Raw genomic sequence first — 115,343 nt, forward strand, 5'->3', positions numbered from 1 at the left:
CGGGGGGCGCGGTCCCGGCGCGCCCCCCGCGGGGCGGGCCCCCCCGGGGGGGGGGCCCCCCCCCCCCCCGGGCCCCCCCCCCCCCCCGCCGCGGCCCCCCCGCCGGGGGGGGGGGGGGGGCGGACGGAGGTGCCTGAGGCGTCTCACACCGTCATCGGCTTACAGACCCTTGAGCAGGCTCCCCATCTCCGGACCCAGGTCGGAGCCGTTGAAGGAGCCGACGTTGGCGTCACGGCCGGCGTTGATGATGTCGTAGCCGGCGACCTGGTTGCGGTCACCGACGATCACCGTGCCGTGGTTGCCGCCCATCACGTTCTCGTCGTGCTTGCTGTGCTCACCGCGCCCGCCCTCGTCGTCCCGGCCGTTCTCTTCCCGGCCGTTGTCGTCCCCGTGGTGGTGGTGGTGATGCCGGTCGCACTTGTCGCCGTGGTCGCGGTCGTCGTCCCGGTCGCACTTGCGCCCGTGGTGGTGGTGCTCGTCGTGCGAGCCGTTGAAGGAGCCGACGTTGGCGTCGCAGCCGGCGTTGATGATGTCGTCACCGGCGACCTGGTTCTCGTCGCCGACGATCACCGTGCCGTGGTTGCCACCGGAGAAGGACTGGGCCGAGGCGACGGTGGGCACGGCGGCGATGCCTGCGGCGGTGGCCAGGACCAGCGCCCACTTGATGCGGTGGAGCATGGGTGATTCCTCCAAAACTAGATGGGAACAATGCCTTTGAAATGCCCATGAACCGGGCACCGAGGCAGTACGCTCATTAGGACATCGGGACAGTGAGGTCCGCATGCAGGTGCGGCGGGGACCTTCCGCCAGTTGGCGGCGTGCCGGTCACGGGTTCGAAGGCCACTGGAATTCGAAAACCAGTGGGACAAGGCCGCGAGGTGCCGCTCCGGCGACCCGCCGCCGCTCGCTCCACATCGCCCGTGTGAGTGAGGACCGGCACGGCGCAACGGTCCGCCGAACCGTGCTCGGGCACCATCGTGAAGCCGAGCTGTGGCGGCCGTTAAGAATTCCTCGATGGACCGCACCCCCTCCAACCAGGCAGATTGCTCCCGGGCCCGGCGCGGAATGGCGCCGCGACCGGGCCCCTGAACCCCTCCCGTCCCGCCGCCCACTCAGGAGCCGCAGCCATGAAGGCACTCGTCAAGAAGCACGCCGAGCCCGGGCTGTGGCTGAGCGAGGTCCCGGAGCCGACCATCGGCCCCGACGAGGTGCTGATCAAGGTGCTGCGGACCGGCATCTGCGGGACCGACCTGCACATCCGCAAGTGGGACGGCTGGGCGCAGCAGACCATCAGAACGCCGATGACGATCGGTCACGAGTTCGTCGGCGAGGTCGTGGAGATCGGCTCGTCGGTCGCCGAGGTCAACGTGGGCGACCTGGTCAGCGGCGAGGGCCACCTGGTCTGCGGGAAGTGCCGCAACTGCCTGGCCGGCCGGCGCCACCTGTGCCGCAACACCGTGGGGCTGGGCGTCAACCGGGACGGCGCGTTCGCCGAGTACGTCTCGCTGCCGGCCTCCAACGTCTGGGTGCACCGGGTGCCGGTCGACCTGGACGTGGCCGCGATCTTCGACCCGTTCGGCAACGCCGTGCACACCGCGCTCTCCTTCCCGCTGGTCGGCGAGGACGTGCTGGTCACCGGCGCCGGCCCGATCGGCATCATGGCGGCGGCGGTCGCCAAGCACGCCGGTGCCCGGCACGTGATGATCACCGACGTCAGCCCGTACCGCCTGGACCTGGCCCGCAAGGTCGGCGTCTCGCTGGCCCTGGACGTCTCCCAGCACACCATCGAGGAGGGCCAGCAGAAGCTCGGCCTGCGCGAGGGCTTCGACGTCGGCCTGGAGATGTCCGGCCGCCCCGAGGCGCTGCGCTCGATGATCGACAACCTCACCCACGGCGGCAAGATCGCGATGCTCGGCCTGCCCGCCGAGGAGTTCGCGATCAACTGGGCCAAGGTGGTCACCTCGATGATCACCATCAAGGGCATCTACGGCCGTGAGATGTTCGAGACCTGGTACGCGATGTCGGTGCTGCTGGAGGGCGGCCTCGACCTCTCCCCGGTGATCACCGGCCGCTACCCGGCCGAGGAGTTCGAGGCCGCGTTCGACGAGGCGGCCGGCGGCCGCTGCGGCAAGATCATCCTCGACTGGTCGAACGTCTGACCCTTCTGCCCCAACTGCCGCACCAGGTACCGCTTTAGGAGAGCTGTGTTCAACTCTGTGCGCGACGACATCCAGGCCACCCTCGACGAGATCACCGAGGCCGGCCTGTTCAAGCCCGAGCGCGTGATCGGCACCCCGCAGAACGCCGAGGTCACCGTGACCTCCGGCGGCCGCCCGGGAGAGGTGCTGAACTTCTGCGCCAACAACTACCTGGGCCTGGCCGACCACCCCGAGGTGATCGCCGCCGCCAAGGAGGCGCTGGACCGCTGGGGCTACGGGATGGCGTCGGTGCGCTTCATCTGCGGCACCCAGGACGTGCACAAGGAGCTGGAGCGGCGGCTGTCGGCCTTCCTCGGCCAGGAGGACACCATCCTCTACTCCTCCTGCTTCGACGCCAACGGCGGCGTCTTCGAGACCCTGCTCGACGAGCGTGACGCGGTGATCTCCGACGCGCTCAACCACGCGAGCATCATCGACGGCATCCGGCTCAGCAAGGCCAAGCGCAAGCGCTACGCCAACCGCGACCTGGCCGAGCTGGAGCAGTGCCTCAAGGAGACCCAGGACGCCCGCCGCCGCCTGATCGTCACCGACGGCGTCTTCTCGATGGACGGCTACCTGGCGCCGCTGGCCGAGATCTGCGACCTGGCCGACCGCTACGACGCCATGGTCATGGTGGACGACTCGCACGCCGTCGGCTTCGTCGGCCCGAACGGCCGCGGCACCCCGGAGCTGCACGGGGTGATGGACCGGGTCGACATCATCACCGGCACCCTCGGCAAGGCGCTCGGCGGGGCCTCCGGCGGCTATGTCGCCGCCCGCCGGGAGATCGTGGCGCTGCTGCGCCAGCGGTCCCGTCCGTACCTGTTCTCCAACTCGCTGGCCCCGGTGATCGCCGCCGCCTCGCTCAAGGTCCTCGACCTGCTGGAGACCTCGCACGAGCTGCGCGAGCGCCTGGCCGCCAACACCGAGCTGTTCCGCACCAAGATGACCGAGGCCGGCTTCGAGGTCCTGCCCGGCGAGCACGCCATCGCCCCGGTGATGATCGGTGACGCGGCCAGGGCCGGCCGGCTGGCCGAACTGCTGCTGGAGCGCGGTGTCTACGTGATCGGGTTCTCCTACCCGGTGGTCCCGCACGGCCAGGCCCGGATCCGGGTCCAGCTGTCCGCCGCGCACTCCACCGAGGACGTCGAGCGGGCCATCGCGGCCTTCGTCGACGCCCGGGCGGCGCTGGACGCCTGAGCCCGTCGGTCGGGGCGGGGCCCGTCTGCTGCCGCGGCTGAGCGCATGAGCTGAGTGCGGTCGACGGGACCCTGTCAAGTCTGTCGTCGGAACTGGTCACACTTCCTGGCAGAATTGACCGGGTGATCGACGCCAGACGCCTGCGGACCTTGCGTGCCGTGGCGGACCACCGAACGGTGACCGCCGCGGCCGCAGCGCTGTACCTCACCCCCTCCGCCGTCTCCCAGCAACTGGCCGCGTTGGAACAGGAGACCGGGCACGCACTGCTGGCCCGGGACGGGCGCGGGGTCCGGCTGACGGCGGCCGGCGAGATCCTGGTGGGCCACGCGGATGCCGTGCTGGCCCAGCTGGAGCGGGCCGAAGCCGATCTGGCCGCCTACGCGTCCGGCGCCCAGGGCGAGGTCACGGTGGCCTCCTTCGCCACCGGCATCTCCATGGTGCTGGCCCCCGCGGTCGCCGCCCTGGTGGACACCGCCCCCGGGGTCCGGCTCAAGGTGCTGGACGCCGAGGGGGACGCCAGCCTGCCGATGCTGCTGGACGGGCAGGCCGACCTCGCCGTCGCCGTCGAGTACCGGGGCGCGCCGCGCGCCGACGACCAGCGGCTGGCCCGGTTCCCGCTCTATGCCGAGCCGTTCGAGGCGGTGCTGCCGCTGGAGCACCGGCTGGCCGCCGGGTCGGGCCCGATACCGATGGCTGAGCTGGCCGCCGAGACGTGGATCGGCCCCTACCCGGGCAATCCCTGCCATGACGTGGTGCTGCTGGCCTGTGAGCACGCCGGCTTCGCGCCCCGCCTGGTGCACTCCTCCGACGACTTCCGCGCGGTGATCGCGCTCGCCTCGGCCGGCGCCGGGGTGGCGCTGGTGCCGCGTTCGGCGCTGCGCGGGGTCGAGCTCGACCAGGTGGCGGTGCGGGCCGTGGACAGTGCCCTGGCCACTCGCAAGGTCTTCGCCGCCGTCCGGGGCGGCGCCGAGAAGCACCCCCTGATCCGGCCGGTGCTGCGCGCGCTGGAGACCGTGGCGGCGGGGCTGGGCTGAGCGGCTGGGCTGAGCGGCTGTGGCGAACGGCTGGGTGAGCCGCCGGGCTGAACCGTTGGCTGAACCGTTGGGCTGAGCTGCCGCGTTGAACCGCCGGGTTGAGGCGAACGCACAAATGGCCTGTTTCCGAGCGTGAACACCTCATAAATCTCGCGTATGCGGCCTTCCATCGGGACAGGGATCTGAGGCAGCGTCAACCAGACGCTGATCCCACTGATCCGGAGGAGTCCCGTGCGCAAGAAGCTGCTCGTCTCGGCCGCCGCAGCGGCCACCCTGCTGCTGGCCGTCCCCGCCTCCGCCGCCACCCCGACGCCCGGGGCACCCGGGGCGGGCGACCCGTACTACCCGACCTACGGGGACGGCGGCTACCGGGTGTCGCACTACGACCTGCGGCTGAAGTACCAGCCCGCCACCGACCAGTTGGAGGGCACGGCGACGCTGCTGGCCACCGCGACCCAGGACCTCTCCAGCTTCGACCTGGACTTCGCGCTGAACGTCAACTCGGTGCTGGTCAACGGCCATCCGGCGAAGTTCTCGGTGGTCGGGGTGCAGAAGCTGCAGGTCACCCCCGACACGCCACTGGCCGACGGCAGCCAGGCGACCATCGTGGTGCAGTACTCCGGTGTGCCGTCCACGGTCTCCACCTACGGTTTCGACGCCTGGCAGCGCACCCCCGACGGCGCCGTGATCGCCGACGAGCCGGAGGCCGCGTGGTGGTGGTTCCCCAGCAACGACCACCCGTCGGACAAGGCCACCTTCGACGTCTCCGTGCTGGTCCCCGACGGCACCCAGGCGATCAGCAACGGCGTGCTCACCTCGACGAGTTCGCAGCTCGGCTGGACGCGCTACAACTGGCGCGAGAACAAGCCGCAGGCGACCTACCTGGCGACCCTGGCGATCGGCAAGTTCGACATCACCACCGGCACCAGCCCCAGCGGCATCCCGGTCATCAACGCCTACAGCCCGGACCTCGGCGACAACGCGGACGCGGCGCGCGCCAGCGTCGAGCGCACCGGGGAACTGGTCGACTGGCTGAGCGGGTACTTCGGCCCCTACCCGTTCAGCACGGTCGGTGGCTACGTGCCCAACGTGCCCACCCACTACGCCCTGGAGACCCAGACCCGGGTGTTCTACAGCCCCCGGCAGTTCGCCAACGGCGCCAACCCCTCCGTCGTCGTCCACGAGTTGACGCACCAGTGGTACGGCGACAGCGTCTCGCTGGAGCGCTGGAGCGACATCTGGCTCAACGAGGGCTTCGCCACCTACGCCCAGTGGCTCTGGTCGGAGCACGAGGACGAGGGCACCACGCAGCAACTCGCCGACTACGTCTACAGTTCGCACCCGGCCGACGACCCGTTCTGGACCGTCAAGCCCGGCGACCCGGGCGCGGCCAACCAGTTCGCCGACGCGGTCTACGACCGGGGCGCCCTGGCCATCCAGGTGCTGCGCAACACGATCGGGGACGACGCCTTCTTCAAGCTGCTCAAGGCGTGGCCCACCGAGCACCGGTACGGCAACGGGACCATCGCCGACTTCCAGGCGCTGGCCGAGCGGATCTCCGGCAAGCAGCTCGGCGACCTGTTCCACACCTGGCTCTACACCGCCACCAAGCCGGCCCAGCCGACCGCCGGCCAGGCGCACCTGGCCACCGCCGCCGCACCGGCGGCCCAGCCCCGCTCGTGGGCGCAGATCAAGGCCGCTCAGCAGCACTGATCCCGTCGCGACGCGAGCACTGATCCGTCGCGACGTGAGCGGTGCTCCCGTTTCAACGCGAGCCGTGCTCCCGTCTCGACGCGCCGGGCGGCTCCGAGTTCACCGACTCGGGGTCGCCCGGCGGCGTTCGGGCTTGCTCGGTCCGCCGTACGCCTGGCGGAAGGCCTCCCGCACCGCGAGGCGTCCGGCCCGGTGGAACGCCCCGGCGTGCGAGTCGACGTCATGGACGACGGTGCGGCGCACCACGACGGCCACCGCCACCACCAGGCCGCCGCCGCTCGCCAACCCGGCCAACTCGGCCAACTCCTCGCGCATTCCGGCGGCCAGGGCAGCGTGATAGGCGGCCAGCTCGCGCGGGCCGGGATCGTTGACCACGGTGGCCTCGGGGTCGACCTCGAAGGCGAAGCCGTCCTCCCAGGGCTCGAAGTCCACCGTGACGTCCGCGAAGTCGGACGGGCAGCTGGCCTGGCGCACGAAGCGCGCCCGCAAGCCCCGGATCGGCCGTGGCGGAAAGGTGCGCGGCTCGGTGTTCACGACTGCCTGTCGAGCAGCCCGGTGGCCAACTCCCGCAGGGTGTCGGCGAGTCGCCGGCCCTCGCCCCGCTCCAGCAGGCACAGCACGGGGTCGCTCTGCAGCGCGCCGAGGAGCAGGTGGGCGACCAAGTCGGCGTCCAGGTCGGGGCGTTGCTCGGCGATCAGGGCGCTGAGGTGGGTGTGCCACTCCTGGTAGACCGGGTGCGCGCCGCGCGGCTGGTCGTCGTGCGCGTGCGGGGTGGTGGTGACGGCGTGGCCGAGGGCGGCCAGCAGGCTCTTGTTGCGGGCGACCATGTCGACCACGGCGTCCAGGAAGGCGAGTACGCGTTCGCGGCTCGGCGCGCCGGGACCCAGCGGCGGCGGCCCGGTGCGCACGGCCTCGCCCAGGTCGAGCGCTCGCTCCTGCATCAGGGCGAGCATCAGGCCCATCCGGCTGCCGAAGCGGTGGAAGACGGTCCCCTTGCCCACCCCCGCGGCGGCCGCGATCCGCTCCATCGAGACCTGCTCGGGTGGTTGGGAGGCGAGCAGTTCCTCGGTCGCCCGCAGGATCGCGCGCCGGTTCCGGGTCGCGTCGGCGCGTTCGCGTCTGCCTTCCGTCATGGTCTGCCCACTCCTGTTCATGTCGTACCCCATGGACAACTGGACCGGCGGTCCAGTACGGTCCCTGATGAAAGCTGACCGCCGGTCCAGTTTAACGGCCGGTGCGTTCACCGCATCAAGGAGGCATCATGCGACGCGTTCGCTACTACCAGTACGGCGGCCCCGAGGTTCTGACCCTGGAGGAGGTCGACACCCCCGTCCCCGGTCCGGGGCAGGTGCTGCTGCGCACCGAGGCGATCGGGGCCAACTTCGTCGACACCAAGTTCCGTCGGGGAGCCGGCTCCATCTTCAACCGGCCGCTGCCGGGCATCCTCACCGGCGACGTGGTCGGTACCGTCGAGGCTGTCGGCCCCGGCGTGGCAGGCGAGTTGACCGGGCAGCGGGTCGCCACGCTGGCCGAGGACGCGTTCGCCGACTACGTGGTCGCCGACGCCGCCTGGCTGGCACCCGTCCCGGACGGCGTCGACCTCGGCACGGCCACCACCCTGCCGATGGCAGCCCCGCTGGCGCTGCGGACGCTGCGCCTCGGCCGAGTCGCCCCCGGCGAGACCGTTCTGGTGCACGCCGCCGCCGGCGGAATCGGCCACCTGGCCGTGCAGTTGGCCAAGCTGCTCGGCGCCGGCACGGTCATCGCCACCGCCGGATCGGCGGCCAAGCTGGAGTTCACCCGCGAGCTCGGCGCGGACGTCGCCGTCGACTACAGCGACGCCGACTGGCCCGAGCACGTCCGCAAGGCCGCACCGAACGGCGTGGACGTGGTCCTGGACTCGGTCGGCGGGCAGATCCTGCAGCAGAGCTTCGAGGTGCTGGCCCCGCTCGGCCGGGTCGTCGTCTTCGGCGCCGCCAGCGGTGAGTTGAACGCCGTGCCGGTCACCCAGCTGTTCGGCCTCAAGCAGGTCGTCGGCTACTCCCTGCTGGGCTGGCGGGCGGCCCGGCCGGACCTGGCCCGGCAGGACATGGAGGAGGCCGCCGCGTACTTCGCCGACGGCCGCCTGCGCACCGCCGTCCATGCTCAACTCCCGCTCGGCGATGCGGTCACCGCGCACCGGATCCTGGAGGAGCGCTCCCATCTCGGCCGTATTCTGCTGCTGCCCTGAGCGAATGGGGCTTTGATGGTGGCCATGACCGATCGTGACCACCTCCGAACCCTGTTCCGGTTCTTCGCCCGCACGCAGTGCCAAGGCCGTTCACCGCTCTACGCGTTGCTCAGCGAGACCGTGGCGGCGGACGACGCATTGCTCGGGCTGCTGCTGGCCACCCCGGCCTCGCAGCGCCGCCCGAGCCTGCTGTTCGCCGCCGTGAACCACCTGCTGCGCGACCGCACCGGGCACCAACTGGCCGCCTACTACCCGATTCACGGCGGGGAGCGGCCCGTGGACGAGCAGGCTCCGGCCGCGTTCCGGGCCTTCTGCGCCGAACATCCGGACGAGCTGGCCGAGTTGTTGGCTACTCGGAACACCCAGACCAACGAGATCCGGCGGTGTTTCGCGCTGCGTCTGGGGCTGCGCCGGATCGCGGCGCACTGGCCAGGGCCGCTGACGTTGCTGGAAGTCGGCACCAGCGCCGGGCTGAACCTGCACTTCGACCGCTACGGCTACCGGCTCGGGGAGCAGTCGGCGGACTCCGGTGGCGGTGCGCCGCTGACGCTGTCCACCACCGTGCGCGGCGGCGGCCCGGCGGATCAACTGCTGGGCGAGACACCGGTGGTGGCGCATCGGATCGGCGCGGATCTGGAGCCGGTGGACCTGGCCGCCGACCCGGCTGCCGGGCCGTGGCTGGAGGCGTTCATCTGGCCCGAGCAGGTCCGGGAGTTGGCCACCTTGCGGGCGGCGATCGAGCTGGCGCGGCGTGAACCGCACCCGCTGGTTCGCGCCGACGCCGTGCGGGACACCGCGCGGCTGATCGCCGAAATGCCAGGCGAGCAGCCGGTCGTGGTCTTCACCGCCTCGCTGCTCAGCTATCTCGACGCGCCGGCCCGGGAGCGGTTCACCGCCCAGTTGTCGGCGGCGGCCCGCACCCGCAAGGTGGCGTGGCTGTTCACCGAGGCCCCGGGCCTGGTCGCGCGCACCGATGTGGCTGCGGCCGCGCTGGCCGGGCCGCTGCGCGACACCGGCGAGGTGTATGCGGTCGGGATCAGCCTGCGCGGCGGGGCGGAGCGGCGGGACGAGGTGCTGGCGCTGGCCGATCCGTATCTCGAATGGATCGCGCCGGCCCAGGGCGAGGCGGACGACTTCTCCTGGGCGGCTACCGAGGGCTTGTTCCGGCCAGCGGGCAAGTGACGGTAGCCGCCCAGGAGTTGGCCGATCAGGCGCTGGGGCTGTCGGTCGCTCCCGCCGAGGGCGAGCCGGACGGACGGGCCGGCAGCAGCGGGGCGCAGGTCTTGTAGGCGGCGGCGGTGTTGGGGTCGGCGGTGTTGAGGGCCCGCAGGCCGCCGCTGGTCGGCAGCGTCACGCCGTGGTCCTTGAGGCAGCTGGTGAAGGCCTGCATCGCCGAGCTGTTGAGGCCGCCGCCGTTGCCGCGTCCGCCACCGCCGCCCTGCGGGCGAAGCGAGGCGCAAGCCTGCATCGCGGCCTGCCGGGCCGGGTCGGGCGAGCCGCCGCCACCCCACGGTCCGCCGCCGCCGTTGCCGCCGCCGCCCGGGGCGCCGCTCGGGTGGCCGCTCGGACGGCCGGTGGGCAGCGTCACGCCGTGGTCCTTCAGGCAGGCCATGTAGGCGGCACGTCCGGCCGCACCGCTACCGGAGGCGCTGGCGGACGGCGAGTTCGAGGCCGACGCGGCGTTGGTGTTGGAGCTGCTGGAGGAGCAGCCGGTGAGCAGCAGGCCGGCGGCGAGCAGTGCGGCGGCCCCGACGGTGCGGATGGTGGTCCGGGACAAGGCCGGTGCCTCCTGGTCTTCGATGAGCTGTTTCGGTATGGCGCTTCGTGTCGTGCTTCGATGCAGCGCCTCGGTACGGCGCAGCAGTGGTGCAGAGGAGTCGGCGCAGAAGCTTTGGTGCCGCTGACGCGGCGGGCGGTAGCGCCGGCGACGTCACCGACTGTTGCGCACCGTGGTTGGGAAACCCTGGGTCCGGCTGGGAGTTCCCGCTGTGGAGCTGGCAGCTCGACGGCCATGGCTGTCTGATATGTGGCGATCCGCCGAGGTATCGCCCGGAGTGGGTCGCAGCCGACTCCCAGCTACTTCCGAGTGCGGCAAAAGACGGGCATTGCCTCATGGGGTTATATCGTCGTACCCCCACTGCGGGGTACAACTGTGGCATCGGTCCCAACGAGGCCTTTGGAGGCATCAGCCATGCCCAAGATCAACGTGTACCTGCCCGATGAGCTCGCCGAGGCCGTCCGGGCGGCGGGCCTGTCGGTCTCGCCGATCTGCCAGCGCGCCCTGGAGCACGCCGTCCGCCAGGCGAACGCGATCCAGGCGGCCGTCACCCAGGACCTGGACGGTGGCGAGCCCGCGCTGGCCCGGTTCACCGACCGGGCCCGCAACGCGGTGCGCCTCGCCATCGAGCAGGCCCGCGAGGCGGGGGAGCCGAACGTCTCCACCGCCCGCCTGCTCGCCGGCCTGCTCGCCGAGGGCGGCAACCTGGCGCTCCAGGTGCTCGGCGCGCTGGAGATCGCCCCCGAGCAGCTCACCGCGGCGCTGGCGGGCGCCTCGTCCGCTGAGCCGGGGCAGGGCCCGGACAGCGCACTGCGGTTCAGCGGCCCGGCCGCCCGGGTGCTGGAGCTCACCGTGGCCGAGGTCGGCATGCTGGGCCACAACTACGTGGGCTGCGAACACCTGCTGCTCGGCCTGGTCGCCGAGCCCGACGGCGCCGGGGGCGAGGTGCTGCGGGCGGCCGGCGCGGAGCCCAAGCTGACCCGCCGCGCGGTGGCCGCAGCCCTGGTCGGCTACAACTACCTGCGCGCCGGCCAGGGCACCACGCCCCCCTCGGCCGGCCAGCTCACCTCGCTGCTCCAGCAGCAGCTGCAGCAGCAACTCCAGCCGCTGGTCGCGCGGATCGAGAGCCTGGAAGCCCGGCTGGGCGACTCAGCCGACCGATAAGGCTGTTGGCCCCTCCCCGGTTGACTGGAACAATCCAGTCAACCGGGGGAGGGGTCATGGGGGAGATGTTCGCTTGTGCGGGATGCGACTGCCCGCTGACCGTCCCGTTGTCGCAGGTCGCGCTCCCGGTACTGGCTCACCAGTCGTACGGCCGCGAGCGGTGGCTCCCACCGCTGATGGCAGCCGGGACGTATGCCGTGGACTCGGAGCCATGGGGGCCGCCCGGGCGGCCGTGGCGCGAACTCGGAGAGGGCGAGGCGGTGGCCCGGGGGCTGTTCGCGCCGGTCCACTTCCTGTCGGAAGGGGCGCGGGGAACGTTCGTGATGGCCCCGGGTGACGCCTGCAACACGGTGCTGACCCCGGAGTCGAGCCGCTCCGCGTGCTGCGGGGTCGACGGCGGCGAGGGGCCCAATCTGCGGTGCGCAATCTGCGGTGCGCCGGTCGGGACCCGCATTGATGACTGCGACCGCTGGCAGGAGGTTCGGCTGACACGGGAGGCGGTGCGCCGCATCCCGGTCGACGGCCCCGCCGACCGGGCGCTCGACTGGGAGGCGCTGGTCCAGGAGACGAACCGCACCCCGCCCATCGCACCCGGCGGATTCTGGGACTCCCACTGGGAGGCGGCGGCCGGGGAGGCATTGGCCCACCTGGTGGCGGCCTCGGGAGGCGAAGCCGTGGCCGTACCTGACGGGCTGATCGCGGAGATGTTCCGGCGACCGCTCGGCAGACTGCTTCCGGCGCCACCCGCGAAGACCCTGGCCCTGGCCGGTCCGGGTCTGCCGGTCCGGGATCCGGTCCCCGACCTGCTACTGGTGCCGCGACACCCGCAGACGGGGAACGTGTGGCAGCCGCCCGGCGGTACGGCCACCGTGCCGCTGTCCGCCGACGTATGGACTCACCTGGCCTTCCACAACGACCGGTTGCTGATTCCCGTGACCGGCCGACTGCCCGAGCTCGTGCTCCGCGACGAACCGCTGCCACTGCGTCCCCGGCAGCTGTTCGAGCCGGACCGCGGCGTGTTCCTGTACACCCTGGCCCGACTCCCCGCCGTCCGTGAGCCCTGGCTACGCCGGATCTACGACCGCGTGGGTGGCTCAGGCCCGTACCCCGGCCGGTTCTAGGGCCGGCGAGTGCGAGCGCAGATTCGGCGACAGTCACCCACCGAGTGATGATCCGCCATGCGCCGCATCACTCCACCTCCGTCGCCTCCTCCTCGTCGGCGTGGGCGTAGAGCTTCAGAACCGGAACACCCACCTTGTGGCGTGCCCGGCTCGCCCAGTCCCGGTGGAAGAACTCCTCCACCAGGTGCGGGGCCACCAGCACGATCACCTCATCGGCATGCGTCTGATCGACCACCGACCGCAGCAGATCCAGTGGATGGTCATCGACGATCTGGCCAACGGCCTCACAGCCCGCCGCTCGCAGAGCCCCGAGTGAGTGCTCCAGCGCGGCAGCAGCAGGCCTGAGGGCTGCCTCGCCCTCGGGCTCATCGCCCTCGTGCACCGCCTCCTCGAGCTCGCCGAGCGCGACATCGTCGATCGCGCGAAGAAGCCGGTCCTCCTTGCCGCGTGGCTGCATCAGGACGACGAAGGACATGTCGTCGTCGTGCAGGGTCGTGACGAAGTCGACGTCTGTCGCAGACAGCGGCTGCTCGACCATCAGGACGCTCGTGAACACCGTGGGCCTTCCCCTCGCCGCATCCCCGACGGATGCGGACAGCGCGTAACGATAGTGCCACGGCACGCTGTCCATGATGACAAAAACAAGCATGCGTGATTGCTTTTTTTGTGATCTTGACCCACCATCATGTGCGTCCCGTGTGCCGCGCCAGAGAGGCTGCCCACGCATGCTCAACCCCGTATCCGGGTCCACCGTCACGCCGCTGAGGATCGGCAACGCCTCCGGCTTCTACGGGGACCGGTTCGCCGCCTTCCGGGAGATGCTCACCGGGGGGCCGCTGGATGTGCTCACCGGGGACTACCTGGCCGAGCTCACCATGCTGATCCTGGCTCGGGAGCGGCTCAAGGACCCCGAACTCGGGTACGCCAAGGGGTTTCTGCGCCAGCTGGAGGAGTGCCTCGGGTTGGCGCACGACCGGGGCGTGCGGATCGTGGTCAACGCCGGGGGGCTCAACCCCGCGCGCCTCGCCGTGAAAATCGGTGAACTGGCGCAGCGTCAGGGCCTCGACCTCAAGGTGGGACATGTCACCGGTGACGATCTGCTGCCCAGGGCCGCCGAGTTCACCGATCCGGCCGGACTGCTCGCCGCCAACGCCTACCTGGGTGCCTTCGGCATCGCCGACTGCCTGACCGCCGGCGCCGATCTGGTGGTGACCGGTCGGGTCACCGACGCCGCCCTGGTGGTCGGCCCGGCGGCTGCGCACTTCGGTTGGAGCCGCACCGACTTCGACGCGCTGGCCGGCGCCGTGGTGGCCGGCCATGTGCTGGAGTGCGGTGCCCAGGCCACCGGCGGCAACTACGCCTTCTTCACCGAGTACGACACCCGCCACCCCGGCTTCCCGCTCGCCGAACTGCACGCCGACGGCAGCAGCGTGATCACCAAGCATCCGGGCACCGGCGGCGCGGTCACCGTGGGCACGGTCACCGCCCAACTGCTGTACGAGACCGGCGGTCCCCGCTACCTGGGCCCGGATGTCACCGCCCGGCTGGACACCGTCCGGCTGGAGCAGCAGGGCCCGGACCGGGTGCGGATCAGCGCAGTGCGCGGCGAGGCCCCGCCGGCCACCCTCAAGGTGGGCCTCAACCGGCTCGGCGGCTGGCGCAACGAGGTGGTGTTCGTCCTCACCGGCCTGGACATCGAGGCCAAGGCCGCGCTGATCCGCGACCAGTTGGACCCGGTGCTGGGGGACGGGCCGGCCGAGGTCCGTTGGACGCTGGCCCGCACCGACCAGCCGGACGGCGCGACCGAGCAGCAGGCCAGCGCACTCCTGCAACTGACGGTGCGGGACGCCGACCAGGCCAAGGTCGGCCGTGCGGTGAGCTCGGCCGCCGTGGAGCTCGGCCTGGCCGGCTACCCGGGGTTCCATCTCACCGCGCCACCCGGGCCCGGCGCGCCGTACGGGGTGTTCAGCAGCGCCTTCGTGGCGCAGGACGAGGTGCCGCACTGGGCGGTGCGACCGGACGGCACCCGCCAGGCCGTCACCCCCGCGCCGGTCACTCTCGAACCCTCGCCCAAGGCTGCCGAACCCAAGGCTGCGGAACCCAAGGCCGCTGAACCCGAGGCCGCTGAACTCGAGGCCGCCGAACCGGAGGTCGCCGAGCCCCAGACCGCCGAGTCCGAGGCCACCGCACCCGAGACCTTCGCACCGCCCACCGGCCCGACCCGCCGGGCCCCGCTCGGCCTGATCGCGGGCGCCCGCAGCGGCGACAAGGGCGGCGACGCCAACCTCGGCGTCTGGGTCCGCAGCGACGCCGCCTGGCCCTGGCTGACCGCCACCCTGACGGTGGACCGGCTTCGCCAACTGCTGCCGGAGACCGCCGAACTGACCATCACCCGCCATCTGCTGCCCAACCTGAGGGCCGTGAACTTCGTGATCGAGGGACTGCTGGGCGAGGGAGTCGCCGCCCAGGCCCGGTTCGATCCGCAGGCCAAGGCCCTGGGGGAGTGGCTGCGTTCCCGTCACGTCGAGATCCCGGAGAGCCTGCTGTGACCCGACCGGCGCCCACCGAAGGGCTGGTGACCGCATGACCGTGCTGGCCAGTCGGCTCGATCCGACCGGGGCGGACTACCACGCCCACCGCACCGCGATGCTCGCCAAACTCGCCGACCTGGACGCCGAACACGCCAAGGCGCTGGCCGGCGGCGGCCCCAAGTACGTCGAACGCCACCGGAAGCGCGGCAAGTTGCCGGCCCGGGAGCGGATCGAGCTGCTGCTCGACGAGGACTCGCCGTTCCTGGAGCTCTCCCCGCTGGCGGCCTGGGGGAGTGAATTCCCGGTCGGCGCCGGCCTGGTGACCGGCATCGGCACGGTGGCCGGCACCGAGTGCCTGATCACCGCCAACGACCCGACGGTGCGCGGCGGCGCCAGCAATCCGTGGACGCTGCGCAAGTCGCTGCGGGCCAACGAGATCGCGATGCGCAACCGGCTGCCGGTGATCAGCCTGGTGGAGTCCGGCGGGGCCGATCTGCCCAGCCAGAAGGATATCTTCATCCCGGGCGGGGCACTCTTCCGTGACCTCACCCGGCTCTCCGCGGCCGGGATCCCCACCATCGCGGTGGTGTTCGGCAACTCCACCGCCGGCGGCGCCTATGTGCCGGGCATGTCCGACCACACCGTGCTGGTCAAGGAGCGGGCCAAGGTCTTCCTGGGCGGTCCGCCGCTGGTGAAGATGGCCACCGGCGAGGAGAGCGACGACGAGTCGCTGGGCGGCGCCGAGATGCACGCCCGAGTCTCGGGCCTGGCCGACTACTTCGCGGTGGACGAGCCCGACGCGATCCGCCAGGCCCGCCGGATCGTGCACCGGTTGCACTGGCGCAAGGCCGGGCCCGGCCTCGACCCGGCCGCCGCCCCGCCGCGCTACGACGAGGAGGAACTGCTCGGCATCGTCCCCGGCGACCTCAAGGTGCCGTTCGATCCGCGCGAGGTGATCGCCAGGATCGTGGACGACTCGGACTTCGACGAGTTCAAGCCGCGGTACGGCGGCAGCCTGGCCACCGGGTGGGCCACCATGTTCGGCTACCCGGTGGGCATCCTGGCCAACGCGCAGGGCGTGCTGTTCAGCGAGGAGTCCCAAAAGGCCGCGCAGTTCATCCAGTTGGCCAACCAGCGGGACATCCCGCTGGTCTTCCTGCACAACACCACCGGCTACATGGTCGGCAAGGAGTACGAGCAGGGCGGGATCATCAAGCACGGCGCGATGATGATCAACGCGGTCTCCAACAGCACCGTCCCGCATCTGTCGGTGCTGATCGGCGCCTCCTACGGGGCCGGGCACTACGGCATGTGCGGGCGGGCCTATGAGCCGCGCTTCCTGTTCGCCTGGCCCAGCGCCAAGTCGGCGGTGATGGGACCGCAGCAACTCGCGGGCGTGCTCTCGATCGTGGCCCGCCAGTCGGCCGCCGCCAAGGGCCGGCCGTACGACGAGGAGGCGGACGCGGCGATCCGCGCGGCGGTGGAGCAGCAGATCGAGGCCGAGTCGCTGCCCGCCTTCCTCTCCGGCCGCCTCTACGACGACGGGGTGATCGACCCGCGCGACACCCGGACCGTGCTGGGCCTGTGCCTCTCCGCGATCCACAGCGCCCCCGTCCAAGGGGCGCGCGGCTACGGCGTTTTCCGAATGTGACCAATGTGAGGAACCGTCAGATCATGATCTCCAGCCTGCTGGTCGCCAATCGGGGCGAGATCGCCCGGCGGATCTTCCGCACCTGCCGCGACCTCGGCATCGCCACCGTGGCGGTGTACTCCGACCCGGATGCCGACGCCCCGCACGTCCGCGAGGCCGACAGCGCCGTCCGGTTGCCCGGGGCCGCGCCCGGCGACACCTACCTCCGGGCCGACCTGCTGGTGGCGGCGGCGCTCGCGGCCGGCGCCGACGCCGTCCACCCCGGCTATGGATTCCTCTCCGAGGACCCGGAGTTCGCCCGCGCCGTCCAGGCGGCCGGCCTGACCTGGATCGGGCCCAGTCCCGAGGCGATCGCCGCGATGGGCTCCAAGACCGCCGCCAAGCGGCTGATGGCGGCAGCAGGGGTGCCGGTGCTGGCGCCCGTCGACCCGGCCGCCGCCACCGAGGCGGACCTGCCGCTGCTGGTCAAGGCAGCCGCCGGCGGCGGGGGTCGCGGCATGCGGATCGTCAGCGAGCTGGCCAACTTGACCGACCAGTTGACGATGGCGCAGGCCGAGGCCGCCGCAGCCTTCGGGAGCGGCGAGGTCTTCCTGGAGCCCTATCTGCCGACCGGCCGCCATATCGAGGTGCAACTGCTCGCCGATACCCACGGCACCGTCTGGGCGCTCGGTGAGCGCGACTGCTCCCTGCAGCGGCGGCACCAGAAGGTGATCGAGGAGACCCCGGCCCCCGGCCTGGATGCCGAGCTGCGCGCCGAGTTGGCCGAGGCCGCCACCGCCGCCGCCCGAGCGATCGGCTACACCGGCGCCGGGACCGCCGAGTTCCTGCTGGCCCCCGACGGCCGGTTCTTCTTCCTGGAGATGAACACCCGGCTCCAGGTCGAGCACCCGGTCACCGAGGCGGTCACCGGAGTCGACCTGGTCGCCCTGCAACTCGCCGTCGCCGAAGGCGAGCCACTGTCCGAGCAGGCCCCCGAGCCGCACGGCCACGCCATCGAGGCCCGCCTCTACGCCGAGGACCCGGCCGCAGGCTGGCAGCCGCAGAGCGGCACCCTGCACCGCTTCGACCTGCCGGCCGGCGACGGGCTGCGGGTGGACTCCGGTGTGGTGGACGGTAGTACCGTGTCCATCCACTACGACCCGATGCTGGCCAAGGTGATCGCCTGGGCCCCGACCCGGGCCGCCGCCGCCCGCAAGCTGTCCGGCGCACTGGCCCGGGCCCGGATCCACGGCCTGGGCACCAACCGTGACCTGCTGGTCCGAGCGCTTCGCCACCCCGCCTTCATGGCCGGGCGGGTGGACACCGCCTTCCTCGCCGAGCACGCGGCCGACCTGCTGCCCGCCACCGACAAGGGTGCCCTGCCACTGGCCGCGCTCGCCGCCGCCCTGGCCGACGCCGCCGGCCGCCGCGGCGCACTGCCCAGCGGCTGGCGCAATCTGCCCTCGCAGCCCCAGGTCAAGCGCTACCGCACCGGCGACGGCGAGGAGTTGACGGTCCGCTACCGCATGGCCCGGGCCGGCCTCCAAGCCGAGGACCACCCCGGTGTGCGGCTGCTGGCGGCCGCGCCGGACCGGGTGGTGCTGGAGCTGGACGGGGTCAGCCGCACCATCGAGGTGGCCGTCCACGGCACCGAGGTGCACCTGGACACCCCGGGCCGGTCCTTGGTGCTGACCGCGCTGCCGCGCTTCCCGGAGCCGGTCGACCAGCAGCTGCCCGGCGCCCTGCTGGCCCCGATGCCGGGAACGGTGATCCGCCTGGGCGCCACCGTCGGCGATCAGGTGACGGCCGGTCAGCCGCTGCTCTGGCTGGAGGCGATGAAGATGGAGCACCAGGTCGTGGCACCGGTCGACGGCCTGCTCACCGAACTGCGCGCCGCCCGCGGCCAGCAGGTCGAACCCGGCGCCCTGCTGGCCGTGGTGGCCCCCGCCGAGTCGTAACCATCGCCGCCGAGCCCGAGTTGGACCAGTTGAGCCACCACGAACCGCTGACCGAACAGGAGTCCCCGTGATGACCAGCACCGAGAGCCCGCTGATCGAAACCCCCGAACGGATCGCGCTGCGCAAGGCGGTCGGCGATCTGGGCCGCCGCTTCGGCGCGAGCTACTTCCAGGCCAAGGCCCGCGCCGGCGAGCAGACCGACGAACTCTGGCGCGAGGCCGGCAAGCTGGGCTTCCTCGGCGTCAACCTGCCGGAGGAGTACGGCGGCGGCGGCGCCGGCGTCTACGAACTGTCGATCGTGCTGGAGGAGTTGGGCACGGTCGGCTGCCCGCTGCTGATGCTGGTGGTCACCCCGGCGATCTGCGGCACCATCATCGCCCGGTTCGGCACCGAGGAGCAGAAGCGCGCCTGGCTGCCCTCGCTGGCCGACGGCAGCCGCCGGATGGCCTTCGCCATCACCGAGCCGGACGCCGGCTCCAACTCGCACCGGCTCAGCACCGTGGCCAAGCGGGACGGCGAAGACTGGGTGCTGAACGGCCGCAAGGTCTTCATCTCCGGCCTCGACGGCGCCGACGCGGTGCTGGTGGTCGGGCGCACCGCGGACGCGCGCACCGGCAAGCTCAAGCCGGCCCTGTTCATCACGCCGCTGGACACCCCTGGTTTCGAGTACCGGCCGATCCCGATGGAACTCGTCTCGCCCGAGCGCCAGTTCCAGGTCTTCCTGGACGATGTCCGGCTGCCCGCCGACGCGCTGGTGGGCGACGAGAACGCCGGCCTGCTGCAGCTGTTCGCCGGGCTCAACCCGGAGCGCATCATGACCGCCGCGTTCTCCCTCGGCGTGGCCCGGCAGGCGCTCAACACCGCCGTCGAGTACGCCAAGACCCGTACCGTCTGGGACGCCCCGATCGGCTCCCACCAGGGCTTGGCGCACCCGCTCGCCCAGTGCCACATCGAGGTCGAGCTGGCCCGGCTGATGATGCGCAAGGCCGCCCACCTCTATGACGCGGGCGACGACCTGGCCGCCGGGGAGGCCGCCAACATGGCCAAGTACGCCTCCGGCGAGGCCGCCACCCGGTCCGTCGACCAGGCCGTGCAGACCCTGGGCGGCAACGGGCTGACCCAGGAGTACGGCCTGGCCGCCCTGTTGAGCGCCACCCGGGTCGGCCGGGTGGCCCCGGTCAGCCGTGAGATGATCCTCAACTACGTCGCCCAGCACTCCCTCGGGCTGCCCCGGTCCTACTGAGGGTGAAGGCGCGTGTGGGCGCCGGGCACCGGGGTAGCAGCACCTTCGGCAACCGGCGCCACCGCGGTGCGCGTCAGATCCGGATACCCAGTAGCAGGAGTGGCGATGGCTTTTCGCAGCGAGTTCCCCGATGTCCCCCTGGTCGAACTGCCGCTCCATGAGGCGGTACTGGGCGGCGCCGACCGGTTCGGTGAGGCACCCGCGCTGATCGACGGCGTCACCGGCGAGAGCCTGAGCTACGCCCAACTGGCCGACGCCGTCGAGCGGGTGGCCGCCGGACTGGCCGCGGCCGGGGTGGCGGCGGGGGACGTCGTGGCGCTGCACAGCCCCAACTCGATCGCCTACCCGGTCGCGGTCTACGCCGTCAGCCGGGTCGGCGCCGTGCTCACCACCGTCTCCTCACTGGCCACCCCGGGCGAGTTGGCCGACCAGCTGCGGGACAGCCGCGCCCAGTGGATCACCACGGCCGAGGTGCTGCTGCCGGTCTCACTGGCCGCCACCGCCGACGGCGGTCCGAAGGTGCGCGAGATCCTCCTGCTCGACCTGGCCGCCGGCGCACCCGGGGCCGGCCACCGCACCCTCGGCGACCTGCCCGCCACCACCCCGGCCCCGGTGCCGGCCATCGACCCGGCCACCGACCTGGCCGCGCTGCCCTACTCCAGCGGCACCACCGGCCTGCCCAAGGGCGTGATGCTCACTCACCAGTCGATCGCCACCAACCTGAGCCAGGTGGACGCAGTGCGCCCGGTCCACCCCGGCGAGCGGATGCTCGCCGTCCTGCCGTACTTCCACATCTACGGTCTGACGATGCTGATGCACCGCCCGCTGCGGGCCGGCGGCACCGTGATCGTGCTGCCCCGGTTCGACCTGGAGCAGTTCCTGACCGCGATCCAGCAGTACCAGGTGGAGGGCCTGCTGGTGGCGCCGCCGGTGGTGCTGGCGCTGGCCAAGCACCCGCTGGTGGACCGGTACGACCTCTCCTCGCTGCGCTACGTGCTCAGCGCCGCCGCCCCGCTGGACGCCGAGCTGGCCGCCGTCGCCGCGGCCCGGCTGAAGCTCCCGGCCATCCAGCAGGGCTACGGCATGACCGAGCTGTCACCCGCCAGCCATGTCGACCTGCTCGACGACCCGAACCGCGCGCCCGGCGGGGTCGGCAAGCTGATCGCCGGCACCGAGCTGCGGGTGATCAGCACCGACGGCCTGGAGACCGACGCCGGCTTCGGGGTGTCCGGCGAGATCCTGATCCGCGGACCGCAGGTGATGAAGGGCTACCTCGGCCGCCCCACCGACACCTCCGCGATGATCGACGCGGACGGCTGGCTGCACACCGGCGACATCGGCTACCAGGACGAGAACGGCTATCTGCATGTCATCGATCGGGTGAAGGAGCTGATCAAGTACAAGGGCTACCAGGTCGCCCCGGCCGAGCTGGAGGCCCTGCTGCTGACCCACCCGCAGATCGTGGACGCCGCCGTGGTCGGCGTCACCGACGTGGAGGGCACCGAGCGCCCCAAGGCCTTCGTGGTGCGGGCGGCGGGCAGCAGCCTCACCGAGGCGGAGGTGATCGCCTACGTGGCCGACCGGGTCGCCCCGTACAAGAAGGTCCGTTTCGTCGACTTCCTGAGCGCGGTGCCCAAGTCCGCCAGTGGCAAGATCCTCCGCCGTGAGCTGCGCGGGCGCTAGCCGCCCCAAGGCGCACCCCGGCCACCGTCTGCAAAGATGCGGTGGCCGGGCCCCGTCACCCGTGCCGCCGTTGGACCACCGAAGGACCTCACCGTCATGAGCACCGCCGCCCGCACCCCCCAGCAGGACCGCAGCCGCGCCACTCGCCAGCGGCTCCTGGAGGCCGCCGTCGACTGCCTGGCCGAGCTCGGCTGGAACGGCAGCACGGTCACCGTGGTGGCCGAACGCGCCGGCGTCACCCGGGGTGCCGCCCAGCACCACTTCCCGACCCGGGAGGACCTCTTCACCGCCGCCGTCGAACACGTGGCAGCCGAGCGGCTGGCCGCCCTGCGCGCCGACACCGGGGAGCTGCCGCCGCTCGGTCCGGCCCGCACCGAGGCGGTGGTGGAGTTGATCATCCGCCTCTACACCGGCCCGCTGTTCCGTGCCGCCCTGCACCTGTGGGTGGCCGCCGCCACCGAGGAGCCGCTGCGGGCCCGGATCATCGCCCTGGAGAACCGGGTCGGCCGCGAGTCCCACCGGGCCGCCCTGGAGTTCCTCGGCCTCGACGAGGGCACCCCGGGTGTCCGCGAGACCGTGCAGGCCACCCTCGACCTGGCCCGCGGCCTGGGCCTGGCCAACCTGCTCACCGACGACTCCCAGCGCCGGTCCGGGGTGGTCAGGCAGTGGTCGGCGATGCTCCAGGCAGCCGTGGACGGCGCGGCCGCCGCACCGGTGGAGCAGAACTGACCCGAGGTCACCACCGGTCGCCGCCGCGCCCAGCACCAGGCAACCTGGAAGCGAGCCGACCGAAGCCGAGCCGCCGGGTGGTTGCCGATGGACACACCAGCACCGCACATCGACCCCGCCCGCCTGAACGGCCACCGCCTGGTCCCACTCGCCACCGCCCTGCTCGACGCCGACGGCGTGGTGCTGCACTGGAGCGAGGACGCCGAACGGCTGCTCGGCTGGTCGGCGGACGAGATCGTCGGGCAGCGCGCGGCCCCGCTGCTCACCACCGAGCGGCAGCGCGGCGCGGCGATGGGGCTCTACGAGCGGGTGCTCGGCGGCCGCCGCTGGTCCGGGGTCTTCCCGGTCCGTCACAAGGACGGCCATGAAGTCCGGCTGGAGCTGCGCACCTACGGCATCAGCGGCCCGGGCGGCCGCCCGCTGGTGCTGGCCACCGGCACCGACGTGCAAGCCGTCCAGCAGGTCGAGGCCAACCTCGCCGTGCTCGACGGCTTCTTCACCCAGTCCCCGATCGGCCTGGCCGTCTACGACACCGAGTTGCGCTTCGTCCGGCTCAACGAAGCGCTCGCCCGGTTCAATGGCCTGCCGGTCGCCGACCACCTCGGCCACCGGATCAACGCCGTACTGCCCGGCATCAACGCCACCGAGATCGAGGCCGTGATGCGCCACGTGCTGCTCACCGGCGAGCCGGTGCTGGACGCCCGCTCGCACGGCCGCACCCCGGGCGACCCCGGCCACGAGCACGCCTGGTCGGCCTCCTACTTCCGGCTCGCCGACCCGGCCGGGCGGGTGCTCGGCGTCAGCTCCTCGATCATCGACGTCACCGGGAGGTTCCAGGCCGAGGCCCGCGCCGCCCGGGCCCAGGAGCGGCTCACCCTGCTTGCCCAGGCCAACGCCCGGATCGGCACCACGCTGGACATGCAGCGGACCGCCGAAGAGCTGATCGCCGCCGTCGTTCCGCGGTTCGCCGACTTCGCCACCGTCGACCTGCTCGACCCGATCCTGCAGGGCGAGGAACCCGGCGTGCTGGCGCCCGACCAGGGCGTGCTGCTGCGCGCGGTGGCGGCCGGGGAGGCGTTCGAGGACGCCCTCACCACCGCCGCCGACGCGATCGGCGAGACCACCGCCTACGAATCCAGCCGGGTGTACACCAAGAGCCTGCGCAGCGGCCGCACGCTGTACGTCCCCCACATGGACGAGGCCAAGCTGCGGACCATCGCGGCCCGCCAGGAGCGGGTCGAACCCGCGCTCGCCGCCGGCTTGCACTCCTACCTGCTGGTGCCGCTGCTGGCCCGCGGCATGGTGCTCGGCGGTGCCGAGTTCGTCCGCACCCGCAACCCGGAGCCGTTCGGCGAGGCCGATGTGGCGCTGGCCGAGGAACTGGTCGCCCGCACCGCCGTGAGCATCGACAACGCCCGGCTCTACCGGCGGGAACGGGACACCGCGCTCACCCTGCAGCGCAGTCTGCTGCCGCAGGAGGTCCACCGCACGCTCGGCCTGGAGATCGCCTACCGCTACCTGCCGAGCAGCGTGGTCAGCGAGGTCGGCGGTGACTGGTTCGACGTGGTGCCGCTCTCCTGCGGGCGGGTCGCGCTGGTGGTCGGCGACGTGATGGGCCACGGCATCCGGGCCGCCGCCACCATGGGCCAGCTGCGCACCGTCGCCCGCACCCTGGCCACCCTGGACATGCCGCCCGCCCAGGTGCTGGCCCGGCTGGACGAGACCGCCAACGGGATCGGCGAGGGCCAGTTCGCCACCTGCGTCTGCGCGGTCTACGACCCGGTGGACCGCGGCTGCACGGTGGCCAGCGCCGGGCACCTGCCGCCGGTGGTGATGGGCCCCTCGGGCGAGGCCCGGGTGCTGGACACCCCGCCCGGGGTGCCGCTCGGGGTCGGCGGCGCGGTCTTCGAGAACACCGAGTTCAGCCTGCCCGAGGGCGGCATCCTGACCCTCTACACCGACGGCCTGGTGGAACGCCGAGGCGCCGACATCGACGAGGGCATCGACCAGCTGTGCGCCACCCTGGCTGCGCGCGGCCGCACCCTGGAGGCGCACAGCGACGCGGTCATCTCGGCACTGGTCCGCGACGGCAGCGAGGACGACGTGGCGATGATCATGGCACGGGCGCTGCCGGTGCCCCGGGACCGGATCGCCACCCTGCCGCTGACCGGCGAGGGCCCGATCCCGGCCGCGGCCCGCCGGTTCACCCGTGGCGCGCTGACCGCCTGGGGCCTGATCTCGCTGGCCGACTTCGCCGAGCTGCTGGTCAGCGAGCTGGTCACCAACGCCCTGGTGCACGGTGGCGAGCCGCTGCGGCTGCGGCTCTTCCGGGACCGCACGCTCACCCTGGAGGTCGGCGACACCGGGCGCCAGCAGCCCCGGCTGCGCCCGGCCGGCTCGGAGGACGAGGGCGGGCGGGGGATGTACCTGGTGAACGAGCTGGCCCACCGCTGGGGCAGCCGGCCGACCAAGGACGGCAAGGTGGTCTGGGCAGAGCTGGAGCTGCCGTTCGGCAGCTGATCCCCCGCCCAGGGCGGCCCCGGTCAGCTCTGGTTGTAGAACCCGGTGTCGTCCAGCGGCCGGTCGATCACCATCACCTCGACCTCCGGCGGGGTGAGCAGGAAGACCCGGCGGGCGATCCGCTCGATCCCGCCCTGGGTGCCGAAGACCAGACCGGAGGCGAAGTCGACCATGCGCTTGGCCTCGGCGTCATCCATCTCGGTCACGTCCATCACCACGGGGGTGCCGGACCGAACGTGCTCACCGACGGTGCGGGCCGACTCGAACCCGGTCGGCTTCACGGAGACGATCCGCGCCGGGTTGGGCAGCGCCGGAATGGTGTCGGCGGTGCCCCAGTCGTCCTCGTACACCGCAGCCGGGTAGCTCCCGGACGGCATCAGCCACCCGTTGTGGTGCTCGTCGCGAAGTGCTCCCATGCCGCGCCTCCCTGTCCTGATCCCCGGTCGGTTCCGTGTGCGGTGCGACCAGCTGACGCGTCATCCACCCGTCGGAACTGTCCGAGTATCGCACTGATCACCGCATTGGCGCCCGCCCTGGCGCGCCGTCGAACTCGTGGTGCATGCCGATGGCATACACCGCTCTTACTGAGAGCGGACGCCGCAGGTCGGTGGAGGGTTCCCGGGTCCGGCCGAACATCACCCGAATGCCACAGATGTCAACCGGAATTGACGCCAGGTCACTCCCCGGTGACGCCGTCCACCGCCTCCCGCAGCAGGTCCGCGTGCCCGTTGTGGCGGGCGTACTCCTCGATCATGTGCACCTGGATCCAGCGCAACGTCACATCCCCGTTGCGGCGCTGCTTCCGGCCCACGGTGTCCAGCGGGAGCCCCGCCACCGCCTGCTCCGCCAGCTCGATCTGCCGCCGCCAGGTGGCGAAGGCCTCGCCCGGATCGGCGGTGTCCACGTCGTTGAGGTCGCCGTCCCGGTCCGCCTCGCAGTACAGCGAGGTGTCGTCCCCGCCGAGCAGCACCACCTGGTACCAGTAGTGCTCCACCTCCGCGAGGTGCCGCACCAGACCGAGCAGGGTCAACGAGGACGGCGCCACCGAACGCTTCCTCAGCTGTTCCGCCGTCAGACCGGCGCACTTGATGGCCAGGGTCTTGCGGTGGAAGTCCAGCCAGGCGGCGAGCATCCCCGCCTCGTCGGCGGCGTTCGGGGGATCCAGGCGCTTCACGCTGCTGCTCTCGGTCATGCCGCCATCCTGGCCCACCCGGGCCGCCAGGGGCGACCGATTTCCGCCGGATAGCCTCGATGCGAACCAAAGACGCTCGACGCGAACCAACGACGACCGAGGAGCACCAATGTCACGACCCGTCACCCTGGTCACCGGCGGCAGCCGCGGTATCGGTGCGGCCCTCTGCCGGCGCCTCGCCGCCGACGGCCACGACCTCGCGATCGGCTACCGCCAGGACGGGCAGGCCGCCGAGCAGGTCGCCGCACAGGCCCGCGCTGCCGGGGCCACGGCCGTCGCGCTGCGCCTGGACACCGCCGTCGAGGCCGATGTCGAGCAGTTCTTCGAGCAGGCCGCCGAGCGGCTCGGCCCCGCCACCGGGCTGGTCAACAACGCCGCCGTCACCAGCCTGAGCGGCCCGCTCGCCGACCTGCGCACCGACGACCTGCGCCGGGTGGTGGACGTCAACCTGGTCGGCTACCTGCTGTGCGCCCGCCGCGCCGCCCGGGACTTCGGCGCCGGCGGGGCCATCGTGAATGTCTCTTCGGCCGCCGCCACCCTCGGCAGCCCCGGCGAATACGTGCACTACGCCGCCACCAAGGCCGCCGTCGACGCCCTCACCATCGGGCTCGCCAAGGAACTCGGCCCCGCCGGCATCCGGGTCAACGCCGTGGCCCCCGGCACCACCGACACCGAGTTCCACGCCCTCGGCGGCGAACCCGGCCGGGCCGCCCGGGTCGCGCCCGCCGTGCCGCTGCGCCGCCCCGGCCGCCCCGAGGAGATCGCCGCCGCCATCGCCTGGCTGCTCTCCCCGGACGCCTCCTACACCACGGGCGCGATCCTGCGCGTCGCGGGCGGAATGTGAGGCGGCTTCAGGCCGCGGCGGCCCGGCGGCGGCTGCGCCGGTCGCGCCAGAGGACGGCCAGGCTGAGCGCGCCCAGCACCAGGATCACCGCCGTCGACAGCAGGAAGGCCGGCGAACCGGGCGTCCCCGCCGAGGCACCCGCCACCGCGTAGGCGGCGGTGGCGGGCAGCACCCCGAGCGCCGTCCCCGCCAGGTACGGGCCGAGCCGCACCCCGCACACCGCCGCGCCCAGGTTGACCGCCTGGAACGGCACCCCCGGCACCAGCCGCAGCACCAGCACGGTGCGGAACCCCTGCTCGGTGAGCTGCCGGTCCAGCGCGCCCAGCGCCCGGCCGCGCAGCAGCGGGCGCAGCGCCCGCTGTCCCAGGCCGCGCCCCAGCCCGAAGGCGATCGCCGCCCCCAGCGTGGTGCCCAGCACCGCCACCGGCGCACCCCAGCGGGCCCCGAACAGCACCCCGGCCGCCACACTCAGCGCCGGCTTGGGCAGGAACGCCAGCGTGCCCAGCGCGAACAGCAGCACGAAGGCCGGGGCCCGCCAGAGGGTGGGCACCGTGCCGATCACCGTGCGCGGATCCCAGAACGCCGCCGACCCGGCCGCGGCTGCCAGGATCAGCACCAGCAGCACGGGCCGGGTCCAGCGGGAACGGAGCAGACGGCTCGGCGGGGCGGAATCAGGCACCCGCCGAGCCTCTCACAACCGCGGGGCTACCCGTGCTCGTGGACGGGGCGGCAGTCGCGGCCTTCGACGTGGAACGGCAGGTCGGCGAAGCCGGACGGCTCATCGTGGCGGGCCTCGCACAGGACGACGAAATCGCTGTGCTTGTGCCGGATCTTGAAGTCCCCGAACACGGGCCCGTGCTCGGGGAGGTTGCCGCGGGCGACCTCGCAGCCGCCGAAGCCGTCCCAGCGGCCTTCGGGGCCCGTGTCGGGGCGGAGGTTGTCGCAGGCGTACTCGCGGACGTGCCTGTCGTGGTCCGTGGTGTCCGCGGCGGCCATGGCGGCGGGCGCGGCTAGTGCGATGGCGGTCGCGGCCACCAGCAGGGCGCGCGCGGTTCGTCGGGTGGTGCTCATGCGGGTTCAGTGCCTCTCTCTGCTTCAGGGGCGCCGGGGGAATCCGGCGGGCTCACCGTCCCCGGCTCGATCCGCCGTAATGCCCTATGACTCGAACACCACTCGAACGGCTGTGCCTGCCTCAGACCCCCGTCCGCTCCTGGGCCTGGGCCTGGTCGACGCCGCCCGCCGCCCCCGCGCCCGATCGCAGCGCTCCCGCCGCCAGGACCAGCACCGCCACCAGCGCCGTCACCAGCGCGAACGAGACCCGCAGCGAACTGCCCTGCGCCACACTGCCCACGATCGCCGGCGCCACCAGCCCGGAGGTGTAGGTGACCGTGGCCACCCCCGCGATCGCCTGGCTCGGGTTGGGCCCGGCGTGGCCGGCCGCCGCGAAGGCGAGCGGGACCACGACGGCGATGCCGATGCCGATCAGTGCGAACCCCGGGATCGCCACCGCCGGGCCGGTCGCGGCCACCACCAGCACCCCGCCCGCCGCGGCCACCGCGCCGCCGGCCCGCACCGCGCGCACCGGTCCGAGCCGCCGCACCACCGCGTCGCCGGCCAGCCGGGCAATGGCCATGGTGCAGGCGAACGCGGTGTAGGCCATCGCCGCCATGCCCGGCGCCGCATGGGTGACATCGCGCAGGTAGACGCCCGACCAGTCCATCCCGGCTCCCTCGGCGAACACCGCGCAGAACCCGACCAGTCCGATCACCACCGCCGAGCGCGGCGGCAGCGGGAACCGCGGCGGCGCCTCGGCCTCCGGCTCCGGCCGCACGTCCAGCACCCGGGTGCAGGCCAGCTGCCCGATCGCCAGCAGCACCACGGCGGCCAGCAGCAGGTGCGGGCGGGGCCCCAGGTGCTGACGGGCGGCCAGCGCCCCGCCGGCGGCGGCGACCAGTCCGCCGAAGCTCCACATGCCGTGCAGCCCGGACATGATCGCCCGGCCCATCCGGCTCTCCACCTCGACGCCGATGGCGTTCATGGTGACGTCGGCCATGCCGGCGGCGGCGCCGTAGACCGCCAGGGCCAGGCAGAGCGAGGGGAGCCCCGGCGCCACCGCGGGCGGGACCAGCGCCAGGCACCACAGCGCCAGCAGGAGCCGCAGCGCGGCCTTGGAGCCGAGCCGGTGCGTGATCCGGCCGGCCAGTGGCATCGCCAGCGAGGCGCCGAGCGCGGGCATCACCAGCGCCAGGCCCAGCTGACCCGCCGACAGGTGGTCCGCGCCCTGCAGCGCCGGGATCCGGCTGGCGAAGGTGCCGGCCACCGCGCCGTGGACGGCGAAGACGGCGGCGATGCCCACCCTGGCTCGGCGCAGCGGGCGTGGGCTGGATGGCATGGCTGGGTCCCTCCCGTTGACGAGCTCTCGGCGAAACGTTGACGAGCTCTCGGCGAGCCGTCGGCGAAGTTGCGAGTAAATTATCAGGAAGGGAACCTGATAGATAGATCTGGAAGGATGCCATGCCATGACCACCGCGCGCACGGCCACCCCGAGCACCGCCCGTGCGATCAACGACCGGCTGGCCCTGGACCTGCTCCTGACCCATGGGTCACTCACCGCCACCGAGTTGCGCACGCTCACCGGTCTCTCCCGGCCCACCGTCGCCGATCTACTGGAACGCCTGCAACACGGCGGCCTGGTCGGCATCGTCGGCGAGCGCGGCGAGCAGCGCCGCGGGCCCAACGCCCGGGTCTACGGCCTGCGCGCCGACCGCGCCCATCTGGCCGGCATCGACGTCCGCACGGTCGGCGTCACCCTCACCGTCGCGGATCTCACCGGCCGGACCCTCGCCACCGCCGCGCTCCCGGTCGATCCCGCGGGACCGCCGCCCGGCTTCGCCCAGCAGGTGCTGCGGACCCTGCTCGACGCCGCCCGGCAGGCCGGCGCCCGCGGGCTGCACACCGTGGCCGTCGGCGCCCCCGGCCTGGTCGACCCGGCCACCGGGCAGCTCCGCTCCACCAGCCAACTGCCGCAATGGCACGCCGAGTTGGTCGCCGAGCTGCGCGCCGGCCCGACCGGTGAGGTGATCCTGGAGAACGAGGTCAACCTGGCCGGCATCGCCGAACACCGCCTCGGCGCCGCCACCGACCGGGACACCTTCGTGCTGTTCTGGCTCGGGCACGGCACCGGCGCCGCCGTGGTCCTCGACGGCAAGCTGCGCCGCGGCTCCTCCGGCGGCACCGGCGAGATCGGGTTCCTGCCGGTGCCCGGCACCGGCGGCCTGCCCGACCGCTCCACCTGCGACGGCGGCTTCCACAGCCTGGCCGGCAGCGCGGCGGTGTGCGAGCTGGCCCGCCGCCATGGCCTGCCCGTCCCGGGTGGCGGTGCGGACGACGCGCCCGCCGCCGAGGCCGCGATGCTGGCCGCGTTGGCGGCCGGCCCCGCCGGGGAGCCGTTCCTGGACGAGCTGGCCGAGCGCGTGGCGATCGGCGCGGCGGCGGTGTGCGTGATCCTCGATCCGGGGTGCGTGGTGCTCGGCGGCGAAACCGGGCGGGCCGGCGGCGCGGCGCTCGCGGGCCGGGTGGCCGCCCGGCTGGCCGTCCTCTCGCCGTTCCGCACCGAGGTCCGCGCTGGCACGGCGGGCGGTGGCGCGATTCTCAGCGGCGCCGTGCTGACGGCCTGTGACGCCGTGCAGCGCGATCTCTTCGGCGGGCTCTGACCAGGCCGGGGAATGCGGCAGGATGGGACCGTGGTGACCAGCCGAACGAGGGGAGCGAGTGCCATGGGCCAACCGGGCCGGTCGGTCAACAACTACCGCATCGGTGAGGCCGCAGCGATGCTCGGGGTGAGTGCGGACACCATGCGCCGCTGGGTCGACGCCGGCCGGGTCGCCGCCGAGCGGGACGAGCAGGGGCATCGCATCATCCCGGGGGAGCCGCTGGCCGCCTTCGCCCGGGAGCTGGCCAGGCCCGGCACCGCCGAGGCGGAGGGCCGACCGCCGTCCTCCGCGCGCAACCGGTTCCCGGGGATCGTCACGCAGGTGGTGCTCGGCGATGTGGCGGCGCAGGTGGAGATCCAGGCGGGTCCGTTCCGGGTGGTCTCGCTGATCAGCCGGGACTCGGCCGAGGAACTGGAGCTGGTCCCGGGGGCCCCCGCGACTGCGGTCATCAAGTCGACCAATGTGATGATCGAACGCACCTGATTGCTTGCCAGCTGACCCGCCGTCGCCTCCGAAAGACCGCCGATGACTGACGCCCTGTCACCTGTCGACCACCCCGCGCTGCCGCTCGCCGTCGCCCACCGCGGCGACCCGTACCGCTACCGGGAGAACACCCTGCCGTCACTGGCCGCCGCGCTGGCCGCGGGCGCGGACGCCGTCGAGGTGGACGTGCAGCTCACCCGCGACCGGGTCCCGGTACTGCTGCACGACCCCACCCTCAAGCGGCTCTGGGGCCTGGACCGGCCGGTCTCCGCGCTGACCAGCGGCCAACTGGCCGCCCAGGAGTTCGAGGGCGGCCAGCGGGTGCCCACCCTGGCCGAGGCGCTCAGCCTGCTGGCCGAGACGCCGACCGCCCAGCTGCTGATCGACCTGGACGAGCCCGCGCCCGCCAAGGCGACCTGGGCGGCGGTCACCGAGCTGGGTGCCGAGTCGCAGGTGGCCTTCTGCGGGCCGGTGGCCGCCATGTTCGCGGTGCGGGAGCTGGCCCCCGAGGTGCCGATAGCGCTCACCTGGAAGCGGCCCGAGCTCCCGGTGCCCGCTCTGCTGGCCGACCTGCGCCCGCGCCACCTCAACCCGCCCTTCGGCCTGGTGACCGAGGAGTTGATGGCGCGGGCGACCGACGCCGGATTGCTGGTCAGCACCTGGACGGTCGACCTGCGCCGCACCATGCGCCGGATGCGCGCCCTCGGCGTGGCCTCGCTCACCACCAACCGGATCGCCGTGCTGCGCGCCGAGCTCGACGCCCGCCCCCGGCGGCGCGGGTGACCGAGCCGCTGCTGGAGCGGCGGGCCCTGAACCGGGCGCTGCTGGCCCGTCAACACCTGCTGGCTTCCGCCGAGTTGACGCCGATCCAGCTGATCACCCAGCTGGTCGGCCTGCAAGCCCAGGCCGCCGACCCGCCCTACTACGGCCTCTGGTCCCGGCTGCCCGCATTCCGCCCGGAGCAGCTGAGCGACCTGGTGACGGACCGCCAGGTGGTCCGGCTCGGCCTGCAGCGCGCCACCATCCACCTGGTCACCGCAGCCGACTGCCTGCGGCTGCGCCCGCTCCTCCAGCCGGCGCTCGACCAGGCGCTGACCGGTGCCCGCGGCCGCCTGCTCGCCGACCTCGACCTCGACGCGGTGACCCGGCGCGGCCGCGCGCTGATCGAGGAACGACCGCGCACCTTCCAGGAGTTGGGCACCCTGCTGGCCGCCGACCACCCCGGCCGCGACCCCGCCGCCCTGGCACAAGTGCTCCGGGCCCGGCTGGCCCTGGTGCAGGTGCCGCCGCGCGGACTCTGGCGCGCCGGCGGCGCGGCGGCCCACACCACGGCCGAACACTGGCTGGGCCGGGAGCTGGACCGGTCGGCTCCGGAGGCCGCCCGGGACGAGCTGGTGCTGCGCTACCTGGCCGCGTTCGGCCCCGCCACCGTCGCCGACCTGCAGAAGTGGTCCGGCCTCACCCGGCTGGCCGGCGTGGTCAAACGGCTCCGGGACCGGCTGGTGGAGTTCCGCGACGAACAGGGGAAGGCGCTGTTCGACCTGCCCGAGGCGCCGCGCCCCGAGCCGGCGACCGCCGCACCCGTGCGGCTGGTGGCCCCGTTCGACAATCTGCTGCTCTCCCATGCCGACCGCAGCCGGGTGCTGCCCGAGGCATTTCGCCACCGGGTGATGACGGCCAACGGCATCGTGCTGGGCACGCTCCTGGTGGACGGCTTCGTCGCGGGGGTCTGGCGGCTGGAGCGGGAGAATGACCGGGCGACCGCCGTGCTGCGGCCGTTCACCGCCCTGGACCGGCCCGCCCGCACCGCGGCCACCACCGAGGCCGAGCGGCTGCTCGCCTTCGCCGCACCGGAAGCGCCGGACCACCAGGTGCGGATCGAGGAGGCCTGACCCGGCGTCAGGGAGCTCTGCCGGAACAGAATACGGACGGCACCCACGGGCCCGACCGGATGTCGGATCCATGGGTGCCGCGACAGTGACCGGCCCTTCCGTCGGGGCTAGCCCACCACCGCCGGGTCGAGGACCGCCAGTAGCCGGGTGACCTGGGCGGCCATCGCCGCCCGGCCGGGGCCGAGATGGCGGCGGGTGTCGACCAGCCGCGGGTCGGCCGCCAGCGCCGCCCGGACGGCGGTGCTGAAGACCTGGTTGAGGTGCGTCGCGATGTTGATCTTCGTCATGCCGTGCCGCACCGCCTCGGCCAGGTGCTCGTCGGCGACCCCGGACGAGCGGTGCAGCACCAGCGGCACCGGCACGGTCGCGCGCAGTGCGGCGATCAGCCCGAAGTCGAGCGCCGCGTCCCGGGTGAGCATGGCATGCGAGCTGCCGACCGCGACGGCGAGCGCGTCCACACCCGTGGCGGCGACGAGCGCGGCGGCCTCGGCCGGGTCGGTGCGGCACCGGGAGCGTGCACGCCGTCCTTCCCGCCGACCTCGCCGAGCTCCGCCTCCACCCAGAGCCCCGCGTCGTGGCAGCGGACGACGACCTCGGCGGTGGTCCGCACGTTCCGCTCGTAGTCCAGCACCGAGGCGTCGAACATCACGGAACCGAAGCCGAGTTCGACGGCCTGCTCGACCAGCTCGACCGAGGTGGCGTGGTCGAGGTGGACCGCGACCGGCAGCTCGGCAGCCTCGGCGACCGCCAGCATGGCACCGCCGATCGGCGCGAGGCTGCCGTGGTAGCGGACGGCGTTCTCGCTGAGCTGCAGGACCACCGGCATGCCCGCGGCCTCGGCGCCGGCCACGATCGCCTGCGCGTGTTCGAGCTGGATGACGTTGAACGCGCCGACACCCCGCCCGGCGCTCAGGGCCTTGGCGACGACTTCACCGGTACCGGTCAGCGACATGGGGACCCTCCTTCACGAGTGCGGAGCGGTTCGACGGCCACTTGCGGCAGCAGGCGGCGGTGGAGTGCGGGGTCGAAGTCACCGGCGAGCGGGGCGGCGACGGCGGCGGCGGACAGCGCCACCGCCTCGGCGAGCCGGATCGGCCACGAGGTCTGCGCGACCAGGCCGACGGCCAGGGCCGCGACCGCCGCGTCCCCCGCGCCGGTGGGATTGCCGGCCAGCGCCGCCGGTGGCGCTGGCCGCCAACTGCCGTGCGGCGTAAGGGCGATCATGCCGTCCGGCCCGAGCGAGGCGACCACCGCCCGGGCCCCGGCGGCGCGCAACGCCTCGGCCCCGGCGTACGCATCGCTGCTGCCGCTGCCGGCCGCCGCGGGCCGGTACCGCTCGGTGAGATCGGCGGCGAATGTGAGCACGGTGTCGAGGACGGCGTCCGGTCCGCGCTCGGCCCGGGTGGGTCGACGCTCGGACTGCACCAGGGTGCCGTCCTCGGCCAGCACACCGCCCTTGATCTGGGTGCCGCCGACGTCGAGGGCGACGACCGGCGCGCCCTCGTCGCCCTCGCTGGGCTCGGTCATGACGTCGCCAGGACGACCGGGCGGCCGAGGCCCAGCGGCTGGTCCGGGTCGAGGTCGCGGCGCTCGGCCGGTTCGGCCGCGAGCCGCCGGGCGCGGACCAGGTCGGCGAGCGGGTCGAGTGGCGAGAGCGAGCCGGTCGCACCGCTCGGGCGGATCTGGGCGGGCAGGCCGGCCGGGGTGAGCCGCATGGCGCGGTGCCAGTATGCGGGCCGGCTGGCCATCTCGTCGGAGACGTTAGGTCACCGCGTCCTCCTGTGGGCGAGGTCGTTGCGTGAAGATGGTCATGTATAGCCGTTTCAAGCAGAAACACGCAATGCTCCGCAGGTCAAGGCACCACTGGCCTGCGCGATACGCTCGGTGTTCGCGCAACGATTGAGGAGTGGGGATGAGCACGCACGAGCGGTGGACGCGCCTGCTGGAGGTCCTGGGCGAGCAGGGCCGGATCGAGGTCGCCGAGGCCGCCGAACTGCTCGGGGTGTCCGCCGCGACGATCCGCCGCGACATGGAGGAGCTGGCCCGCCAGCAGCTGCTGACCCGGACGCGCGGCGGCGCCGTGCTGAGCGGTGTTGCGTACGACCTGCCGCTGCGCTACAAGACCGCACGCCAGGCCGACGAGAAGCACCGGATCGCGCGCGCCGTGGCCGGGCTGATCCCGCCGGGCGCCGTGGTCGGCCTGAACGGCGGCACCACCACCTCGGAGGTCGCCCGCGAGCTCGCCACCCGGGCCGACCTCGCGGAGCAGACCGCCGGCACGGCGCTGACGATCGTGACCAACGCGATCAACATCGCCAACGAGCTCGCGGTGCGGCCGTATGTGAAGACCGTGGTGACCGGGGGCGTGGCCCGGCCCAACTCCTACGAGCTGACCGGGCCGTTGGCCAACCTGGTGCTGCAGAGCATCTCGCTGGACTACGCGGTGCTCGGAGTCAACGCCGTCGACCCCCGGTTCGGCGCCGCCGCCCACGACGAGGGCGAGGCCAGCGCCAACCGCGCCATGGCCGAGCGGGCGGACCGGGTGATCGTGGCCGCCGACTCCACCAAGCTCGGCAAGCGGGCCTTCGCGCAGGTCTGCGCGATCAGTGAGATCGCCGTGCTGGTGACCGACACCGACGCGCCGGACGAGCTGGTCGAGAGGGTCAGCAGCCAGGGCGTCGAGGTGCTCTGCGTGTGACGTCCTGTCAGCTTGGATGCTGCTGACAGGACTTGGGGTCGCGGGCGCGGATCAGGCGCCCGGCACCGCTCGGGCGGCCGGCCCGGCGGCCAGGGCCGCCGCCCTGGGCGCCGTTCGGCCGGCGCCCATGGTGGCCCGGTTCACCCGGCCGCCACCGGGAAGTACGCGCCGATCCAGCGGTCCAGCTCGTCGAACACCTGCTTGCGCGGCGACTCCCCGGAGAGCACCAGATCGTGCACACCGCCCTCGATCCGCACGACGGTGACGTGCCGGCCGAGCCGCGGGCCGAGCGCCGCGATGTCATCGGCCCGCAGCACGGCGTCGGAGTGGTGCAGCGCTGGATCCCACTTGCTGGTCACGACGGAGGAGGTGGAGGCCATCAGCAGCACCGGGCAGTCGATCGCCAGACCGCGCCGCACCTCACGGTGGCCGCGCTGGATGGCCGCCAGCCAGCCCGCGTAGAGCGGAAAGCCCTCGGCGGGCTTGAGCGAGAGGTCGAAGTCCCACGCGCCCCGGTGGTCGCGGTGCAGACTGTGCACGTAGTGCGGATTGAGCGGGGCCGGGAGCTTGCGCAGCGCGGCCAGCCGACCGAGCGCCCCCACGGCGGGAGCGCCCAGGGTGCGGACGGCGGGCGCCGCCGGCATCGACAGGAACGGGCTGTTCAGGAAGATCCCGTCCACCACACCGCGCCCGGCCTGCCGGCTCGCCCAGAGCGCGGCGACCAGGCCGCCGGTGGAGTGGCCGTTCAGCAGCAGGCGGGTGTGCCCGTCCGCCCGGACGGTACGGACCGCCTGGTCCAGCTCCTCGTCGTAGGCCCGCAGGTCGCGGACGAAGTTCGGCGAGTGGTGCGGACGCAGCGAACGGCCGTACTTGCGCAGGTCCAGCGCATAGAACGAGAAGCCGGCCGCGACGAAGTGATCCGCCAGGTTGGTCTGGAAGAAGTAGTCCGTGTAGCCGTGGATGTACAGCACGGCCTGCTTCGAGCCGGGCACCAGCCGCCGCACCAGGGTCGCGCTGACCGCACCCTCCTCGTCCGCGCGCAATGGCAGCTCGGCTGCCTCGTACGGCGCACCCAGGATGTCTTCTCGGAACTCCATCTACCGCCGCACCCACTTCCGCTCTGGCCTGTCGAGGCAGGACCGCCGACCGGGCCGCCGGCACCCACCGCCGACCCGAGGGCACCGACGATACCGGCCAGTAGGGCGAGTGCGCTGCGCCGCGGGCTCCGGCCTATGCTGCCGACATGCTGCTGAGAGACCCCGCCGCAGGGCCGGCCCGCCGACCGAAGGCCCGCCGATCGAAGGCCCGTCAGTGACCGAATCCCGCCCGGTGCTGCGCGACACCGCCTTCGGCACCGCCAAGCTGATGCCCGACCTGGACCGCGAGGGCGGCTGGCTGCTCACCCTGGACGACACCCCGCAGTCCTATGTGGACCTGTCCGACCCGGCCCATCTGGAGTTCGAGTACACCCGCCGCCTCGGCCACCTCGCCGACGTGCTGGCGCCCGAGGGCGAACCCCTGGACGCGCTGCACCTCGGCGGCGGCGCCCTCACCCTGCCCCGCTACCTTGCCACCACCCGCCCCGGCTCGCACCAACTCGCCGTCGAGGCGGACGGACCGCTGGTCGAGCTGGTCGCCGAGGTGCTGCCCTGGACCGGTCAGGGCATCGAGGTCGCGGTCGGCGACGCCCGCGAGCGCCTCGCCCAACTGGCGCCCGGCTCCTGGGACCTGGTGGTGGCCGACGTCTTCCAGGGCTCGCGCACCCCGGCCCACCTGACCTCCGTCGAGTTCGTCCGACTCGCCGCCGGCGCGCTGCGCCCCGGCGGCGCCTACGCGGCCAACCTCGCCGACGGCGCCCCGCTGGCCTTCGCCGCCGCCCAGGCCGCCACGGTCCGCGCGGTCTTCCCGCACACCTGCCTGGTCGCCGAACCCTCGGTGCTGCGCGGGCGCCGGTTCGGCAACCTGCTGCTGATCGGCTCCGACCAGCCGCTGCCGGTCGATGCGCTGGCCCGCCGGCTCGCCGCCGACCCGTTCCCGGCCCGCCTGGTCGACGGACCCGACCTGCGGCGCCTGGTCGGCACCGCCACCCCGGTCACCGACGCCGAGGCCCGCCCCTCGCCGCCGCCGCCGAAGGGCGCGTTCAGCATCGAGTGAGCGGGCTGGTGGATCCTCAACTGTCAAACCCCAGACCCAGCCGGTCCAGCAGCCGCAGCCATCCGTTCCGCCGTCCGTCGTTCGCATCCGCCTGCGCGAGCGACCACTTGGTGATCCCGATCGCCGCCGAGCGAACCGGCTCCGGCGGAAACGGAACCGGCTTGCGGCGGACCAGCTGCAACTGCGTCCGCTCGGTCCGTTCGCCGGCCAGCAGGTCGAGCATCACCTCGGCGGCGAACCGGGTCGCACCCACGCCCAGGCCGGTGAAGCCGGCGGCGTAGGCGACCCGGCCGCCGTGCGAGAGGTCGAAGAAGGCGGTGAAGCGGGTGCAGGTGTCGATCGCGCCGCCCCAGGCGTGGGTGAAGGAGAGGTCGTCCAACTGCGGGAAGGCACGGGCGAAGTGGCGGGCCAGGGTGGCGAAGGTCTCGGGCCGCTGGTCGTGTTCGGCACGCACGCGGCCCCGGTAGTGGTAGACGGCGTCGTAACCGCCCCACAGGATGCGGTTGTCGGCGGTCAGGCGGACGTAGTGGAAGCGGTTGGCGCCGTCGGCGAAGCCCTGGCGGTGCCGCCATCCGACGGACGCGAGCTGGCGCCCACTCAGCGGCTCGGTCATCAGCGCGTAGTCGTAGACCGGGACGGTGTACGGACGGTGCCGCCTCACCAGCGACGGAAAGGCATTCGTGGCAAGTGCGACCCGTCCGGCCCGGACGCGGCCGTACGAGGTCCGCACCTCGACGCCACTGCCGGACGGGGCGAGCGCCGTAGCCCGGGTGTGCTCGTGGATCCGAACGCCGCGCTCCTCGCAGGCCCGCTTCAACCCCCAGGCCAGCCGCGCCGGATTGACCATCGCCACGCCGTCCCGGTCCCACAGTCCGGCCAGGAAGGCGGGGGAGTCGATCTCGGCGCGCACGGCCTCCGGCGTCTCCAGGAGCGTCCGCTCGACGCTGTACCGGGCGGCCAGCGCGGCCAACTCCCGCAAACCGTCGACCTGGTACGGCTCGGTCGCGACGCTCAGCGAGCCGGTGCGCTCCCAGTCGCACGCGATGCCGTAGCGCTTGACCGTGTCCTCGATGGCCTGCAGGTTGCGGGCGCCGAGCCGCTCCAGCGCGGTGAGCTCGCCGGGCCAGCGCTGGTGCCCGTTGCCGAGGCCGTGGGTCAGGCTGGCCTCGCAGAAGCCGCCGTTGCGGCCGGAGGCGGCCCAGCCGACCTCCTGAGCCTCGATCAGCACCACGTCACACGCACTGTCCCGTTCCTTGGCGAGCAGCGCCGTCCACAGGCCGCTGTAGCCGCCTCCGACCACCAGCAGGTCGCAGCGGGTATCGGCGACCAGGGCGGACGCGGCCTCCGGCCGCGAGGGGTCGTCGAGCCAGAAGGGCACCGGCTTGGCGTCCCGCAGTCGGCGAATCGGATCAGTCATTCCGGACGCTCCCTGGGGGAATCGGCTCGCTGAGCGCCCGGCGCCGACTCGCGATGTCCCCGGGCTCCCATCCGGGGTGGGGCACCGAAGCGAGCAGCAGGCGCGTGTACGGATGCTCCGGTCCCGCCAGCAGGTCGGGCAGCGGACGGTGTTCGACCGGACGGCCCTGCCACATGACCAGCGCCTCATCGCAGACGTACCGCACCACGGCGAGGTCGTGGCTGACGAAGACCAGGCCGATGCCGGCCTCGCGGCGGATGTCGGTCAGGAGGTTGAGCACCTGCGCCTGTACCGAGACGTCCAGCGCGGAGACCGCCTCGTCGAGTACCAGCACCGCCGGCTCGACCGCGAGGGCGCGGGCGATCGCGGCGCGCTGGCGCTGGCCCCCGGAGAGCCCGCGCGGACGGGCGGCGGCCTCGCGGTCGCCGAGGCCGACCTGCGCGAGCAGTTCGCGGACCCGGGCGGCGCGGGCCGATCGGTCGCGGTGGCCGTGCAGGCGCAGCACGCCGTCGAGCGTTTCACCGATGGTCAGCCGGGCGTCCAGGGAGAGGTACGGGTCCTGGTAGACCATCTGCACCGCCTTGGCCCTGGCCAGCCGCGCCGCACGACCGCGGACGCCGGCCGCCAGCGGTCTGCCGAGGACGCTGATCGAACCGGAGTCGGGGCGTTCCAGCCCGACCAGCATCCGGGCGGTGGTCGTCTTGCCGGAGCCGGACTCACCGACCAGTCCCAGCGCGCCGCCCGGTGGCAGTGAGAACGAGACCCCGTCGACGGCGACCGTCGAGCCGAACGCCTTGCGCAGCCGGGTGACTTCGAGCAACGTGTTCACGGGCGGACCTCCTCGGCGGCGGACCGGATCTCGGCCACTCGCACGCAGGCCACCGCCCGCCCGGCGCCGACGGTGCCGCAGTCCCCACCGGAGCGGCAGGCCCCACCGGAGCGGCAGCCGCAGCCGTCCGGCAGCGGCAGCAGCGCCGGCACCTGCTGGTCGCACCGCGCGGCCTGCGCGAACGCGCACCGGGCCGCGAACGCACACCCCGGTGCGGCCTCGTCCAGGCCGATCGGGGTGCCGGGCACCGGCCGGAGCCGCTCCAGTGGACCGGTCAGCGGCGGGGTCGACCCGAGCAGGCCGATCGTGTACGGGTGCCGCGGCCGGCCGAACAGCTCCGCCGCCGTGGCGTGCTCCACGATCCGCCCCGCGTACATCACGTACACCCGGTCGCAGCTCGCCGCCGCCAGCTCGATGTCATGGGTGATCAGCAGCAGGCCCAGGCCCCGTTCGCGCTGCAGCCGGCCGAGCAGCGCAAGGATCTCCGCCTGGGTGCTGACGTCCAGAGCGGTGGTCGGCTCGTCGCAGAGCAGCAGGCGCGGCTCGCCGGCCAGCGCGCCGGCGATCATGACGCGTTGCAGCATCCCACCCGACAGCTGGTGCGGGTACCGCCGCAGCTGGCGCTCCGGCTCCGGCAGGCCCACGGCCGCCAGCAGCTCCACCGCCCGCTCCTCAGCCCGGTGCCGCGGCCAACGGCGGGTCAGGCGCAGCGGCTCGGTGAGGAAGTCGCCGATCCGGCGGACCGGATTGATGCCCGCACGAGGATCCTGGAAGACCATCGACACCGTGCCGGCACGGATCGCGCGCAGCCGGCCCTGCCCCGCACCGAGCACGTCCTCCCCGCCCACCAGCACCCGGCCGGCGCAGCGCGCACCCGGCGGGAGCAGCCCGAGTGCGGCCCGCGCGGTCACCGACTTCCCGGACCCCGACTCCCCGACCAGTCCCACCACCTCGCCCGCCGCCACCCGCAGGCCGACCGCGTCGAGCACGGGCCGGGCGGTGCCGGGCAGTTCGACGGTCAAGCCGTCGATCTCCAGCAACGAGGCACTCACCGTGCCGTCCTCCTTCAGCAAGGAGCCGCTCACCGCGTCGTCCCCCTCTCGCCCAGTCGCTCGCCGACCACGTTGAACGCCAGCACCGCCGCCACCACGGCGACCACCGGCAGCACCGCCGAGAGCGGCTGTCCGGCCAGCACGGCCGACTGCGCGTGGTTGATCATCGCGCCCCAGTCCGGCGTCGGCGGTTGCACGCCGAGGCCGAGGAAGGAGAGCGCGGCCAGGTCGAGCAGCGCGTAGCCGAAGTTGACGGTGGACTGTGCGAGCACGGTCGGTGCGATGTTCGGCAGCAGTCCGCGCACCGCGACGTACCCGGGCGCGTGGCCCTGGACCAGGTAGGCGGCGATGTAGGGGCGGGTCTTCTCCTGCGCGGTCAGGCCACGCACCAGGCGGGCGGTGTAGGGCAGGTAGGCGACGGCCATGGCCAGTACCGGTGCGCCCAGGCCCTTGCCGAACAGCGCCACGGCGAGGATCGCCAGCAGCAGCGACGGGAAGGCGAAGAGGACGTCGAGCACCCGGCTGATCACCGCGTCCACCCGTCCGCCGCGCCAGCCGCTCAGGAGCCCGACGGCGATGCCGCCGACGCTGGAGAAGACGACGACGCCGAGCGGGCCGAGCAGGCTGGTCCTGGCCCCCTCCAGCAGCGCGGAGAAGGTGTCGTGGCCGCCCTGGTCGGTGCCGAGCCAGTGCTGCGCGCTCGGCCCGGCCATGGTGTCGGCGAAATCGCCGACCGTCGGGTCCTGCGGCGCCAGCCACGGTGCGAACAGCGCCACCGCGACGAAGACCACCAGCACGCCCAGGCAGATCCGGAACAGCCAGCCGTGACCGCCGAGTTGGCGCAGCACCCGGCCGGCGCCGAGCCGCACGGTGCCGGTACTCATCGAACACCCCCCGCCGTCCGTGCGACCCGCGGGTCGATCAGCGGATACACCAGGTCGACCAGCGTGTTGACCACCACGAAGGCCGCGACCACCAGCAGCACCAGCGCCTGCACGACCTGGAAGTCCAGCTCGTCGACGCAACTCACGAGCAGCGAGCCGATCCCGGACATCCCGAAGGCGGTCTCCACGATGGCGGTGCTGACGAGCATGCCGGAGACCAGCAGACCGGAGACCGTGACGATCGGCCCGAGCGCGTTGCGGAACACGTGGCGGCGCAGCACGGCGAACCGCGGTGCGCCCCGGCTGAGCGCCACCTCGACGTGCTCGCGGCCGAGTTGGTCCAGCATCGCGCTGCGGGTCACCCGGGTGACCAGGGCCATGAAGGTCACCGAGAGCGCGATCGCCGGCAGCACCACGTGGTGCAGCTGGTCCAGCAGGCCGGTGCCGTTGCCGATGGTCGGGAACCAGCCCAGCTTCACGCCGAACACGGACCGCAGCACGATCGCGGCGGCGAAGGACGGGACGGCCGCGCCGACGGTGACCAGCAGCAGCACGGCGCTGTCCGTGCGGGTGCCGCGCCGCAGCGCACCGAGCGCGCCGGCGCCGATGCCGACCACGGCGATCAGCACGGTGGCGACGGCGACCAGCAGCAGCGACGCGGGCAGCCGGGACCAGATGACGGCGCCGACGCTCTGGTGGAACAGGTAGGAGCGGCCGAAGTCGCCGTGCAGCACCGCGTCCAGCCAGTGCCAGTAGCGCACCAGGAACGGCTGGTCGAAGCCGAACTGCCTGCGGATCGAGGCGAGTTCGGCCGGGCTCGGGCTGCGCCCGCGGACCAGGAAGGAGACCGGGTCGCCGGGCGCGAGGTAGAGCGAGGAGTAGACCAGGAACGAGGTGACCAGCAGCGTCACGGCGGTGCCGGCCAGCCTGCGCAGCACGGCGACCGCGAGGCTCATCGGTTGGCTCCTCATCCCCTGGCCCCGATCTCGGCGGCCCAGGGGTAGTAGAGGTAGTCGATCGAGGGCTGCAGGCCGGTGATCCGGTTGCCGAGGAAGACCGAGACGGGCTCGGCGTAGAGCGGCAGCCAGGGCAGCTGCGCCATCGCGATCTGCTGCGCCTTGGCCGCCGCGGCGGCGTGCGCGGCCGGATCGGTGGTGCCGGCGGCCTGGTCGACCGCGGCGTCGAACTGCGGGTCGGACCAGTTGCCGTAGTTGCTGAACGCGCCGGTCCGCAGCGAGCCGTACATGTCCAGCGGGTCGGTGATCGAGGTGTACCAGAAGGTCTCGAAGAGGTCGATGCCCTTGCGCGCGGCCGGGTCGGTGAACAGCGCGGTGTACTTGTCCGGCGAGACGGTGTCGATCTGCGGCTTCAACCCGATGGCGGTGGCGGCCTGTTCGACGGCCTGGGTGATGATCGTGCTCTGCGAGTCGAGCGGGCTGCTGGCTATGACCACCGACTGGCCGTGCACCCCTGCGCTCGCGGCGAGTTGCTTGGCCTTGGCCGGGTCGTACGGGTACTGCGGCAGGGCCTTGAGCAGCGGATCGATGGTGCTCTGCGGGCTGTTGTTCCAGGTGTTGCGGGTGACCAGCGAGTCGGCCACCTCGCCGATCCCGCCCACGCCGGCCTTCACGATGCCCTTGCGGTCGATCGCCATCAGCAGCGCCTGCCGCACCCGGGCGTCGCCCAGCGGGCCCTGGAGGTTGCCCACCACTTCGTCGGCGACTGTGGTGTTCTGGCCGTAGTAGAGCTTTCCCTTATTGGAGGTGGCCAGTTGTGCGTAGGAGTCGGCCGGCACCATCCAGCCGCCGTCGACCTCGCCGCTCTGGAAGGCGTTGACGCGGGCGGTCTCGTCGGAGAGGAAGACGAACTTCACCTGCTTCGCCTTGGCGCGCAGCGACGGGTCCCAGTAGCCGTCGAACCGCTTGAGCACGATCGACTGCCCCGGGCTCCAGGAGGAGAAGGCGAACGGGCCGGTGCAGTTGACGCCCTTCGCGGGGTTGCCGTAGTCCTTGCCGTCCGCCTGCAGGGTGGCGGCGGATTCGACGGTGCCGGGGCTGGCGGCCATGTAAGCGTTGAAGGTGGAGTCGGGGGTGTTGAGCGTGACCGTCACCTGCATCGGGCCGGTCTTGTCCACGGACTTGACGTTGCGGAAGGCGTAGGCCCAGTCGCTGCCCGTGTTCGGATCGAGGTTGCGGCGCAGCGAGGCGACCACGTCGTCGGCGGTCAGCGGCGTGCCGTCGTGGAAGTGCACGCCGCTGCGGATCGTGTAGACCCAGGTGGTGGGGGTCGGGTTGGCGTAGCCGGTGGCCAGGCCGGGCGAGGTGGTCAGGTCGGGGTTCCAACGCAGCAGGCTCTCGCAGACGTTGGCCAGCACCGTGTTCGGCGGGTAGTCGAAGGAGAAGGCATAGTCGATCGAGACCGGTTCGGCGAACAGCGACCAGGTGAAGGAGTCGACGTCGCCGCTGCTCGGCGCGGTGCGGGCGGTCAACTGGTAGGCGGGGACGCCGTCCGCCGAACTTGCGGGGTGGGCGGTGCCGCTGCAGGAGGTCAGCGCGAGGGCGGTGAGCGGGAGCGCGGCCAGGGCAGCTCTACGGGGTCTTGGTCTGGGCACGGTGGGCCTCCAGAAGCGAAAGTGACGTTGGGTCAGCTGGTGGCGACGTGGACGGGCCGCCCGTCGACGAAGGTCATCCGGACCTTGGCGGAGCCGATCTCCTCGGCCGGGCCCGCGAACGGGTCCCGGTCGAGCACCACCAGGTCGGCGCACTTGCCGGGTTCGACGGTGCCGGTCTCGGTGTCGAGGTGGTTCGCCCAGGCGCTGCCGGCCGTGTAGGCGGTGAAGGCCTGGGCGAGCGTCAGCGCCTGCTCCGGGTAGAAGGGCTGTCGGTCGGCGTTGGCGTCAACCGCCCGGCGGTTGACGGCGACATGGATGCCCCAGAGCGGGTTGGGGCTGCTCACCGACCAGTCGCTGCCCGCGACCAGCCGCGCGCCGGCCCGGACCAGGTCGCCGAACGGGTACTGCAGGGCGGCCCGTTCGGGGCCGAGGAACGGGATGGTGAGCTCGTCCATCTGCGGTTCGTGGGCCGCCCAGAGGGCCTGGATGTTGGCGGCGGCGCCGAGTTCGGCGAACCGCTTGACGTCGTCCGGGTGGACGACCTGGAGATGGGCCAGATGGTGGCGGTTGTCGTTGGCGCCGTTCACGGCCCGGGCCAGCTCCAGCGCGTCGAGCACCTCGCGGACGGCCCGGTCACCGAGCGCATGGAAGTGCAACTGGAAGCCGAGAGCGTCGAGTTGGGGAACGGCTGTGCGGAGCACGGCCGGCTCGACGAAGCTGAGGCCCGAGTTGGCGGTGGCGCAGCCGCAGGCGTCGAGGTAGGGCTCCAGCATGCTCGCGGTGAAGTTCTCGGCGATGCCGTCCTGCATGATCTTGACGGTGGTGGCGTTGAACCGGCCGATCCGGCCGTGCAGTCGGCGTTCCACCAGCTCGGGGATCTGCTCCGGGCCGCGCCGGCGGTCCCACCAGAGCGCGCCCACGACCCGGGCTTCCAGCGAACCGTCACGGGCCGCGTCCAGGTAGACGGGGTAGTTGTCCGGGTTGCCGGGAAAGCTGCCGATCATGGCGTCCTGCCAGGCGGTGACGCCGAGTGAGAACAGGTACCGCTGGGCGGCCAGCAGACCGGCCCGCGCCTGGGCCGGTGTGGCGACCGGGACGTGCCGGGCCACCAGGTCCATGGCTCCCTCCTGGAGGGTGCCGATCGGGGTGCCGTCCGGCTCGCGCTCGATCCGGCCGTCGGCGGGGTCCGCGGTGCGGCGGTCCACCCGGGCCACCTCCAGGGCGCGGGTGTTGACCCAAGCGCCATGCCCGTCGCGGTTGGTGAGCAGCACCGGGCGGTGCGGGACGACGGCGTCGAGCATGGCCCGGGTGGGGATACCGTCGGGGAAGGCGTCCATCGACCAGCCGCCACCGCAGATCCACTCGGCCTCCGGGTGCTCGGCCGCGTAGGCGGCGACGGTCGCCAAGTAGCCGTCGACACCGCGCTGTTCGGACAGGTCGCAGCGGAGCAACTGCACTCCGGCGATGACGGGATGCACGTGGGCGTCCTGGAAGCCGGGCGCCAGCAGCCCGCCGTCGAGGTCGATCACCTCGGTCATCGGCCCGGTCAGCTGTTCGTGCAGCTCGCGCTCGTCGCCGACCGCGAGGATGCGTCCGCCGCGGACGGCGACGGCGGCCGGTAACGGCTCGGTGCCGGTCGCGGTGAACACCCGGCCGCCGCGGAAGAGCAAGTCGGCAGGGCGGCGTGATGGTGCGTCAGGAGCCATGGGCGGATCCCTCCCCGAGTGGTGGTGAGGAGGAGTGAAGCGCTGCGCAACGATGTTGTCAACGGTGTTGCGCACAGCCGGGATCCCGTCGTTACACTGGCGGCACCATGTCGAATACAGCCTCGAACCCGTCCTCCCCGCGGGCTGCGGCGCCACCCGCCCGCGCGCGCAACCGGCGCTCCGGAAGCCAGCTCAGCCCCGAAACGATCATCGAAGCCAGCCTGCGGATAGCCGCCCGCGGCAGCGCGGACGCCTTCACCGTGCGGCGCCTCGGCGAGGAGCTCGGCGCCGATCCGACCGCCGTCTACCGGCACTTCCGCGACAAGGACGACCTGCTGCTGGAAGTGGCCGACCGCACCCTCGGCGAGGTCCTGGACAGCATCCCCGAGGGCCTGGGCTGGCAGGACCGGATCCGCGCCCTGGCCGACGGCTCGCTCGCGGTCGCCCTCAAGTACCCGGCCGTCGCCTCGGCGATGGCCAGCCGAACCACCCGACGGGCCAACGAATTCCGCGTCGTCGAGCTGATCCTCGGCGCGGTCACCGAGGCCGGTCTGACCGGCGCCGAGGCGGCGGTCCACTACCGGATGGTCGGCGACTCGCTGCTCGCCCTGGTCGGCCAGCGTGCCGCCTACCTGCTCTTCTCCGCCGAGGCACGGGCGGCCGACGAAGCCTCCTGGACCAGGGAGTACCGGCTGGTCGATCCGGTCGCGTTTCCGCAGATCACAGCGGTGGCCGAGGAGTTGGCACAGGTCACCCAGGACGGGGTCTACCGCGCTCGGGTCGAGGCGCTGATCACGGCGATCGAGCGGAGGGTGGCGGAGCCGGCCGCGTAGGTCGGCAACGGCCCCTTTGCGCAAGACCGTTGACAATAACGTTGACAACGCCGTTGCGGCGCCGTTCACTCCAGGGCAACCGTTCTCACCCCGAGAGAGGGGTTCTGCCATGGACCAGGAACCTGCCAGATCGACCACCCAACTCCCCACTACCACCCGCACCGGACTGCCGGACAGGCTCGGCCTCGCCTTCCGGCTGGAGGGCGAGGCCCGACGGCGTGGGATGCCCGTCGCCGAGGTCGCCGCCGAGCGGGCCGAGCGGGCCGAGCGAGCCGAACGGGCCGAACGGGCCGAACGGAAGCTGAACCGCCGTCAGTTGCTCGCCGCAGGCGCCGGCGCGGCGGCAGTCGCCTCGCTGCCCGCCGCCACCCGCGCGGCCGCCGCGCCGAACTCCGCCACCGCGCCGCGCATCGTGGTCGTCGGCGCAGGCCTGGCCGGGCTGCGCTGCGCGCACCAGCTCTGGACCGGCTCGCGGCCGCTCGCCGCCACCGTCTACGAGGCCGACACCACCCACCTCGGAGGCAGGTGCTGGTCGCTGCGCGGCTTCTTCGCCAACGACATGGTCAGCGAGCACGGCGGCTCGTTCATCAGCTCCACCGATACCGCCGTGCTCCGGCTCGCCGCCTCCTTCGGCCTCAAGACCGAGTACGCCAACGGCGGTTCGCTCGACTCGGGCACCTATGCCGGCTGGCTCAACGGCGCGCGGTACGACGGCCCGCAGCAGCAGAACGACTGGGTCGCCGAGGCCTACACCGCCTTCGCCGCCTCCTACGCCGCCATGGGTACCCCGCGCTGGAACAGCGCGACCGCCGAGGCGCAGCGGCTCGACCGGCTCTCCTGCCTCGACTACCTGGCCGAGATCGGCCTGCCCACCGGTTCCGCGCTGAGCCAGCTGATCCAGTCCATCCAGTTGCAGGGTGGCGGCGAGGCCGCGCAGTCCTCGGCGATCGGCGTGATCGGCTTCCTTGGCGGCTCCTCGACCTTCGACGGCGTGCCCGGCTTCGACGAGAAGTACCACCTCGTCGGCGGCAACGACCAGTTGGTCAGCCGTATGGTCGCCCAACTGCCCGCGGGCGCCGTGCAGCAGGGCTACCAGCTGGTCGCGGTGGTGCGCAACGCAGACGGTAGCTACACCTGCACCTTCGACCGCACCGCCGGCGGCCCACCGGTCTGCGTCCCGGCCGACCACCTGGTCCTCGCCCTGCCGTTCAGCACCCTGCGAGCGGTGGACCTGACCAGGGCCGGCCTGACGCCGCTGAAGCTGCAGGCGATCCAGCAGCAGGGGATGGGCCAGAACGCGAAGCTGGTCACCCAGGTGCAGGCGAAGACCTGGCCCGCCCTCGGCTACAACGGCGTCAGCAACACCGCCCCGAGCGGCTACCAGACCGCCTGGGACGGCTCGGTCCAGCTGGGACGCAACGGCGGCCCGGCTCTGCTGGTCAACTTCCCGGGTGGGAACACCGCGCGCTCGGTCCTCACCGGTGCTGCCCACGGCCCGGCCCCGGCCGCCGACGTGGACTGGTTCCTCAGCCAGATCGAGCAGGTCTACCCCGGGACCACAGCCGCCTTCAACGGCCTCGCCTACGAGGACCACTGGTCGCTCGACCCCTGGCACCTGGGCTCCTACCACTACTACGGCGTCGGGCAGTACACCACGATCGCCGGTTACGAGGCCGTCCAGGAGGGCCGGATCCACTTCGCCGGCGAGCACACCGACGTCGACAACGCGACCCTCAACGCGGCCGTGGCGTCGGGGGAGCGGGTGGCGGCGGAGATCACGGCACAGGTCTGAGCCCGCGGGTGCTTCGACCTGCCCCACCGGGCCCCGTGAGTCCGTTCGGGCGTACCCGTAGCCGTGCCGGTAGCCGACACGCAGACCCAGCCCTCGCCCGCTGCCCGAACTGACCAGGTGCGAGACACTGTTGCGGAACCTGTCGATCAAGCGGACCCGCAGATGCTGATGGCTTCTGACGACCCGTCGGCACCGCTGCCGACCGAGCTGAGCGCCGCTGGATGACCCAGCAGCGTGTGCTCAGGGCCGAGCCGTGGCGCACACGACCTTGGCCCGGCCATGGCCCGCTGTTAATGTCGCTCATCACTTTCATTGTGGGATCAGGGCGGGGTGTGATGAAGTTTCTCCTTACCGACTCCGGTGTCAGGAACGCAAGCGTGCTGGCGGCGCTGGTCGATCTCCTGGGCAAGCCGATAGCCGAGGCCAGCGCCCTGTGCATCCCCACCGCGGGGTACGGGGGCCCGTACGGGGATCCGGGCGGGCCGTGGCGTTTCGTCAGTGGACAGTCCCCCAGTCCCATGACCGGGTTGGGGTGGAAGTCGGTGGGTGTGCTGGAGCTCACCGCACTGCCCAGCATCGGCAAGGAACGCTGGGTCTCCTGGGTCCGAGAGGCAGACGCCCTGCTGGTGAACGGCGGCGACGCGCTGTACCTGTGCCACTGGATGCGGGAGTCCGGACTGGCCGACCTCTTCCCCTCGCTGCGTGACACGGTCTACGTAGGGCTCAGCGCCGGGAGCATGGTGCTGACTCCCCGCATCGGCGAGGAGTTCGTCGGCTGGAAGCCGCCCACCGGTGACGACAACACGCTGGGAGTCGTCGATTTCTCCATCTTCCCGCACCTCGACAGCCCGGATTGTCCGGAGAACACGATGGCCGAGGCGGAACGCTGGGCCGCCAAGATAAAGGGTCCGGCGTACGCCCTCGACGCTCAGACCGCCATCAAGGTGACCGACGGCGAGGTCGAGGTCGTCTCCGAGGGCCACTGGAAGCTGTTCAACCCGGCATCATGAACATCGACCCGTCCTCGTCGAGCCGGACGTGGGGCGGCGTCGGCGATGCAGGGTAGCGTGGCCACGGTCACGCACCTGCGCGGGAGGTTGACGATGCACTCGCCGGTCCATTCGTTCCGCACACCCGAAGGCGTCACGCTCGGGGTCGAGCACTTCGGCGATGCGGCGGCGCCCCTCATGCTGCTCGCGGGCGGCACGACCATGCTGTCGTGGCCCGACGCGCTCTGCGAGTCGCTCGCGCGCGGCGGACGTCACGTCGTGCGCTACGACCTGCGCGACTCCGGCGCGTCGACAACCGTAGACCCCGAGGCGCCCGCGTACACGCTCCGGGATCTCGCCGCCGACGCGGCCGCGCTCGCCCGCGGACTCGCCGACCGGCCGGCGCACCTAGCGGGCATCGGCGTCGGCGGGATGGTCGCCCAAGTCGCCGCGCTCGACCATCCGGACGCGTTCTCGGCGCTCACCCTCGCCGGGACGCGGCCCGTCGCCCCCGGCCCGGTCGACAACGATCTGCCCGACCACGACAAGGAGGTCATGAAGCTACGGTTCGCGCTCCCGACGCCCGACTGGTCCGACCGCGCTGCCGTGGCGGAGTTCGCCGCCGCCAGAGCGGAGATCCTCGGCGACGATCCCGCCGCGGCACGCGCGACCGCCGAGCGCGTCTTCGACCGCACGCCGGGCACGGAGCCCGCGGTCCAGATGGCCAACCAAGTGGGCATGGTGTTCTCCAAGCTCGACTGCGAGCCGCGGTGGCGTGAGCGCCTGCCCGAGTTCGCGATACCGGCGCTCGTGGTGCACGGTCGTCACAACCGGTTCTTTCCGGTCGGCAACGGCGAGGCGCTCGCGCGCGAGATCCCCGGTGCGCGGCTGCTGGTGCTCGAACAGGCCGCGACCGCGATCCCCGACGCGGCCGCCGATGAGGTCGCCGCGGCGATGCTCGCGCTCTAGCCTCCGCGTTTCGGTTGGGTTCGGCTGACCTGGGTTGACGGTGGTAGCGATGCCTCGTCGGCCAGTTGTTGGCTCGGGGCAAGGCGAGGGTCCGGCGCGGTGGTCGGTGTCTCCGTGGGTCCTCGGTTGGTGAGCGGGTAGGACGGTCGTATCGGCCCAGGCGGGTGATGGGCGCTTACTGGCGGGGAACCCCGGAGGTCATCCTGGGACATCTCATGGGTCGGCCGCTGGTGCCGGATGAGACGGACGTCTACTACCGAGAGCTTGAGAGAGCCCGGCCGGACGGTGTCGATGGCCTGGGCGAGTTGGGCCGATGCCCGGGCAGCCGCGGTGGTCGTGGCCTTGGCGTGACTGAGCTCGCGAGGCTCGTCCGGCGTGGCTGCCGCGTCGGCGACGTTGTCATGGGACGGTAATGACGACCTTGCCCCGGATGTGCTTGCTCGCGAAGTCGGACACCGCCTGCGGGGCGTCGGTGAACGGGTAGGTGGCGCCGCTCTCCACCCGCAGCCGCCCGTCGGCCGCGCGGGCGGCCAGGTCCTCCAGGTCGCCGGGCTCGGCGGTGAAGCTGCCGATGTAGACGCCGGTGACTCCCCGGCCCAAGTCCTGCGGCCCGAAGAGGGGGGAGACCAGCCGGCCCCCGTCACGGACCGCGCGGGCCGTGGTGGAGAGCGCGTCACCGCGATTGATCAGGTCGACCACCACATCCACCCCGTCCGGGACCTGGCGTAGCGTCTGCTCCGCGACGTCGCCCGCCTTGTAGTCGACGGTGCCCTGTGCACCGAGCCCGCGCACGTAGTCCGCGTCCTCAGAGGTCGCGGTGGCGATCACCTTGGCGCCGAGCGAGGCGGCAAGCTGTACCGCGTACAGGCCGATACCTCCCGTCGCACCGACCACCAGCACGCTCTCCCCGGCTGCCAGGCCGACCGCGCGCAGCAGGCACGTGGCCGTCATCCCGGACTCGGGGATGGCTGCGGCGTGCGGTGCGGCGAGGCCGGCGGGCCGCTTGGCGAGGTGCGGGCCCACCGCGACCACGGTGTACTCGGCGACGGCCCCGGCTTGACCGGCGAAGGCGAGGACCGGGTCACCCGGCGCGTAGGCCGTCACCCCTTGACCGAGTTCGGCGACGGTGCCCGCGGTGTCCATTCCCACGACGAGGGGGTGCTCGACGGGGAAGATGTCCTTCATCGCACCCGTGATCAGCGCGAGGTCCAGCGGATTGAGGGCTGCGGCTTCCACCTTGAGCAGCACCTCGCCGGGACCTGCGACGGGCTTCGGGAGGTCGGTGACGATGACGCCGTCGAGCGTCGTGTACTCGCGGGCTACGAGAGCCTTCATCCGGGACTCCAGTCGGGGTGTCGGGGCGTCAGCACGGAACAGTCCGCGTTCACTTCTACACCCTGGCGCCCCCGAACCCAGGCGAGCGGCGTCGGTGGCGCGCGGCGATGGCATTCGTTCCGGTGCTTCAGCGACCTCAAGCTCGGCGGCCTGGCACCGGTGCGTCGGGTCATGGGCAGCAGGAAGGATCATGCGATCACTGGCCGGGCATGGTCCGGCTCGCCTGGAGCATCTGCAACAGACTCGCAGAGGCGTTGGCCAGGCCGTTCCGGTCGCCGGCGGCGAGCGTGACCACGCCGTCGACGGTCAGGCTGTAGGAGCCGTCGTGCGAAGTGCCGGCCTCGTCAGAAGTACTACTAGACGGCCGGGAGGGCGTAGACGTGCTGCCCCTGGGCCGCGACGAGGATCTTGCCGTCGGTGCCGAACTGCCAGTCGAGAGTGTCGGTCAGGCCGGTCTGGAAGGTCCAGATCACCTTGTGCGCGTTGGTGTCCACCGCGTGGATGCCCTTGTTCGGGGTGGCCACGAAGAGGGTGGTGCCGACGATGGCCGGGGAGACTGACATCGCGGCCTCGTCGGGCAGTTGGAGGCGCCAGAGCTCGCTGCCGTCGGTGGCGCGGTACGCGAACAGGGTGGGCGGGGTGGCGGGGGAGTACGACTGGCCGCCCGGGAAGCTGAACGACTGGCCACCGAGCACCGTATAGAGTACGCCGTCGGCCACGGCCCCGGGGCTGTACCAGTACTTGCTGCCCGGGCCCGGGTTCTTCACCCAGCTCTGCCGGCCGGTGGCGATGTCCACTGCCTGGATGCCGCTGCCCGCCACCGAGCAGTAGACCCGCTGGCCGTCGGCGATCGGCTGGTAGTAGCTGCCGCGGTTGTCCGTCTCGGCGAACCAGAGCTGTGCGCCGTCCTTGGTGGAGCGGGCGACGAGGTTCTTCCGTGAGTCGGTGTAGAGGATCGTCCCGGCGGAGAGCAGGGAGTTCACGTAGTTGTCGGCCTTGGCCTGGCGGCGCTGGGTCCAGACCACCGTGCCGGTCCTGCGGTCGAGCGCCATGATGCCGGGGGTGAGGGTGGCGTTGGCGTCGGGGAAGCCGTTGGCGTCGAGCGGTATGAACGAGCACGTCGCGTAGACGGAGTTGTCGTCGGCGGCGAGCACCTTGTCCGGGGCGATCTGCTCGGTGGCGCCGGGCGGCGTCTTCGCGTCGAATTTCCAGAGCACCGCACCGGTCGGGGCGTCGGCCGCCACCAGGTCGGTGATCGAGCCGTAGGCGAGGGTGCTGCCGCCCACCGCGAGGTAGTCCGAGGCGGCGTCGGGCGCGGTGAACCGCTCTTTGCCGTCGGCAAGTTGGAGGGCCGTCAGGCCGTCACCGCCGAGGTAGACCAGCTCGCCGGAGCAGAGCGGCCCGGCCTGGCCGAGGGAGTTGCTCGCAAGCTTGTACTGCCACAGCGGCTCGGGCGGGAGGCCGGGGGTACGGGGGCGGGCGCTGGTGGCGCCCGGGGTGGCGGGCGTGGTCGGTTTCGCGGTCGGGGACGAGGGCTTGGAGTCGCCGTTCAGCGCCCAGGCCACGGCCCCGCCTACGGCTGCAAGGACGGCTGTGCCGCCGCCCGCAAGCACCATGCGGCGCGAGGGCCCGGCCTTGGCGGGGGTGGGGGTCGGGGAGACGGGCGCACCGAAGCCCGCCGGGGCAGCCCCGCCTGCGGCCCCGGGTGCGCCAGCGGCACCTGCACCTGCCGCCCCGCCAGCCCCGAGCAGCATGGTGCCTGGAGCTGCCGGATTGTCGGTCACCGTGGGTGGGTGGGGGGCATCCCGGCGGGGGTCCGCTGCGGGGACGGGGTTGCCGCGGGCCGGGGTCTCCATGTCCATCACCTGGGCCGCGTGGGCCGCGATCTCGGCGGAGAGTTCGGCCGGGAGCCAGGCGGCGCGCGCGAGTTGCTGGCCGGCGCCCAGGAGGGCGGCGAGTTCGGCCGGGGTGGGGCGGTCGGCGGGGGCCTTGGCGAGGCAGGCGGAGATCGCCGGGCGCAGGTCGTCCGGGAGGCCGTCCAGATTCGGCGCATCGTGCAGGACGCGATAGAGGAGGGCGGGCGTCGAGTCCGACTCGGTGCTGAACGGGCCGTGCCCGGTCGCCGCGTACACCAGCACCGCGCCCAGCGCGAACACGTCCCCCGGCGGCCCAACCGGCGCCACGCCGCTGGCCTGCTCGGGGCTCATGAAGCCCGGCGAGCCGACCACCCGCCCGGTGCTGGTGAGCCTTGCACCCTCCAGCGCCCGCGCGATCCCGAAGTCGATCACCCGGGGCCCGTCGGTGGCCAGCAGGACGTTGGAGGGCTTGAGGTCCCGGTGGACGATCCTGGCGGCGTGGATCGCGGTGAGTGCCTCGGCCAGCCCGGTGCCGAGCGCCCGGACGGAGTCGGCGGGCAGCGGGCCGTGAGAGGCCACGGCCTCGGCAAGCGAGGGCCCGAGCACGTATGAGGTGGCCAGCCAGGGAATCGGCCCGTCCCGGTCGGCGTCCACCACCGGCGCGGTGTACGTCCCGCTGACGGCCTGGGCGGCGGCCACCTCACGACGGAAGCGGTCGCGGAACTCCTGGTCCTCCGCCAGCTCGGCCCGGACCACCTTCACCGCGACGGTCCGGCCCCCGGTCGAGCGTGCGAGGTAGACCCGGCCCATGCCGCCGGCCCCGAGTCTGGCGATCAGCCGGTACGGGCCGACGCTCTCGGGGTCGACGGGCGCCAACGGCTGTACAGGCATGGCAAGCAACTCCCCCGTGACGGTGCGGCGCGACGTGCTCCGGCCCGTCGAAGGGAGGAGAGCGCCAGCTGAACGGGGAGATCGTACGGCTTGAAGAGGAGCTACCAGAAGTTGTCGGGTGGCCCATGTCCGCTCTTCCGGGCGCTCGTTGAGTAGCCCTTGGGGAAGACTCCGCCGCGGGTGGTGTCGGGTGATCCATGTGAGCGGATCGAGCCGCTGCTGCCCCGTCGGCAGCAGGGGTCTCAGGTTCTCGGGCGTCCGCCGCTGGCTGATCGCGGGCGGTGATCGACGGTTCGCCCCGCCAGGCCCGTCGGGGCAGCCCAGAACAGGTCTGAGCCCGGTCGACCGCACGCCGCCGGGCTCGAAGAACCACATGATCAGCGGGGTGGCGGCACCCCGCCGGCCATCACCCTGACCGGCGGCAACCGGCAGGCTTCCAGCATCGAATGAGCGGGCCGTCGACCTGACCGAATGTCAGACTGTGCGGGAGAACCAATCGAACGTGCGAATCACCAAGGAGACCCCGGTGGCTTCTGACGAATCGTCGGCATCGCTTCCCGTCGAGTTGGACGCGGTGCCCGAGACAGCGCTCTGGACGCTGTACCAGCGTGCCGTCGAGGCCCGGCGGCCGGAGCCGCTGCTGGACGACCCCAAGGCCGTGGAACTGGTCGACCGGATCGACTACCCGTTCGAGGAGCGGTTCGGCACCAGCACCCTCCAGGCGCAGTTGCAGGCGTTGCGGGTGGCCTGCTTCGACCGGGAGGTGGCGGACTTCCTGGCACGGGAGCCGCGCGGCACGGTGGTCTGCCTGGGGGAGGGGCTGGAAACCCAGTACTGGCGGGTCGACAACGGGCGGGCCCAGTGGCTCACCGTCGACCTGCCCGAGTCGGTGGCGCTGCGCGAGCGGCTGCTGCCGCCCGGACCGCGCCAGCGCTACCTGGCCGCCGACGCCACCGAGTTGGGCTGGACCGACGAGGTGGACCGCAGCCGCGAGGTCCTGGTGACGGCGCAGGGCCTGTGCATGTATCTCCAGCCGGCTCAGGTGCGGGCCCTGATCGCCGGGTGCGCCGAGCGGCTCCCGGGGGGCTCGCTGGTGCTGGATGCCGTGCCGCGCTGGTTCGCCCGGCTGGTCCGCGACGGCAAGCTGCACACCTCCGGCTACCAGGTGCCGCCGATGCCGTGGGGGATGGACGCGGGGGAGCGGGCGAAGCTGCGCACCGCCAGTCCGGCTGTGGTGGGTGTGCGGGACGTCCGTCCGGCGGGCGGGCGGGGGCTGGTCGGCGCCCTGCTGCCACTGGTGCTGGCCTTTCCGCCGCTGGCGAACCGTCGCCCCTCGGTCACCGTCCTGGAGTTCGCCGAGCAGCCCGACCCGTCGTAGCCGGGGCTCCGGCAGGGATCGACGAGAGCGGATCAAGGATCGTGAGAGGTCGGAGCGAGGGCGTGAGCGACGGAGTGCGGTATGACGATCTGCTCAGGCCGCTACCGGAGTTGTTGAGGAGGCATGCCGAGCGGTCGCCGGATCGGGTGGCGTTCCGCGACTCCTCACGCGCCGTCAGCTACGCCGAGCTGGAGCGCCGCACCAGGCGGTTGGGCGGGGCGCTGGCCCGGGCCGGGGTTCGCCGCGGCGATCGGGTCGCGCTCTGCCTGGGCAACTGCGTGGAGATGGTCGAGGGCTGCCTCGCCGTCCTGCGGGCGGGGGCGATCGGCGTTCTGCTCAACCCCCGCTCCGCCGAAGCCGAACTCGACCACTTCCTCCGGGACAGCGGCGCGTCGGCCATCATCACCGACCCCGCGCATCTCGCCCAGGTGCAGCGCCTCGGCCCCGAGCACCGCGACCTGCACGTCCTGCTCACCGGCACGGGCCCGATCCCGGCGGATGCCCCCGACAGCACCGTCCTCTTCCGCACCGCGGCCGAGACCGACGGGTCCGAGCCGCCGGACGACCTGGGGCTCGACGAGCCGGCCTGGCTGCTCTACACCTCCGGGACCACCCACCGCCCCAAGGGCGTGCTCTCCACCCAGCGCAGCGCACTGTGGTCGGTGGCGGCCTGCTACGCGCCGATCTTCGGAATCTCCCCCGAGGACCGGCTGCTGTGGCCGCTGCCGCTGTTCCACAGCTTCGGACACTCCCTCGCGATCCTCGGCACCACGGCCATCGGCGCGAGCACCGCGATCACCGGCGAGCTCCTGACCCCCGGCGACCTGTGGCGCGAACTGCGCACCCCGGACGACGACCTCGGCGGGCCGTTCACCGTCCTGGCCGGCGTCCCCACGACGTACCACCAGTTGGTGTCCTCGGCGCCGGACGCCCCGTTCCCCCGGGCGCGGCCTGGCCTGCGGCTCTGCGTCACCGCGGGCGCGCCGTGCCCGCCCGCGCTGCGCAGCGCGGTCGAGGAGACGCTCGGCGTGCCGCTGCTCGACGCCTACGGCAGCACCGAGACCTGCGGCGCGATCGCGGTGACCCGGCCGACCGGCCCCCGGGTCGACGGGTCCTGCGGAGCGCCGGTGCCCGGCATCGAGGTCCGCGTGGTCGACCCGGACAGCGGCGTCGACGTCCACGCGGGCGGCGAGGGGGAGCTGTGGGTCCGCGGTCCGAACCTGATGACGGGCTACCACAACCAGCCGGAGGCAACGGCTGCCGCGCTGCGCGAGGGCTGGTACCGGACCGGGGACCTCGGCCGCCGGGTCCGAGACGGTCACCTCGCCCTCACCGGCCGAGTCAGCGAACTGATCATCCGGGGCGGCGAGAACATCCATCCCACCGAGATCGAGCACGTCCTGCGGCGCTGTCCAGGCGTGCGGGACGCCGTGGTCCTGGGCATGCCGCACGCCGTCCTCGGCGAGGTCCCGGTCGCCTTCGTGGTGCCCGGCCCGGACGGCCTCGACCCGCGGCGGGTGCTCGACGCCTGCCGCTCGCAACTGGCGGAGCACAAGGTCCCCGTCGAGGTCCGCGAGATCGCGGCCGTCCCGCGCACCCCGTCCGGCAAGATCATCCGCCACGCGGTCCGCACCGGCCCGGCCTCGGCGCCGAGCCCGGCCGCAGCCGACGGAGCCCTGTACCGCGGGCTGCTGCCGCTGCCCCAGGAGGAACGGGAACGCGCGCTGTGCGAGGCGGTGTGCGCCGAGACGGCACGGGTCAGCGGATCCGTGCCGGCGGACCGGCTCGACGCGGACACCTCCTTCGCGGACCTCGGGCTCACCTCCCTCGGCGCCATCGAGCTGATCGGCCGGCTAGCGGCGGCGACCGGGCTGAGCCTCCCGACGGCACTGGTCTTCGACCACCCCACCCCGGCCGCCGTCGCCCGGTACCTGCGCACCGAACTGTTCGCCGCCACACCCGCGACCGCGGCCGCACCACGGGCCGCCGGGCGGGACGTGGCGCACGACCAGGACCCGGTGGTGATCGTCGCCATGGCCTGCCGCTACCCCGGGAGCGTGCAATCCCCGGAAGGGCTCTGGCAGTTGGTGTCGCAGGGCGCGGACGCGATCTCGGAGCTGCCGGTCGACCGGGGCTGGGACCTGGCTGCCCTCTACGACCCCGACCCGGACCGCATCGGCTCCTCCTACACGCGCAGCGGCGGATTCCTGCACCAGGCCGCGGAGTTCGACGCGGGCCTGTTCGGCATCTCGCCGCGCGAGGCGCTCGCCATGGACCCGCAGCAGCGGTTGCTGCTGGAGATCTCCTGGGAGGCGTGGGAACGGGCCGGCATCGACCCGGCGTCGGTGCGCGACAGCGACACCGGCGTCTTCCTCGGGGTGATGTACGGCGACTACGCGGACCGCTTCACCCAGCACGAACTGGAGGCCCATCTCGCCCTGGGGTCGGCCGGCAGCGTGGCCTCCGGTCGCCTCTCCTACGTGTTCGGCCTGTGCGGGCCGGCGATCACCATCGACACGGCGTGCTCCTCCTCGCTGGTCGCGGTGCACCAGGCGGCCGAAGCCCTGCGCTCGGGCGCGTGCTCGCTGGCCCTGGCCGGCGGCGTGACCGTGATGGCGACCCCGAAGCCGTTGGTCGCGTTCAGCCGCCAGCGCGCGCTGGCGCCCGACGGCCGCTGCAAGTCGTTCTCGTCCACGGCTGACGGCACCGCCTGGGCCGAGGGCGCCGGGGTGCTGCTGCTGGAGAAGCTGTCCGACGCCCGCCGCAACGGACACCCGGTGCTGGCCGTGCTGCGCGGCTCGGCCGTCAACTCCGACGGCGCGTCCAACGGCCTGACCGCGCCCAACGGCCACGCCCAGCAACGCCTGATCGAGCGGGCGCTGGCCGACGCCGGGCTGCGCGCGCACGAGGTGGACGCCGTGGAGGCGCACGGGACGGGAACCGCGCTCGGCGACCCCGTCGAGGCGCGGGCGCTGCTCGCCACCTACGGCCAGGGCCGGGGGCCGGCGGAGCCCCCGCTGTGGCTGGGCAGCATCAAGTCCAACCTCGGACACACCCAGGCCGCCGCCGGAGTCGCCGGGATCATCAAGATGGTTCAGGCCATGCGGCACGGCGAGTTGCCCAGGACCCTGCACGTGGCGGCACCCACGCCGCACGCCGACTGGTCCTCGGGCCGGGTCGAGCTGCTGACCTCCGCCCGGCCGTGGCCCGCGCCCGCCGGCCGGCCGCGCCGCGCCGGCGTGTCGGCCTTCGGAATCGGCGGCACCAACGCGCACGTGATCATCGAGGAACCGGCCGCCGACTACCGCGCGCCGCAGCAGGCACCCGCGCCGCCGGAGGGGCCGGTGGCAGTGCCCTGGCTGGTCCGCGGAGCAGACGAGGCGGCCCTGCGGGCCCAGGCGCGGCGGCTGGCGGACCACGTCGCGGCCCGGCCGGGCCTGTCGTCGGCGGACCTGGGCTTCTCGCTGGCGGTGTCGAGGGCGGCGCTCACGCACCGGGCGATGGTGCCGGCCGCGGGCCGCGACCGCATGCTGGCCGGGCTCCGGGCGATCGCCGACGGCACCTCCGGCGCCGGGGCGGTGGCGTGCCTCGCCGACCCGCGGATCCGCACCGCCTTCCTGTTCACCGGACAGGGCGCCCAACGCGCCCGGATGGGCGAGGAGCTCCGGGAGGCGTTCCCCGCGTTCGCCGCGGCCTTCGACGAGGTCTGCCGGCTCCTGGACGCCGAACTGGACCGGCCGCTGCGCACGGTGATCCGCGCCGAGCCCGGCTCGCCGGATGCCCTGCTCGACCGCACCGACTTCACCCAGGCCGCCCTGTTCGCCTTCGAGGTGGCGCTGTTCCGCCTGGTGGAGTCCTGGGGCGTGCGGGCCGACTTCCTGGCGGGGCACTCCGTGGGGGAGTTGGCGGCCGCGCACGTCTCGGGCGTACTGGACCTCCCCGACGCCGTGCGCCTGGTCGCGGCGCGCGGGCGGCTGATGCGGGCGCTGCCCGAGGGCGGGGCGATGGTGGCCCTCGACGCGGCGGAGCACGAGGTGCTGCCCGAACTCGCGGGCGTGGCCGACCGCGTGGCGATCGCCGCGGTCAACGGGCCACGCGCCGTGGTGATCTCCGGCGCGCAGGACGCGGTACTCGCCGTCGCGGCCGGCTTCGAGGCCCGCGGCCGCCGCAGCACGCGGCTCAAGGTCGGCCACGGCTTCCACTCGCCGCTCATGGACCCGGTGCTCGACGAATTCCGGCGCGTCGCCGAGACGTTGGAGTTCCGACCGCCGCGGATCCCGCTGGTCTCCACCGTGACGGGCCGTCGGGCCGCGCCCGAGGAACTGGGCTGCGCGGACTACTGGGTGCGGCACGCGCGCCTTCCCGTGCGGTTCGCCGAGGCCGTGGGATGGCTGGGCGGCAACGGGGTCGAGGGTTTCCTGGAACTCGGCCCGCAGCCCGTGCTCACCGCCTACGCGCAGTCCTGCTCGGCCCCGCAGGACGGCGGCGGCCCGGTGTTCGCCTTCGCGGCCCGTGACGGCGAGCACGAGCCCTCGGCCCTGCTGTCGGCCGTGGCCCGGCTCCATGTGCGGGGCGCCGGCGTCGACTGGCCCGCGGTGTTCGCGGACCGCGGGCTGCGGCGCGTGGAGCTGCCGACCTACGCCTTCCAGCGTCGACGGTACTGGCTGGACCCGCCGCGCCCGGCCGTGGCCGAGCCGGCCGCCGGGGAACACCCCCTGCTGGGACCGCCGTTCGAGGTCCCCGGCACCGGGCACACGGTGCTGTCCGGCCTGCTGTCGGCGGCCGCCCAGCCGTGGCTCGCCGACCACGTCGTCGGCGGCACGGCACTCGTGCCGGGGACGGCGTTCGTCGAGATGGCCGTGCGCGCCGGCGACGCGGCCGGCTGCGGCACGCTGGAGGACCTCGTGATCCTGCGGCCGCTCGCGCTGCCCGCCGCAGGGGTGCTTGTCCAGGCCGTGGTGGGGGAGGCCGACGGATCCGGTCGGCGCTCCATCGAGATCCACGCGCGACCGGTGGAGCCCACCACGGCCGGGTGGACGCTGCACGCCACCGGCCTGCTCGCCCGGACGTCCGAGCCGGAAGCGGTACCGCAGGAGCACGGCCTCACCCAGTGGCCGCCGCCCGGCGCCGAGCAGATCGGGCTCACCGGCGCCTACGAAGCCGCCGCGGAGCGCGGTCTCGCCTACGGCCCCGCCTTCCGCGGCGTGCGCGCGCTGTGGCGACGCGGCGCAGAGGTGTTCGCGGAGGTCCGCCTTCCCGAGCCGTGGACAGCCGAGGGGTACGGCATCCACCCCGCGCTGCTGGACGCCGCCTCGCACGCCTCGCTGCTCGCCGCGCCCGCCCAGGGACCGGACACGGCCGGCGCCAGGGTGCCGTTCCAGTGGAGCGGCGTGTGCCTCCATGCCGCCGCGGCGTCGCAGCTGCGGGTACGGATCTCGCCGGTCGGCGGGGCCGGCCCCGACTCCGAGCACGGCACGCTCTCGCTGACGCTCGCCGACCCGGCGGGCCGCCCGGTGGCCCGCATCAACTCCCTTGCCACCAGGGAGCTTCCGGCCGGGCAGCGCCGCCTCGAGGGCGACATCGCCGAGCGCGCCCTGCTGCGCCCCGACTGGCTCCCCGTTGTATTGCCCAGCGGTGCGCGGCAGTTGGAGAGCTGGACGGTCCTCGGGTCGGACGAGTTGAACCTCGCCGCCTTCGTCCCCCTCGCACGTCCGTCCGTCCACGCGAACGCCGCGGCCCCGCCCGGCCACTTGGCGGTCGCCGCCGTCGGTTCAGGCACGGATCACGGCCCGCTGGCCGACGTCCACCGGCTGACCGCGAAGGTGCTCAAGGCCCTGCAGGACTGGCAGGGCGACCCGGACACCGCGGGCTCGCGGCTCGTCGTGGTGACGCGGGACGCCACCGCTGCCGTGCCCGACCTGGCCGGAGCCGCGGTCTGGGGGCTGGTGCGCACCGCACAGTCGGAGCTGCCGGGGCGCGTCATCCTGATCGACGTCGACGCGGACCCCGCCTCCCTGCGACTGCTGCCTGCGGCGGCCGCCTCCGGCGAGCCCCAACTGTCCCTGCGTGCCGGGCGGGCGACGGTGCCACGGCTGGTCGGCGTCCCGGCAGCGGTCCACCCGCCCGAGCCGTGGGCGGCCGAGACCGCGGCGCCGCGCCGCTCCGGCGCCTTCGACCGGGACGGCACGGTGCTGATCACCGGCGGCACCGGCGCACTGGGCGCGGACTTGGCCGGACACCTGGTCGACGCGCACGGGGTCCGCCACCTGCTGCTGGTCGGGCGGCGCGGCCCGCACGCACCAGGCGCCGACGCCCTGCGCGCGACGCTGGCGGAGCGGGGCGCGCAGGTCGGCATCGTCGCGTGCGACACGGCCGACCGGGCCCGGCTCGCCGAGGTGATCGAGCAGTGCGACCCCCCGCTGACCGCCGTTGTGCACGCCGCCGGGGTCCTGGACGACGGAGCGCTGGCCGTGCTGTCCCCCGAGCGGCTGGCGGCGGTCCTGCGCCCGAAGGCGGACGCGGCCTGGCACCTGCACGAGCTGACCCGCGACCGGAACCTGTCGGCCTTCGTGCTGTTCTCCTCCGCCTCGGGCGTGCTGGGCCGGGCGGGCCAGGCCAACTACGCCGCGGCCAACTCGTTCCTGGACGCGCTCGCGCAGCACCGGGCCGCAGCCGGCCTGCCCGCCGTCTCGCTGGCGTGGGGCCGGTGGGGCCACGCCACGGGCATGGGCGCGCAGCCGACCCAGGACGGCGGGCACGCGAGGTCCGGCGATGTGGTCCGGGCATTCACCCCCGCACAAGGACTCGCCCTGTTCGACGCGGCGCTGCGGACCGGCGATCCCGTGCTCGCACCGATCCTGCTGGACCGGGCCGCGCTCCGCACCGCCGCAGGGCCGCTACCGGCGCCGCTGCGCGAGCCGGCGCACCCGGGCCGGCCCGCCGCCGAAGCGCGGAGCAGCACCACCGAACCGCTCCCGAGCGCGCAGGAGGGCCCGGAGCCCGGGGTGTGGCGCACGCTTCTGGCCGGGCTGCCCGTCGAGGAGCGCGGGGCCGCACTCTCCGAACTGCTGCGCGGCGATGTGGCCGAGGTGCTCGGATACTCCGGCGCGCACACCCTGCCCGCCGGCAAGACCCTTGCCGAACTCGGCTTCGACTCCCTGACGGCGGTTCAGCTCCGCAACCGGCTGAGCACGGCGCTGCGCCTGAGGCTGCCCGCGGCCGTGGTGTTCGAGCACCCCGCGATCGAGGACCTCGCCCGCCACCTGCTCGACCTGCTCGACGACCTGCCCGGTGGTGCACCACGGGAACGGCCCGTACCGCCCGCCGGCCGTCCCGCGCAGACGCTCGCATCCCTGTACCGCAGGCTCTGCGGGCTGGACCGGGCGGTGGCCGCGATGCACCTGGTGGTCGCGGCGTCCTCGGCCGCCGCGACGTTCGACGTCTCCACCGCAGCGGAGCACGCCGTGCCGCCGCTGCGACGGGCCGAGGGCCGCGCCGATGGCCCGGTCGTGGCCTTCTTCGCCGACTACCGTCCCGTCCCCGCATTCCCGGGTGGCGGGTTCGCGGCCCTGCACACCTGCTTCGAGGGGGAGTGGGACGTCCTGGAGTTCCCGCACCCGGGCATCGGCACGGGCAGCGCCGTCCCGGCCGACCGGGAGGCGCTCGCCCGGGTCCACGCCGAGACGTTGCGGCGGCACGTCGGCGACCGGCCCGTCATCCTGGTCGGTGCCTCCGCCGGAGGCGCCGTCGCGCACGCCGTGACCCGGCGCCTCGAATCCCTGGGATCGGCCCCCGTCGGGCAGGTGCTGATCGACACGTATCTCGTCCACGAGGGCAACCGCTCCACGGAGTGGTTGGCCGCCCTGGCCGCCCTGGCCGCCTCGCCGGGGCCGCGCCCCGACGGTGACGGGTCGACCGGTGACGAGGACGCCGCCCTCGCGGCCATGGGTGCCTACACCGGGCTCTTCATGGACTGGCGGCCGGAGCCCGTGGACACCCCGACCCTGTTCCTCGGGGCCGCGCAGCCGACCCCTCTGATGGCGGCGCGTACGGAGGGCGACGCCTGGCGCACGTCCTGGCCGCTGCCGCACGACCGCGTCGACGTGCCCGGCGACCACGTCTCCCTGCTGCGGGAGCACGCCACCACCACGGTGACCGCGATCCGCGCCTGGATCGGCGGCCTCGGCCTCGGCCTCGGGTGACCGTCGACTTCGCCGAGTGATCCGACCGGGCTGCCCGGCGACAGGGGCCGGCCGGCCACCCCCGGGAGGGTGGACGGCCCGCCCCGCGCCCGTCAGGCCGTTTCGTCCGGCCCGAGCTCGTGCAAGCCGGTGCCGGCATACGCCCCGGAGGCCGTGTTCACCACGCCCGCCCTGGATTCCAGCGTGGTGCCGCGCGCATAGATGCCGCCGAAGCCGCGCTGCGCCCCGAAGATCCCCCAGACCAGCAGCCAGGGCACCAACTCGCCCTGCTCGTCCGGAAAGTACTCGGTCAGCGGGTCGACCCGGCGCTGGATCAGGTACGGGCCGTCCAGCCCCGCGGTGACCTGCTCGCGCCAGACCTCCGGCGTGACCTGCTCCTCCCAGCCCAGCAGCACGCCCTGGCCGCCGTGCAGCAGGGTGGGCTTGAGGACCAAGTCCTCCTGATGGGCCAGCACGTAGTCGAGCATCTCGACCAGCTCGCCGTTCTCCAGGGTGACCTTCCCCGGACGCAGCATCCTGGTCCAGGGCAGGATCCGGTCCAGACTCACCCTCTCCTCCTCGGTGAGGAGGTGGCGGTTGCCCTCGTCGGAGAGCATCGCCAGCGCACCCTTGCTGGCGAAAGCCTCCGACTCCATCGGTGTGAAGATCTTGACCTGGCCGGCCGCGGCGGCGTCCAGCACCGGGTCCAGCAGTGCGACGGCTTCCTCCGACTCCAGCAGGTCCTCGATCAGGAAGAGCCGGTGGATGATGTCCACCTTCAGCTCGCCGAGCCAGACGGCGCCGTCGCGCACCTCCAACTCGCCGACGTGGCAGCCGTGCACGTCCATGCCGCGGGCCCGCCAGTGATCCACCGTGAGGGCGATGTACGGCGCCAGGTCGACGTAGCTGGACGGCCAGTCGGCGATCACCACGACCGGGTCGTCGTCGGGCGCGAAGCCGGACTCCGCCACGATGTCGTGCAGCTTCTCGGCGGTGAAGTCGGCGTAGCCGAGCCGGTGCTCCTCGGCGAACTCCCGCATCAGCGGGTGCTCCAGGAGCGCCCGGGACATCTCGCCGACGTCGATGCCGCCCAGCGCGCTGCCCATGTTGTACTCGAGGAGCTTGAAGCCCGACTCGTCCACGTACATGTCGGCGCGGATCTGCTTGGTCACCGCGGCGCCCCTGCTGCGCAGGATCGCCGAGACCTGCACGTCGTTCATCCCGACCGCCCGGGCGAAGGCCCCCAGGTCCCCGTCGAAGAGGCGCTCCGGCAGGCTGGTCAGCGCGGTGTGCAGGTTCTCCAGGTCGGCCTGCAGCCGCACCCGCTCCTCGTAGCCGAGGAAGAGCGGGCGGGAGAGGAACCTGCCCCGGTAGAAGGCGACCAGCATGTCGTTGTCGGGCTGGTTGCCGATCAGTTCGGATGCGACAGCGCCGTGTTCGCGGACGCCGTCCAGGAAGCTCGCCGTCAGTTCAGCGCGATCCGTCACGGTAGTGGCCTTTCACAAGCGGGGTGTCTGCGAGGTTCAGCGGTCGCGGAGTTCGAGGGTGCAGCACTTGACGCTGCCGCCGGCCAGCAGCAGTTCGGACAGGTCGACGCCGATCGGGTTGAAGCCGCGCGCCTTGAGCTGCTCGATCAGGCCGGAAGCCGCCTGCGGGAGCAGCACGTTGTAGCCGTCGCTGAAGGCGTTGAGGCCGAAGACGGCGGCGTCGTCGGCGGTGGCCAGCACCGCGTTCGGGTAGAGCTCGCGCAGCACGGCCTGGCTGCCCGGGGTGAACGCCTCGGGCCAGTACATGATTTCGGTGTCGGAGAGCACCGAGAGGGCGGTGTCCAGGTGGTAGTGGCGGGGGTTGACCAGGGTCAGGCTGGTGACCGGCAGGCCGAAGAACTCCTGCGCCTCGTAGTGCGAGCGCTGGTCGGTGCGGAAGCCGGTGCCGGCCAGGATCCGGCGCCCGACCGGCAGGTAGTCGCCCTCGCCCTCGTTGATGAACTCCGGCCACAGCAGGTCCTGGTAGCCGTTGTGCTGGAACCAGGAGAGGTAGGCCGGGCCTTCGGCGGTGCGCTCCATGTGCCGGAACCGGGCAGCCAGCACCTTGCCGTCCACCACGGTGGCGCCGTTGGCGGCGAACACCATGTCGGGCAGGCCGGGCAGCGAGTCGATCACCTCGACGGTGTGGCCCAGCGATGCGTACAGCTCGCGCAGCCGCTCCCACTGGAGCACCGCCAGGCCGGTGTCGACCGGCTTCTCGGGGTGCATCCAGGGGTTGATCGAGTAGTACACGTCGTAGTGGTTCGGACGGCACATCAGCAGCCGGCGCGGGACGGCTGTTCTGGTGGCGGAGGCCTCGCGGTCGGCTCCGATGACGTCGGTGTACGGCATTCCTGGTTCTCCTCAGCTGTGGGACGAGCCGGCGGGTAGTGGCTCGTCTGCGACAGGGCGGCGGCCCTGGGCCGTGACCGGGCCGAGCCTCCTGTGCGGGGCCCGGCCCGGGTCCGGTCGGTCTAAGCCCGGTCGGCCTGGATGCCCTTCAGATCGGTGGACAGGTCACCGGTCAGCGGAGCGACCGCGGTGTGGTAGTCCGCGATCATCTCGGTGATCTTCTTGTCGTAGTTGTCCTCCCACTCGGCGCTCGCGTAGAAGGCCTCCTGGAGGGAAACCCGCTGCTCCTCGGAGGGGAAGCTGCGGATCAGGTAGTAGCCGTCCTCGGTGTTGAGCGCGGGGCCGAACGCGATCACGTTGATGCCCCAGCGGCGCATCATCGGGATCGTCTCCTCCCGGCTGACCCGGTCGAACTCCTCACGGGTGCCCGGCTGCACGGTGAAGAGACGGATCTCCAGCAGGCTCATGGTGCTCTCTTTCCTTCGTCATCTGATGATGCGTCAGATATCCAGGTCAGCTGTTCAGGGTGGCGGCCACCAGGGCCGCCATGTCCTCGACGGTCCGCACGGCCTGGAAGGCCCGCAGCTCCAGGCGGACGCCGAAGGCGCTCTCCAACTGCGCCAGCGCCTCCAGCATGGCCAGGCTGTCCCAGTCGTGACTGGCCAGCACCGGCTGCGCCGTGAGCGCTTCCGGCTCCTGGTTCAGCACCTCGCTGAGCACTTCGAGCACCTCGGTGCCGACCGACTCGACGGTGTTCCTCATGGCTGCCGCTCCTCGCTCTCGATGGTCTCGGCGCTCTCGGTGCTCTCGGCGCTCTCGACAAGGGTGATCCAGGACGGGGTCGGGTCCGGGGCCTTGCCCGGTGCGAAGGCGAAGTGCCCGTCACCGTCCGGCACGAATCCCGCCTTCTCCCAGAACCCCGCCGCCACACCGTTCTTCGCCGAAGGGGTGAAGCGGCCCTCCAGCACCTCGGCCCCGGCCTGCGCGGCCAGCGCGGCGAGCCGTCCCGCGATCGCGAACTCGACACCGCGGGACAGCACCCGGCAGCTCAGCACCAGGTTGAGCACGCTCCAGCGCTCCGCGGTCCGCTCCAGCCAGACCGCACCCACCAGGCCCTCGTCCCCGAACCGGTCGGTGACCGAGACGGTGAGCGCCAACCGGTCCGGGGCGTCGATCATCGCGATCGTGGCCGCCTCGTCGAACCGGACCCCGGTCAGGTTGAACTGATTGGTTCGGGCCGCGAGTTGAGCGGCCCTGGCAACAGTGAACCGGGTCACCGGCTCGACCGCCACCCTCAGATCCAGCGCCTTCAGGTAGTCCTCCGCCTTGCTGAAGCCGCCGGAGAAGTCGTTGCGCAGACTGCGCGCCCGGTAGAGCTCGGGCCTTTTCAGATCCGTGCCGGTCAACTCGACCACATCGAACCAGCCGTGCCGCACCAGCGAGTCGACCAGCTGGGCCGGCTCGCCACTGGAGTCGATGATGGCGACCTCGGGCAGCTCGGCCGCCACGCTGCCGCGCTCGAAGTCCGAGTCGTCCATGAAGACGAACGAGTCGGTGCTCAACCCCAGCGTGTCGGCGGCCTTGTGCAGATTGCCCGCCTTCGGCGCCCAGTTGACCATGCTGACCGAGAAGGCCTCCGGGCGCAGCAGCACCGCCGGGTGCCGGCTGAGCGCCTCCTCGACCGGGCCGGGGTCGTTCTTGCTGGCCAGTACCAGAACCACGCCCTGCTCACGCAGCCGGCTGACGGTCCGTTGCAGATCCTGGAAGCTCTTGCCCGGGTAGAGCCCGCCGAGTTCGACGCCCTCCGAGCCGACCTCGCCCAGGACCCCGCCCCAGAGGGTGTTGTCCAAGTCGAGCGCCAGCACCTTCTTGGACAGCCCCGAGCGGGCCTGCGCGATCCGCCGCACCTCGCTGGCGAGGATCAGCAACGCCCCGTCGGTGTAGGGCAGATCGGCGTACTTGTGCAGGCGCTGGTCACGGGCGGCCACCGACGACTCGGCGAGCAGCCCGACCAGGTCGACGACCTGCACCTGCGGGTGCTCCTCGGCGAGTGCCAGCAGCCCGGCGTTGAGCCGGTGCCAGAGCCTGGTCAGCGCGTTCCTGGTCCGCAGGCTGATCACGGTGTCGCGCAGTGAGCGCGGCAGCGGAACGGTGTGCAGGACCAGGGTCGCCTCGGTCCCGCGCAGCGCCGCGCCGACCAGTCCGCTCAACTGGGCGAGCCGCTCTTCGAGATAGGGACCGGCGGCCTCCGGCGCGGTGACGTCCAGGTCGTCCGGAACGAAGTAGGACTCGTCCAGCAGGCAGAGCAGCAGGTCGGCGGCGTGGTCGAAACCGCCGGTGGCCAGGGTGAGTTCGAAGGTCCCGTACGGGGCGACCTCGATCGCCGGCAGTGCTCCGGCGCCCACCAGGCAGGCGCGCAGCAGGGGTTCGAGCGGGCCGACGGTGCAGGCGGCGACCACCGAGAGCCGCACCGGCCGCAGTCTGCCGTCCGGGTCAGTCAGCCGGGCTAGCGCCCGGCCGGCCTTGCGCAGCACGCTCGGATCGTAGGTCTGGGCCAGCGCGAGGCGCAGGTCGGGGCTGGGAGCCGTGCCGGCGGCGACGGCCGCCTTGAGTGCGTCGACGAGTTCGGGCATCAGATCCTGACCAGGGTGCAGTACCAGCGCATGCCGATGGAGATGCCGATCAGCGCGACCAGGTCGCCGGAGACCAACTCGCCGCTGCGGGTGTACTCGGCGAGCGTCACCAGGTGGTCGGCCGCGCCCATGTGGCCGTGCTGGGCGGCGACTTCGGCGCTGGTGCTGCTGATCGGGACGCCGAAGACCTCGGCGATCTCCTCGAACGAGCCCTGGTTGTCGTTCAGGTGGATGATCTTCTTGATCGACGAGCGCTCGACCCCGGCCTTCGCACAGGCCTGGTCGGTCACCTCGACCAGCCGCTGGTTGAGCGCGGTGACGAAGGTCTGCAGCCCCTTCGGGTCGGTGCGGAAGTGGTCGACCACCGCCTCAAGGCCGTTGGCCTGGGTCTGGGAGGACCAGTCGGCCGGCGCGACCGGCGCCACCTCGCCGCCGAAGTCGGTGCGGAACCAGTCCGCCACGTCCGGGTCGGTGAACTGGACGGTCGCCAGCCAGCGGCCGAACTCGTGGCCGCGGCGCAGGATCACGGCCGACGCGCCGTCGCTGTGGATGGAGTTGTTTACCCGCATCCGGTTGCGGTGGTACTCGCTGACCCGGTTGACCGCGACGAACAGGATGTTCTGCAGGCTCGGGTCGGTGGCGAACAGGCCGGCCACGTTGCCCAGACCTGTGACGCCGGAGACGCAGCCCTCCATGAGCAGCAGGTTCGGCTTGAGCCGCACCCCGATCTCGCGGGCCAGCGCCGAGGAGGCGTCCCAGTTGAGGTAGCCGGGCACGTCGGAGAGCGCCAGCACGACGTAGTCCACGTCGTCGACGGTCAGTCCGGCGTCCTCGATGGCGTTGCGGGCCGCCCGGGCGGACAACTCGATCGCCGTCACGTCCTCGGGCGCCCGGTGGAAGGTCTGGTAGCCCCACTGGAGCACCCGCTCGGGGTCGTCCACGAACTCGGTGAGCACCTCGGCTTCGACCTTCTGGTCGGCGCCGAGCGAGTAGCCGAAGCCCGCGATACCGAAATCGGCGAATTGGTTCGTCATCGTCATCTCTCTGTCCTCAGCCGTTCACACGGTCTGCTTCTCGGGGACGGCCGGCCCGAACTGGGCGGTCCGTCGCAGCTGTTCCATCGGGGTCAGGTCGATCCGGGCCATCGCGAACCGGAGGACCGGGGGTGCCATCAGCGAGGTCACCACGGCGACCAGGACGATCACGGTGTAGGTCGCGGAGTCCAGCACGTGCAGGCGCAGCCCGACCATCGCGATCACCACCTGGACCACACCGCGGGCGTTCATGCCCGCGCCGAGCGCCAGCGCCTCCCAGCGCCCGAGCCGGCTGGTCCGGGCCCCCAGGTAGGCGCCGCCGAACTTGCCCACCACGGCGACCAGCAGGGCCGTCAGCGCCATCAGGGCCACCGTCGGGTGGGCCAGCGCGGTCAGGTCCATCCGCAGCCCCGCCGAGGCGATGAAGACGGGCGCCAGCACCGCGAGCGTCACGGTCCGCAGCGGCGCCAGCAGCAGCGGGCTCACCGCCCCGGTCGCCGTGACGGTCACCCCGCAGACGAAGGCGCCGAAGATGGGTTCCAGCCCGAGCGCCTGTGTCCCCGCGGCCGACAGCAGGACCAGCACCGCCGTGATGCCGACCACCGTGCCGGTGCCGCCGTTGCGTTCGGCCCAGCGGTAGAGGCGGCCGACCAGCAGCCGCCCGGCCAGGGCGGCGAGCAGCACCACGGCCGCCAGCGAGGCCACCGAGCGCACCACGTTGGCGCCGCTGACCCCGGTGGTGGCCATCGCGGTGACGACGGACAGCAGCAGCCAGCCGACCGCGTCGTCCAGCATGCCCGCGGTCATGGTGAGTTGGCCGATGTCGCGGTGGAGCAGGTTCATGTCCAGCAGGGTCTTGGCGATCACCGGGATGGCGCTGACGCACATGGCCACGCCCAGGAAGGCCGCGAAGGTGGTCCGGCTGCTGTGCGGGGCGAGCAGCGAGGCGGGCAGCAGCAGGCCGAGACCGACGCCCAGGCCGAGCGGCAGCAGCAGCCCGGCCGCGCTGACCCGGGCGGCGGTCGTCCCCTGCTTGCGGACCAGTGTGAAGTCCAGGTGGCTGCCGCTCACACCCACCAGCAGCAGCACCCCCAACTGGCCCACCGCGTCGAGCATGTGGACCTGCTCGACGTTGTGCGGGAAGAGCCACCCGGCCAGCCCGGGGGAGAGCGACCCGAGCACCGAGGGGCCGACCAGCACCCCGGCGCAGAGCTCGCCCGCCACCGCCGGCCAGCCGAGCCGCACCGCGAGGCGCCCCAGCAGCACCGCCAGCGTCAGCAGCACCCCGAGCTGGAGCAGCAGCACCAGCAGCGGGTGGGCGCCGATCGGGGCGATCGGCGCCACGGCGGCCAAGGTCGCCTCAGTCCTCAACGTAGTACCAGTTCTCGGGGTTGATCATCCCGTACGGGTTGACCGGGCCGAAGCCGTGCAACTGGTCGGAGACCTCGAAGATCCGGATCGGGAAGTTCGGCATGAAGATCACCGGCACCTGCTCGGCGATGTAGTCCTGGTACTCGTAGAGCGCCGCCAGGTCGTCGCTGGTCACCGTCTTCTCGATCAGCTCATCGGCCCGCGGGTCGGTGTAGTGCCCGAAGTTGCCGCCGGCGCCCGTGCTGAACAGGATCTCGCCGGTGGGCTGGTGGAAGACCCAGCCGCCGTTCCAGTTGCACGCCTCCCAGCGGCACGGCTCCTCCGGGCTGGGGACGCACGGCGCGTCCTCGGCCACCAGCACCGAGCCGTAGACCTCCTGCAGGCGCACCTCGATACCGGCCTTGGCGGCGTCGTCGCGGAACTGCTCCATCACCCGGGTCAGGGCGGGCCGGCCCTCGACGTAGCGCAGCAGGAAGCTCGCCCACGTCCCCGCCGGGATGCCCTCACCGGCCTGGCCCGGGCCGGTGCCCGGATTGACGCAGACCGCCGGAGTGGTGGAGGTGTCCCAACCGTTCTCCGCCAGCAGGCGCTTGGCCCGCTCGGGGTCGAACGGCAGCGGCCAGGCGCCCTCGCGCTGGCGCGGCGAGACGAAGTCGGTCTTCGGGAAGACCGGTACCGGCCCGTTCTGCCGGTAGGCGTAGCCCTTGTAGACGTCGCGCACCGCCGAGTCCTGGTCCACGCTGGACTGCAGGGCCTGGCGGAAGTACGGCTGGGCGAAGAGCTTGCCCTGCACCGTCGGGTTGTTGAAGTTGAGCGAGATGTAGCGGACGCAGTAGGCGGTCTGCGGGTACATCGTGTAGCCGGTTAGCGGGTTGGGGCCGCCCTTGTCCGGGCTCACCGCAGGCTCGGTGGCGAAGCTCAGCGGCAGGAAGCCGACCTGGATCGCGTCCGACCCGTCCGGGCCGGCCTGCAGCCGGGTGTACTGCTCCTCGTCGGAGTCAGTCGGGACCTGCCGGAACTCGTCCAGGTAGGGCTTGTTCGGCCCCGAGTAGTGCGGGTTGGGAACGAAGGTGACGATTCCCTCAAGGGTGTAGCTCTTCAGTTTCCAGGGGCCGCTGACGATGGACCAGATCGGGCTGTCGGCCCACTTGGTGCGGTGCGCGTTCCCCTCGTCCAGGATGTCGCCCTGCTCCGCCATCAGGTAGGCGTAGACGCTCTCGACATCGGCGAGGTCGCCCGAGGCATTGGCCGGGCCGTCAGCGGTCCGGTCCCAGGCCTTGGGCAGCGGGGTGATGGTGGAGAGCTGGTTGAAGAGCACCCAGCGCTGCGAGTAGACCTTGTCGAAGGTGAAGTAGACCTGGTTGTCGGCGAGTTTGCCGTAGTCGGTGAGGTTGTCGGGGAAGTAGCCGGGGACGTACTCCCCGTACCGTGCGCCCTTGACCTTCATCAGGTTGACCCAGAACAGCACGTTGTCGGCGCAGAGCGTCTCGCCGTTGGACCACTTCCACGGCTTGACAGTGATGGTGACGGTCAGGCCGTCTTCGCTCCAGACCGGCTCCTCACCGATGCTGTTGGCGTAGTCGACGTCCGGCACGCCGTTGCTTCCGAAGAAGTACAGCGTGCGGTACATGAGGGCCTGGAACTCCAGGATGTTGCGGGTGCCCATCCGCTCCGCGGGGGTGAACGGGAAGATCACCGCGGGCGGGAATCCGGGGGCCATCGCCCAGGTGACGACTCCGCCCTGCTTGGGCTTCTTCGCGCTGTCGTTCATCGCCGCTCCTGCCTCTCGTCGTGGTCGGCGGCGTCGCTGTCCGCCTCGATCTCCTCCAGGTACGACACCCCGCTGGCCGCGTGCGGGCCGTACCGCTCCCAGGTCTCGGCCAGCCGGATCCGGCCGTCGGGGAGGGTCGCGGGGGTGGAGCGGCAGCGGCCGGAGACCACCTCCCCGTCGCTCAGCACCACGCAGTACGCGAACTCCAGTTCGCCGTCGGGGCCGCAGAGCCCGGTGAGGGTGCCCCGGCGGGCGTCGCCGCCGGAGAACTCGCCCCAGAGCAGGTTGCCGCGCTGGCGGTACTGCGCCACGCGCCCCGACTCGCCGTGGTCCGCCCCGACCGGGCGGAACCGCCTGCCGTTGTAGTCGATCACTTCTCCTCCACCGGGTACGGGTCTAGGTCGACGGTGATCTTCGCGGCGAAGTCGTTCATGGTCTCCATGGCGTCCTCCAGCGAGTCGCCGGTGGTGCCCAGGAAGCCGAAGATGGTGTTGCCGTACGGCGGGCGCAGGATGACGTCCCCGGGCCGTGCGGTGATCTTCAGCAGGAAGGCCTTCTCGGAGTCGCTGACCTCGGCCGGCACGTCGATGCCGCGCACCACGCCGCCATCGCTGATCAGGCACATCGAGGCGGTGTGCACCCCGGTCGGCTGGAAGTGCCGCACCTCGGGACGCTTGCCCGCGCCGATGTCGGCCACGGCCTTGATCGGGTCGTGGGCCGCCGTCAGCCGGGCGATCTCGTCCAGGCCGCCGCCGCCCACCCGGGCCGCGATCTCCAGCAGGTAGGGCTTGCCCTGGTGGAACCGGACTTCGGCGTGCGCGACGCTGCGGCGCAGGCCCTGGGCGTGCAGACCGGCCTTGACCACCTCGTGGACGGCCGCCAGGTCCTCGGCGCTCATCGAGGTCGGCGCGTGGTGCACGTCGTCGTCGAAGGTCGCGCCCTCGACCGTGATCCGGTCCACCACCGAGCCGAGGTAGACCTCGTCGTCCCAGGCCAGCGCCTCGATCAGGTACTCCTTCCCGTCGAGGAAGGACTCCACCAGCAGGCCGTTCGGACCGAGGTCCAGGCCGGCCACCTCGGAGTTGGCCCAGAACATCTTCTGGATGCCCTCGGCCGCCTGCGCGTAACGCTCGGTGAGTTCGGCCTCGTCGTCCACCTTGAAGACGTAGTTGCTGCCGGCGCCCATGGTCGGCTTGATGATCACCGGGTAGCCGAACTCCCCGGCCGCGGCGAGGGCTTCGTCCGCCGACTCGACGAGGCGGAAGGCCGGGTGCGGGGCGTTGCCGCGCTCGTGCGCTTGGCGCATCAGGTACTTGTTGCGGCTCGCCTTGGCGGCCTCCACCCCGATGCCGGGCAGGCCGAGGCCCTCGGCCACCGCAGCGGCGGTGATCACCGCGGACTCGGAGAAGGTGATCACGCCGTCGAACTGCTCGGTCTTGTGCCACTCCTGGGCCAGCTCGACGATGCGCGAGACGTCCCGGGTGCCGGCGAGCCGGTACTTCTCCTCGGGCCAGAAGTCGGGCGTCCCTTCGCCGTTGAGCACGTACAGGTCCACGCCGAAGGCCTCGACCTGCCGATAGCGCGAGATGTAGTACGACAGGTACTGGATGGTTTCGATGGTCAGCAGTTTCACGGGTCTCTCCGTTCAACCGGATTGGGTACGACGTGAGTTGTGCGCCCTGGGGCGCATGAGGAGCGATCCCGCCAGCAGCACGACGGGCAGTGCGGTGACGGCCGCCAGGGTGAGGTAGCCGCGGACCACCCCGGCGTGGTCGCAGACCGTCGCGACCAGCACGGTGACCAGCACGGCGGCGGCCAGGCCGAGCGCGTTGACGGTGCCGAACACCCGCCCGGCCCGCTCGGCGCGGACCGCCCGGGTCAGCTCGACCCGGGACGGCAGCCGGCCGAGCGCGAAGGTCGTCCCGCCGAGCAGGATGCCGGGCAGCATGGTCCAGACCGAGATCGGCTGGACCAGCGCCAGCAGCGCGCAGACCAGGTAGCCCCAGAGCAGCAGCTGCCGGTAGTCGACCCGGTGCTGCCACCGCTGGTACAGCGCCGCCCCGATCAGCATGCCGACGCAGGCCAGCGCGTCGACCACGCCGAGCAGGCCGGAGCCCTGATGGAACCGGCGCACCACCACGACCATCAGCAAGGTGTTGGCCGTGGTCGCGATGACGCTGCCAATGCAGTACAGGGCGCCGAGCCGGACCACCGGCCCGTCCGGAACCCGCTCGGATTCCGGTTCGGCAGAAGCCAGTCGGGCCACCGGGCGGTGGCGTCCGATCAGCAGCATGCACAAGCCGGAGAGCAGGAAGGTCACCGCGTTGAAGAAGAACAGCGGTACCACCCCGGCGAACTGGGCAACCAGTCCGCCGATCAGACCCGAGAGCACCATGCCGGCCTGGACCGCCATCTCGTAGCGCGAACTGAACGTTCCCAGCCGCTCGGTGGCGATCCGCTCCTTGACCAGCGCCTGACTGGCGGGCGTGAACAGCGCCGCCAGGCAGGCCAGCACGAAGCTGACGGCATAGGCCCCGGCCCCGGCCGAGCCGTGGGCCAGCAGCCACACCGGCAGGGCCAGTGCGGCGAGCGCACTGGTCACATCGGACAGCAGGCACAGCGTCCGCCGGTCGAACCGGTCCGCCAGCCGCCCGAACAGCGCCGAGAGCGCCACCTGCGGAAGCGCCGTCGCGATGTACACCCAACCGACCGAGAGCGCCGTGCCGGTACTGCGGTAGATCAGCAGCGAAGCGGCGATCAGCTGGATGTTGTTGCCCAGGTTGGTGACGAACGCGGCCGGCAGCAGCAGGCGTTCGGCCCGGCCCACCCGGGGGTGGGCGGCTGCGGCGTCCGGTCGCAGGGAGGTCGAGGTCACGGCAGCGACGGAAGGCGGAACGGTGCGATCTTGTCGACCGGCTCAGGGGCGAGCGAGAGCACCACTCCGGCCTCGGCGGCCAGCCGCGCGGTGTCCACCAGGATCGGTGCGGCCCAGCCGAGCAGCGACCTCACGGCGACCAGCAGGTCACCCAACTCGCTTTGCCCAGAGGCGCGTTCGTTGAGGGTGGCGACCCGGTCGGCGATCAGCTCGGCCGCCCGGGCCACACTGAAGCCGGTCAGCTCGAAGCAGCCGCGCATGGCCGTCGCGAACCGCTCCTGGTCCGCCCGTCCCGCGGCGGTGACCTGCTGCGGTGCGCTGCCGGCCGCGTCCGTCAGGCTCGCCAGCCTGGCCGCCAGCTCGTTCCACGGACCGGTCAGCCGGCGGGCGGTGACCTCGGCCAGGCCGGCCCGGTCGAAGTTGGTCCGCTCCCGCTCGGGCAGGGTCAGCGCCAGGTAGAACCGGGCCGTGTCCCGAGGAGTGGTGGCCACCAGCTCGGCGCCCCTGATCAGGTGGTTCCGGCTGGTGGAGAACTTGGCGTGGTCCAGCTCGTAGAACTCGTTGACCACGCTGGCGCTCGGCCGGATGTAGCGGTCGCCGTGCGCGAGCAGCAGGACCAGGTCGACCAGGCCCCAGTGGTAGACGTTGTCGAAGCCGTGGAAGTAGACCAGTTCGGCGCCGTTCGACGCCTTCCAGTACTCGTCGTACGGGAGCGCCTGGTCCTCGCCGTTGGCCCACCAGGTGGCGTACATGGAGGCGGGCATGGCCTCGACCCACGGGTAGACGATCTGGCCCGGGGACGGCGCGAACGGTGCGGGGACACCCCAACTGCCCGGAATCGTTACCGGGATGACCGGCAGCGGACGGGCCAGCAGCTCCCGGATCAGCTGGGCGGGGTGCGGACGCCAGCGCGGCAGCACCTCGGCGAAGTGCGCCTCCAACTCGGCCCGGTACTCCTCCATGGGCAGCACCAGGATGGTCTCCTCGCGGAACGAGACCGGCTCCTCCGGATCCAACGCGTAGCGGGCGTCGAGCAGTTCGTCGAAGTTGTTCGGATGGCCGCAGTCCTCACAGGTGCCGCCGCTGCTGCCGGCCCCACAGGACGGGCAAGTACCGGTCAGCAGACCGTCGTAGAGGTGCCGGCCGGCGCGCTCGGCGTACGGCAGGCGGACGGTCAGGGTGCGCAGCCGGCCGGCCTCGTGCAGCGCGGTGACGAACTCCATCACCGCCTCGCGGTAGCGGGCGTCGATCGGCGGCAGCACCCGGCCCTCGGGGGCGGTCGGTTCGATCCCCATCGCGGTCAGCGAACGCTCGATGGCCACCGTGGAGTCCGCCGCCAGCCGGGCGGGCGTGGTGTTCCTGCGCTGGGCGGTGGAGACCACATAGGTCTGGCTGTCGTCGGTCGCCGTCGTGGCCGTCACCGACAGGCCGGTGGCCCGCAGGTAGCGGGCGTAGACGTCCGCGGCCAGGTACGGACCGGCCATGTGGCCCACGTGCAGGTCTCCGTTGGGCGTCGGGGTGGCCGCGATCAGGATCCGGGGCCGCTGGTCGGGCTCGGTCATGCCCCGGCACCGCCGTTCGGCCCGGTCCCGGCGTGCGGGCCCTCCTGGTGGCGGGTCAGGAAGCCGCCCGCCAGGTCGGCGTCCCACCAGATCGCGTAGAACTCGAAGTCGGCGTCCGAGGCGTTGACCACCTGGTGCACGGTGTGCGGCTCGAAGTGGATGATGTCGCCCGCGACGAACGGCACCCGCTTGCCCTCGCTGCGGATCTCCGAGGCGCCGGACAGCGCGATCCAGATCTCGTACTCGTGGTGCCCGTGCTCGCCCGACTCGGTCCCGGGTGCGACGACGCACCAGGAACCCTCGAACGGGGCGTTCAGCAGCGGCCAGGGCACCAGCCGCTGGGCGCGCAACTGGTTGTCGAGCTTCAGCCCTACCCGGTCCAGCGGACGGATCTCATGTGCCATGGGGAATCTCCTCGAAAAGTGCCGGTGCGAGCAAGTGACGGAGAGCTGACGATCCGTCAGGCGACGTCGGCCAGCAGCGGGGTGTGCCGGCCGTCCTGCCCGCGGTGCAGCAGCAGGTCGGAGACGATCTCGCCGGAACGGCCGGCCAGCACGCTGAGCAGCGAGTCCGAGATGCCGTGAGTGGCCTCGTTCACGCCCTGCAGATAGCACGAGGCGCCGTCGGCGGAATTCGGAACGGCGAGCCGGTAATTGCGGTCGACGGTGATCTCGTCGAGGCCGAGTTCGCCGGCCAGCTCCTCGACGAGTTTCGGCATCGCCCCGTTGAATCCGGTGCCGAGCAGTACCAGATCGCAGCGCGATTCGCTGATCGCCCCGGTCTTCCGGTCGCGCATCGTGAGGACGATCTCCTCGCCCTCCATGCGGGTCGCGGTGATCTCGGTCATCGTCACGATCTTGAGCCGCTCGGCGCCGGCGAGGCGCTCCAGGTAGCGCTGCCGGTAGAGCGTCTCCAGCATGGCCGGAGCCAGTCCCGCGTAATTGCTCAGGTGCATTTCCCGGAGCAGCTGCTCGCGGGCATCCGGGGAGGCCGAGTGGAACTCGTCGATGAACGAGGTGTAGTAGATCTCGTTGGTGAACTTGCTCGATTCGTAGTTCTTCAGGCCGATCGAGCGCATCACCAGTGTGGTCTCGGCGGCCGGGAACCCCTGGTGCGCCGCCCAGAGCAGCTCGGCAGCGCTCTGCGCCCCGCCGATCACCATGATCCGGTGCTTGCCGGCCGGGTCGAGGTCGGCGATCCGGGCGGAGTACTCGGTGCTGTGGATCACCCGCTCGGCCGGGAGGCCGGCGAACTCGGCGGGGATCCGGGCGTCCCGCCCGGCGCCGATCACCAAGTCCCGGGCGGCCACCTCGGTGCCGTCGGAGAAGGCGGCCAGCCAGCCGGTGACCTTGCCGCCGGCACCCCGCCTCGGGGTGATGCCCTCGCACCGCATGCCGTAGGCGACCCGCACCTCGCTCAGGGAGTCGGCCACCCACTGCAGGTACCCGGAGATCTCCTGGCGGTACGGCGTGAAGGTACCGAGGTTGATGAACTCGTCGAGCTGGCCGACCGTGTGCAGGTAGTTGATGAACGAGAACTTGCTGCGCGGATTCCGCAGCGTCACCAGGTCCTTGAGGAAGGAGACCTGGCTCTGCGTCCAGGGCAGCAGTATTCCGCGCTGCCACACCACCGAATCGTGCTGCTCGGCCAGGAGGGTCTTTCTGGCCACGTCACTGGGCGCCAATTCCTCCAGGGCCACGGCCAGGGCGAGATTCGCCGGGCCGGCCCCGATGGCGAGCAGTTCGACTTCCTGTCCGTTCAAAGCCATCCCCTGTCAGTGAACATAGGAGCTCTGGAGCTCAAGTAGGTTGGAGCTCAAGAAGGTTGCGAACGTTGGAGCTCAAGAAATATGGAGCTCGCGAATGCTGGAGCTCAAGAGGCGTGGAGCTCAAGAAGATTGGAAATCATGAACGCCTCGGAGTTCGGAAACCCAGGGGTCCGGGGACTTAGGAGTCCGGGGACTTAGGAGTCCGGGAACTTGGGAGTCCGGGGACTCAGGGGTCCGGGAACTCGGGTATCAATCCGCAAGCGATGCTGCCAGCCAGGTTTTACTATGGCAAGTCTTCGCCGGGAGTTTCACCGGAGAGCGGCACGGTGGCGGCCGAACGGCCCGCCCCGAGAGCGTACTTGGCCGCGCCACCGGTCCCGCCGGTGAAGGAACGTACCCGGACCACCGGATCGGTGCGGACCACCGCGCCCGCGAGGACCGCCTGCTCCAGCAGGGCGTCCCGCAGCGCGGCGGGGGAGAGGTGGCCGGCTTGCCGCTCGACCACCGCGATGGTGTCCGGCGGGAGCCCCAGGAAGGGCTTCAGGGCAGGGAGTTCGCGCAGTTCGGCGGAGCCCGGCAGGAGCTCGTCGATGGCGGTTCTCATGGGGCCCCGGCCGCGGTGCCGGGGTGGGCGTAGGTGTCGCCGGCGACCGGTGGATCGGTGCGCCGGTACTCGACCAGCTCGATCAGCAGCCCCGCCGGGCGTTTGGCGTAGACGAAGGCCACCCACATGCCGGGCCGGGCCCCCGGTTGCGGCTCGCGGTCCACCGGGACCAGGCCGAGCCCCCGCAGGCGCTCCAACTCGGCTACCACGTCGTCCACTTCGAAGGCGATGTGATAGAGCCCCGGTCCGTGCTCGGCCAGCCGGCGGCTGATCGCCGCCTCGTCGTTCAGTGGCGCGACCAGTTCGACGGCGCAGCCGCCCTTGTCGGCCTGCCAGAAGTCACAACTGACGCCGTACGTCTCGGCGTTGCCGCGATCCCCGGCGGTCAGGCCGAGGGCGGCCAGCAGGTCGCCGGCACCCTGCGGGTCGCCGGTCGCCACTCCCACGTGGTCAAGTCTGACGATCACGGCTTCCCCTATCCGATCTGTCTTGCGCGCCCGCGTAGTTCGGTCGCCAACTCTCGCCAGTTGTCGGCGCACTCCAGTGCGAGGGCCGATACGGTCGTGAGCAAGTGTGGTGGAATCGACTGGAGTTCGTGCTCCGCCTCGCTGACCACCACCAGCCGCTGGTGGAGCCAGGTCAGCAGCGCGCGGCCACTGTCGGTGAACCGCAGCGACGGGTCCCGGCGCAGCCTCTCCAGGCCGGCGAACGCCTCGTCGGCGCGCCGCTGGGCCGGCAGACGCTGCGAGCCGAGCCGGCTGGGCGCCGGATCCGCCGCCACGCCGGCCCGCCGTGCGGGCCCGGACTCCGCAAGCCTCTGCGCGGACGCCTCGGATGTCCCGGACTGCGCGGGCGGCGTTGTGGCCGTCCACTTGGTGAAGGACTGCGAATCTGTCCGCTGGGCCGGGACCGAACCGGTCCTGGCGGCGCCCGGCTGGACCGGCTCCTCGTCGCGGATCCGGCACCGCACCCCGTGCGCGGTGCTCACCGAGACCCCGGCGGCCTGGGCGATCTCCCGGAGCGAGGCGTCGGGCCGCTCCCTGATGACCTTCGCCACCCGGCGGCGGCCCTCGTCCGCGTTGACCGGCCGCAGTCGGCCGTCGCGCCCCACCCGGGCGTCCGACTGTCCACTGTCGCCGGTCGAGCGGCGGCGGATCTCGCTGACCGTCTTCGCGGAGAGCCCGGTGTTCCGCGCGATCGATCGGTCGGACATCTCCGGATGCATGGTGACGATGCGTTCGGCGGCCGCCTTGCGCTCGGAGACGGTGAGCGGCAGCCCGTGTGCGATGTTGGCTTCCACCGAAAGCAGGTAGGCGGCCTCCTCGGTGCCGTCGAAGTACTCGACGGCAATCGAGTCCTCGCCCTTGAGTTGGGCGGCCCGCAAGCGGTGCAACCCGTCGATGACCCGCATGGTCTGACGGTGGATCAGGATCGGCGGCAGCGTCGCATCGGTTTCGGCGAGACGAGCGATGTGGGCCTTGTCCTCGATGGTGAATCGCGGGGATTCCCCGGGCAGCACCGAGTCGATGGGAATGCGGTCGGCAGTGTTCATGAGCGCCCCCTCAACGGGATGTACCGTGCGCACCGTGCTGGCGTGTGGTGGTGGATTCGCCAGACGGGATGTCGTTCATGCGGCCGTGCGCCGCGCGCGCCGCTTCGCGTGGGGTCACCGGAGGGGCGGCGGTACGGCCTGCGGTGTAGTGCTGTCGGTACGGGCCGGCTGCCGGGTGACCACCGGCCCGTACCGGGATCAGACGGACTCGGTGACCGGCTCCGGCTCCGGAGTCCCGTCCATGGCGGCCTTCTTGGCGCCCGGGAAGGCGAACAGCCCGAGCACGCACGCCGCGGCGGAGAGCAGGCCGAGAGTCGGCCAGACCGCGCGGCCGAGGCCGAGGAAGAGTTCCCCGCCGATGACCGGGCCGATCGCGGTGCCGAGGTTGAAGATGAACTGGAAGCTGCTGATGTAGACCGGCTTGAGGTGGGCGGGCCCGGCGGTGGCCGGGAAGGAGAAGACCGCCGGGCCGCCCATGATCTCGGCGGTGGTCCAGATGAGGGTGCCGATCAGGATGACCGCCCCGCCCAGCGGGAAGCCGTAGAACATCTCGCCGAGGCCGACCAGCGCCCAGGGGATCACGACGCTCAGCCGCAGCGGCCACTTCTGGGTGAACTTGGTCAGCGGCAGCTCGAAGACGATGACCATGAAGCCGTTGAGCGCCACCGCCAGCGTGTACCAGAGCACGTTCACGTGTTCCTTGGCGACGTCCAGCGGCAGCGTGCTGGTGTACTGCACGTAGACGACCGTGTTGAACAGCATGCCGATCAGGAAGAACATGTAGCGGCGGTCCCGCAGGACCGCGCGGTAGCCGGTCGGCCCGGCCGTGGCGGCGGACTGCTCGGTGGTGGACGGCCCGTCGGCGGCCGGCGCCGGCTCGCTGCTCTCGGCCTTGGCCGACGCGGCGACGTCAGCCTCGTCGTGCTTCCTCGGGATCAGGAAGAAGGCGATCAGCGCGTAGACCACCGCGACCAGCGCCTCGCCCCAGAAGAGCACGGTGTAGCTCTTGTGGCGCAGGTTGAAGAGGGCGTAGCCGAGCAGCGGTGAGGCCATCGTGCCCAGGTTCAGACCCCAGCGGTAGATCGCGAAAATCATCACCTGCCGGGTGTCCGGGGTGAGTTCGGAGAGCAGCGAGGCCGAGGCCGGCCGGTACATCAGGCCGACCGCACTCACCAGGAAGACGGCGGCCACGATCGCCGGGTAGCTCGGCACGTACACGATGGTGGCCAGCAGCACCGCCGAGCTGGCCATGCTCAGCACGGTGGCGTTGCGCGCGCCGAGCCGGCTGGCGAGCGCACCGCCGACCAGCACGCCCACCATGCCGCCGGCGCCGTAAGCCCCGAGGGCCAGCGAGGCCTCGGCCGTGGAGTAGCCCTTCGAGACCAGGTAGAGCACGAGGAAGATGGTGAGGAAGGCGCCGAGGCGGTTGACGATGACACCGGCCAGGATCGCCTTGACCGCTGGGTGGGATTCCTTGAACGTGACCCAGGCTCCCGGGCCTTGGGAGGAGGGCTGCTGTTCGTTCTCGGTCATTTGCTGTGGCTGTCTTTCAGTCGGATGACAGATGGCGGGACGAGGTGGTTCAGACCGAGTTGACGACCAGCGCGGCGCCGGCCTCGTCCAGCGCCTGCCGGCAGGAGTCCACCGAATCCGCGGTCACGGTCGCGAAGGCGATCCGGCCCCAGACGGTGCCCTTGGGCGGCGGCGAGACGACAGCGCCGGGTGCGGCCACGACCACCGACTGGTCGATGGCGGCGGGCAGTTCGCCTTCGAAGGCGAGCGAGCCGAGGGTGGTGTCCTCCTCGGCGACATAGAAGAAGCGGACCCCGCTGATCCGGTGACGCGACGGGGTCAGGTCGGGCTCCAGACCACAGGCCACCGAGGCCGCGGCAAGCCCGGGGTCGATCCCGGTGGCCAGCAGGCCCAGGTAGGGGATGAGGTCCCCGCCGAGCCGCCCGTTGACCTCGATCAGCTTGGGGCCGTCGGCCGTGAGCATGAACTCCGTGTGGGTCCAGGCGTTTTCCACGCCGAGCGCGGCGTGCGCGTCCTGGAGCGCGGCTATCAGCGCCGGGTCGGTGAGCAACGGGTCGTCGGCGTCGACGAAGTGGCCGATCTCCTCGGCGTAGGGCGGGTAGCCGACCACCTTGCGGCCGATGAACAGCGGTGTCACCACGCCGCCCCGGATCGCCGCGTCGACGCTGATCTCCTCGCCGGTGACGCACTCCTCAACCAGGTACGGCTCCGCGGAGTTGAAGAGCACCGGCTCCGGGATGACGATCGACGTGGTGAACGCGAAGCCCGCGCTCAGCGCGGTGGCGTCCTCGACCCGGATCACGCCGAGGCTGGCACCGAAGCCGCGGGGCTTGAGCACGACGGGGTAGCCGAGCTCCTCGGCCGCGGCCAGGGCCTCCTGCTCGGTGGAGACGGGTATCGACGCGGGCTGCGGCACGCCGGCCGCGGCGAGCGCCGCGCGGGTCTGGCCCTTGTCGCGCAGCCGCCAGATGACCGCCGGGTCCCCGTTGGGCAGTCCGAGCGCTTCGGCGACGTACGCGGTGGCGTGGATGCGCACCTCGTCCCAGCAGAGCACGCCGGCCACCGGGGTGGCGGCATGCAGGTCCAGTGCCGCCTTGGCCATCGCCGGGCCGTCGCAGGTGTCGGGGAGCACCGTCCAGCCGCTCAGATAGGCCTTCTCCCAGGACGGCTCGATGGTGTGGAAAAGGTGGACCCTAAAGTGAGTCGCGATCGACTTCAGCAGGTACTCACGGTAAGGACGCATGCCTGATGCGACCAAGAGGAGAAGGGGCCGATCCGTCGCTTCGTCACTGCCGGTGATCATAATTCTGGGTTCCCTTCCCGGGCCTCCATGATCGGCATGTCCGTCGCGCGGGCCGAGTCGCCCCTTCGGAGTCTCAGTGAGCGCGATAACACAACCTACAAGTGGCCCTGACGGACTGTCGAGGAGCCGGGCATTGAGTCCGGCCGGGCCCGCCCAATCAGAGCGCAAATGGGCGGGTTTGAGAAGCCTGCATCGGGCGCCGCTCGCGCCGTCAACCTTCTGCGGGCTTGTTCAACCGCTTGTTCTCCACACTCGAACGCCGAGGGCTGGGCGCTCTGGTGCAGGCGAGTGCTGCTCAGGCGGCGGGTGTCCGTGCTTATGGAACACCCGCCGGAGGTGCGGGCGCACCCTTGCGGCGCAGGAGGAGCATGAGATTCCGGTTGGGGCCGCGGGGCCGGACGCCCCGGCGCGAATGTCGACAGGTTTTGCTCTCCGAACTCTGTCGACGGACCGCTTCGACGTGCATCATGTCCCCTTGTCAGCTCTCCCGGGGTCAGGACCGGGTCCAGAATGGCGAAATCCGTGCCGCTGGATGTCTCCGGGTATTCCTGGATTCCCCGAAAGCTTCTGAAAAGGGGAAGTAGAATGACCAGCCTCACCAAGGCAGAAGCCTCCCATCGGACCTCCGCCATTTCGGTCGGCGGCTATCAGGTGACGCTCGACCTCGCCGGCCCGGCGGAGGTGTTCCGTTCCACCACCGCCATTCGGTTCACCGCCGCACAGCCGGATGCGGAGATGTTCTTCGAGCTCCGGCCGGCCCTCCTGCGCGAGGTCACCCTGAACGGCACGCCGCTGGACGTGGCGCTGCTGAGCGACGGGCGCTTCCCCCTCACCGGCCTGGCCGGCGAGAACGAGCTGACCGTGGTGGCGGACATGTCCTACTCCCGCAGCAACGAGGGCCTGCACCGGTTCACCGACCCGGCGGACGGGCAGGTCTACGTCTACGGCTTCCCCTATGCGGACCAGGCCCCGCGGATCTTCGCTTGCTTCGACCAGCCGGACTTGAAGGCCCCGTTCGTCTTCACCGTTACGACGCCTGAACATTGGCAGGTGCTGTCCACTGCCGAGGCCTCGCAGACTGCCCCGGGTCAGTGGAAGATCGGCCCCACCGCACCCCAGGCGACGTACCTCACCACGATCGCCGCTGGTCCGTACGCGTCGTTCACCAGCGACCACGACGGTATCCGGCTCGGGCTGCATTGCCGAGCGTCGCTGGCCGACGCGATGAAAGCCGACGTGGCCGAACTCTTCGACGTGACACGGCGATGCCTCGACGAGAGCCACCGGCTGTTCGGCGTCCGCTACCCGCTGCCCAAGTTCGACCAGATGTTCGTGCCGGAGTTCAGCGTCATCTCGCTGGACCATCCCGGGCTGGTCCTGCTCCGCGAGCAGTGGCTCTTCAACTCGGCGGCACCCGACAGCGAACGGGAGACCAGGGCGGTCATCCTCGCCCACGGCATCTCGCTGATGTGGATGGCCGGCCTGGTCACCAACGCCTGGTGGGACGAACTCTGGCTCGGCCAGGCGTTCGCCGACTACCTCGCGCACCGCATCCCGTCCGAGGTCACCCGGTTCACCGGCCCACCGACCACCTTCGCGGCCCGCCGCAAGGGCCAGGCGTACGACGCCGACCAGCGCCCGTCGACCCACCCGGTCAGCGTGGCAGGCGAGTCCGTCGCCGCCGCCCTGCTCGACCTGGACCGGATCTCCTACTTCAAGGGACACTCGGCGCTGCGCCAGCTCTCCGCCGCGATCGGCGACGACGCGCTGCGCGCCGGGCTGCGCCTCTTCTTCGAACGGCACGCGCACGGCACCGCCACCTACAAGGACTTCCTGGACGCGCTGAGCGAGGCCGCCGGAGCGGACCTCACCCACTGGTCCGACACCTGGCTCAAGTCGGCGAACGTGAACACCCTTTGGCCGGAGCTGGAGACCTCCGACGGCGTCATCACCGCCGCCGCGATCCGCCAGTCCGCCCCGCAGACGCACCCCGTGCTGCGCCGGCACACCCTGGACATCGGCCTGTACGACGCCGCCGGGAGCCGCACCGCGCTGGTCCGCACGGTAGTCGACGGCGCCCGCACCCCCGTTCCCGAGCTGACCGGCCTGCCCGAGCCCGCGCTCCTGCTGCTCAACGACGGCGACCTGACGTATGCCAAGATCCGCCTCGACGAGCGCTCCCGGCAGGCACTGCCCGGCCTGCTGGCCGGGCTCGCGCCGATCAACCGCGCGATGCTCTGGTGCCAGCTGCTGCTCGCCGTCAAGGACGGTGCCTACCCGGCGGCCGACCACCTCGCCCTGGTCGCCGACATGGTCGCCGTAGAGCCGGAACTCTCCATCCTCACCGAAGTGTTGGAGCAAGCCAGGTTCCAGGTGGCGGACACCCTGCTGGACCCTGCCGAGCGCCCGGCGGCGGTGGCGAAGGTCGCCGACGCACTCCGCGGCCGGCTCGCCACCACGGGGCCCGACGCCGAGGAGGCCCTCACCCTCTTCCGCGGCCTGATCGACTTCACCCCGGACGCGGCGGAACTCGCCTCCTGGCTGGGCCCGGTGGAACTCCCGGCCGGCCTCGCCCTGGACACCGACCTGGCCTGGCGGATCCGGCTGCGGCTCACCGCGCTGGGCGGACTGGGCGCCGCGGAGATCGAGGCGGCGCAAGCGGCGGACCCCGGCTCCGACAGTGCGCTCGGTGCCCTCAAGTGCCGCGCCGCGCTGCCCGATCCAGCAGCCAAGGAGGCCGCCTGGAACGCGCTGCTCGCTCCCGGTGACCTCTCCAACTTCGAGGTCTTCGCGCTGGCCGGCGGCTTCTGGCAGCCCGAGCAGGAGGAGCTGACGGCACCGTACGTCATCCGCTTCTTCGAGGAACTGCCCGCGGTGGCCGGGAAGCAGGGCGACCTGGTACTGGACCTGCTGGTCAAGGCCCTCTACCCGAAGCACTCGGCTCGCCCCGAGACCGTGCGGCTGGCGCGGGCGCTGCTGGACAGCGGCCGGCTGCCCGACTCGCTGCGCCGGGCGGCCGCCGACCTGACGGACGACCTGGCGCGGGCGGCGGCCGTCCGCTGACGGTCCGGACCGCGGCCGGTCTGCGGCTCGCGGCGCTCAAGGGCGGCGAGCCGGTGTGACCCCAACGCCCCCTGATCGAGGGGCGGGTGAGCAACACCCGCCCCTCGATCAGGGGGCTTCGGTGCCCTTCGGGGCGCCCGGCCCGTACTTCCCGTACGCCAGCGCCCCCGCACCCACCAGCAGCGGCCAGAACAGGTACTGCCCCGACATCACCAGGAGGACCGCCACGGCCGCCAGCGCCACCAGCGCCGAGGCCCATGCCGCACTCCGCCTCGGCAGCAGCTTCACCGCCGCCCCCACACCCAGCGCGTACACCATGACGAAGGAACCGGTGGTCAGCAGCACCAGCGGCGCCGCGCCCACGTTGGCCGCCTCCACCCCGCCCAGCGCCAGCAGCGAGAGCACGGCCACCGCGGCCAGGCTGCGCCGCGGTACCTCCCCCGCCACACTGCCGCGCGCCAGAACGGCGGGCAACTGCCCGTCCCGGCCAAGCGCCGCACCCAGCTTGGACGCGCCGGCCCAGTACGCGTTCATTGCTCCCAAGGTCAGCAGCAGCGCCGAACCGGCCGCCAGTAGACGGGCGTTGCCCCCCAGCCCGCTGGCCATCAGGTCGCCGAGCGGCGCACTGGAGTCCGCCGCACCGGGCCCGAGCACCACGATCACCGCGAAGGCCAGCACGAGGTAGAGCGCACCGACGATCACCACGGCCATCCCGGTGGCCCTGGGCAGGTCCCGGCGGGGGGAGCGGAACTCACCGGCCAGGTACGTGATCGCCTCCCAGCCCGCGAAGCTCCACACCAGCAGCGCGGCGGCCGGGCCGATGGCCGACCACCCGTGCGGCGCGAACGGGTGCAGATGGGACAGCCGCGCCTGCGGCAGGGAGGTCGCGACCGCCGCCAGCAGAAGCGTCACCAGCAAGGCTGCAAGGGCGAGTTGGAGCCGCCCGGAGACCTTCAACCCCACCCAGTTGGCCAGGCCCACCACGGCCATCAGACCGGCCGCCGTCACCACGACCGTGGTCTTCCCGCCGCCGAGCGCCGATGCGACGTACGCCCCGCCGAACAGCCCGGCGGCCGCCGAGCCCGGCGGCACCGCGAAGTAGAAGCACCAGCCGGCGATCGAGGCGGCCCGGGGCCCGAAGGCCAACCGGGCGTAGTACGAGACGCCGCCCGCGTCCGGATAGCGCGAGCCCAGCGCCGCGAAGGTCGCGGCGAGCGGGGCGGAGAGGACCACCAGCCCGGCCCAGGCGAGCAGCGAGGCCGGCCCCGCCACCTTCGCCGCCATCGCGGGCAGGGCTATCACGCCGGTGCCCAACACCGCTCCGACATACATCGCGGTGCCCTGGACAAGGGACAACGTGCCGTGGTGCGAGGCGGATTGATCGGATCTACCGGAAGTCTCAGCTACATCGGTCACCGGGACACTATGGCAGGTCGCGGTCGGAAACTCCCGGGCTTGCGCCAATCGGATTTCCGCCTCCTGAACCGCGGGCCCGCCCGTCCGCGGGACCGCCAACCCGCCTGGTGGCCACGGCCGTTCGGCCCTGGCCACGGCGCTGCCCTTGCACCGGCGCGGCTACCTCGTCAGGCGTGGTGGCGGCCGTGCGCCGCGCCGGCCCGGCAACCCCGTGCCGTGCCCCGAGGCCCTACTTCAAGGCTCGGCCGTGCCCGGGCCGCAGCCCCGTGGCGGACCCGGATCAGTGCTCGCCGAAGAAGATCCCGCGGACCTCACGCGCCCCGTAGTAGACCACCACGTAACCGGCGGCCGGGTCGGCCCACCACCAGCCGAGGGTGCTGTCGAGGACCAGGCCGAGCAGGACCGCCACAGCCGGCAGCCCGTCGACGAGGGTGACCCGGCCCTCGGTCCGGAGCACCGGATCGTCCAGGGCCGAGCCGGTGCGGACGCTGCTGGGACGGTCGCCGGGGCGCACACTCCGACGAGGCGCCCGCCGCCCTCGTAGACTCGCCGACAAGTGATCTGTGCGGCCATGGCGGCACCCTCCCGGATCAGTGGACCCGACAGGGCGGCGCCCCCACGGGGGACGTCCTGAACGCACTCGCCGGGCCACCCGGCCGCCCGCGTGTGGAGGACCATCGACGATGCGTGGCGAGGCGAGGCCGGAGGCGCACGACTTCCCGGCAGTGACGGCCCCCGGGCTGGAATCCGTGGGCGAGCTGGACGCGGCGGTGGCCGAGTGCCGGGCCTGCCCGCGGCTGGTCGCCTGGCGTGAGGAGGTCGCCCGGGTCAAGCGCCGGGCGTTCCGGGACTGGGAGTACTGGGCCAGGCCGGTCCCCGGGTTCGGCCCGGCCGATGCACGGCTGGCGATCGTGGGCCTGGCTCCGGCCGCCCACGGCGGCAACCGCACCGGGCGCATCTTCACCGGTGACCCCTCGGGCGACGCGCTGTACGCCGCGTTGTACGACCTCGGGCTGGCCAGCCGGCCGACCGCCACGCGGCGTGGCGACGGGCTGGAGCTGTACGGGGTGCGCATCACCGTGCCGGTGCACTGCGCGCCGCCCGCCAACCGGCCCACCGGCGCCGAGCGGGACACCTGCCGACCGTGGCTCGCCCGCGAGCTGGACCTGCTGCGCCCGGACCTGCGCGCGATCGTGGTGCTCGGCGCCTTCGCCTGGCAGGCGCTGCTGCCCGTGCTCGCCGACGCGGGGTGGCAGCTGCCCCGGCCGCGGCCGGCCTTCGGCCACGGCGCCGAGGCGCTGATCACCGACTCCGGCACCCGACGCGAGCTGCGCCTGGTCGCCGGCTACCACCCGAGTCGGCGCAACATGTCCACCCGTACCCTCACCCCCGCCATGCTCCGCGACGTGCTGCGGCGGGGCGCCGACCTCGCCGGACTGCCGCGCCGGCCGGCAGCCGGGAGCGGGTCGGCCTGACGGGCCAGGACGTCCGCTGGGGGTGAGCCCCGTCACGGCCGGGTGCGGGGAACGGAACGCCAAGGGCCGGTAAAACGTTCGCCAATCGGACAGCACGCTACGCTGGCCTGTCACCCCCTTTGCCGACCGCGTTCTGGAGGAAGCGGCTTTGCACATCGACGAGTGGATCAACAGTGTGCCGCCAGGTGCGGTCTACGGCCTGCTCGCCCTGATCATCGGCATCGAGAGCCTGGGCATCCCGGTTCCCGGTGAGCTCGCGCTGGTGGCCGCCGGCATGCTGGCCGCCAAGGGGACGGTCAACCCGGTCCTGCTCGCGGTCTGCGCCTCCGGCGGGGCGATCATCGGCGACTCGATCGGCTACCTGATCGGCCGCAAGGGCGGCAAGCCGCTCTTCGAGAAGCTCGGCCGCAAGTTCCCGCGCCACTTCGGGCCCGATCACCTGGCCACCGCGGAGCGCTCGTTCCACCGCTGGGGCATGTGGGCGGTCTTCGTCGGCCGCTTCATAGCGCTGCTGCGGATCTTCGCCGGCCCGCTGGCCGGCGCGCTGCGGATGCCGTACTGGAGGTTCCTGATCGCCAATGTGCTCGGCGGTGTGGTCTGGGCCGGCGGTACCACGGTGGCCGTCTACTACATCGGCAAGGCGGTCGAGCAGTACCTGAAGGACTTCTCCTATGTGGCGCTCGGCATCGCCGCGGTCGGCGGGCTGCTCACCGGCGTGGTGATCAAGAAGCGGGCGGCCAAGGTCCATGCCGCGCAGGCGGCTGCCACTCCGGTGCGCGCCGAGGCGGAGCAGGTCACCGCCGGGGAGTGAGGCGACCCGGCCGGTGGATCTCACGTAGTGTCAGTTCGCCCGCGTAAGATCATCGGCGGCAGAACGGGCGCGACGGCGGAGGTATCCGATGACCCAGCAGCAGTGGACCGAGGTGGACGCCTACCTGGAGCAGGCGCTGATCGGTGAGGATCCGGCGCTCGCCGCCGCGCTGGCGACCAGTGCGAAGGCCGGCCTGCCGGAGATCGCCGTCTCGCCGACCCAGGGCAAGCTGCTCCACCTGCTGGCGCTCACCGCCGGTGCTCGCCGGATCCTGGAGATCGGGTCGCTCGGCGGCTACAGCGCCATCTGGATGGCCCGCGCGCTGCCGGCCGGTGGTCGGCTGATCTCGCTGGAGCTCTCCCCGGCGAACGCCGCGGTGGCCCGGGCCAACCTGCACGAGGCCGGGCTGGAGAAGGTCGCCGAGGTGCGCACCGGGCGGGCCGCGGACAGCCTGGCCGAGCTGGTGGACGAGGGCGCCGAGCCGTTCGACCTGGTCTTCATCGACGCGGACAAGCCCAGCATCCCCGACTACGTGGAGTGGTCGCTGAAGCTGACCAAGCCCGGCTCGCTGATCATCGTGGACAACGTGGTGCGCAGCGGCAAGGTGGCCGACGCGGAGAGCACCGACGCCTCGGTGCTGGGCATCCGCCGGATGCACGAGATGGTCGCGGCCGACCCCCGGATGACCGGGACGGCCGTGCAGACGGTCGGCACCAAGGGCTACGACGGCTTCACGCTGATCCGGGTCAACTGACCCTTCGTCAGCTCCGAGGCGTGCCACGGCGCCCCGCGCGACTCGCGCGGGGCGCCGTCGCGTTTCCCGGGGCAGTCATCCCGAAAGAGCTCGTCATCCCGAAAGAGCTCGACAGCCGGAGAAGCCCATCGCCCGGAGGATCTTGTCGTCCGGGAAATCTTGCCGATATGGAAATCTTGCCGTGGCGGCACGATTTGCCCTACGCTTCTCGCATGGCACCCGCAGACGAGGCCCGTACCACCGGGCAGCCCGGACTCCGTGAACGCAAGAAGCGGGAGACCCGGCTCGCCCTGAGTCAGGCGGCGATCCGGCTGTGCGTCCTGCACGGCTGGGACAATGTGACGGTCGATCAGATCGCCGCCGAGGCCGATGTCTCGGTCCGCACCTTCCGCAACTACTTCACCGGCAAGGCCGAGGCGATCGCCGCCAGCCACCTGGAGCGGATGCTCCAGGTGGGCGACGACCTGCTCGCCCGCCCGGTCGGCGAACCGCTCTGGGACGCCCTGCTGCACGCCGTGCTCGGCCGGTTCGCCCCGGCGGACACCAGCGGTACGGGCAACTCGGCGCCGAAGAACCAGCGTTGGCGCGACGGTGTGCGGCTGATGCTGGCCGAACCCGCGCTCGCCGGCGAGATCGTCAAGGCCAACGCCGCCGCCCAGCAGGAGCTTGCCAGGGCCATCGCGCGGCGCACCGGCACCGACGCCGACCGCGACGTCTACCCGAAGCTGGTCGCCGCCGTGGTCGCGGCCGGCAGCGCCGTGGCCGTCGAGCACAGCCTGCGCGCGGACCAACCCGAGCCGCTCGGCGCGGTGTTGGCCCAGGTCTTCGAGCAACTCGCCGCCGGCCTGCCGATGCCGTAGCCGGACGCGGCCCCGTGGTGCCACCCAATTCCCGTTCGCATCAAGGAGACTGACCATGACCGCCGATGTGATCATCGTGGGAGGCGGACCCAATGGGCTGATGCTGGCCTGCGAACTCAGCCTGGCCGGCATCCACCCGATCGTGCTGGAGCAACTCCCGCAGCCCAGCACCGAACCCAAGGCCAACGGCCTGCTCGGCCAGGTGGTCCGGCTGGCCGACCACCGCGGCCTGTATGAGCCGCTCAGCGGCAGCAAGGAGCCCCCGCAGGCCAACTCCGCCTACTTCATGTTCGCCGCCATGGGCCTCAACCTCGGCCTGCTGGAGGCCAGTCCGGTGTACGGGCTGGCCGCCCCGCAGCACCGCATCGTCGAAGTCCTCCAGGAGCGCGCCCGCGCACTCGGCGTCGACCTGCGGCGCGGACACCGGGTGGCTGCCGTCGCGCAGGATGAGGACGCCGTCACCCTCGACGTCACCGGCCCCGACGGCGACCATCGCCTCCGGGCCCGCTTCGTGGTCGGCGCGGACGGCGCGCGCAGCGTGATCCGCAAGCAGTCGGGGATCGGGTTCCCCGGCGTCAGCTACGACCGCCGCACCAACCGCACCGCGCACGCCACCGTCCCGGCCGACTGGGTCGACCCGGTCAACGGCGCCCTCACCATTCCCGGTTACGGGCCGATCCTGCCGTTCCTGCCCCATCGCACCGACCAGGGCGGCTTCTCCTACGCACCGTTCCCCGGCCACCCGCCGCTGGTCAGCACCACCGAGTGGGACCAGCCGGCGACCGACCAGCCGATGACCCTGGCCGAGCTAGAGTCGAGCATCCGGCGGGTGCTCGGCGTCGACCTGCCGCTCGGCCCGCCGGACGGCACCGGCCCGCACGTGCTGCGCCGACTGACCGGCGGCAACACCCGGGTCGCCGACCGGTTCCGCGACGGGCGGATCCTGCTGGTCGGCGACGCCGCCCACGTCTACACCTCCGGCGGCGGGCCCGGCCTCAACCTCGGCCTGCAGGACGCCGCCAACCTCGGCTGGAAGCTCGCCGCCGTGCTGCGCGACACCGCCCCGCCCGGCCTGCTCGACAGCTATGACACCGAGCGCCGCCAGGCCGCCCGCCGCATGGTGCTGAGCGCCGAGGCGCAGTCCGCCCTCACCGCGCCGGGCAGCGACACCACCGCCCTGCGTGAGCTCTTCGGCGAGCTGCTCGGCCACCGGGCGGTCGTCCAGCAGCTGGCCGACCTCACCGCCGGCACCGACGTGCGCTATGAGATGGGCGGGGCCGAGCCGCACCCCGCAGTCGGCTACTTCGCGCCGGAGTTGGCGCTGAGCACCGAGTCGGGAATCGTGCGGATCGCCGAACTCGCCCGGCACGGCCGCCCGTTGCTGATCGACCTCACCGACGACCAGTCGCCGGCTGCGGCACTGGCCGAGGGGGAGGAGGCCGTCGAGCTGGTCGTCGCGCAGGGCTCCGACCCGGCGGGTCTCACCGGTCTGCTGGTCCGCCCCGACGGCTACGTGGCCTGGGCCAGCAGCTCCCCGCGCCCGGACCAGGCCGAGCTGGCCGCGCTGCGAGCGGCCGTCGAGCGCTGGTTCAGCCCAGCGGTGCGGTGAAGGGCGTGGTCAACCGCTGGGTGAGAGCGGCGAGTTCGGCACGGGCCGCCGGATCGTAGGCCCAGTCGTGCGCCCGGGCCTCGGTGAACCGGTCGAAGTAGCGGCCCGTCACCCCGGCCAACTCCGGATCGGTGACCAGCCGGACGGTCGGACGCACCCCCTCCGCCACGCTCACCGCGGGCACCAGGCCGAAGGCCCGTACGCCTTCGGTGTCCATCAGATGGGCCGGGTGCAGGGTGTTGACGGTGACCTCGTGGGCCGGCAGCTCGGCGCCGAGGTCGAAGGTCGCCATGATCAGGGCCAGTTTGCTGCGGCAGTAGGCCGTCAGCCCGTCGTACTCCTGCTCCATCATCGGGTCGGCGAGGTCGAGCGGGGCCTGCCCCATCGAGGCGACATTGACCACCCGTGAGGCCCGGCCCGAGTGCGCCGCGCTCACCCGGAGCAGCGGGAGCAGCAGCCTGGTCAACGTCCAGGGCACCAAGTGGTTGACCGCGAGCTGCAGTTCATGGCCCTGGGCGCTCAGCTGCCGCAGCTTCGGATCGTTGCGGGCGATCGCGTTGTGCACCAGGACGTTCAACTCCGGCTCGGCCTGGGCGATCCGCTGCGCCAGCGCCCGGACCTGGGCCAGATCGGAGAAGTCGGCCAGATAGCCGCGGGCCTCGGCGCCGACGGCCCGGACCTCGGCCAGCACCTTCTCCAGTCGTTCCGGGTTGCGGCCGTGGAGCAGCAGGGTGGCGCCCTCGCCCGCGAGGTCCAGTGCGAGGGCGCGGCCGAGGCCCTGGGTGGCGCCGGTGACCAGGACGGTGCGGCCATGCAGGGAGGCGTCATCCAGAGCGGAGTCATGCAGTGAGGAGTCATTGTTCATGCCTTGATGTATATCAATGCTTTGATGAGTCATCAAGTCATTGATGACCGGCAGGCCAAAGGGCCTGGGCTCCCGCCGAGCCCAGGCCCCTACCGGCGCACCGTCAGATCTTGTCCGCGACGATCATCAGGTAGTGGAAGCTGCCCTCCTTGTAGGCGGTCAGGAACGGGTCCTCGATCCCGGTGGCCACCGAGGACTTGGCCCGCAGCTCCCAGTACGGGATGGTGTCGGCGGTCAGGTCCACCACCGAGATCGGCACCAGGTTGTTGGCCGCCAGCGCCTTGAAGTACTCACTGCGCGGGTGGATGTTGCAGATGTAGTGCTGGTCGATCTGGCTGACGGCCCGGGACGGCCCGCCGGTGATGTCGTTGTAGCAGCCGGTGATGCAGACGTAGCGGCCGCCGAACTCCAGCAGCCGGGAGAACTCCCCGAACGCCTGGTGCAGATCCACGTACATGGTGGTCTCGTTGGTCCAGATCGCGCGCCGCGATCCGGTCTCCAGGCCGGTGTCCAGCATGTTGCGGAAGTGGAAGCGGACCCGCTCCGCCACCCCGCGCTCCTTGGCCTGGTCATTGGCGAAGCCGACCTGGTACTCCGAGATGGAGACCCCGTCGATCTCGCAGCCGAACCGGGCGTTGGCCATGATGCTGGTGCCGCCGCGCCCGGAGCCGGCGTCCAGCAGCCGGTGCTCGGGGCGGATGTTGCCCAGCTGGTCCAGCAGCACATCGGCCTGCGCCGTCTCCAGCCGGTGCATCTCCTTGATGATCCGCTCGTCGCGGGTCTCCGCCGGCCCGGCCAGCACCGACGGGTCGTACTCGCCGAGCCCGTAGTGGTGGTGGTAGAGGTCGTCGATCTCGCCCAGGCGCAGGTTGACCGGGTCCTGCTGGTTGGTGTTCCAGTAGTTGGCCACCGACTTCTGGAAGGCGGTGCGCAGCACGGTGGCGGGGTTGGGCGTGGTGGTCGTCATGGCGTTGCGGACTCCTCGTCGAGATGCTGGGAGGGGGCGCTGGGGCTGTCGGGTCGATCAGGAGCGGGCGTGCGAGACCTCGACGTTCTCCAGCACCCCGAGCGCGTCGGGGACCAGGACCGCGGCGGAGTAGTAGGCGCTGACCAGGTAGGACATGACGGCCTTCTCGTTGATCCCCATGAACCGCACGTTCAGGCCGGGCTCGTACTCGTCGGGGATGCCGGTCTGGTGCAGACCGACCACACCCTGGTTGTTCTCGCCCATGCGCATGGCGATGATCGAGGAGGTGTGGCCGTCGACCACCGGGATCTTGCCGCACGGGAAGATCGGGACGCCGCGCCAGGCGGGGATGTGGTGGGTGCCGATGTCCACGCTGCCGAAGTAGATGCCGCGCTTGCTGCACTCCCGGCCGAACGCGGCGATCGCCTTGGGGTGGGCGAAGATGTGGGTGGTCTCGCGGCGCATGCTGAGCAGCTCGTCCAGGTCGTCCGGGGTGGGCGGGCCGGAGTGGGTCTGGATCCGCTGGTCGTACTCGGCGTTCTGCAGCAGGCCGAAGTCCGCGTTGTTGACCAACTCGTACTCCTGGCGCTCGCGCAGCGCCTCGATGGTGAGCTTCAACTGCTGCTCGATCTGGTTCATCGGGTCGTTGTAGAGGTCGGCGACCCGGCTGTGCACCCGCAGCACCGTCTGCGCCACGCTCAACTCGTACTCGCGCGGGGCGAGTTCGTAGTCCACGAAGGTGCCGGGGAGGTCGGGCTCGCCTTCGTGGCCGGCGGCCAGCTCGATCTCGGCCTCACCGTGCTGGTTCTGCGCCTGGTCGGCGCTGGCCAGGTAGGCGGCGACCTGCTCGCGCAGCGCCTCGGAGCGGCTGACCAGCTCCTGGAAGGCGGCGGTGGGCAGCACCATGACCGTGCCGGCGGTGGCCGCCTTCACCGTGAACTCCCAGAGCGCGTCGGTCTGCTTGATCGCCTCATCGCCCAGGTGGTCGCCGTCGGCCAGGTGGCCGAGCACGGTGGTCTCGCCGTACTTGCCGGTGCCGATCTGGTTGATCTTGCCGTGGGCGATCAGGATGATCTCCTCGACCGGCTGCCCCGCTTCGACGAGCACCTCGCCCGCCGCCACCTCGCGCTGGCTGAACCGGTTGGCCAGCTCCTCCAGCACCGCGTTGTCCTCGAGGTCGCGCAGCACCGGCACCTCGCGCAGCGACGGCGGCACCACCCGGACCACCGCGCCGGTCTTGGCGAAACTCACCCGCCCGCGACCGACCGCGTAGCTGAGCCGGCGGTTGACCCGGTAGGTGCCACCGGACACCTGCACCCAGGGTAGGTTGCGGAGCAGCCAGCGCGAGCTGATGCCCTGCATCTGCGGCTCGGACTTGGTGGTGGTGGCGAGGTTGCGCGCGGCACCGGTGCTCAGGCTGAGCTGGGTCGCGGCCTCCTGAGCCTCGGTCGGCGCGGGCCCGGTCTCGATCGACATCGGATCTCTCCATCCTCATGAGCGGCGGCAGGATGACTGACGTCTGTTGCCTCGTCAGATTTCATCGCACGCAACAGCTGAGTGGGGGGTGGAATGTCATTCCTCCGCCACAGAAGGATGTGTAAGAATCTTCGCGCGCCCCCGTTTAAGGCTCCGCGCTACCGCTTCGGCCTGCGGAAACAGAGCCAAGATCGGCATAGTCCCGATAACCAGTAAATACGACTAATTCGGGGTCGCTTCTTTTCGGAAATTCCCGACGGTACGGTGGCTGAACCTGTGTGCCACCGCCGTTCGGTATGACGACCTGTCAGGTCCCGCTGCCGCCGACCTGGCGGTCCGGGCGCCGGTCGGCCGGTCGGCGAGGCGGAATCGGCTTGGTCGGGAAGTCTCGGGTGCCGGTCCACAAGGCCGGAACGGCATCCGCGCGCCGGGCCAGCTCATAGGCGATCGCCTCGTAGTTGACCCGCCAGCCGTGGAAGTGCGGCCAGGCCAGTATGGTCGGCCGTTCCGCCTCGAAGCCCGAGGCGATGATCATCGTGACCGCGGCGTCGAACTCGGCATAGCTGATCCGGATCGGAGAATCCGGCTGCGGATCCGGGTCGTAGTCGAGCCGGACCACCCGGGCGATGTCGCGCAGCGCGGTGAAGCCGGCCCGCAGCACCAGCCTGGCCTCCGGCGGCGCGCTCTCCGGGCAGAGCGCCAGCTGGATCGCCGCCGCGTCCATCACCGCGATCAGGCCCACGATCCAGCTCCGGTACGGCTGCGGGGAGCGGAAGGAGAGCAGCACCGGGTAGTTGGAGTGGCTCTCGCCCAACTCGGCGGCGAGCCGCTCCCAGTCCCCGTACAGCTGCGGCAGCGCGGTCTCGGTGTCCACCAGGGACTGACGGGCCAGCAGCTCCGGCCCCCAGGCGGGCTCCCCGGCGCGCGACTGCAGCAGGGTGACCTCCACCTCGCGGCGGTTGTAGCTGGTGTAGAGGGTCGGCAGGTAGGCGATCTGCAGGGCGATCACCAGCGGTCCGCTGGCGGCGGCCAGGAAGTCGAGGCCGGAGAGCCGCAGTCGGGCGCCGCTGGCGAAGCCGAGGGTGAACAGGCTGGAGCCGGCCTCCCGGAACGAGGCGTCCCACGGCAGCCCCGAGGTCGCCTCCATCAGCAGGGTGAAGGCGCCCAGCAGGGCGAGCAGCCAGCAGAACAGCATCGCGACCAGCATCAGCGGCGCCAGCCAGGCCTGCGCCCGGTCCTGCGCCCGGTAGGTGCCGAACGGCGTCGCGCACAGGTGCAGCACGGCCCGGCCGAACTGCCAGAGCCGGAAGGTCAGTGTGGAGTACAGGCCGCGCGGCACCACCAGGGTGCGCAGGATGCTGGCGACGGTGAGCAGCAGCAGCAGGGTGCCGGCCAGGGCGGAGATCAGGCGCATGGCCCCATTGTCGATCATCGGCAGGCCGGCCGACCGGCCGAAACGCGACGACCGCCCAGGTGGGGCGGCCGTGTCGGAGATGTGTCGCCCGTGGGCGATTTCACCATCGACGATGAGGCGCTGCGCGTGACCGCAGGGTAGATTGATCAGTCGGCCCGGCTCGGGCGGTGCGCGCACACCACCGGAGCCGGGCTGCCTCTGTTATATCGGATACTGCGTCAGGTTGGAGGGAATACTGCGTCAACTCTGTTGTGACAGTTGTGTGAAGCGCTCCAGGCTCTGCTGGTAGGCGACCGGGGTGACGTGCATCGGACCGGAGTAGGGGTGCGTCATGTGCAGCACCAGGTAGATGCCGAAGCCGACCACCGCCCCGACCAGGCCGAGTGCGATCGCCTCCCGCCGCTGGAACGTCAGCCCGGCGATCGGCGCGTAGAGCAGGACCAGCATCCCGGTGCCGATCAGCGCGGGGTAGAGCGGCGCCGGCAGCGAGACCGAGGCGTCCGCCAACCGGATCTGCCGCTTGGTGTAGACGTCGTCCAGGTCGCTCAGCAGGGTGGTGCGTTGCGGGGAGTCCGGCAGCGCGTCGACGTGAGCGCGCACGGCGTCCAGGCCGGCCCAGGCGGCGGGTGACGCGTCGCCGTGGGTCATCGCCTGGAAGTCCGGGCCGATCACCTCGGAGACGTAACTGCGCAGCAGCGGCCGGGTGCTGGCGTCGGCGTCGGTGTAGGCCGCGTTGAGCGACCTCGCCTCGTCCCAGGTGTGGCCGCGCGCGGTGTTGAGGTTCGACCAGGAGCCGGCGATCAGGAAGCCGGTGACCAGCATGAACGAGGAGAGCGAGGCGGAGCCGAGGAAGCCCAGCGCGCCCGAGGAGAAGCTGCCCTCGCGGGACCGGTGGGTGCGGCCGAACGCGGCCAGGATGCCCACGGCCGCGGCGGCCCCGAGCAGCACGGCGAGGACGATTCCGAGACTCAACGACGCCTCCCTGTGGTGTGGTTGATGAAGCTGACGGCCGCAGCGAGCAGGGCCGGGATGGTGATCGCGACGAAGGCGAAGGCGCTCTGGGCGTCCGCCGTCGGGGTCGTGCTGGGGTCGGGCGGGCGGTGCACGGGCATCGCGGTGGCGGTGCGCAGGTGGCTGGGCGGTGGCGGGGTGGGCAGGGCGAGGGTGGGGGTCGGCGAAGGTGTCGGGGTGGGGGAGGGGGTGTGCGGCGGGGCGGCGGTGTGCGGCTTGGGAGTGGGCGGGGGAGCGGGAGTTGGGCGCGCCGGATGAGTGGTGGGCGCGGCCGGCGTGGGCGGAGCGGGCGGTGCCGGGGGAGTCGGCGGTGCGGGGGGTGTCGGTGGCGCGGGCGGTGTGGGCGGGGCCGGAGGTGTCGGTACCGGGGGCGGGCTCGGCACGGGCGGCGGGGTCGGCGGGCCGCAGGGGGGTGGCGGGCCCGGCGGGTCGCAGTCGTGGTGGTGGCCGTGGTGCGGCGGATGTTCGCAGTGGCCGGGGTGGTGGTGATGGTGACCGTGGTGTTCGTGGTCTCCCGGGTGGTCCCGGTCCGGCGGGCCGGGCTCCGGTGGGTCGTCATCGCCTTGCATGACCATGGACGATAATCAGGCACGCGGTCGGGCGAATGCGAAACCTTGATCTGGATGGGTGAATTGACCCATGCGGGTGGTGCGAATTCGAACAGACGCCATGGGCGTCGAGCCCATGTTCTGGTTTGGCGTCTTCAATGTCGGCCGTCAGCCGGCCAGATAGCGCCGCAACAGCACCTTGCACTCGGCGATCAATTCCGGGTCGCCGTCCCGGTCCTGCTCGAATGCGAGCTTGAGTACCGCGTCGGCGCACTCCAGGGCCACCCGCAGGGCGAGCGGCCCGGGCCGCCGTCCGCTGCCCACCGCATGCTCGGAGACGAGCCGGAGCAGCAGCGCCGCCACCGCGGTGTTGTTGTCCAGCGACAGGTCGAGCAGGTGCGTCACATCGCCCATCGCGGGCGGAGTTGGCCCGGTCAACCCGAAGTCCAGGGCGCCGAAACCCGGCACGGCCCGCTTCATCGCCACGAACTCCTCGACCGCGAGGTCCACGAAGCCGCCGATGTCCTGCGGGCTCTCAGCCTCCAGGCGCCTGGTCAGCCGCTCCAGGTAGCGGCCCAGATTGCGCCGGGCCAGCGCGGCCAGCAGGCTCTGCTTGCCGGTGAAGAACTGGTAGAGCGTGCCGATCGGCACCTGGGCCCGGGCCGCCACCTCCTTGGTGGTCAGCGCGGCCGCACCGGACTCGTCGAGCAACTCCGCGCAGGCGTTCAGGATCCGCTCCAGGCGCTGCTGGCTGCGCTGCTGCACGGGCTTGCGACGCAGCTCCGGTTCGGTGACCTCGACCGTGGTGCTGCCCGTGCTCTGCTCGGTCATCGGCCCCGTCTCCTTGCAACTCGCCGGTTCGGGTTACCACTCTGCCGCATCCGACCGGCGTCGCGCATGGGAGTCCCCGTTCCTGATGACCTGTCAGCGCCGCCGGGCCGGGAGTCCGGGGCGCGCCCGCGGCTCGATCGCCGGCGAGAAGGCGTGTCCCGGTGTCGAGCTGCTTCGGCAACTCCTGCTCCCACACCTCGGGTTGAAGCGCTCCGTTGGTACGCGCCAGCACCAGGCGCTCCCCGCGCTGACCCGCAGCCGGGGAGCGGTGGACCTGCCAGGGCGGCGGGACTAGCGCTTGGCGTAGTCCGCGAACCCCTGCCAGTCGATCACGACACATGGCTCGTCGCCCACGGTCCAGGCGTCGTGACCGGGCGGGCAGACCATGAAATCACCAGGGCCGTACTCCACTTCCTCTCCGTCGTCCATGACGATCTTCATGCGGCCGGAGACGAAGTAACCCAGGTGGGCCGCCTGGCAACTCTCGGTCTTGGCGATCGGCTTCACGTGCTTGGACCACTGCCAGCCGGGTTGGAAGACCGCCCGGCCCACCGGGCCCGCGTCGAGGTTGACCAGGGCGAGTTCACCCATGCCGTCCTCGAACGGGCGGACCTCCTCAGGCGTGTCGAAGCTTCTGCGGATGAGACCGGCCATGTCGCACACTCCAGGGTCGAGCTATGGCTTATCACCATCCTCGACCGAAACGGCCGTCCCGGCGCCCACCCCAGCCCCAGATACGTCATATTCGGTAGAAGCGGGCTCCGGCGTGCCGTCCGGCATGCGGAAGTCATGGGCGGGCGGCACCGGCCGGCCGGGATGGACGGCGAGCCAGAGGGTGTCCAGCGACACCCCGCCCTCGCGCACGTTGTCCACCCGGATGCCCTCGGTCAGCAGCCCGCCGCACCCGGTCGCCGTCCCCGGTGGCGTGGGCGGCGTTCGCCTCCGCGAGCCGGATCCTGCCGCATCGCGAGGCCGAGCTAGACCAGGATCAGCGCGAGTTGACCGTCCGTCAGATGCACCTTGGCGGCCGGGCCGACGAATCGGCAAGGCGGGCAGCGTGAACAACTCGCTTCACCCTGTTGCGACCCGAGCTGGTCGTACGGGGCAGCACCGGCCCCGCCGCCCGCCCGCCGGGGCGAACGGACACCTGATCGCTGCGCGTCCGCCTTCAGTCGGACGGCCCCGAACCGCGCCGCCGCCCGCCGCCGGCCGGGGCCAACGGCTGGCGGAACGCTCCGGCCAGGCCGCCTACGGCCTGGCCGGAGAGCCTCGTCACGGCGCCGAGTCGGGGACGTCCGGGCTCTTGGCGTACGCCTGGGTGGGGTTCATGCCGACGTTGCCGAGCTTCACCGTGTCCTGGGTGGAGACCTGGGCGCACTTGCTGGAGTCATCGGCGGTCTGGGCCGAGGAGTTGCTCAGCGCGGCCTGGGTGTTGACCGGCGCCGGCGTGCCGGGCGAACTGCCGCCGCCACCACCGCCGAAGCTCGTGCCGCTCGGCCAGTCCTTGCCGATCACCAGGGTGATGCCGGAGCCCGCGCCGGGCTTGACGGCCGAGGCCGGCAGACCGACCGAGGCGGCCACCTCCTGGGCATCGGCCTCGCGGCCCGCCGTGTAGGTCACCTCGCTGGTCTCGTCGGTGCCGGTCGCGTTGGCGGCGCCGGTACCGGAGTTGTAACCGTCCGCCTTCAGGGCGTCGGCCACGTCGGCGGCGCGTCCGGTGATCCCGCTGCCGTTCTTCACGTGCACCACGATCTCGGACTTCGGCGCGCCGCCGGTGGCGGCGGGCGGGGCCGAAGTGGGAGCGGCGGAGGTGGCGTCGGGGTTGGCCGTCGAGGTGGCCTGGGCGGCCGCCGAGGCCTTGGAACCGTCCCCGTTGGTCAGTGAGACGTCACTGGTGATGGCGTTGAACAGGTTCTTCGCCGCCGGGTCGACCACCACCGCGGCGGGATCGGTGGGGTCCGGGTCGTTCTGCATCGTCGTCATGGTGATGCGGTTCGGCGGGACCTTGTTGAGGTCGTCGGCCAGGTTCACCAGGTTGGTGACGCCGGCGAGGCCGTCGTCGACGGTGAGCGCCTTGGTGGCGGCGTTGGCCAGCGAGAGCACCGCGGCGGGGTTGGTGAGGGTGCCCGCGCTCTTCAGCTGGCGGACCATCGAGCTGAGGAAGATGTGCTGGGCCGCCGCGCGCCCCAGGTCGGACCCGTCGCCGAAGCCGTGCCGGGTCCGGACGAACTGCAGGGCGGACATGCCCTGAAGGGTGTGGTTGCCCTTCTTCAGCTTCAGGTGCGAGTAGGGGTCGTAGACATTGTTGTCGACGCAGATCGGCACACCGCCGACCGCGTCCGACATGTCCACCACACCCTTGAAGTCGACCATCATGAAGTGGTCGATGGGTATGCCGGTCAACTGGTGCACGGCAGCCACCGTGCAGCCCGGACCGTAGTCCAGGGTGCTGTTGATCCGCTCCCGGTGCGGCTTCATCGTGGCGTGGGTCTTGCTGTCCACGCAGCCCGGCAGCGAGGCGTCGGTGTCGCGCGGGATGCTCATCACGGTCGCGTTGCTGCGGTCGGCCGAGACGTGCAGCACCATCTCCACATCGGCGTTGGCACCGGGCCCGCAGTCTCCGCCGATCTGGCAGTCGGCGGGGTTGTCCCGGCTGTCGGAGCCGATCACCAGGATGTTGATCGGGGTGCGGCCGAACGCGTCCGGCTTCTCATGGCCGGCGTCGCCGGACGTGCCGGCGAACAGCGGTGAGTGCTTGATGTTGCCGTTGAGCATCTCGAATATGTAGCCGCCGCCGGCGGCGGCCACCAGTACCAGCCCGGCGGTGGTGTACGCCAGGATCCGCAGGCCCTTCCGCTTGGGCTTCTTCTTGTTCTTGCGGACCGCCGCCCTGCCCCCGGCCGCCGACCCGGTCGGCTGGGCACCGCGCGCACGGCGGGGGGCCTCGGACCCGCCACCCGCTGATACGTCGACCATCCCCGCATGCCCTCCTCGACCTGTGTGTTCTGCGCTGCTGTTCTGCGATGGCGACGCTGCACGACCGGCCATCGGTTCCATTTGCGCAAGGTAGCAAGTGTTTCTGAGGTCGCCGGGAGCGGGGCACCCGCGGCCGCCACCGGGAGGCCGATCGCCCTGTGTAGCAGCACAGTTACTGGTTCCCTGCCCCGGCCGCTACCTCGACCCCTCCTCGGAAGGATCACGCGCGGGCGAGTGCGGATCGCCAACACCGGCATGCTGGTGCCGAGTTCCGGCGTCTTCAGCTACGCACGGCAGATCGCGCCGGGGCTGTACGAAGCCATCGCCCTGGATCTGCCGGAGACCGTCACACTGCTCCCCGACGCCCAACTGCCAAGGCGCGGCCGGATCGAGGACGTGCGCTCCGATGCCTTGGAGAAGCTGCGCGGGCTTCCCGTCGAGGGTCATGAAGTGGTCGGGGCGGCAGTGGGCTTCGCTTCGATGCGCCGGTCGGCGACGATGCGATCCCGCACGCTCCGGCGGACCGCGTGATGACGGCCGAAGCGACCACGCCGGCCCTCGACGACGATCCGTGCACCGCCTACCGCGCCTCCCGACAGGCCCCGGCTACCCCGTGACCAGCACCGCCGCCCCGGTGACCCGGTCGGCGGCGAGGTCGGCGAGCGCGGCGTCGGCGCGCAGCAGCGGGTAGCGGGAGACGTGGACCGTCGGCCGGGTCCGCGCCGCCTCCGCGAGGTAGGCGTGGCCGTCGGCCCGGGTATTGGCGGTCACGCTGCGCAGCGTGCGCTCCTGGAAGAGGTGCCGCTGGTAGTTCAGCGCCGGGATGTCGGTGAGGTGGATGCCGGCCACTGAGAGGGTGCCGCCGCGGTCCAGGGCTGCCAGGGCCACCGGGACCAGCTCGCCGACCGGGGCGAAGAGGATCGCGGCGTCCAGCGGCCGGGGTGGCGGGTCGTACGAGTCGCCGGCGAAGTCCGCGCCGAGCTCCAAGGCCAGCCGCCGGGCCGCCGCACCCCGCGTGAAGACGTCCACCCGGGCGCCGCGAGCCAGTGCGAGCTGGGCGGTCAGATGGGCGGAGGCCCCGAAGCCGTAGATGCCGAGCCGGCCGTCGGGCGGGAGTTCGGCGCGCTCCAGGGCACGGTAGCCGATGATGCCGGCGCAGAGCAGCGGGGCGAGCTCTTCGGCGGGCGGGCCGTCGGGCAGCCGGTAGGCGTAGCGGGCATCGGCGAGCAAGTGGCCGGCGTAGCCGCCGTCGCGGTCCCAGCCGGTGTAGCGGGAGCGCGGGCAGAGGTTCTCCCGGCCTGCTCGGCAGTAGGCGCACGTGCCGCAGGTCCAGGCCAGCCAGGCGACGCCGGCCCGGTCCCCGACCGCGAAGTCCTCGACCGCGGTACCGACCGCCAGCACGTGCCCGACCACCTCGTGGCCCGGAGCACACCTGGGGATCTTGGGGGAGAGGTCGCCTTCGGTCAGGTGCAGGTCGGTACGGCAGACTCCGCAGGCCTCAACCTCCACCAGCACCTCGTGCGGCCCCGGCGGGGAGAGCGGTCGGCGCTCCCAGACCAGTGGGTGGCCCGTGTCCACGCGCCCCGGCCGGGCGACCACCCAGCTGTCGGTCTCCCGGGGAAGCTGTTGTGCAGCAGTCATGGCGAAGCCCTCTCCGAATCGAAGCCCTCTCCGGGGCAGGTCGCCGCGGGTCACCAGCCCGACCGGATGCCCGTGTTGATCAACCCTGCCCCGGCGGGGCGTCGGTCTGCGCGGGGTTGATCGGGAGGCGGACCTGGAAGCGGGTGTCGCCCGGCGCGGACTCGAGGCGCAGGTCGCCGCCGTGCCGGTTGACGATGATGCGCCAGGAGACGTCCAGGCCCAGGCCGGTACCCTCGCCGACGGGTTTGGTCGTGAAGAACGGGTCGAAGACCCGGTCCTGTACGTCGGCGGGCACGCCGGGGCCGGTGTCGCGGAACTCGACCAGCACCTGGTCCCCGTCCCGCGCGGTCCGAACGGTGAGGGTGCCCTCGCCGTCGCCGGTGCTGCGCATGGCCCAGGCGGCGTTGTCGATCAGGTTCGTCCAGACCTGGTTCAGCTCGCCGGGGTAGCCGGGGACGCGGGGCAACGCGGGGTCGTACTCGCGCACGACCGTGATGTTCGGGCCGATCTTCGCGGCTAGCAGCAGCAGGGTGCTGTCCAGCAGCTCGTGGACATCGGCGTTCTGGTACGGAGCCCGGTCCAGCTGCGTGTACTGCTTCGCCGCCCCGACGAGCGCGGAGACGCGCTGGGTGGCGTCCTCGATCTCGTTCAGCAGCAGTTCGGCCTCGATGGTGCAGGTCAGCCAGTTCAGTGCGCTGCCGAGCACCTTTGCGGGCAGCGTCTCCGCGATCCGGTCCAGCCAGTCGGCGCCCAGACCCGCCTGGACGAGGACCGGCGCGAGCTCCCAGCCGTCGGCGACGTCGTGCTCCTCCAGCCAGTCACCGACCTCGTCCTCCCGGTCGGCGGCCTGGAGCGGGCCGAGCGCCGGGGCCTGCCCGATCCGGCCGACGGTCAGGTCCTGGAGGTCGCTCAGCTGCGCCAGGTCCTGGCCCTGGTGCGGCTCGGCGGCGAGTGCGGCGAACTCGCGGCGTTCCCGGGCAATGCGCTCCCGCAGCGCCGAGGTGGCGCGCACAGCGGCGGCCGCGGGGTTGTTGAGCTCGTGGGTCAGCCCGGCCGTCACCGACCCGAGGGCCAGCAGCCGCTCCCGCTGTCCGACCGCCTCCTGGGTGCTCTTGAATCCGAAGAACAGGCCCTCCAGCAGGTGGACGGCCATCGGGAACCAGTCGCGCATGACCCGCGCGAAGGCTTCCGCGGGCAGCACGAAGAACCGCGACCGCTCGGTGACCCGCAGCGAGTTGTTGTACACCTGCGGCACCTGGTCGCCGAGGTACGCCTGGAAGGCTCCGGCGTACACCCCGGGCGCGGAGGTGCTGGTGACGTCCACCTCCTGGCCGCCGACGCGGCGCGAGAGCACCACCGTGCCGTGGAACAGCACGTAGAAGTTCACGGCCGGATCCCCCTCCCGGTAGACGGGGCCCGGTTCGTGCCACTCCGGGTGGCCGTCCCGGCACAGCTGGGTGAGCTGCTCGGGCGTCAGCTTCTCGAACAGGAACAGCGTCCGCAGCTCCTGCTCGTCGCAGCCTGCCGGGCGGGCGGTCATGACTGCTCCAGGTACCGGTGCGCGAGCATGACGGCCATGGCGCCTTCGCCGACCGCGGAGGCGACCCGTTTGGCGGACTCCGCGCGCACGTCTCCGGCCGCGAACACTCCCGGCACGCTGGTCTCCAGGTGGTAGGGAGGCCGGTCCAACGGCCAGCCGCCCGGAGGGCGCGCGTCAGCGGTCAGGTCGGGGCCGGTCAGCACGAAGCCGCGGGGGTCCCTGAGCACCGTGCCGTCCAGCCAGTCGGTCAGCGGCTCGGCACCGATGAAGACGTACATCCACTGTGCGTCGACGGCCTCGGACCGCCCGGTCACCCGGTTGCGCAGGGTCAGGCCTTCCAGGTGCTCCCTGCCGTGGGCCGCCTCGACGACCGTGTCCGTGCGCACCGAGATGGTGGGGGCGTCCACGACCCGCTGGAGCAGGTAGAAGGACATCGAGGCGGCCAGGTCCGGGGCCCGCACCAGCAGGGTGACCTTCTTGGCACGGCGGGAGAGGAACATCGCGGCCTGGCCGGCGGAGTTCGCCCCGCCCACGACGAACACCTCCTGCCCCTGGCAGGCGGCCGCCGCGGTCAGCGCCGAACCGTAGTAGACCCCGCGCCCCGTCATCTCGGCGACTCCCGGTACGTCCAGCTGGCGGTAGGACACGCCCGTCGCCAGGATCACGGCCTGGGCCGAGACCGAGGAACCGTCGGCGAAGCGCAGCGTGCGGGCGGCCCCGTTCACCTCCAGGCCGGTGACCTTGCACGCCGTGAGCAGCTCCGCGCCGAACTTCATGGCCTGGCGGCGCGCCCGATCGGTGAGCTGCGCGCCGGAGACCCCGTCGGGGAATCCCAGGTAGTTCTCGATGCGCGAGCTCTGGCCCGCCTGGCCGCCGGTCGCCTCCCGCTCCACCAGGACGGTGCGCAGACCCTCCGAGGCTCCGTAGACGGCAGCGCCGAGCCCTGCGGGGCCGCCGCCGACTATGACCAGGTCGTAGAAGTCCGCCGCCGGGGTGGTCGACAGCCCGACGTGGACGGCCAGGTCCCGTTCCTCCGGTTCCACGAGCACCGTGCCGTCCGGGGGCACCACGAGCGGCAGCCGCCGCGCGTCCAGCCCTGCGGCTGCCAGCAGGCGCACGCCCTCCGGTTCCTCGCTGGAGTACCACCGGTACGGCACCTGGTTGCGGGCCAGGAACTCCCGGATCTGCGAGGAACGGGCCGACCAGCGGTGGCCGACGACCTTCGTGGTGTCCACGGCCCGGCCCCCGGTGTCCCGCCACGACTCCAGCAGGTCGTCCACCACCGGGTACAGCTTCTCCTCGGGCGGCTCCCACGGCTTGAGCAGGTAGTGGTCGAGGTCGACGACGTTGATCGCGTCGATCGCGGCGTTGGTGTCGGCGTAGGCCGTGAGCAGTACCCGCCTGGCTGCCGGGTAGAGGTCGAGCGCCTCCTCGAGGAACTCGATGCCGTTCATCTGCGGCATCCGGTAGTCCGCCAGGATCACCGCCACGGGCGTGCCCCGCAGCTTCAGCTCGCGCAGCGCCTCCAGCGCCGACGCGCCGGACTCGGCGCGGACCACTCGGTGGTCGCTCCCGTAGCGACGGCGCAGGTCCCGGGCAACCGCACGGGACACCGCAGGATCGTCGTCCACGGTCATGATGACGGTCCGCATCGCATCGGTGACTTCTGCCATGGCTCACCACCCAGGACGGTCGTCGGTTCCAGGGGACGACCATTCCAGTGTGCTCGCCGACCCGTGGTCGGGCCCACCGTCGCGAGCGGCTCCGCTTCGTGGCCGCCGGCCCACTGCGCCCGCCGAGGACGGCAGCGGCGGGGTCGGTGAGCGTTGCGTCCATGCTTGGTGTGCATGAAATGCCCATCTGTTTCTGGTAGTTCAGGGCGTTCGTCCCCTAATATGAGCCGAACTCATATAAGTTGAGGGGGTTGGGCATGATCGATCGACGTGGTCTTCCGGCCGGCTTCACCTGGGGCGCGTCCACCGCCGCATACCAGATCGAGGGTGCGGTGGACGAGGACGGTCGCGGGCGCTCGGTGTGGGACGTGTTCTGCGAGCGTCCCGGGGCGGTGAAGAACGGCGACAGCGGGCGGATCGCCTGCGACCACTACCACCGCTACGTCGTGGACGTGGCACTGATGCGTGAACTCGGGCTCGACGGTTACCGGTTCTCGATCGCCTGGCCCAGGATCCAGCCCATGGGCCGGGGTTCGGTGAACCCGGCCGGGCTGGACTTCTACGACCGCTTGGTGGACGCCCTGCTGGCGGCCGGGATCACCCCGCTGCCCACCCTCTTCCACTGGGACCTGCCGCAGACCCTGGAGGAGGACGGCGGTTGGCTGGCCCGCGACACCGCGTACCGCTTCGCCGAGTACGCCGCGCTCGTCGCGGACCGCCTCGGTGACCGAGTGCCGGCCTGGATCACCCTCAACGAGCCCGTGGTGCACATGGTGTTCGGGTACGCCTTCGGCATCCACGCTCCGGGCCGCGCCCTGATGCTGGACGCCCTGCCCGCCGGGCACCACCAACTCCTCGGCCACGCGCTGGCCGCGTCCGAGTTGCGGTCCCGTGGTCTTGAGGTGCTGATCGCCAACAACCTCACGCCCGTGTGGCCCGCTTCGGCGAGCGAGCCGGACCGTGCCGCCGCCGACGCCTACGACGCACTGCACAACCGCCTGTTCCTCGACCCGCTGCTGCTCGGCCGCTACCCGGACCTGGGCGCCTACGGCGTGTCGGCCGACCTCGGCGGCAGCGTCCACCCGGGCGACCTGGAACTGATCGCCGACGCCGGACGCCTGGACGGGCTCGGCGTCAACTACTACAACCCCACCCGGATCGCCGCCCCCACCGACCCCAGCCTCCCCTTCACCGAGGTCGAGATCGACGGCGTCCCCCGCACCCACTTCGGCTGGCCCGTCGTCCCCGACGGCCTGCGCCAACTCCTCCTCACCCTCCGCTCCCGCTACGGCACCGCCCTCCCGCCCATCACCATCACCGAGAGCGGCTGCTCCACCGACGACACCCTGGACGACCAGTTCCGCATCGACTACCTGGCCGGCCACCTCGACGCCCTCGCCGAGGCGATCGCGCAGGGCGTGGACGTACGCGGCTACTACACCTGGTCCTTGATCGACAACTTCGAGTGGGCCGACGGGATGAGTCAGCGTTTTGGTCTTGTCCACGTTGATTTCGAGACGCAGCGCCGCACTCCGAAGGCGTCGTACGCCTGGTATCGCGATCTGATCGCTGCCCACCGGGAGCGGCGCGGGAGGTAGGCCGGGCGGTCTTCCGACCGTAGACGGAGATTCCGGCGGACCCGGGCTGAGGCGCGCCCCCGGGCTGAGGCGCGCCCCCGGGTGGATGGTTCGGTGCGAATGGACCTAGGTCTCCTGACGGTCGATCTCGTCCTCCCGGACCAGCCAGAGCGCAAGGGCGGCGCCGGCAAGGCTGACCAGTCCGCCGAGCAGGAGCACGAGGTTGAGGCCGTCGAGGAAGCCGGCCCGGGCGGCGGCCGACGCGGCCGCCCGGGCCGGTTCGGGGAGCGCGGCGAGAGCCTGCGGCAGGCTGCCGGAGGACGCGGCCTCGACCAGTTCGCGCGGACGGGTACCCTCCGCGATCGGCGTGCCCGCCGCCAGCTCGCGGACCTTGTGCGAGCCCCGGCCGACGAAGATCGCCCCCCAGAGGGCGATGCCGACCGCGATGCCGACCTGCCGGAAGGTGTCGTTGACGCCGGCCGCCATACCGCTCTTCTCCTTGGGCACCACACTCACCGCGACATCGGCGATCACCGGGTTGATCAGACCGACGCCCGCGCCGCCGACCAGGAACCCGGCGAGCAGGGCGGTCCAGGTGTCCTCGGGTTGGAGGTCGCCCATCAGCAGCAGGCCCGCGCCGACCGCGATGAGGCCGACGCAGAGCATCAGCCGGGCCGGCACCCGGGAGAGCAGCGCTCCGGCCACCGGCGCCACCAGGAAGCTGAGCACTGTGATCGGCAGGTAGCGGACACCCGCCGCGAAGGGCGAGAGTCCGAGGTAGTTCTGCAGATACAGCGTCAGGTAGAGGAAGAGGGCGAACAGCGAGCTGGAGACCGCGAACGCGGCCAGCTGCACTCCGGTGAACGCGTGCCGGCGGAACAGCCCGAGCGGCAGCATCGGCTCCGGGACGCGGTGTTCGATCAGCACGAAGACGGCGAGCAGGACGGCCGCGCCGACGAACAGTGCCACGATCAGTGTGCTGCCCCAGCCGTCGGTGTTGCCCCGTACCAGTGCGAGGACGAGCAGGAACAGGCCGCTGCTGAAGGCCGCGACCCCGGCCCAGTCGATCCGGGTCGCGTTCGGGTCGCGGCTCTCTGCCAGCTTGAGGTAGGTGACGACCAGGGCCGCCACGCCGATCGGCACGTTCAGGAAGAAGATCCACTCCCAGCCGAGCGAGCTGGTGAGCGCCCCGCCGATCAGTGGCCCGACGGCGACGGCCACCCCGATCGTCGCCCCGTAGATGCCCATCGCGGTGCCGCGCTCGCGGCCGGGCGGGAACTCCTGCGCGACCAGGGCCAGCGAGACCGCGAACATCACCGCGCCGCCGACCCCTTGCACCGCACGGGAGATATTGAGGAAGGTCGGGTTCGGTGCCAGTCCGCAGAGCAGCGAGGCGCCGGAGAAGACCACCAGACCCGCGGCGAAGGTGCGGCGCCGCCCGAGCCGGTCGGCCAGCGAACCTGCCGTCAGCACCAGGGCGGCGAGCGAGAGGGTGTAGGCATCGAACACCCATTGCAGGTCGGTGAAGCTCGCGCCCAGATCCTTGCGGATGGATGGCAGGGCGACGTTCACGACCGTGATGTCGAGCAGCAGCATGAACGTCGCGACCGAGACGGCGATCAGCGTCCACCACTTGCGTTGCACGGCTGACGGTCTCCTTCGACGGAGGGCGTGGTCCGCCGTCCGGGGTTCGGCGGCGCCGCCGTCGACCGTACGCAATGCCGTTGCCCGAACCCGCACAGACACGGCCGGACGCAGGTGGGGGAGCCCCCGTCCGGTGGATGCCGTGAGGACCATCTATTCGATGCTCGACTGTGGTCCGCATAGATTGACAGGCTGTTCGACGGCCTGAGGGCTACGACCAGCGCTTCGGCCTGGTCCACGTCGACTTCGAGACGCAGCGCCGCACCCCGAAGGCCTCGTACGCCTGGGACCGAGACCTGATTGCGACTCACAGGACGGAGCGCGCAGAGTAATTGACCAGGATGACCATGCGTCATCCTCGATCGCTGATCCGCTTGGACTCTGCCGAGGTTCCCATGGGTGTGTACCGGGCTCGGGGAGGTAATGACAGGGTGTGCGACAGGATCGGCGCCGCCTGTCAGCGGTCAGCCGGTGGTCGAGGGAAGACCGCGGTCAGGCACCTTTGCTCCTGCCCGTGGAAGCGGAGGAGCTCGGTTCCGCGGACGCGGATGCGGTCGGCGAGGCCAGTGTGACGGAGGGCCGTTCCTGCTCGCGGTCGGCGCTGACCGCTCCGTGGTCCCCGTCGCCACCAGGGCGTGCCGGGGGCGGGCCCGGGTCCGGCGCAGCGGCTGCGCCCTCCGGCAAGGCTGCCAGGCCACACCGGTACCGTGGTGGCCGGGGCGAGGATGGGCAGGACGGTAGTACGCGAGGTGGGGCGGGTCGCCGAGCTCCTGGGCGCCCTCGACGTACCCGGCTCCCGTGTCGAGGTCGCGGACTACCTGGCCCGCGTCCGGCCGGAGTTGCGGGTCACACCGCCGGCCCTGGACGTGCTCCGGCTGCTGCGCGGCTTCGGCCGAAGCGGCCGCGAGCGCGCCGCCATCCGGGTGCTGACGAATGCCTCACTCGGCGTGCTGCCGAGCTGGGCCCGCGCCGAACTCGCGGTGAACCGGCCCCGGTTGCTCCGCGCGCTGTGGGACCGCCCGTTGGCGCGCACCGGCGGCCGGATCCTGGTCTGGGCCTGCGGCCCGTCCCGGATCCGCGAAGCCGCGTACGCCCGGGCGACGGCCGAACCACCGTGAGCCGACTGAGGCCGAGCCGACCTGGGACGGCCGAAGTCGGGGTGCCCGGTCGGACGGATCCGCGTGGCCGCCACCGTCGGCGGGCCATCGACGTCCTGGGGCGGCGGCTACGGAGCCGGAACCACGACGGTCACCACGCCGTCGGCTCAGGCACCACCGCTCGCCGTGCGTGATGCGGGGGAGGCCTCTAGGGTCGAATGGCAGGCCGCCCGCTGTGTGGATTCCGCTGCTCGGCGGGATGCCTGTGTCGATATCACCGCATTCGGAAGGCAGCGCGACATGTCCATACAGTCCGAGACCCCGGTACTCGACACCCTCGCCGCCATGACCGTCGACTCGGTTGAGCGATGCGGTCTGGACGAGGCCACGCTCATCCTCACCCGCATCGCCGCTCTCGCGGCCATGGATGCACCGGCGACCTCCTATCTCGCCCACCTCGGCCCGGCGGTCGAAGCGGGCATGACGGTCGAGCGGTTGCAGGACGTCCTGGTGGCGGTCGCACCCATCGTGGGTACCGCCCGAGTCATGTCGGCCGCCGGCCACATCACCCAGGCACTCGGCTTCGCCATCGCCGTGGCCGACATCGAAGTCGAATCCGAAGCCTAGGTTCGAAGCCGAGTACCTCGGGGCGTCGACGTGCCGCTGCCGGCTACCGCGTCGCGGCTGCTGCAACTCGCGTACGTCGGCGCGCTCGGCTCGCGCCGGACCCACCGCGAGCGGCTGGTCCGTATTGTAGGCGAGTTGACATTACCCGCGACTCCGTTGCCAGACAGCCGAGTTAGATAGCAGTGGTAACTCGCGGTCAAGGTCTCGCTACAATGACAGCCTGTTCGACGGCCCGAGGGGTACGGCGAGCGCTTCGGCCTGGTGCACGTCGGCTTCGAGACGCAGCGGCGCACTCCGAAGGCCTCCTACCCCTGGTACCGGGATCTGATCACCAATCACCGTGTCCTTCGCGGACACTAGTTCCCGGTGCCCGGACGGACCTCCACCACGGCGACCTGCTGCTCGTCTACATCGACACGCCCTCCTCGTCCGGCTCCGACCCGCGCGCAGACATGCTCGTGGGAGGGGGCCCGGACGGCTCGTAGCCCAACCGCATGACAGGCCCCGCCGAAATACGGCTGCGTGGCGCGCCGGTTTGTCCCGCCTGCGGTGCCGGGTGCTTTCGTCTGGAGGACCGGGCATGCGACGGCGGCTCTGTCTGTCCCGGCAAGCCGGCCGACTCCCGGCCTTCCTCACACGCGCAGCCCGCTCCTTG

At 72.0% G+C, this 115,343-nt stretch carries 95 protein-coding genes and 3 pseudogenes; 40 read left to right on the plus strand and 58 right to left on the minus strand.

The genetic code is table 11. The annotated features are described in order from the left end of the window. Positions 1–159: 159 nt before the first annotated feature. Positions 160–678, minus strand: a complete 519-nt coding sequence (locus tag P3T35_RS10000) for a hypothetical protein (RefSeq protein WP_101384363.1) — start codon at positions 676–678, stop codon at positions 160–162. A gap of 449 nt (positions 679–1,127) precedes the next feature. Between P3T35_RS10000 and tdh the strand changes: the two genes are divergently transcribed. From tdh to P3T35_RS10020, 4 genes are all read left to right on the plus strand, one after another. After that, entirely contained in the window at positions 1,128–2,159 is a 1,032-nt protein-coding gene (gene tdh / locus P3T35_RS10005) for an L-threonine 3-dehydrogenase (protein ID WP_101384364.1), read from the plus strand. Between the two features lie 45 nt (positions 2,160–2,204). Continuing rightward, positions 2,205–3,398 carry a glycine C-acetyltransferase gene (locus P3T35_RS10010; RefSeq protein ID WP_101384365.1) on the plus strand — a complete coding sequence of 398 codons (1,194 nt, stop codon included), beginning with the start codon at positions 2,205–2,207 and terminating at the stop codon, positions 3,396–3,398. A gap of 122 nt (positions 3,399–3,520) precedes the next feature. Next, positions 3,521–4,432: a LysR family transcriptional regulator gene (locus P3T35_RS10015; RefSeq protein WP_101384366.1), complete on the plus strand. Its 912-nt coding sequence runs from the start codon at positions 3,521–3,523 to the stop codon at positions 4,430–4,432. A gap of 231 nt (positions 4,433–4,663) precedes the next feature. Continuing rightward, on the plus strand, positions 4,664–6,145 hold the full coding sequence (locus P3T35_RS10020) for a M1 family metallopeptidase (RefSeq protein WP_101384367.1): 1,482 nt from the start codon (positions 4,664–4,666) through the stop codon (positions 6,143–6,145). Between the two features lie 99 nt (positions 6,146–6,244). On the opposite strand, the gene P3T35_RS10025 is transcribed toward P3T35_RS10020, so the two are convergent. Together P3T35_RS10025 and P3T35_RS10030 are read right to left on the minus strand one after the other, a co-directional pair. Further along, the gene (locus tag P3T35_RS10025; protein WP_101384368.1) at positions 6,245–6,679 is read right to left on the minus strand and encodes a hypothetical protein; all 435 of its coding nucleotides are present in this window, start codon (positions 6,677–6,679) and stop codon (positions 6,245–6,247) included. Continuing rightward, the gene (locus tag P3T35_RS10030) at positions 6,676–7,278 is read right to left on the minus strand and encodes a TetR/AcrR family transcriptional regulator (RefSeq protein WP_101384369.1); all 603 of its coding nucleotides are present in this window, start codon (positions 7,276–7,278) and stop codon (positions 6,676–6,678) included. Before P3T35_RS10030 ends, P3T35_RS10025 begins: the two co-directional genes overlap by 4 nt. A 128-nt stretch (positions 7,279–7,406) precedes the next feature. Here P3T35_RS10030 and P3T35_RS10035 point away from each other — a divergent pair, with 128 nt between their 5' ends. Both P3T35_RS10035 and P3T35_RS10040 read left to right on the plus strand, forming a co-directional pair. Continuing rightward, positions 7,407–8,375 carry a zinc-binding dehydrogenase gene (locus P3T35_RS10035; RefSeq protein WP_101384370.1) on the plus strand — a complete coding sequence of 323 codons (969 nt, stop codon included), beginning with the start codon at positions 7,407–7,409 and terminating at the stop codon, positions 8,373–8,375. A gap of 24 nt (positions 8,376–8,399) precedes the next feature. Next, a complete protein-coding gene (locus P3T35_RS10040) occupies positions 8,400–9,557 on the plus strand; it encodes a DUF2332 domain-containing protein (protein WP_180356812.1) in 1,158 nt (385 codons plus the stop codon). A 25-nt stretch (positions 9,558–9,582) separates the two neighbouring features. Here P3T35_RS10040 and P3T35_RS10045 read toward each other — a convergent pair whose 3' ends face one another. Further along, positions 9,583–10,152: a hypothetical protein gene (locus P3T35_RS10045; RefSeq protein WP_180356813.1), complete on the minus strand. Its 570-nt coding sequence runs from the start codon at positions 10,150–10,152 to the stop codon at positions 9,583–9,585. Between the two features lie 414 nt (positions 10,153–10,566). Here P3T35_RS10045 and P3T35_RS10050 point away from each other — a divergent pair, with 414 nt between their 5' ends. Next, positions 10,567–11,316 (plus strand): Clp protease N-terminal domain-containing protein, encoded by a 750-nt coding sequence (locus P3T35_RS10050; RefSeq protein ID WP_101384372.1) that lies wholly within the window; start codon positions 10,567–10,569, stop codon positions 11,314–11,316. 56 nt (positions 11,317–11,372) lie between these two features. Further along, the gene (locus P3T35_RS10055; RefSeq protein WP_101384373.1) at positions 11,373–12,437 is read left to right on the plus strand and encodes a hypothetical protein; all 1,065 of its coding nucleotides are present in this window, start codon (positions 11,373–11,375) and stop codon (positions 12,435–12,437) included. 67 nt (positions 12,438–12,504) lie between these two features. Here P3T35_RS10055 and P3T35_RS10060 read toward each other — a convergent pair whose 3' ends face one another. Next, entirely contained in the window at positions 12,505–12,993 is a 489-nt protein-coding gene (locus P3T35_RS10060) for an indole-3-glycerol phosphate synthase (protein WP_101385559.1), read from the minus strand. 169 nt (positions 12,994–13,162) lie between these two features. Between P3T35_RS10060 and P3T35_RS10065 the strand changes: the two genes are divergently transcribed. The 7 genes from P3T35_RS10065 (at position 13,163) to P3T35_RS10095 (ending at position 24,731) form a co-directional block, all read left to right on the plus strand. Continuing rightward, positions 13,163–14,986 carry an acyclic terpene utilization AtuA family protein gene (locus tag P3T35_RS10065; protein ID WP_101384374.1) on the plus strand — a complete coding sequence of 608 codons (1,824 nt, stop codon included), beginning with the start codon at positions 13,163–13,165 and terminating at the stop codon, positions 14,984–14,986. Positions 14,987–15,020: 34 nt separating this feature from the next. Then, a complete protein-coding gene (locus P3T35_RS10070; protein WP_101384375.1) occupies positions 15,021–16,619 on the plus strand; it encodes a carboxyl transferase domain-containing protein in 1,599 nt (532 codons plus the stop codon). A gap of 23 nt (positions 16,620–16,642) precedes the next feature. After that, complete coding sequence (locus P3T35_RS10075; RefSeq protein ID WP_101384376.1) at positions 16,643–18,556, plus strand: biotin carboxylase N-terminal domain-containing protein; 1,914 nt, start codon at positions 16,643–16,645, stop codon at positions 18,554–18,556. Positions 18,557–18,626: 70 nt separating this feature from the next. After that, entirely contained in the window at positions 18,627–19,799 is a 1,173-nt protein-coding gene (locus P3T35_RS10080) for an acyl-CoA dehydrogenase (RefSeq protein ID WP_101384377.1), read from the plus strand. 105 nt (positions 19,800–19,904) lie between these two features. Beyond that, positions 19,905–21,482 carry an AMP-binding protein gene (locus tag P3T35_RS10085; RefSeq protein WP_101384378.1) on the plus strand — a complete coding sequence of 526 codons (1,578 nt, stop codon included), beginning with the start codon at positions 19,905–19,907 and terminating at the stop codon, positions 21,480–21,482. 96 nt (positions 21,483–21,578) lie between these two features. Then, positions 21,579–22,211 carry a TetR/AcrR family transcriptional regulator gene (locus P3T35_RS10090; RefSeq protein ID WP_101384379.1) on the plus strand — a complete coding sequence of 211 codons (633 nt, stop codon included), beginning with the start codon at positions 21,579–21,581 and terminating at the stop codon, positions 22,209–22,211. An 87-nt stretch (positions 22,212–22,298) separates the two neighbouring features. Continuing rightward, positions 22,299–24,731 (plus strand): SpoIIE family protein phosphatase, encoded by a 2,433-nt coding sequence (locus P3T35_RS10095; RefSeq protein WP_101384380.1) that lies wholly within the window; start codon positions 22,299–22,301, stop codon positions 24,729–24,731. A gap of 23 nt (positions 24,732–24,754) precedes the next feature. Here the strand turns inward: P3T35_RS10095 and P3T35_RS10100 are convergent, their stop codons facing one another. After that, the gene (locus tag P3T35_RS10100) at positions 24,755–25,147 is read right to left on the minus strand and encodes a cell division protein SepF (RefSeq protein WP_101384381.1); all 393 of its coding nucleotides are present in this window, start codon (positions 25,145–25,147) and stop codon (positions 24,755–24,757) included. A 260-nt stretch (positions 25,148–25,407) separates the two neighbouring features. Continuing rightward, entirely contained in the window at positions 25,408–25,923 is a 516-nt protein-coding gene (locus P3T35_RS10105; RefSeq protein ID WP_101384382.1) for a DinB family protein, read from the minus strand. 109 nt (positions 25,924–26,032) lie between these two features. On the opposite strand from P3T35_RS10105, the gene P3T35_RS10110 reads away from it, so the two are divergent. After that, positions 26,033–26,767 carry an SDR family oxidoreductase gene (locus P3T35_RS10110; RefSeq protein ID WP_101384383.1) on the plus strand — a complete coding sequence of 245 codons (735 nt, stop codon included), beginning with the start codon at positions 26,033–26,035 and terminating at the stop codon, positions 26,765–26,767. A gap of 7 nt (positions 26,768–26,774) precedes the next feature. Here P3T35_RS10110 and P3T35_RS10115 read toward each other — a convergent pair whose 3' ends face one another. The 3 genes from P3T35_RS10115 to P3T35_RS10125 form a co-directional block, all read right to left on the minus strand. Next, positions 26,775–27,446: a VTT domain-containing protein gene (locus tag P3T35_RS10115; protein ID WP_101384384.1), complete on the minus strand. Its 672-nt coding sequence runs from the start codon at positions 27,444–27,446 to the stop codon at positions 26,775–26,777. A gap of 26 nt (positions 27,447–27,472) precedes the next feature. Next, a complete protein-coding gene (locus P3T35_RS10120; protein WP_101384385.1) occupies positions 27,473–27,838 on the minus strand; it encodes a hypothetical protein in 366 nt (121 codons plus the stop codon). Between the two features lie 121 nt (positions 27,839–27,959). Then, on the minus strand, positions 27,960–29,159 hold the full coding sequence (locus tag P3T35_RS10125; protein ID WP_101384386.1) for an MFS transporter: 1,200 nt from the start codon (positions 29,157–29,159) through the stop codon (positions 27,960–27,962). A gap of 127 nt (positions 29,160–29,286) precedes the next feature. On the opposite strand from P3T35_RS10125, the gene P3T35_RS10130 reads away from it, so the two are divergent. From P3T35_RS10130 to P3T35_RS10145, 4 genes are all read left to right on the plus strand, one after another. Further along, positions 29,287–30,480 (plus strand): ROK family transcriptional regulator, encoded by a 1,194-nt coding sequence (locus tag P3T35_RS10130; protein ID WP_101384387.1) that lies wholly within the window; start codon positions 29,287–29,289, stop codon positions 30,478–30,480. 63 nt (positions 30,481–30,543) lie between these two features. Then, positions 30,544–30,963, plus strand: coding sequence for a helix-turn-helix transcriptional regulator (locus tag P3T35_RS10135; RefSeq protein WP_101384388.1), 420 nt, complete (start codon positions 30,544–30,546; stop codon positions 30,961–30,963). Between the two features lie 42 nt (positions 30,964–31,005). After that, complete coding sequence (locus P3T35_RS10140; protein WP_101384389.1) at positions 31,006–31,746, plus strand: glycerophosphodiester phosphodiesterase; 741 nt, start codon at positions 31,006–31,008, stop codon at positions 31,744–31,746. Further along, a complete protein-coding gene (locus P3T35_RS10145; RefSeq protein ID WP_101384390.1) occupies positions 31,743–32,855 on the plus strand; it encodes a winged helix DNA-binding domain-containing protein in 1,113 nt (370 codons plus the stop codon). Before P3T35_RS10140 ends, P3T35_RS10145 begins: the two co-directional genes overlap by 4 nt. Before the next feature lie 107 nt (positions 32,856–32,962). On the opposite strand, the pseudogene P3T35_RS10150 reads toward P3T35_RS10145, so the two are convergent. From P3T35_RS10150 to P3T35_RS10160, 3 genes and pseudogenes are all read right to left on the minus strand, one after another. Continuing rightward, positions 32,963–33,807, minus strand: a pseudogene (locus tag P3T35_RS10150) (class II fructose-bisphosphate aldolase). Next, a complete protein-coding gene (locus tag P3T35_RS10155) occupies positions 33,798–34,382 on the minus strand; it encodes a PfkB family carbohydrate kinase (protein WP_101384391.1) in 585 nt (194 codons plus the stop codon). Before P3T35_RS10155 ends, P3T35_RS10150 begins: the two are co-directional and overlap by 10 nt. Beyond that, positions 34,379–34,603: a hypothetical protein gene (locus P3T35_RS10160; RefSeq protein WP_101384392.1), complete on the minus strand. Its 225-nt coding sequence runs from the start codon at positions 34,601–34,603 to the stop codon at positions 34,379–34,381. The genes P3T35_RS10155 and P3T35_RS10160 overlap by 4 nt, the downstream gene beginning before the upstream one ends. Positions 34,604–34,767: 164 nt before the next feature. Between P3T35_RS10160 and P3T35_RS10165 the strand changes: the two genes are divergently transcribed. After that, entirely contained in the window at positions 34,768–35,553 is a 786-nt protein-coding gene (locus tag P3T35_RS10165; protein WP_101384393.1) for a DeoR/GlpR family DNA-binding transcription regulator, read from the plus strand. 140 nt (positions 35,554–35,693) lie between these two features. On the opposite strand, the gene P3T35_RS10170 is transcribed toward P3T35_RS10165, so the two are convergent. Beyond that, entirely contained in the window at positions 35,694–36,650 is a 957-nt protein-coding gene (locus tag P3T35_RS10170; RefSeq protein WP_101384394.1) for an alpha/beta hydrolase, read from the minus strand. A 268-nt stretch (positions 36,651–36,918) separates the two neighbouring features. Between P3T35_RS10170 and P3T35_RS10175 the strand changes: the two genes are divergently transcribed. Further along, the gene (locus P3T35_RS10175; protein WP_101385560.1) at positions 36,919–37,707 is read left to right on the plus strand and encodes a fused MFS/spermidine synthase; all 789 of its coding nucleotides are present in this window, start codon (positions 36,919–36,921) and stop codon (positions 37,705–37,707) included. A 16-nt stretch (positions 37,708–37,723) separates the two neighbouring features. Here P3T35_RS10175 and P3T35_RS10180 read toward each other — a convergent pair whose 3' ends face one another. From P3T35_RS10180 to P3T35_RS10210, 7 genes are read right to left on the minus strand one after another with little or no spacing between them, the layout of a single operon-like run. Continuing rightward, positions 37,724–39,124 (minus strand): FAD-dependent oxidoreductase, encoded by a 1,401-nt coding sequence (locus P3T35_RS10180; protein ID WP_101384395.1) that lies wholly within the window; start codon positions 39,122–39,124, stop codon positions 37,724–37,726. Beyond that, positions 39,117–39,953, minus strand: coding sequence for an ATP-binding cassette domain-containing protein (locus tag P3T35_RS10185; protein ID WP_101384396.1), 837 nt, complete (start codon positions 39,951–39,953; stop codon positions 39,117–39,119). Before P3T35_RS10185 ends, P3T35_RS10180 begins: the two co-directional genes overlap by 8 nt. Beyond that, positions 39,950–41,038, minus strand: coding sequence for an ABC transporter ATP-binding protein (locus tag P3T35_RS10190; protein WP_101384397.1), 1,089 nt, complete (start codon positions 41,036–41,038; stop codon positions 39,950–39,952). The genes P3T35_RS10185 and P3T35_RS10190 overlap by 4 nt, the downstream gene beginning before the upstream one ends. Next, a complete protein-coding gene (locus tag P3T35_RS10195) occupies positions 41,035–41,889 on the minus strand; it encodes an ABC transporter permease (RefSeq protein WP_101384398.1) in 855 nt (284 codons plus the stop codon). Before P3T35_RS10195 ends, P3T35_RS10190 begins: the two co-directional genes overlap by 4 nt. Next, positions 41,886–42,845 carry an ABC transporter permease gene (locus tag P3T35_RS10200; protein WP_101384399.1) on the minus strand — a complete coding sequence of 320 codons (960 nt, stop codon included), beginning with the start codon at positions 42,843–42,845 and terminating at the stop codon, positions 41,886–41,888. Before P3T35_RS10200 ends, P3T35_RS10195 begins: the two co-directional genes overlap by 4 nt. An 11-nt stretch (positions 42,846–42,856) precedes the next feature. Continuing rightward, positions 42,857–44,500: an ABC transporter substrate-binding protein gene (locus P3T35_RS10205; protein ID WP_280705387.1), complete on the minus strand. Its 1,644-nt coding sequence runs from the start codon at positions 44,498–44,500 to the stop codon at positions 42,857–42,859. 32 nt (positions 44,501–44,532) lie between these two features. Continuing rightward, a complete protein-coding gene (locus P3T35_RS10210) occupies positions 44,533–46,206 on the minus strand; it encodes an amidohydrolase (RefSeq protein ID WP_101384400.1) in 1,674 nt (557 codons plus the stop codon). A gap of 107 nt (positions 46,207–46,313) precedes the next feature. Here P3T35_RS10210 and P3T35_RS10215 point away from each other — a divergent pair, with 107 nt between their 5' ends. From P3T35_RS10215 to P3T35_RS10230, 4 genes are all read left to right on the plus strand, one after another. Further along, the gene (locus P3T35_RS10215) at positions 46,314–47,039 is read left to right on the plus strand and encodes a TetR/AcrR family transcriptional regulator (protein ID WP_101384401.1); all 726 of its coding nucleotides are present in this window, start codon (positions 46,314–46,316) and stop codon (positions 47,037–47,039) included. Positions 47,040–47,148: 109 nt separating this feature from the next. After that, the gene (locus P3T35_RS10220; protein ID WP_101384402.1) at positions 47,149–48,831 is read left to right on the plus strand and encodes an NAD(P)/FAD-dependent oxidoreductase; all 1,683 of its coding nucleotides are present in this window, start codon (positions 47,149–47,151) and stop codon (positions 48,829–48,831) included. A 335-nt stretch (positions 48,832–49,166) separates the two neighbouring features. Beyond that, entirely contained in the window at positions 49,167–49,841 is a 675-nt protein-coding gene (locus tag P3T35_RS10225) for a Type 1 glutamine amidotransferase-like domain-containing protein (protein WP_101384403.1), read from the plus strand. Positions 49,842–49,934: 93 nt separating this feature from the next. Next, positions 49,935–50,789, plus strand: a complete 855-nt coding sequence (locus P3T35_RS10230) for an alpha/beta fold hydrolase (RefSeq protein WP_101384404.1) — start codon at positions 49,935–49,937, stop codon at positions 50,787–50,789. Between the two features lie 399 nt (positions 50,790–51,188). Here P3T35_RS10230 and P3T35_RS10235 read toward each other — a convergent pair whose 3' ends face one another. From P3T35_RS10235 to P3T35_RS10245, 3 genes and pseudogenes are all read right to left on the minus strand, one after another. Next, the gene (locus tag P3T35_RS10235) at positions 51,189–52,037 is read right to left on the minus strand and encodes an NADP-dependent oxidoreductase (protein ID WP_280705399.1); all 849 of its coding nucleotides are present in this window, start codon (positions 52,035–52,037) and stop codon (positions 51,189–51,191) included. After that, positions 52,030–52,132 (minus strand): annotated as a pseudogene (locus P3T35_RS10240) (IS5/IS1182 family transposase); the annotation flags it as partial. The pseudogene P3T35_RS10240 and the gene P3T35_RS10235, both read right to left, overlap by 8 nt. A gap of 348 nt (positions 52,133–52,480) precedes the next feature. Then, the gene (locus P3T35_RS10245; protein WP_101384407.1) at positions 52,481–54,871 is read right to left on the minus strand and encodes a PQQ-binding-like beta-propeller repeat protein; all 2,391 of its coding nucleotides are present in this window, start codon (positions 54,869–54,871) and stop codon (positions 52,481–52,483) included. A 526-nt stretch (positions 54,872–55,397) separates the two neighbouring features. Here P3T35_RS10245 and P3T35_RS10250 point away from each other — a divergent pair. Both P3T35_RS10250 and P3T35_RS10255 read left to right on the plus strand, forming a co-directional pair. After that, a complete protein-coding gene (locus tag P3T35_RS10250) occupies positions 55,398–56,249 on the plus strand; it encodes a class I SAM-dependent methyltransferase (RefSeq protein WP_101385562.1) in 852 nt (283 codons plus the stop codon). Between the two features lie 62 nt (positions 56,250–56,311). Next, entirely contained in the window at positions 56,312–64,450 is an 8,139-nt protein-coding gene (locus tag P3T35_RS10255) for a type I polyketide synthase (protein WP_348533405.1), read from the plus strand. A 92-nt stretch (positions 64,451–64,542) separates the two neighbouring features. Here P3T35_RS10255 and P3T35_RS10260 read toward each other — a convergent pair whose 3' ends face one another. The 19 genes from P3T35_RS10260 to P3T35_RS10350 form a co-directional block, all read right to left on the minus strand. Further along, positions 64,543–65,916: a hypothetical protein gene (locus P3T35_RS10260; protein ID WP_280705403.1), complete on the minus strand. Its 1,374-nt coding sequence runs from the start codon at positions 65,914–65,916 to the stop codon at positions 64,543–64,545. Positions 65,917–65,952: 36 nt separating this feature from the next. Next, positions 65,953–66,807 (minus strand): dimethylargininase, encoded by an 855-nt coding sequence (gene ddaH, locus P3T35_RS10265; RefSeq protein ID WP_101384408.1) that lies wholly within the window; start codon positions 66,805–66,807, stop codon positions 65,953–65,955. Between the two features lie 122 nt (positions 66,808–66,929). Then, complete coding sequence (locus tag P3T35_RS10270) at positions 66,930–67,274, minus strand: NIPSNAP family protein (protein ID WP_101384409.1); 345 nt, start codon at positions 67,272–67,274, stop codon at positions 66,930–66,932. Between the two features lie 46 nt (positions 67,275–67,320). Then, entirely contained in the window at positions 67,321–67,569 is a 249-nt protein-coding gene (locus tag P3T35_RS10275) for an acyl carrier protein (protein WP_101384410.1), read from the minus strand. Continuing rightward, complete coding sequence (locus P3T35_RS10280) at positions 67,566–69,440, minus strand: HAD-IIIC family phosphatase (RefSeq protein WP_101384411.1); 1,875 nt, start codon at positions 69,438–69,440, stop codon at positions 67,566–67,568. The genes P3T35_RS10275 and P3T35_RS10280 overlap by 4 nt, the downstream gene beginning before the upstream one ends. Next, positions 69,440–70,474, minus strand: a complete 1,035-nt coding sequence (locus P3T35_RS10285; RefSeq protein WP_101385565.1) for a 3-oxoacyl-[acyl-carrier-protein] synthase III C-terminal domain-containing protein — start codon at positions 70,472–70,474, stop codon at positions 69,440–69,442. The genes P3T35_RS10280 and P3T35_RS10285 overlap by 1 nt, the downstream gene beginning before the upstream one ends. A gap of 24 nt (positions 70,475–70,498) precedes the next feature. Beyond that, positions 70,499–71,818 (minus strand): cation:proton antiporter, encoded by a 1,320-nt coding sequence (locus P3T35_RS10290; protein WP_280705413.1) that lies wholly within the window; start codon positions 71,816–71,818, stop codon positions 70,499–70,501. Positions 71,819–71,834: 16 nt separating this feature from the next. Beyond that, the gene (locus P3T35_RS10295; RefSeq protein ID WP_101384413.1) at positions 71,835–73,616 is read right to left on the minus strand and encodes an ABC transporter substrate-binding protein; all 1,782 of its coding nucleotides are present in this window, start codon (positions 73,614–73,616) and stop codon (positions 71,835–71,837) included. Next, complete coding sequence (locus tag P3T35_RS10300) at positions 73,613–73,990, minus strand: hypothetical protein (protein WP_101384414.1); 378 nt, start codon at positions 73,988–73,990, stop codon at positions 73,613–73,615. Before P3T35_RS10300 ends, P3T35_RS10295 begins: the two co-directional genes overlap by 4 nt. Next, entirely contained in the window at positions 73,987–75,249 is a 1,263-nt protein-coding gene (locus tag P3T35_RS10305) for an ATP-grasp domain-containing protein (protein WP_101384415.1), read from the minus strand. The genes P3T35_RS10300 and P3T35_RS10305 overlap by 4 nt, the downstream gene beginning before the upstream one ends. A gap of 12 nt (positions 75,250–75,261) precedes the next feature. After that, a complete protein-coding gene (locus tag P3T35_RS10310; protein WP_101384416.1) occupies positions 75,262–76,491 on the minus strand; it encodes an MFS transporter in 1,230 nt (409 codons plus the stop codon). Further along, a complete protein-coding gene (locus P3T35_RS10315; protein WP_101384417.1) occupies positions 76,488–78,053 on the minus strand; it encodes a class I tRNA ligase family protein in 1,566 nt (521 codons plus the stop codon). The genes P3T35_RS10310 and P3T35_RS10315 overlap by 4 nt, the downstream gene beginning before the upstream one ends. After that, positions 78,050–78,457, minus strand: coding sequence for a cupin domain-containing protein (locus P3T35_RS10320; protein WP_101384418.1), 408 nt, complete (start codon positions 78,455–78,457; stop codon positions 78,050–78,052). The genes P3T35_RS10315 and P3T35_RS10320 overlap by 4 nt, the downstream gene beginning before the upstream one ends. A gap of 56 nt (positions 78,458–78,513) precedes the next feature. Beyond that, the gene (locus P3T35_RS10325; RefSeq protein WP_348533406.1) at positions 78,514–79,821 is read right to left on the minus strand and encodes a SidA/IucD/PvdA family monooxygenase; all 1,308 of its coding nucleotides are present in this window, start codon (positions 79,819–79,821) and stop codon (positions 78,514–78,516) included. A gap of 283 nt (positions 79,822–80,104) precedes the next feature. Further along, the gene (locus P3T35_RS10330; protein ID WP_101384420.1) at positions 80,105–80,425 is read right to left on the minus strand and encodes a hypothetical protein; all 321 of its coding nucleotides are present in this window, start codon (positions 80,423–80,425) and stop codon (positions 80,105–80,107) included. Further along, positions 80,422–80,871 carry a VOC family protein gene (locus tag P3T35_RS10335; protein WP_180356814.1) on the minus strand — a complete coding sequence of 150 codons (450 nt, stop codon included), beginning with the start codon at positions 80,869–80,871 and terminating at the stop codon, positions 80,422–80,424. The genes P3T35_RS10330 and P3T35_RS10335 overlap by 4 nt, the downstream gene beginning before the upstream one ends. Before the next feature lie 29 nt (positions 80,872–80,900). After that, on the minus strand, positions 80,901–81,977 hold the full coding sequence (locus tag P3T35_RS10340; RefSeq protein ID WP_101384421.1) for a ParB N-terminal domain-containing protein: 1,077 nt from the start codon (positions 81,975–81,977) through the stop codon (positions 80,901–80,903). Positions 81,978–82,175: 198 nt separating this feature from the next. Beyond that, on the minus strand, positions 82,176–83,510 hold the full coding sequence (locus P3T35_RS10345) for an MFS transporter (protein WP_101384422.1): 1,335 nt from the start codon (positions 83,508–83,510) through the stop codon (positions 82,176–82,178). Between the two features lie 49 nt (positions 83,511–83,559). Continuing rightward, complete coding sequence (locus P3T35_RS10350) at positions 83,560–84,753, minus strand: ATP-grasp domain-containing protein (protein WP_280705425.1); 1,194 nt, start codon at positions 84,751–84,753, stop codon at positions 83,560–83,562. A gap of 645 nt (positions 84,754–85,398) precedes the next feature. Between P3T35_RS10350 and pepN the strand changes: the two genes are divergently transcribed. Further along, complete coding sequence (gene pepN / locus P3T35_RS10355; protein WP_101384424.1) at positions 85,399–87,876, plus strand: aminopeptidase N; 2,478 nt, start codon at positions 85,399–85,401, stop codon at positions 87,874–87,876. Between the two features lie 108 nt (positions 87,877–87,984). On the opposite strand, the gene P3T35_RS10360 is transcribed toward pepN, so the two are convergent. Together P3T35_RS10360 and P3T35_RS10365 are read right to left on the minus strand one after the other, a co-directional pair. Continuing rightward, positions 87,985–89,232 (minus strand): amino acid permease, encoded by a 1,248-nt coding sequence (locus tag P3T35_RS10360; RefSeq protein WP_280705427.1) that lies wholly within the window; start codon positions 89,230–89,232, stop codon positions 87,985–87,987. Between the two features lie 340 nt (positions 89,233–89,572). Continuing rightward, positions 89,573–89,806 (minus strand): hypothetical protein, encoded by a 234-nt coding sequence (locus P3T35_RS10365; protein WP_280705429.1) that lies wholly within the window; start codon positions 89,804–89,806, stop codon positions 89,573–89,575. Between the two features lie 169 nt (positions 89,807–89,975). Between P3T35_RS10365 and P3T35_RS10370 the strand changes: the two genes are divergently transcribed. From P3T35_RS10370 to P3T35_RS10390, 5 genes are all read left to right on the plus strand, one after another. Further along, complete coding sequence (locus P3T35_RS10370) at positions 89,976–90,767, plus strand: uracil-DNA glycosylase (protein ID WP_101384426.1); 792 nt, start codon at positions 89,976–89,978, stop codon at positions 90,765–90,767. A 148-nt stretch (positions 90,768–90,915) separates the two neighbouring features. Beyond that, a complete protein-coding gene (locus P3T35_RS10375) occupies positions 90,916–91,578 on the plus strand; it encodes a DedA family protein (RefSeq protein WP_101384427.1) in 663 nt (220 codons plus the stop codon). An 88-nt stretch (positions 91,579–91,666) separates the two neighbouring features. Next, positions 91,667–92,332: an O-methyltransferase gene (locus P3T35_RS10380; RefSeq protein ID WP_101384428.1), complete on the plus strand. Its 666-nt coding sequence runs from the start codon at positions 91,667–91,669 to the stop codon at positions 92,330–92,332. A gap of 212 nt (positions 92,333–92,544) precedes the next feature. After that, entirely contained in the window at positions 92,545–93,192 is a 648-nt protein-coding gene (locus P3T35_RS10385) for a TetR family transcriptional regulator (protein ID WP_101384429.1), read from the plus strand. A 55-nt stretch (positions 93,193–93,247) separates the two neighbouring features. Next, positions 93,248–94,801 carry an FAD-dependent monooxygenase gene (locus P3T35_RS10390; protein WP_101384430.1) on the plus strand — a complete coding sequence of 518 codons (1,554 nt, stop codon included), beginning with the start codon at positions 93,248–93,250 and terminating at the stop codon, positions 94,799–94,801. On the opposite strand, the gene P3T35_RS10395 is transcribed toward P3T35_RS10390, so the two are convergent. The 9 genes from P3T35_RS10395 to P3T35_RS10435 all read right to left on the minus strand — a co-directional run bounded on the left by P3T35_RS10395 (position 94,782) and on the right by P3T35_RS10435 (position 104,889). Beyond that, a complete protein-coding gene (locus P3T35_RS10395) occupies positions 94,782–95,666 on the minus strand; it encodes an SDR family NAD(P)-dependent oxidoreductase (RefSeq protein ID WP_101384431.1) in 885 nt (294 codons plus the stop codon). The two genes, P3T35_RS10390 and P3T35_RS10395, sit on opposite strands and share 20 nt — an antisense overlap. 103 nt (positions 95,667–95,769) lie before the next feature. Continuing rightward, the gene (locus P3T35_RS10400) at positions 95,770–96,633 is read right to left on the minus strand and encodes a geranyl diphosphate 2-C-methyltransferase (RefSeq protein WP_101384432.1); all 864 of its coding nucleotides are present in this window, start codon (positions 96,631–96,633) and stop codon (positions 95,770–95,772) included. Positions 96,634–96,690: 57 nt separating this feature from the next. Further along, the gene (locus tag P3T35_RS10405; protein WP_101384433.1) at positions 96,691–98,109 is read right to left on the minus strand and encodes a family 2B encapsulin nanocompartment shell protein; all 1,419 of its coding nucleotides are present in this window, start codon (positions 98,107–98,109) and stop codon (positions 96,691–96,693) included. A gap of 307 nt (positions 98,110–98,416) precedes the next feature. Further along, positions 98,417–99,523, minus strand: a complete 1,107-nt coding sequence (locus tag P3T35_RS10410) for a hypothetical protein (RefSeq protein ID WP_101384434.1) — start codon at positions 99,521–99,523, stop codon at positions 98,417–98,419. A 240-nt stretch (positions 99,524–99,763) separates the two neighbouring features. After that, positions 99,764–100,495: a DUF4239 domain-containing protein gene (locus P3T35_RS10415; protein WP_101384435.1), complete on the minus strand. Its 732-nt coding sequence runs from the start codon at positions 100,493–100,495 to the stop codon at positions 99,764–99,766. Next, positions 100,492–100,917 carry a hypothetical protein gene (locus P3T35_RS10420; RefSeq protein WP_180356815.1) on the minus strand — a complete coding sequence of 142 codons (426 nt, stop codon included), beginning with the start codon at positions 100,915–100,917 and terminating at the stop codon, positions 100,492–100,494. The genes P3T35_RS10415 and P3T35_RS10420 overlap by 4 nt, the downstream gene beginning before the upstream one ends. 333 nt (positions 100,918–101,250) lie before the next feature. Further along, positions 101,251–101,913 (minus strand): TetR family transcriptional regulator, encoded by a 663-nt coding sequence (locus P3T35_RS10425; protein ID WP_101384437.1) that lies wholly within the window; start codon positions 101,911–101,913, stop codon positions 101,251–101,253. 291 nt (positions 101,914–102,204) lie between these two features. Then, a complete protein-coding gene (locus tag P3T35_RS10430; RefSeq protein WP_101384438.1) occupies positions 102,205–102,567 on the minus strand; it encodes a cupin domain-containing protein in 363 nt (120 codons plus the stop codon). A gap of 618 nt (positions 102,568–103,185) precedes the next feature. Beyond that, entirely contained in the window at positions 103,186–104,889 is a 1,704-nt protein-coding gene (locus P3T35_RS10435) for an LCP family protein (protein WP_101384439.1), read from the minus strand. 234 nt (positions 104,890–105,123) lie between these two features. On the opposite strand from P3T35_RS10435, the gene P3T35_RS10440 reads away from it, so the two are divergent. Then, positions 105,124–105,420, plus strand: coding sequence for a hypothetical protein (locus P3T35_RS10440; protein ID WP_101384440.1), 297 nt, complete (start codon positions 105,124–105,126; stop codon positions 105,418–105,420). Positions 105,421–105,495: 75 nt separating this feature from the next. On the opposite strand, the gene P3T35_RS10445 is transcribed toward P3T35_RS10440, so the two are convergent. The 3 genes from P3T35_RS10445 to P3T35_RS10455 all read right to left on the minus strand — a co-directional run bounded on the left by P3T35_RS10445 (position 105,496) and on the right by P3T35_RS10455 (position 109,743). Beyond that, positions 105,496–106,530 carry a zinc-dependent alcohol dehydrogenase family protein gene (locus P3T35_RS10445; RefSeq protein WP_101384441.1) on the minus strand — a complete coding sequence of 345 codons (1,035 nt, stop codon included), beginning with the start codon at positions 106,528–106,530 and terminating at the stop codon, positions 105,496–105,498. Positions 106,531–106,609: 79 nt separating this feature from the next. After that, a complete protein-coding gene (locus P3T35_RS10450; RefSeq protein WP_101384442.1) occupies positions 106,610–108,070 on the minus strand; it encodes an ATP-binding protein in 1,461 nt (486 codons plus the stop codon). Further along, a complete protein-coding gene (locus tag P3T35_RS10455; protein WP_101384443.1) occupies positions 108,067–109,743 on the minus strand; it encodes an FAD-dependent oxidoreductase in 1,677 nt (558 codons plus the stop codon). Before P3T35_RS10455 ends, P3T35_RS10450 begins: the two co-directional genes overlap by 4 nt. Positions 109,744–110,000: 257 nt before the next feature. Between P3T35_RS10455 and P3T35_RS10460 the strand changes: the two genes are divergently transcribed. Next, a complete protein-coding gene (locus P3T35_RS10460; protein ID WP_101384444.1) occupies positions 110,001–111,341 on the plus strand; it encodes a GH1 family beta-glucosidase in 1,341 nt (446 codons plus the stop codon). Positions 111,342–111,446: 105 nt separating this feature from the next. Here P3T35_RS10460 and P3T35_RS10465 read toward each other — a convergent pair whose 3' ends face one another. Continuing rightward, complete coding sequence (locus P3T35_RS10465) at positions 111,447–112,964, minus strand: MFS transporter (protein ID WP_218976749.1); 1,518 nt, start codon at positions 112,962–112,964, stop codon at positions 111,447–111,449. A 230-nt stretch (positions 112,965–113,194) separates the two neighbouring features. On the opposite strand from P3T35_RS10465, the gene P3T35_RS10470 reads away from it, so the two are divergent. The 4 genes and pseudogenes from P3T35_RS10470 to P3T35_RS10485 form a co-directional block, all read left to right on the plus strand. Then, positions 113,195–113,296, plus strand: coding sequence for a hypothetical protein (locus P3T35_RS10470; RefSeq protein WP_218976839.1), 102 nt, complete (start codon positions 113,195–113,197; stop codon positions 113,294–113,296). Between the two features lie 393 nt (positions 113,297–113,689). Beyond that, positions 113,690–114,082 (plus strand): oxygenase MpaB family protein, encoded by a 393-nt coding sequence (locus P3T35_RS10475; RefSeq protein ID WP_101384446.1) that lies wholly within the window; start codon positions 113,690–113,692, stop codon positions 114,080–114,082. A 279-nt stretch (positions 114,083–114,361) separates the two neighbouring features. Beyond that, the gene (locus P3T35_RS10480; RefSeq protein WP_101384447.1) at positions 114,362–114,688 is read left to right on the plus strand and encodes a carboxymuconolactone decarboxylase family protein; all 327 of its coding nucleotides are present in this window, start codon (positions 114,362–114,364) and stop codon (positions 114,686–114,688) included. A 243-nt stretch (positions 114,689–114,931) separates the two neighbouring features. Further along, positions 114,932–115,048 (plus strand): annotated as a pseudogene (locus P3T35_RS10485) (family 1 glycosylhydrolase); the annotation flags it as partial. Between the last annotated feature and the right edge of the window lie 295 nt (positions 115,049–115,343).

This window comes from Kitasatospora sp. GP30 (assembly GCF_029892145.1).
In the GTDB taxonomy this organism is placed as follows: Bacteria; Actinomycetota; Actinomycetes; order Streptomycetales; family Streptomycetaceae; genus Kitasatospora; species Kitasatospora acidiphila.

Excerpts from the sequence above, each read along its gene's own strand:
- P3T35_RS10030 (WP_101384369.1), bottom strand. The coding sequence starts at position 7,278 with ATGACGGAAGGCAGACGCGAACGCGCCGACGCGACCCGGAACCGGCGC.
- P3T35_RS10285 (WP_101385565.1), bottom strand. The coding sequence starts at position 70,474 with ATGACGAACCAATTCGCCGATTTCGGTATCGCGGGCTTCGGCTACTCG.
- P3T35_RS10215 (WP_101384401.1), top strand. The coding sequence starts at position 46,314 with ATGTCGAATACAGCCTCGAACCCGTCCTCCCCGCGGGCTGCGGCGCCA.
- P3T35_RS10170 (WP_101384394.1), bottom strand. The coding sequence starts at position 36,650 with ATGGAGTTCCGAGAAGACATCCTGGGTGCGCCGTACGAGGCAGCCGAG.
- P3T35_RS10095 (WP_101384380.1), top strand. The coding sequence starts at position 22,299 with ATGGACACACCAGCACCGCACATCGACCCCGCCCGCCTGAACGGCCAC.
- P3T35_RS10390 (WP_101384430.1), top strand. The coding sequence starts at position 93,248 with ATGACCGCCGATGTGATCATCGTGGGAGGCGGACCCAATGGGCTGATG.
- P3T35_RS10070 (WP_101384375.1), top strand. The coding sequence starts at position 15,021 with ATGACCGTGCTGGCCAGTCGGCTCGATCCGACCGGGGCGGACTACCAC.
- P3T35_RS10270 (WP_101384409.1), bottom strand. The coding sequence starts at position 67,274 with ATGAGCCTGCTGGAGATCCGTCTCTTCACCGTGCAGCCGGGCACCCGT.
- ddaH (WP_101384408.1), bottom strand. The coding sequence starts at position 66,807 with ATGCCGTACACCGACGTCATCGGAGCCGACCGCGAGGCCTCCGCCACC.
- P3T35_RS10105 (WP_101384382.1), bottom strand. The coding sequence starts at position 25,923 with ATGACCGAGAGCAGCAGCGTGAAGCGCCTGGATCCCCCGAACGCCGCC.
- P3T35_RS10075 (WP_101384376.1), top strand. The coding sequence starts at position 16,643 with ATGATCTCCAGCCTGCTGGTCGCCAATCGGGGCGAGATCGCCCGGCGG.
- P3T35_RS10405 (WP_101384433.1), bottom strand. The coding sequence starts at position 98,109 with ATGTCGATCGAGACCGGGCCCGCGCCGACCGAGGCTCAGGAGGCCGCG.
- P3T35_RS10130 (WP_101384387.1), top strand. The coding sequence starts at position 29,287 with ATGACCACCGCGCGCACGGCCACCCCGAGCACCGCCCGTGCGATCAAC.
- P3T35_RS10480 (WP_101384447.1), top strand. The coding sequence starts at position 114,362 with ATGTCCATACAGTCCGAGACCCCGGTACTCGACACCCTCGCCGCCATG.
- P3T35_RS10385 (WP_101384429.1), top strand. The coding sequence starts at position 92,545 with ATGGCACCCGCAGACGAGGCCCGTACCACCGGGCAGCCCGGACTCCGT.
- P3T35_RS10400 (WP_101384432.1), bottom strand. The coding sequence starts at position 96,633 with ATGACGACCACCACGCCCAACCCCGCCACCGTGCTGCGCACCGCCTTC.
- P3T35_RS10435 (WP_101384439.1), bottom strand. The coding sequence starts at position 104,889 with ATGGTCGACGTATCAGCGGGTGGCGGGTCCGAGGCCCCCCGCCGTGCG.
- P3T35_RS10350 (WP_280705425.1), bottom strand. The coding sequence starts at position 84,753 with ATGCGTCCTTACCGTGAGTACCTGCTGAAGTCGATCGCGACTCACTTT.
- P3T35_RS10345 (WP_101384422.1), bottom strand. The coding sequence starts at position 83,510 with ATGACCGAGAACGAACAGCAGCCCTCCTCCCAAGGCCCGGGAGCCTGG.
- P3T35_RS10330 (WP_101384420.1), bottom strand. The coding sequence starts at position 80,425 with ATGAGAACCGCCATCGACGAGCTCCTGCCGGGCTCCGCCGAACTGCGC.
- P3T35_RS10085 (WP_101384378.1), top strand. The coding sequence starts at position 19,905 with ATGGCTTTTCGCAGCGAGTTCCCCGATGTCCCCCTGGTCGAACTGCCG.
- P3T35_RS10110 (WP_101384383.1), top strand. The coding sequence starts at position 26,033 with ATGTCACGACCCGTCACCCTGGTCACCGGCGGCAGCCGCGGTATCGGT.
- P3T35_RS10445 (WP_101384441.1), bottom strand. The coding sequence starts at position 106,530 with ATGACTGCTGCACAACAGCTTCCCCGGGAGACCGACAGCTGGGTGGTC.
- P3T35_RS10120 (WP_101384385.1), bottom strand. The coding sequence starts at position 27,838 with ATGAGCACCACCCGACGAACCGCGCGCGCCCTGCTGGTGGCCGCGACC.
- P3T35_RS10380 (WP_101384428.1), top strand. The coding sequence starts at position 91,667 with ATGACCCAGCAGCAGTGGACCGAGGTGGACGCCTACCTGGAGCAGGCG.
- tdh (WP_101384364.1), top strand. The coding sequence starts at position 1,128 with ATGAAGGCACTCGTCAAGAAGCACGCCGAGCCCGGGCTGTGGCTGAGC.
- P3T35_RS10275 (WP_101384410.1), bottom strand. The coding sequence starts at position 67,569 with ATGAGGAACACCGTCGAGTCGGTCGGCACCGAGGTGCTCGAAGTGCTC.
- P3T35_RS10050 (WP_101384372.1), top strand. The coding sequence starts at position 10,567 with ATGCCCAAGATCAACGTGTACCTGCCCGATGAGCTCGCCGAGGCCGTC.
- P3T35_RS10090 (WP_101384379.1), top strand. The coding sequence starts at position 21,579 with ATGAGCACCGCCGCCCGCACCCCCCAGCAGGACCGCAGCCGCGCCACT.
- P3T35_RS10210 (WP_101384400.1), bottom strand. The coding sequence starts at position 46,206 with ATGGCTCCTGACGCACCATCACGCCGCCCTGCCGACTTGCTCTTCCGC.
- P3T35_RS10180 (WP_101384395.1), bottom strand. The coding sequence starts at position 39,124 with ATGACTGATCCGATTCGCCGACTGCGGGACGCCAAGCCGGTGCCCTTC.
- P3T35_RS10065 (WP_101384374.1), top strand. The coding sequence starts at position 13,163 with ATGCTCAACCCCGTATCCGGGTCCACCGTCACGCCGCTGAGGATCGGC.
- P3T35_RS10055 (WP_101384373.1), top strand. The coding sequence starts at position 11,373 with ATGGGGGAGATGTTCGCTTGTGCGGGATGCGACTGCCCGCTGACCGTC.
- P3T35_RS10160 (WP_101384392.1), bottom strand. The coding sequence starts at position 34,603 with ATGGCCAGCCGGCCCGCATACTGGCACCGCGCCATGCGGCTCACCCCG.
- P3T35_RS10455 (WP_101384443.1), bottom strand. The coding sequence starts at position 109,743 with ATGGCAGAAGTCACCGATGCGATGCGGACCGTCATCATGACCGTGGAC.
- P3T35_RS10125 (WP_101384386.1), bottom strand. The coding sequence starts at position 29,159 with ATGCCATCCAGCCCACGCCCGCTGCGCCGAGCCAGGGTGGGCATCGCC.
- P3T35_RS10195 (WP_101384398.1), bottom strand. The coding sequence starts at position 41,889 with ATGAGTACCGGCACCGTGCGGCTCGGCGCCGGCCGGGTGCTGCGCCAA.
- P3T35_RS10035 (WP_101384370.1), top strand. The coding sequence starts at position 7,407 with ATGCGACGCGTTCGCTACTACCAGTACGGCGGCCCCGAGGTTCTGACC.
- P3T35_RS10000 (WP_101384363.1), bottom strand. The coding sequence starts at position 678 with ATGCTCCACCGCATCAAGTGGGCGCTGGTCCTGGCCACCGCCGCAGGC.
- P3T35_RS10080 (WP_101384377.1), top strand. The coding sequence starts at position 18,627 with ATGACCAGCACCGAGAGCCCGCTGATCGAAACCCCCGAACGGATCGCG.
- P3T35_RS10165 (WP_101384393.1), top strand. The coding sequence starts at position 34,768 with ATGAGCACGCACGAGCGGTGGACGCGCCTGCTGGAGGTCCTGGGCGAG.
- P3T35_RS10315 (WP_101384417.1), bottom strand. The coding sequence starts at position 78,053 with ATGACCGAGCCCGACCAGCGGCCCCGGATCCTGATCGCGGCCACCCCG.
- P3T35_RS10200 (WP_101384399.1), bottom strand. The coding sequence starts at position 42,845 with ATGAGCCTCGCGGTCGCCGTGCTGCGCAGGCTGGCCGGCACCGCCGTG.
- P3T35_RS10140 (WP_101384389.1), top strand. The coding sequence starts at position 31,006 with ATGACTGACGCCCTGTCACCTGTCGACCACCCCGCGCTGCCGCTCGCC.
- P3T35_RS10280 (WP_101384411.1), bottom strand. The coding sequence starts at position 69,440 with ATGCCCGAACTCGTCGACGCACTCAAGGCGGCCGTCGCCGCCGGCACG.
- P3T35_RS10220 (WP_101384402.1), top strand. The coding sequence starts at position 47,149 with ATGGACCAGGAACCTGCCAGATCGACCACCCAACTCCCCACTACCACC.
- P3T35_RS10430 (WP_101384438.1), bottom strand. The coding sequence starts at position 102,567 with ATGGCCGGTCTCATCCGCAGAAGCTTCGACACGCCTGAGGAGGTCCGC.
- P3T35_RS10100 (WP_101384381.1), bottom strand. The coding sequence starts at position 25,147 with ATGGGAGCACTTCGCGACGAGCACCACAACGGGTGGCTGATGCCGTCC.
- P3T35_RS10460 (WP_101384444.1), top strand. The coding sequence starts at position 110,001 with ATGATCGATCGACGTGGTCTTCCGGCCGGCTTCACCTGGGGCGCGTCC.
- P3T35_RS10175 (WP_101385560.1), top strand. The coding sequence starts at position 36,919 with ATGCCCGACCTGGACCGCGAGGGCGGCTGGCTGCTCACCCTGGACGAC.
- P3T35_RS10320 (WP_101384418.1), bottom strand. The coding sequence starts at position 78,457 with ATGGCACATGAGATCCGTCCGCTGGACCGGGTAGGGCTGAAGCTCGAC.
- pepN (WP_101384424.1), top strand. The coding sequence starts at position 85,399 with ATGACCAGCCTCACCAAGGCAGAAGCCTCCCATCGGACCTCCGCCATT.
- P3T35_RS10155 (WP_101384391.1), bottom strand. The coding sequence starts at position 34,382 with ATGACCGAGCCCAGCGAGGGCGACGAGGGCGCGCCGGTCGTCGCCCTC.
- P3T35_RS10370 (WP_101384426.1), top strand. The coding sequence starts at position 89,976 with ATGCGTGGCGAGGCGAGGCCGGAGGCGCACGACTTCCCGGCAGTGACG.
- P3T35_RS10040 (WP_180356812.1), top strand. The coding sequence starts at position 8,400 with ATGACCGATCGTGACCACCTCCGAACCCTGTTCCGGTTCTTCGCCCGC.
- P3T35_RS10230 (WP_101384404.1), top strand. The coding sequence starts at position 49,935 with ATGCACTCGCCGGTCCATTCGTTCCGCACACCCGAAGGCGTCACGCTC.
- P3T35_RS10450 (WP_101384442.1), bottom strand. The coding sequence starts at position 108,070 with ATGACCGCCCGCCCGGCAGGCTGCGACGAGCAGGAGCTGCGGACGCTG.
- P3T35_RS10475 (WP_101384446.1), top strand. The coding sequence starts at position 113,690 with ATGGGCAGGACGGTAGTACGCGAGGTGGGGCGGGTCGCCGAGCTCCTG.
- P3T35_RS10245 (WP_101384407.1), bottom strand. The coding sequence starts at position 54,871 with ATGCCTGTACAGCCGTTGGCGCCCGTCGACCCCGAGAGCGTCGGCCCG.
- P3T35_RS10325 (WP_348533406.1), bottom strand. The coding sequence starts at position 79,821 with ATGGCTTTGAACGGACAGGAAGTCGAACTGCTCGCCATCGGGGCCGGC.
- P3T35_RS10135 (WP_101384388.1), top strand. The coding sequence starts at position 30,544 with ATGGGCCAACCGGGCCGGTCGGTCAACAACTACCGCATCGGTGAGGCC.
- P3T35_RS10425 (WP_101384437.1), bottom strand. The coding sequence starts at position 101,913 with ATGACCGAGCAGAGCACGGGCAGCACCACGGTCGAGGTCACCGAACCG.
- P3T35_RS10395 (WP_101384431.1), bottom strand. The coding sequence starts at position 95,666 with ATGAACAATGACTCCTCACTGCATGACTCCGCTCTGGATGACGCCTCC.
- P3T35_RS10225 (WP_101384403.1), top strand. The coding sequence starts at position 49,167 with ATGAAGTTTCTCCTTACCGACTCCGGTGTCAGGAACGCAAGCGTGCTG.
- P3T35_RS10295 (WP_101384413.1), bottom strand. The coding sequence starts at position 73,616 with ATGAACGACAGCGCGAAGAAGCCCAAGCAGGGCGGAGTCGTCACCTGG.
- P3T35_RS10340 (WP_101384421.1), bottom strand. The coding sequence starts at position 81,977 with ATGAACACTGCCGACCGCATTCCCATCGACTCGGTGCTGCCCGGGGAA.
- P3T35_RS10410 (WP_101384434.1), bottom strand. The coding sequence starts at position 99,523 with ATGCGCCTGATCTCCGCCCTGGCCGGCACCCTGCTGCTGCTGCTCACC.